Annotated in this window: 91 protein-coding genes (1 of these 91 running past the window's edge); 30 read left to right on the top strand and 61 right to left on the bottom strand. The window is 48.7% G+C overall.

Annotated elements, in window-relative coordinates; translation table 11 throughout:
* On the bottom strand, nt 1–278 hold the beginning of the coding sequence (locus tag SHD_RS12410; RefSeq protein WP_084294883.1) for an ABC-F family ATPase. It extends 1,315 nt beyond the left edge of the window; 278 of the gene's 1,593 nt are visible here — the first part of the coding sequence; it begins with the start codon at nt 276–278; its stop codon lies beyond the left edge, outside the window.
* 474 nt (nt 279–752) lie between these two features.
* Nucleotides 753–3,029, bottom strand: a complete 2,277-nt coding sequence (locus tag SHD_RS12405) for a heavy metal translocating P-type ATPase (protein ID WP_023267431.1) — start codon at nt 3,027–3,029, stop codon at nt 753–755.
* A 137-nt stretch (nt 3,030–3,166) separates the two neighbouring features.
* Between SHD_RS12405 and SHD_RS12400 the strand changes: the two genes are divergently transcribed.
* On the top strand, nt 3,167–3,556 hold the full coding sequence (locus tag SHD_RS12400; protein WP_011717642.1) for a MerR family DNA-binding protein: 390 nt from the start codon (nt 3,167–3,169) through the stop codon (nt 3,554–3,556).
* 88 nt (nt 3,557–3,644) lie between these two features.
* On the opposite strand, the gene SHD_RS12395 is transcribed toward SHD_RS12400, so the two are convergent.
* From SHD_RS12395 to SHD_RS12340, 11 genes are all read right to left on the bottom strand, one after another.
* Nucleotides 3,645–5,678 (bottom strand): S9 family peptidase, encoded by a 2,034-nt coding sequence (locus SHD_RS12395; protein ID WP_023267430.1) that lies wholly within the window; start codon nt 5,676–5,678, stop codon nt 3,645–3,647.
* A 58-nt stretch (nt 5,679–5,736) separates the two neighbouring features.
* A complete protein-coding gene (locus SHD_RS12390) occupies nt 5,737–5,979 on the bottom strand; it encodes a hypothetical protein (protein ID WP_023267429.1) in 243 nt (80 codons plus the stop codon).
* A gap of 207 nt (nt 5,980–6,186) precedes the next feature.
* Nucleotides 6,187–6,945, bottom strand: a complete 759-nt coding sequence (locus SHD_RS12380) for an SDR family oxidoreductase (RefSeq protein WP_011717645.1) — start codon at nt 6,943–6,945, stop codon at nt 6,187–6,189.
* Between the two features lie 19 nt (nt 6,946–6,964).
* Nucleotides 6,965–7,867, bottom strand: a complete 903-nt coding sequence (gene mmsB, locus SHD_RS12375) for a 3-hydroxyisobutyrate dehydrogenase (protein ID WP_011717646.1) — start codon at nt 7,865–7,867, stop codon at nt 6,965–6,967.
* 100 nt (nt 7,868–7,967) lie between these two features.
* Nucleotides 7,968–9,119 (bottom strand): enoyl-CoA hydratase/isomerase family protein, encoded by a 1,152-nt coding sequence (locus SHD_RS12370; RefSeq protein ID WP_023267428.1) that lies wholly within the window; start codon nt 9,117–9,119, stop codon nt 7,968–7,970.
* Nucleotides 9,119–9,892 carry an enoyl-CoA hydratase gene (locus SHD_RS12365; protein ID WP_023267427.1) on the bottom strand — a complete coding sequence of 258 codons (774 nt, stop codon included), beginning with the start codon at nt 9,890–9,892 and terminating at the stop codon, nt 9,119–9,121. The genes SHD_RS12370 and SHD_RS12365 overlap by 1 nt, the downstream gene beginning before the upstream one ends.
* Before the next feature lie 64 nt (nt 9,893–9,956).
* A complete protein-coding gene (locus SHD_RS12360) occupies nt 9,957–11,114 on the bottom strand; it encodes an acyl-CoA dehydrogenase family protein (protein WP_023267426.1) in 1,158 nt (385 codons plus the stop codon).
* Between the two features lie 161 nt (nt 11,115–11,275).
* Entirely contained in the window at nt 11,276–12,775 is a 1,500-nt protein-coding gene (locus SHD_RS12355) for a CoA-acylating methylmalonate-semialdehyde dehydrogenase (RefSeq protein ID WP_023267425.1), read from the bottom strand.
* 134 nt (nt 12,776–12,909) lie between these two features.
* The gene (locus SHD_RS12350; protein ID WP_023267424.1) at nt 12,910–14,100 is read right to left on the bottom strand and encodes a thiolase family protein; all 1,191 of its coding nucleotides are present in this window, start codon (nt 14,098–14,100) and stop codon (nt 12,910–12,912) included.
* Between the two features lie 379 nt (nt 14,101–14,479).
* A complete protein-coding gene (metA, locus tag SHD_RS12345; RefSeq protein WP_023267423.1) occupies nt 14,480–15,421 on the bottom strand; it encodes a homoserine O-acetyltransferase MetA in 942 nt (313 codons plus the stop codon).
* Nucleotides 15,422–15,490: 69 nt separating this feature from the next.
* On the bottom strand, nt 15,491–15,925 hold the full coding sequence (locus SHD_RS12340; protein WP_023267422.1) for a YbaY family lipoprotein: 435 nt from the start codon (nt 15,923–15,925) through the stop codon (nt 15,491–15,493).
* Nucleotides 15,926–16,042: 117 nt separating this feature from the next.
* Here SHD_RS12340 and SHD_RS12335 point away from each other — a divergent pair, with 117 nt between their 5' ends.
* Nucleotides 16,043–16,786 (top strand): SDR family NAD(P)-dependent oxidoreductase, encoded by a 744-nt coding sequence (locus SHD_RS12335; protein ID WP_039978355.1) that lies wholly within the window; start codon nt 16,043–16,045, stop codon nt 16,784–16,786.
* Nucleotides 16,787–16,870: 84 nt separating this feature from the next.
* Here SHD_RS12335 and ompW read toward each other — a convergent pair whose 3' ends face one another.
* The 7 genes from ompW to phhA all read right to left on the bottom strand — a co-directional run bounded on the left by ompW (nt 16,871) and on the right by phhA (nt 23,779).
* The gene (gene ompW / locus SHD_RS12330; protein WP_039978292.1) at nt 16,871–17,518 is read right to left on the bottom strand and encodes an outer membrane protein OmpW; all 648 of its coding nucleotides are present in this window, start codon (nt 17,516–17,518) and stop codon (nt 16,871–16,873) included.
* 458 nt (nt 17,519–17,976) lie between these two features.
* A complete protein-coding gene (locus SHD_RS12325; protein WP_023267419.1) occupies nt 17,977–18,573 on the bottom strand; it encodes a nucleotidyltransferase family protein in 597 nt (198 codons plus the stop codon).
* A gap of 98 nt (nt 18,574–18,671) precedes the next feature.
* On the bottom strand, nt 18,672–19,322 hold the full coding sequence (gene maiA / locus SHD_RS12320; protein ID WP_023267418.1) for a maleylacetoacetate isomerase: 651 nt from the start codon (nt 19,320–19,322) through the stop codon (nt 18,672–18,674).
* 83 nt (nt 19,323–19,405) lie between these two features.
* Entirely contained in the window at nt 19,406–20,392 is a 987-nt protein-coding gene (locus tag SHD_RS12315) for a fumarylacetoacetate hydrolase family protein (protein WP_023267417.1), read from the bottom strand.
* 338 nt (nt 20,393–20,730) lie between these two features.
* Nucleotides 20,731–22,269: a transcriptional regulator TyrR gene (tyrR, locus tag SHD_RS12310; RefSeq protein WP_011717658.1), complete on the bottom strand. Its 1,539-nt coding sequence runs from the start codon at nt 22,267–22,269 to the stop codon at nt 20,731–20,733.
* A 274-nt stretch (nt 22,270–22,543) separates the two neighbouring features.
* Nucleotides 22,544–22,882, bottom strand: a complete 339-nt coding sequence (locus tag SHD_RS12305) for a 4a-hydroxytetrahydrobiopterin dehydratase (protein ID WP_023267416.1) — start codon at nt 22,880–22,882, stop codon at nt 22,544–22,546.
* Nucleotides 22,883–22,963: 81 nt separating this feature from the next.
* Complete coding sequence (gene phhA / locus SHD_RS12300) at nt 22,964–23,779, bottom strand: phenylalanine 4-monooxygenase (protein WP_023267415.1); 816 nt, start codon at nt 23,777–23,779, stop codon at nt 22,964–22,966.
* Between the two features lie 323 nt (nt 23,780–24,102).
* On the opposite strand from phhA, the gene galU reads away from it, so the two are divergent.
* The 6 genes from galU to SHD_RS12270 all read left to right on the top strand — a co-directional run bounded on the left by galU (nt 24,103) and on the right by SHD_RS12270 (nt 31,069).
* Nucleotides 24,103–25,011: a UTP--glucose-1-phosphate uridylyltransferase GalU gene (gene galU, locus SHD_RS12295; RefSeq protein ID WP_023267414.1), complete on the top strand. Its 909-nt coding sequence runs from the start codon at nt 24,103–24,105 to the stop codon at nt 25,009–25,011.
* Nucleotides 25,011–26,024 carry a UDP-glucose 4-epimerase GalE gene (gene galE / locus SHD_RS12290; protein ID WP_023267413.1) on the top strand — a complete coding sequence of 338 codons (1,014 nt, stop codon included), beginning with the start codon at nt 25,011–25,013 and terminating at the stop codon, nt 26,022–26,024. Before galU ends, galE begins: the two co-directional genes overlap by 1 nt.
* 74 nt (nt 26,025–26,098) lie before the next feature.
* The gene (gene napF, locus SHD_RS12285) at nt 26,099–26,584 is read left to right on the top strand and encodes a ferredoxin-type protein NapF (RefSeq protein WP_023267412.1); all 486 of its coding nucleotides are present in this window, start codon (nt 26,099–26,101) and stop codon (nt 26,582–26,584) included.
* A gap of 90 nt (nt 26,585–26,674) precedes the next feature.
* Nucleotides 26,675–27,100, top strand: a complete 426-nt coding sequence (locus SHD_RS12280) for a bactofilin family protein (RefSeq protein ID WP_023267411.1) — start codon at nt 26,675–26,677, stop codon at nt 27,098–27,100.
* A 256-nt stretch (nt 27,101–27,356) separates the two neighbouring features.
* Entirely contained in the window at nt 27,357–28,346 is a 990-nt protein-coding gene (locus SHD_RS12275) for a LysR family transcriptional regulator (protein WP_023267410.1), read from the top strand.
* Between the two features lie 419 nt (nt 28,347–28,765).
* Nucleotides 28,766–31,069 carry an OmcA/MtrC family decaheme c-type cytochrome gene (locus tag SHD_RS12270; RefSeq protein WP_023267409.1) on the top strand — a complete coding sequence of 768 codons (2,304 nt, stop codon included), beginning with the start codon at nt 28,766–28,768 and terminating at the stop codon, nt 31,067–31,069.
* A 92-nt stretch (nt 31,070–31,161) separates the two neighbouring features.
* On the opposite strand, the gene SHD_RS12265 is transcribed toward SHD_RS12270, so the two are convergent.
* The 9 genes from SHD_RS12265 to SHD_RS12225 all read right to left on the bottom strand — a co-directional run bounded on the left by SHD_RS12265 (nt 31,162) and on the right by SHD_RS12225 (nt 44,288).
* Entirely contained in the window at nt 31,162–31,857 is a 696-nt protein-coding gene (locus tag SHD_RS12265; RefSeq protein WP_023267408.1) for a DUF2982 domain-containing protein, read from the bottom strand.
* A 4-nt stretch (nt 31,858–31,861) separates the two neighbouring features.
* Nucleotides 31,862–32,596 (bottom strand): YdcF family protein, encoded by a 735-nt coding sequence (locus SHD_RS12260; RefSeq protein WP_023267407.1) that lies wholly within the window; start codon nt 32,594–32,596, stop codon nt 31,862–31,864.
* Nucleotides 32,597–32,703: 107 nt separating this feature from the next.
* Entirely contained in the window at nt 32,704–33,624 is a 921-nt protein-coding gene (mak, locus tag SHD_RS12255; protein WP_039978290.1) for a fructokinase, read from the bottom strand.
* Nucleotides 33,625–33,686: 62 nt separating this feature from the next.
* The gene (gene cysQ, locus SHD_RS12250) at nt 33,687–34,481 is read right to left on the bottom strand and encodes a 3'(2'),5'-bisphosphate nucleotidase CysQ (RefSeq protein WP_023267405.1); all 795 of its coding nucleotides are present in this window, start codon (nt 34,479–34,481) and stop codon (nt 33,687–33,689) included.
* A 359-nt stretch (nt 34,482–34,840) separates the two neighbouring features.
* Nucleotides 34,841–35,935, bottom strand: coding sequence for an SDR family oxidoreductase (locus tag SHD_RS12245; protein WP_039978286.1), 1,095 nt, complete (start codon nt 35,933–35,935; stop codon nt 34,841–34,843).
* A gap of 37 nt (nt 35,936–35,972) precedes the next feature.
* A complete protein-coding gene (locus SHD_RS12240; protein ID WP_023267403.1) occupies nt 35,973–36,731 on the bottom strand; it encodes a phosphatase in 759 nt (252 codons plus the stop codon).
* 87 nt (nt 36,732–36,818) lie between these two features.
* Nucleotides 36,819–40,064 carry a DEAD/DEAH box helicase gene (locus SHD_RS12235; protein ID WP_039978284.1) on the bottom strand — a complete coding sequence of 1,082 codons (3,246 nt, stop codon included), beginning with the start codon at nt 40,062–40,064 and terminating at the stop codon, nt 36,819–36,821.
* 184 nt (nt 40,065–40,248) lie between these two features.
* Nucleotides 40,249–42,072 carry a DUF885 domain-containing protein gene (locus tag SHD_RS12230; protein ID WP_023267401.1) on the bottom strand — a complete coding sequence of 608 codons (1,824 nt, stop codon included), beginning with the start codon at nt 42,070–42,072 and terminating at the stop codon, nt 40,249–40,251.
* Nucleotides 42,073–42,338: 266 nt separating this feature from the next.
* On the bottom strand, nt 42,339–44,288 hold the full coding sequence (locus SHD_RS12225; RefSeq protein ID WP_023267400.1) for a monovalent cation:proton antiporter-2 (CPA2) family protein: 1,950 nt from the start codon (nt 44,286–44,288) through the stop codon (nt 42,339–42,341).
* Between the two features lie 172 nt (nt 44,289–44,460).
* Between SHD_RS12225 and dgcS the strand changes: the two genes are divergently transcribed.
* Nucleotides 44,461–45,351, top strand: coding sequence for a diguanylate cyclase DgcS (gene dgcS, locus SHD_RS12220; protein ID WP_023267399.1), 891 nt, complete (start codon nt 44,461–44,463; stop codon nt 45,349–45,351).
* Between the two features lie 50 nt (nt 45,352–45,401).
* Here dgcS and tilS read toward each other — a convergent pair whose 3' ends face one another.
* From tilS to rpsB, 17 genes are all read right to left on the bottom strand, one after another.
* Complete coding sequence (gene tilS, locus SHD_RS12215; protein ID WP_023267398.1) at nt 45,402–46,799, bottom strand: tRNA lysidine(34) synthetase TilS; 1,398 nt, start codon at nt 46,797–46,799, stop codon at nt 45,402–45,404.
* 79 nt (nt 46,800–46,878) lie between these two features.
* Nucleotides 46,879–50,355, bottom strand: coding sequence for a DNA polymerase III subunit alpha (dnaE, locus tag SHD_RS12210; protein WP_039978283.1), 3,477 nt, complete (start codon nt 50,353–50,355; stop codon nt 46,879–46,881).
* A 117-nt stretch (nt 50,356–50,472) separates the two neighbouring features.
* On the bottom strand, nt 50,473–51,102 hold the full coding sequence (gene rnhB, locus SHD_RS12205; protein ID WP_023267396.1) for a ribonuclease HII: 630 nt from the start codon (nt 51,100–51,102) through the stop codon (nt 50,473–50,475).
* A complete protein-coding gene (gene lpxB / locus SHD_RS12200; RefSeq protein ID WP_023267395.1) occupies nt 51,102–52,259 on the bottom strand; it encodes a lipid-A-disaccharide synthase in 1,158 nt (385 codons plus the stop codon). Before lpxB ends, rnhB begins: the two co-directional genes overlap by 1 nt.
* A 116-nt stretch (nt 52,260–52,375) precedes the next feature.
* Nucleotides 52,376–53,146 (bottom strand): acyl-ACP--UDP-N-acetylglucosamine O-acyltransferase, encoded by a 771-nt coding sequence (gene lpxA, locus SHD_RS12195; RefSeq protein ID WP_023267394.1) that lies wholly within the window; start codon nt 53,144–53,146, stop codon nt 52,376–52,378.
* Entirely contained in the window at nt 53,143–53,607 is a 465-nt protein-coding gene (gene fabZ, locus SHD_RS12190; protein ID WP_039978282.1) for a 3-hydroxyacyl-ACP dehydratase FabZ, read from the bottom strand. Before fabZ ends, lpxA begins: the two co-directional genes overlap by 4 nt.
* A gap of 32 nt (nt 53,608–53,639) precedes the next feature.
* Nucleotides 53,640–54,665 (bottom strand): UDP-3-O-(3-hydroxymyristoyl)glucosamine N-acyltransferase, encoded by a 1,026-nt coding sequence (gene lpxD, locus SHD_RS12185; protein ID WP_023267392.1) that lies wholly within the window; start codon nt 54,663–54,665, stop codon nt 53,640–53,642.
* A 3-nt stretch (nt 54,666–54,668) separates the two neighbouring features.
* Nucleotides 54,669–55,166, bottom strand: coding sequence for an OmpH family outer membrane protein (locus SHD_RS12180; RefSeq protein ID WP_023267391.1), 498 nt, complete (start codon nt 55,164–55,166; stop codon nt 54,669–54,671).
* Between the two features lie 65 nt (nt 55,167–55,231).
* A complete protein-coding gene (gene bamA / locus SHD_RS12175; RefSeq protein ID WP_023267390.1) occupies nt 55,232–57,712 on the bottom strand; it encodes an outer membrane protein assembly factor BamA in 2,481 nt (826 codons plus the stop codon).
* A gap of 31 nt (nt 57,713–57,743) precedes the next feature.
* On the bottom strand, nt 57,744–59,114 hold the full coding sequence (rseP, locus tag SHD_RS12170; protein ID WP_023267389.1) for a sigma E protease regulator RseP: 1,371 nt from the start codon (nt 59,112–59,114) through the stop codon (nt 57,744–57,746).
* 50 nt (nt 59,115–59,164) lie between these two features.
* Nucleotides 59,165–60,355 (bottom strand): 1-deoxy-D-xylulose-5-phosphate reductoisomerase, encoded by a 1,191-nt coding sequence (gene ispC, locus SHD_RS12165; RefSeq protein ID WP_023267388.1) that lies wholly within the window; start codon nt 60,353–60,355, stop codon nt 59,165–59,167.
* Nucleotides 60,356–60,359: 4 nt separating this feature from the next.
* On the bottom strand, nt 60,360–61,217 hold the full coding sequence (locus SHD_RS12160) for a phosphatidate cytidylyltransferase (protein ID WP_039978279.1): 858 nt from the start codon (nt 61,215–61,217) through the stop codon (nt 60,360–60,362).
* A gap of 20 nt (nt 61,218–61,237) precedes the next feature.
* Entirely contained in the window at nt 61,238–62,065 is an 828-nt protein-coding gene (gene uppS, locus SHD_RS12155; protein WP_023267386.1) for a polyprenyl diphosphate synthase, read from the bottom strand.
* An 82-nt stretch (nt 62,066–62,147) separates the two neighbouring features.
* Nucleotides 62,148–62,705, bottom strand: a complete 558-nt coding sequence (gene frr / locus SHD_RS12150; RefSeq protein WP_023267385.1) for a ribosome recycling factor — start codon at nt 62,703–62,705, stop codon at nt 62,148–62,150.
* Between the two features lie 29 nt (nt 62,706–62,734).
* Entirely contained in the window at nt 62,735–63,463 is a 729-nt protein-coding gene (pyrH, locus tag SHD_RS12145; RefSeq protein ID WP_011717690.1) for a UMP kinase, read from the bottom strand.
* Nucleotides 63,464–63,533: 70 nt separating this feature from the next.
* A complete protein-coding gene (gene tsf, locus SHD_RS12140; RefSeq protein WP_011623392.1) occupies nt 63,534–64,385 on the bottom strand; it encodes a translation elongation factor Ts in 852 nt (283 codons plus the stop codon).
* Between the two features lie 119 nt (nt 64,386–64,504).
* On the bottom strand, nt 64,505–65,233 hold the full coding sequence (rpsB, locus tag SHD_RS12135) for a 30S ribosomal protein S2 (protein ID WP_011071784.1): 729 nt from the start codon (nt 65,231–65,233) through the stop codon (nt 64,505–64,507).
* 308 nt (nt 65,234–65,541) lie between these two features.
* Here rpsB and map point away from each other — a divergent pair, with 308 nt between their 5' ends.
* From map to dapD, 3 genes are all read left to right on the top strand, one after another.
* Entirely contained in the window at nt 65,542–66,339 is a 798-nt protein-coding gene (map, locus tag SHD_RS12130) for a type I methionyl aminopeptidase (protein WP_023267383.1), read from the top strand.
* A 68-nt stretch (nt 66,340–66,407) separates the two neighbouring features.
* Entirely contained in the window at nt 66,408–68,993 is a 2,586-nt protein-coding gene (gene glnD / locus SHD_RS12125) for a bifunctional uridylyltransferase/uridylyl-removing protein GlnD (RefSeq protein ID WP_023267382.1), read from the top strand.
* 18 nt (nt 68,994–69,011) lie between these two features.
* Entirely contained in the window at nt 69,012–69,836 is an 825-nt protein-coding gene (dapD, locus tag SHD_RS12120; protein WP_023267381.1) for a 2,3,4,5-tetrahydropyridine-2,6-dicarboxylate N-succinyltransferase, read from the top strand.
* 70 nt (nt 69,837–69,906) lie between these two features.
* Here the strand turns inward: dapD and SHD_RS12115 are convergent, their stop codons facing one another.
* The 4 genes from SHD_RS12115 to SHD_RS12100 form a co-directional block, all read right to left on the bottom strand.
* A complete protein-coding gene (locus SHD_RS12115) occupies nt 69,907–71,835 on the bottom strand; it encodes an HD domain-containing phosphohydrolase (protein WP_023267380.1) in 1,929 nt (642 codons plus the stop codon).
* Between the two features lie 190 nt (nt 71,836–72,025).
* Nucleotides 72,026–72,901, bottom strand: a complete 876-nt coding sequence (gene purU, locus SHD_RS12110) for a formyltetrahydrofolate deformylase (RefSeq protein ID WP_084294880.1) — start codon at nt 72,899–72,901, stop codon at nt 72,026–72,028.
* 156 nt (nt 72,902–73,057) lie between these two features.
* On the bottom strand, nt 73,058–74,539 hold the full coding sequence (locus tag SHD_RS12105; protein ID WP_023267378.1) for a PTS transporter subunit EIIC: 1,482 nt from the start codon (nt 74,537–74,539) through the stop codon (nt 73,058–73,060).
* The gene (locus SHD_RS12100) at nt 74,491–74,955 is read right to left on the bottom strand and encodes a flavodoxin (protein ID WP_011623400.1); all 465 of its coding nucleotides are present in this window, start codon (nt 74,953–74,955) and stop codon (nt 74,491–74,493) included. The genes SHD_RS12105 and SHD_RS12100 overlap by 49 nt, the downstream gene beginning before the upstream one ends.
* A 123-nt stretch (nt 74,956–75,078) precedes the next feature.
* Here SHD_RS12100 and SHD_RS22060 point away from each other — a divergent pair, with 123 nt between their 5' ends.
* Nucleotides 75,079–75,252 (top strand): hypothetical protein, encoded by a 174-nt coding sequence (locus SHD_RS22060; protein WP_039978277.1) that lies wholly within the window; start codon nt 75,079–75,081, stop codon nt 75,250–75,252.
* 151 nt (nt 75,253–75,403) lie between these two features.
* Here SHD_RS22060 and truC read toward each other — a convergent pair whose 3' ends face one another.
* Both truC and SHD_RS12085 read right to left on the bottom strand, forming a co-directional pair.
* Nucleotides 75,404–76,258, bottom strand: a complete 855-nt coding sequence (gene truC, locus SHD_RS12090) for a tRNA pseudouridine(65) synthase TruC (protein WP_023267377.1) — start codon at nt 76,256–76,258, stop codon at nt 75,404–75,406.
* Nucleotides 76,245–76,565 carry a YqcC family protein gene (locus tag SHD_RS12085; protein WP_023267376.1) on the bottom strand — a complete coding sequence of 107 codons (321 nt, stop codon included), beginning with the start codon at nt 76,563–76,565 and terminating at the stop codon, nt 76,245–76,247. The genes truC and SHD_RS12085 overlap by 14 nt, the downstream gene beginning before the upstream one ends.
* A gap of 146 nt (nt 76,566–76,711) precedes the next feature.
* On the opposite strand from SHD_RS12085, the gene SHD_RS12080 reads away from it, so the two are divergent.
* Both SHD_RS12080 and SHD_RS12075 read left to right on the top strand, forming a co-directional pair.
* Nucleotides 76,712–77,725, top strand: a complete 1,014-nt coding sequence (locus SHD_RS12080; protein ID WP_023267375.1) for a DUF3549 family protein — start codon at nt 76,712–76,714, stop codon at nt 77,723–77,725.
* Nucleotides 77,722–78,108, top strand: a complete 387-nt coding sequence (locus SHD_RS12075) for a DUF3301 domain-containing protein (protein ID WP_023267374.1) — start codon at nt 77,722–77,724, stop codon at nt 78,106–78,108. Before SHD_RS12080 ends, SHD_RS12075 begins: the two co-directional genes overlap by 4 nt.
* Nucleotides 78,109–80,108: 2,000 nt before the next feature.
* Here the strand turns inward: SHD_RS12075 and SHD_RS12070 are convergent.
* Together SHD_RS12070 and SHD_RS12065 are read right to left on the bottom strand one after the other, a co-directional pair.
* Nucleotides 80,109–80,414 (bottom strand): DUF962 domain-containing protein, encoded by a 306-nt coding sequence (locus tag SHD_RS12070; protein WP_023267373.1) that lies wholly within the window; start codon nt 80,412–80,414, stop codon nt 80,109–80,111.
* Nucleotides 80,407–81,045, bottom strand: coding sequence for a GNAT family N-acetyltransferase (locus SHD_RS12065; RefSeq protein WP_023267372.1), 639 nt, complete (start codon nt 81,043–81,045; stop codon nt 80,407–80,409). The genes SHD_RS12070 and SHD_RS12065 overlap by 8 nt, the downstream gene beginning before the upstream one ends.
* Nucleotides 81,046–81,189: 144 nt before the next feature.
* On the opposite strand from SHD_RS12065, the gene SHD_RS12060 reads away from it, so the two are divergent.
* Nucleotides 81,190–81,423 carry a DUF2789 domain-containing protein gene (locus SHD_RS12060; protein WP_023267371.1) on the top strand — a complete coding sequence of 78 codons (234 nt, stop codon included), beginning with the start codon at nt 81,190–81,192 and terminating at the stop codon, nt 81,421–81,423.
* 40 nt (nt 81,424–81,463) lie between these two features.
* Here SHD_RS12060 and SHD_RS12055 read toward each other — a convergent pair whose 3' ends face one another.
* Nucleotides 81,464–81,862 carry a DUF3192 domain-containing protein gene (locus SHD_RS12055; RefSeq protein ID WP_039978274.1) on the bottom strand — a complete coding sequence of 133 codons (399 nt, stop codon included), beginning with the start codon at nt 81,860–81,862 and terminating at the stop codon, nt 81,464–81,466.
* 147 nt (nt 81,863–82,009) lie between these two features.
* Between SHD_RS12055 and SHD_RS12050 the strand changes: the two genes are divergently transcribed.
* Both SHD_RS12050 and SHD_RS12045 read left to right on the top strand, forming a co-directional pair.
* Nucleotides 82,010–82,393 carry a hypothetical protein gene (locus tag SHD_RS12050; protein ID WP_023267369.1) on the top strand — a complete coding sequence of 128 codons (384 nt, stop codon included), beginning with the start codon at nt 82,010–82,012 and terminating at the stop codon, nt 82,391–82,393.
* Nucleotides 82,393–83,166, top strand: coding sequence for a Zn-ribbon-containing protein (locus SHD_RS12045; protein WP_023267368.1), 774 nt, complete (start codon nt 82,393–82,395; stop codon nt 83,164–83,166). The genes SHD_RS12050 and SHD_RS12045 overlap by 1 nt, the downstream gene beginning before the upstream one ends.
* Nucleotides 83,167–83,275: 109 nt before the next feature.
* Here SHD_RS12045 and syd read toward each other — a convergent pair whose 3' ends face one another.
* The gene (gene syd, locus SHD_RS12040) at nt 83,276–83,926 is read right to left on the bottom strand and encodes a SecY-interacting protein (RefSeq protein ID WP_039978272.1); all 651 of its coding nucleotides are present in this window, start codon (nt 83,924–83,926) and stop codon (nt 83,276–83,278) included.
* Nucleotides 83,927–83,985: 59 nt separating this feature from the next.
* Between syd and queF the strand changes: the two genes are divergently transcribed.
* Complete coding sequence (queF, locus tag SHD_RS12035; RefSeq protein ID WP_039978270.1) at nt 83,986–84,846, top strand: NADPH-dependent 7-cyano-7-deazaguanine reductase QueF; 861 nt, start codon at nt 83,986–83,988, stop codon at nt 84,844–84,846.
* Between the two features lie 38 nt (nt 84,847–84,884).
* Here the strand turns inward: queF and SHD_RS12030 are convergent, their stop codons facing one another.
* Nucleotides 84,885–85,835, bottom strand: a complete 951-nt coding sequence (locus SHD_RS12030; RefSeq protein ID WP_039978269.1) for a LysR family transcriptional regulator — start codon at nt 85,833–85,835, stop codon at nt 84,885–84,887.
* Between the two features lie 122 nt (nt 85,836–85,957).
* Here SHD_RS12030 and SHD_RS12025 point away from each other — a divergent pair, with 122 nt between their 5' ends.
* Nucleotides 85,958–87,946 carry an alkyl/aryl-sulfatase gene (locus SHD_RS12025; RefSeq protein ID WP_023267364.1) on the top strand — a complete coding sequence of 663 codons (1,989 nt, stop codon included), beginning with the start codon at nt 85,958–85,960 and terminating at the stop codon, nt 87,944–87,946.
* Between the two features lie 64 nt (nt 87,947–88,010).
* Here SHD_RS12025 and SHD_RS12020 read toward each other — a convergent pair whose 3' ends face one another.
* Together SHD_RS12020 and SHD_RS12015 are read right to left on the bottom strand one after the other, a co-directional pair.
* Nucleotides 88,011–88,553: a hypothetical protein gene (locus tag SHD_RS12020; protein WP_023267363.1), complete on the bottom strand. Its 543-nt coding sequence runs from the start codon at nt 88,551–88,553 to the stop codon at nt 88,011–88,013.
* 255 nt (nt 88,554–88,808) lie between these two features.
* Entirely contained in the window at nt 88,809–89,807 is a 999-nt protein-coding gene (locus SHD_RS12015) for a 4'-phosphopantetheinyl transferase family protein (protein WP_023267362.1), read from the bottom strand.
* Between the two features lie 380 nt (nt 89,808–90,187).
* On the opposite strand from SHD_RS12015, the gene SHD_RS12010 reads away from it, so the two are divergent.
* From SHD_RS12010 to SHD_RS11975, 8 genes are all read left to right on the top strand, one after another.
* On the top strand, nt 90,188–91,057 hold the full coding sequence (locus SHD_RS12010) for a helix-turn-helix domain-containing protein (protein WP_023267361.1): 870 nt from the start codon (nt 90,188–90,190) through the stop codon (nt 91,055–91,057).
* Nucleotides 91,054–98,652 (top strand): type I polyketide synthase, encoded by a 7,599-nt coding sequence (locus SHD_RS12005; RefSeq protein ID WP_023267360.1) that lies wholly within the window; start codon nt 91,054–91,056, stop codon nt 98,650–98,652. The genes SHD_RS12010 and SHD_RS12005 overlap by 4 nt, the downstream gene beginning before the upstream one ends.
* A 104-nt stretch (nt 98,653–98,756) precedes the next feature.
* Nucleotides 98,757–101,030 carry a PfaB family protein gene (locus SHD_RS12000; RefSeq protein ID WP_039978350.1) on the top strand — a complete coding sequence of 758 codons (2,274 nt, stop codon included), beginning with the start codon at nt 98,757–98,759 and terminating at the stop codon, nt 101,028–101,030.
* Between the two features lie 8 nt (nt 101,031–101,038).
* Nucleotides 101,039–106,942 (top strand): hotdog fold thioesterase, encoded by a 5,904-nt coding sequence (locus SHD_RS11995; RefSeq protein ID WP_023267358.1) that lies wholly within the window; start codon nt 101,039–101,041, stop codon nt 106,940–106,942.
* Nucleotides 106,943–107,060: 118 nt separating this feature from the next.
* Nucleotides 107,061–108,713, top strand: a complete 1,653-nt coding sequence (gene pfaD, locus SHD_RS11990; protein WP_023267357.1) for an eicosapentaenoate synthase subunit PfaD — start codon at nt 107,061–107,063, stop codon at nt 108,711–108,713.
* Between the two features lie 654 nt (nt 108,714–109,367).
* Nucleotides 109,368–109,544: a DUF1328 domain-containing protein gene (locus SHD_RS21620; protein ID WP_011626732.1), complete on the top strand. Its 177-nt coding sequence runs from the start codon at nt 109,368–109,370 to the stop codon at nt 109,542–109,544.
* A 22-nt stretch (nt 109,545–109,566) separates the two neighbouring features.
* The gene (locus tag SHD_RS11980) at nt 109,567–109,761 is read left to right on the top strand and encodes a hypothetical protein (protein ID WP_023267356.1); all 195 of its coding nucleotides are present in this window, start codon (nt 109,567–109,569) and stop codon (nt 109,759–109,761) included.
* 154 nt (nt 109,762–109,915) lie between these two features.
* Entirely contained in the window at nt 109,916–111,595 is a 1,680-nt protein-coding gene (locus SHD_RS11975) for a YegS/Rv2252/BmrU family lipid kinase (protein ID WP_039978266.1), read from the top strand.
* A gap of 106 nt (nt 111,596–111,701) precedes the next feature.
* Here SHD_RS11975 and SHD_RS11970 read toward each other — a convergent pair whose 3' ends face one another.
* Nucleotides 111,702–113,099, bottom strand: a complete 1,398-nt coding sequence (locus SHD_RS11970) for a sigma-54 interaction domain-containing protein (RefSeq protein ID WP_023267354.1) — start codon at nt 113,097–113,099, stop codon at nt 111,702–111,704.
* A 253-nt stretch (nt 113,100–113,352) separates the two neighbouring features.
* Between SHD_RS11970 and SHD_RS11965 the strand changes: the two genes are divergently transcribed.
* Both SHD_RS11965 and SHD_RS11960 read left to right on the top strand, forming a co-directional pair.
* Complete coding sequence (locus SHD_RS11965; RefSeq protein ID WP_023267353.1) at nt 113,353–113,817, top strand: glutamyl-tRNA reductase; 465 nt, start codon at nt 113,353–113,355, stop codon at nt 113,815–113,817.
* A gap of 271 nt (nt 113,818–114,088) precedes the next feature.
* Entirely contained in the window at nt 114,089–114,637 is a 549-nt protein-coding gene (locus tag SHD_RS11960) for a BON domain-containing protein (protein ID WP_023267352.1), read from the top strand.
* A gap of 133 nt (nt 114,638–114,770) precedes the next feature.
* Here SHD_RS11960 and SHD_RS11955 read toward each other — a convergent pair whose 3' ends face one another.
* Nucleotides 114,771–115,187 (bottom strand): DUF3224 domain-containing protein, encoded by a 417-nt coding sequence (locus SHD_RS11955; RefSeq protein WP_023267351.1) that lies wholly within the window; start codon nt 115,185–115,187, stop codon nt 114,771–114,773.
* Nucleotides 115,188–115,343: the final 156 nt, after the last annotated feature.

Below are 115,343 nucleotides of genomic sequence, written 5' to 3'. Positions count from 1 at the left end.
CACAGTTCACGGTGGCCCATGATCACTGTGTCGATGAGGGTAAATTCCTCATAACCGAATTGGTTCTGGCTTAACTTACCCAGACGCTCGTTGACGTCTAAGGATACGTTACCGCTGCTCGGCTCTAGATCACCGCAAAGGATCTTCATGAAGGTTGATTTACCGCAGCCGTTCGCACCGATAAGACCGTAACGGTTACCGCCGCCGAATTTAACTGAGATGTTTTCAAACAGTGGCTTAGAGCCAAACTGCATGGTGATATTCGCTGTAGTGATCAAAATGAACTTCCAAATCGAGTTAGGTTGGCCGGACGTCTGGCAAGGCAACTAAGTATAAACCTATTTGCGAAAGCCAAGCTGTCTAACCTGAGGGGGTAAAAATAAACGTGGCACTATAGCAGTTTGGGCTAAATTATCAACTAAAAAGGCCTACTTAGCCGCGAATCGTCAAGCAAAATAACGGGCTAGAAGGCTTATTTAAGTGTTGATATGAATCTAAGCTAACGGCTTATTTCAGCAACATTTTTACCGGATGATTCAAGCTAATGGAATTGGATGACAGCAGGATGAATCCGCAAAGTGATTAGCTATTTAGATATGAAGGAAATGCAAGGTTTGTACAGGTGTGTAGGCTGAAGTGTAGATTTATGTTCAAACAATACAGCCCGCAAAATGTGGGCTGTATTGGGAGTGCTTACTCACTTGTCTGCTGATTTGCGAGGCAAAGTGTTATCACTCATGCGAGCGCAAGCGTTATAACTTTTGCTGTCTTAATCGGTTCGCATTGGTGACCACAGTTAGGGAAGACAGCGCCATCGCCGCCCCGGCAATCACAGGGCTTAACAGCATACCCGTGAGCGGATACAAGACGCCCGCCGCCACTGGAATACCTAAACTGTTGTAGATAAAGGCCCCAAACAGGTTCTGTTTAATATTGCGAATGGTCGCGCGGGAAAGTGCCAATAAGTTAGCAATCACTATCAGCTGATGGGACAGCAGAGTCATATCCGCACTTTCGATCGCCACCTCTGTGCCCGATCCCATGGCGATCCCCACATCGGCGCTCATCAGGGCGGGCGCATCGTTGATACCATCCCCCACCATGGCAACCACATGGCCTTGCTGTTGTAAGGCTTTAATATGCTGCTGCTTTTGCTCGGGTAACACGCCCGCAATCACTTCCTCTATCCCCACTTGTGCAGCCACCGCCTGCGCCGTTTGCGGATTATCTCCGGTCAGCAGCACCACGCGAATCCCCTGTGAGCGGATGGCGCTGATCGCTTCTTTAGCGTCGGCCTTGATCGGATCGGCAATCGCGATAGTGGCCACTAACTTGCCCGCCTTGGCGACATAAATCGCCGTCTTACCCTGTTTGGCAAATTGCGCGGCGGCTTCTACCGCAAAGCCTGAGTGGCTGCCTGTCACGCCCTCAGTTGACTGCACATCAAATGCCGCCATTAAGGCTTGATTGCCCACTAAAAAGTCGGCGCCATCGACCCGCCCTTCGATGCCTTTACCTTGATGATTGGTAAAAATCTCGGTCACAGGCAATGTAATCGAGGCTTGCTTAACATGGCTGACCATTGCGCTGGCCAGCGGATGCTCCGAATGCTGCTCAAGACTGGCGATAGCGCCAAGCAGTGCGCGCTTGTCTTCATCACTGAGTGCTTGGTCATTAGGAGCTTGGTCATTACCTTCAATCCAATGGATATCAGTCACTTGGGGTTTACCCTGAGTCACTGTGCCGGTTTTATCCAGCACCACACAATCGACCTTGCTGGCGCTTTGCAGTGCTTCACCATTTTTAACCAAGACGCCCATTTGAGCGGCGCGGCCAACGGACACCATGATAGACATAGGTGTCGCTAACCCTAAGGCGCAGGGACAGGCGATGATCAGCACGCTGGTAAGCACCACAAGTGCATGGCTGAGCGCGGGTTCTGGCCCTACAAGATACCAAATCGCCGCCGCGAGTATGGCGATGACCACGACCGTTGGCACAAATACCGCCGAAATTTTATCGGCCAGACGACCAATCGGCATCTTAGAGGTTTGCGCCTCCTGCACCAGTGCAATGATTTTGGCAAGGCGCGTATCCTGCTGCCCAGCGGTCACCCGATAGACTAAACTGCCGTTACCATTGACTGTCCCCGCACTGAGATTATCGCCAACATGCTTAGGCACGGGGATAGGTTCACCCGTCAGCATGGCCTCATCGAGTAATGACTGGCCAGACTCTACCACGCCATCGAGTGCGACCCTGTCGCCGGGGCGAAGTCTGAGTTTATCCCCCAGTTTAAGCTGGTCGATTTCCACCTCTTCATCACCATTTTCACCAATACGAATCGCGGTAGAAGATTGCAGGCCTAGCAAGCGCTGCACCGCTTCGCTGGTCTTACCCCGAGCTTTAAGTTCGAGGGCGTGGCCTAAGTTAATTAAGCCTAAAATCATCACGCTCGCCTCAAAGTACACGTGGCGAGTGTCCATGGGAAAAGCACTCGGGATAAGCACCACCAGCATGGAATAGACCCATGCCGTGCTGGTACCTAACACGATTAAGGTATCCATATTGGTGGTTTTGGCTTTAAGCGCGCGCCACATTCCCTGATAGAAATGGCGCCCGGTACCGACTAAAAGTGCTAGGGTAACTAAGCCCATAATGCCCCAGCCAAGCTGCATACTAGGGCGATTAATCATCATTTCGCCGCCCAGTAATCCCCATAACATCATAGGGATACCGACAGCGAGCGCGGCGATGGCCTGACGCATCCGCAGGCGATACTCCACCGCATCCTCGACCCGTTTTTCCTCTGCGGCCGCCTTTGCGTCCACAATCAACTGGGCGGGATAACCCGCCTTATCCATCACTGCCAGCGCCGTATCGCTACTCATCTTGCCACCCACAGTCACTTGTTTATCGGCGAGATTGATACGGGCACTCACATTCGGCTCGGCCGCGAAGGCCTTTTCAATTTTGGCCACACAGCCTGCACAATTCATGGTGGCAACATAGAGTTTTATCTGCGACATAGAAGATCCCTCACTTGAACTTAACCGCTATAGGGTTAAGATAAAGTCTCCCATCACGGGAGAGTCAAGGGTGTTTGTGTGGCGAGTATCACACTTGTCTGCATGAGTCTTTAGAACAGATAAGAACCGAGGTCAGTATGAAAATTGGTGAAGTCGCGAAGCACACAGGGTTAAGCGTCAAAAGCATACGCTATTACCACGATATCGGCCTTGTCTGCGGTGAGCGTAACGAGGCGGGATACAGGGTGTATCGCCATCGGGATATCGAATCGCTGAAATTTGTCCACCAGTGCCGCGACTTAGGTTTTAGTCTTGAGGATTGCAAACTCCTGCTTGGCCTTCGCAATAACGATAGCCGCAATGCCGAAGATGTGAAGCAACTCACCCGCAACCATTTGGCCTATGTCGAGGAGCAAATTGGTAAATTGCAGAATCTTCGCAGCCAGTTACAGCAAATGGTCAGCGAGTGCCAAGGTGGCGAGCAACCTCACTGCGCGATTATTGATAGCCTTAACCACCAGCACTAAATGCTTAATCATCTGCATTAACAAGCAGCCATAAAAAAGCCTGCTTGGATGCAGGCTTGTTTATGGGGTTGTCACTCATACCAAGGTGTTAGCGCTTTAGCGCGGCCACATTATCTAGCTGCAACGCTGGCAATTTACCCGCTGGTGTAAATGAAAACACTTGCCCATAAAAGGCTAACTCGGTTTCTAAACCGGCGGCTTTATGCTCAGGTGTTCGCCCCTCGTCGGAATCATCACCATAGTCGATATAGGCCGTCGGCACGCCTTTGGCTTTCAGTGCCTCATAAATTTGCCGCGACTGCGCCGTTGGCACTATCTTGTTTCTCAAGCCTTGGAAAATCAGCAGGGGTTCATTCAAGCCATCTAAGTGATTCAGTGGCGATAACTTGCGATAGCGCTGCTTCAACTCGGGATAGGGGCCGATAAGCTGATCTAAATAGCCAGATTCAAACTTATGCGTGCCCTTAGCGAGCTGCTCAAAATCGCTGATCCCCTCATAGCTCACCCCCGCTTGAAACACATCATAAAACGCCAAGGAAGACATGACGGTTAAGCCACCCGCGCTGATCCCACGGATCGCCAGTTTATTGGCATCGACCCAGCCCTTAGCCACTAAATACTTAGCCGCATTGACCGCATCTTCCACATCGCTTTCCCCCCATTTGCCATACAGGCTCTGGCGATAGGCGCGGCCAAAACCACTGCTGCCACGGAAGTTTAAATCCAACACGGCAAAGCCGCGGCTGGTCCAGAATTGGATCTCGCTGCGATAGGCAAGTGAAGCGCGCGCCGTCGGCCCGCCATGTAACATCACGATAAGCGGCGGCCTGGTGTCGTGGGGGGCAATGTAATTCGGATTCACTGGACCATAAAAATAACCATAGGCTTGCTGATTCTTACCCGTCGCGAAGGCGATATTTTTCGCCCGCGACACGTAATTAGGGTCAAGATTCGGCAGCGCAGGGGCATAAACTAACTCAGTGCCACGGCCGACAACTCGATAAATGCCCTTCTCTGGCGTCGCCTTAGCGCCGACAAAATAAACCCCATCTTCGCCCTTCACCACCTGAGTAATCTCAGCAAAATCAACGGCAAGTGATTCGGTTAATCCCGTATCTAAGTGCATTCGCAGCAATGCCGCTCGATTGCCTTCGACATAGCTGGCAATTAAAGTTGAGGCATTTTCGAAGGCGTAGTTATGGTTACCTAAGCGCCAATCGGGTACGGCAAACTCGGCATTTTTACTTAGCACTGGCGCTAAAGTTTCTTGTGGCGTCACGCGGTAAATGTTCCACCAGTTACTGAGATCGGACACCACATATAAGTTGCCGTCGGGGCCGAATAAGGGCTGAGTTACCGAAGAATCCTTGGGCGTATTCACCTTACGAATATTTTTTAACTGCCCCTTACGGTCAAGATCCCCAAGCCAAAGCACGCTGTTATCCCAAGGCATATAGGGATGTTCCCAAGTGATCCACGCCAATTGCGTGTTATCGGGGGAAATAGTGGGGGAAGAAATAAAGTCATGGCCAGTGACAAAGGTATCGCCTTCACCGGCAAAGTTAAGATTGATGGTCACTAGGCTGGCTTTAGGTTCGCCGCCCTGACGGTGGTCTTCACGCACACAAATAATCCGTGATCCCTTGGGATACGCCACACAATCGGCATGGCGCGTGCCATTGGGGGTTAACGGCAATGGTGGCTGATTCGGGGCGAAACGGTAAAACAGCTGATCCTGCAATTTAGTGGCAAACAAGCTCTGGCCTATGCCTAAGAATGCGGCGCCGCCATATTCATGCACGGTAGATCTGACATTAAAATCGGGGGGAACTACTTCGGTCACTTTACCGAGGCCATCGAGGCGTTTAATACCAACTTTACCTTGAGCTCGACCACTGGATTCAGCAAAATAAATTGCATTGCCAACACTTTGCAGCTCGGCAATATCATCGGCCTGTTCAAACACCTCGGCCGCAGACAAGGGTGATTGCCAGCTGCCATAGGGTGCAACTTTAATATCGCCATTTTCCTTGGCACTTGAATCTTGTGTATCCGTACGCTCACACCCGCCTAGCAGCAAAACTGTACTCAGCAGATATGGTAAATAGCGTCCTAAATCCATTGTATTCCCCAAGTTTGCTAACTCAACAAACCGAAATATGCCACTGCCCTTTGCGGGCTTATTTTTTTACTTTTTTGATAAACCACTTGATGACATTGGCCTGCTGCACTTGCGTGAGACCAAAGTAAATACAAATCCAAGGTGACAGCAGAAAAAACCACGGTATCACCGCGACCGAACGACCTGTGAAGAGAAGAAAGAAGAAGCCGCCGTAGATCACTATGACACCTAAGGCACCGACGATTAACATCATGCGCTTAGTGATTTTTTCAAGCCAAAGGGCCTTATCCTGCCATGACATTCAGATAATCAACTCCGTCACTATAATGTCAACCCTATTAGTAAAGTTATGTAAAAAAAGTGGAGTGCGATTGTTGAAGGATAGCCAGTAAATGTCAACTCCGTTCCACCATTGAGCGGCACTAAAATCGCTTTTAATACGCTTATCTTTACCCAATAAAAAACCGAGCAAATGCTCGGTTTTGTTTAATATCAATAAGATAGCATATTACAGACGGATACCGCCATCTACTTCAAAGACACGACCATTTACATAATCGTTTTCAATGATAAAGCGTACGGTAGAGGCTATCTCCTCCGCTTGGCCTAAACGGCCAACGGGCACGAGCTTCTCTAAACGCTCAAGCGCTTCTGGCTTCATCGCCGCCGTCATTTCAGTGGCAATCACCCCTGGTGCCACCGCTGCGCTACGGATATTGTAACGGGCTAACTCTTTTGCCCAGCCCACAGACATAGCCGCCACACCCGCTTTAGAGGCTGCGTAGTTAGATTGTCCTACGTTACCCGCTTTGGCGAGGCTAGAAATGTTGACAATCACCCCAGCTTGACCCGATTCGATCATCGCCGCTGCCGCCTCACGGCCACAGAGGAAGGTGCCAGTCAGGTTAACATTGATCACCGATTGGAATTGGTCGAATGACATACGGTCAGTCACTTTGCCGTCTTTCGCTTTGACTAACATGCCATCGCGCAGTATGCCGGCATTATTCACTAATACGTTGATTTTGCCGAAATCTTCCAATATGTAAGCAAAACCTGCGACCACATCTTCTTCGTCGGTAATATCTAACGCATAACCTTGGACTTCGGTGGCTGAGCCTAAATCGGCACAGGCGCGTTCGAGTTTTTCTTGATCCACATCGATCAGCGCCAACTTAGCGCCCGCCTGCGCAAAATTGTGCGCCATTGCTAAGCCTAAACCACCCGCGCCGCCAGTGATGACGACAACCTTATCTTTTAAATCCATCTGGTTATCCCTTGTTTATCTATTTTTTAAGTGGTGCAAATTGTTCAAAAATACTGGAGAAGTCTCGGCGACCATTACCTTGTCTTGCATGATTAACATACAAGCTGCGCGCGAGTGAGCCCATAGGTGTACTCGAATTGCTCAATAATGCAGCTTCTTGGGAGAGGCCGAGATCTTTAACCATCAAATCTACCATAAAGCCGCCCTGATAGCCCTTAGAAGAAGGCACATTCTCCATCACGCCTGGGCAAGGATTGTACTTCTCTAACGTCCAGTTACCGCCGCTGCTGACCTTCATAATGTCCGACAGCACTTTAGGGTCGAGACCATGGTCAATCCCCATTTGCAGCGCCTCGGAAGTACCGACCATCAACACAGATAACAGCATGTTGTTGCATATTTTAGCGACCTGACCAGCTCCTGCGCCGCCCGCGTGGAAGATATTCTTGCCCATGGCATTGAGTACGGGTTGCGCGCGCTCAAAGGCGATATCCGAACCGCCACAAATAAAGGTTAAGGTTCCCGCCGCTGCACCTGCCGTGCCGCCCGATACTGGCGCATCGATAAACTCGATACCGCTCTTGGCCGCTTCGGCCGCCACCAACTGAGCACTTTGGGCATCAATGGTCGAGCAATCAATCAGCAAGGTATCGCCAGCGACTACCTCGAGTAGGCCTTTCTCGCTGCCATTACCTAAGTATAAGTTTCTAACATGCTTGCCCGCGGGCAGCATAGTGATCACCACATTGGCTCCCGCCGCAGCGCCGCATGCCGTGCTCGACACTAAGGCGCCTTGGTCGGCCAAGGCTTGCATGGCGGCTGGCACTAAGTCGAAGACACGTACCGTCATGCCCGCTTTTAATAAATTGGCCGCCATTGGGCCGCCCATATTACCTAAACCGATAAATGCTACTGTACTCATGCCATCACTCCTGTGTTCTGGTGTCTTTATTATTCCAGATAGTTGTTATTCCAGACAAAAATGGCAGGCAAAGCACTCGCTTTACCTGCCATCGATTGGCTTAGCTTAATTGGCTTAAGGGATGCTCTTCTCCCCAAGGTGAGGTCAAAATGTCCTCGATAACGCTGTTTGGCACGGATTGCACATCGGCAAATTGCCATTTGGGCTGTCTGTCTTTATCAATCAGCAGTGCCCGTACGCCTTCACAGAAATCGCCCTTAGCGCAGGTGTTCACGCTGACGGTTAATTCCCATTTAAAACATTGTGTTAGGCTGAGTTTGGTGCCGAGTTGGGTTTGAATATACGCCAAATGCCAACTGATAGGACTGCCCGCGAGCATAGTCGCACAGGCTTTATTTAACCAGGCTTCATCGGTGCTTAAGGTCGACATACGGCTGACGATATCGGTTAAACTACCCGCCATCAGCCTATCGATAATCTCTTGGCTCTCGGCCAGTAAACTATCGCCTTTAGGAATATCAACTTGGTTCGACAGTTCGTTGATCATCGAGTCGAGTCGTTGATGGTTCAGCGCTGGCGTGTCGCTCCAATCTAGAGTCGCCATGGCATCGAACATCAGCTCTTTGTCGTCACGATTGAGATAATGATCGGCAAGGCCAACGTAACAGGCATCGGCGGCGTTCATTTGATAGGCCGTTAAGCCTAAAAACAGCCCCATTTTGCCCGGCATGCGGTTGAGGAAATAACTGCCACCCACATCGGGATAAAGCCCGATGGTGACTTCAGGCATGGCGATACGGGAGGTTTCAGTCACGACTCTATGACTCGCGCCCGCCATCAGGCCCAGACCACCGCCCATCACTATGCCATCGCCCCATACCAGCACAGGTTTGCCAAAGGTATGCAGTAGATAATCGAGGCGATATTCTTCTTCAAAGAATACTTTAGCGACCTCAGTCACTTGTCCCTTAGCGGCAACAGACGCGTGGTATAACGCGCGCACATCGCCACCCGCACAAAACGCCTTTTCTCCGCTGCCATCCAGTACCACACAGGCTATTAACGGATCTTTTTTCCACAAATTGAGCTGCACCGTCATAGCCCGAACCATATCGAGATCCAAGGCGTTGAGGGCTTTTTCAACATTGAGCGTCACCACCCCAACTAATTTACCTGAGGCGGTGGCTAAGGTTTGAAAAACCACATTTTGTGTGGTGGACGTGTGTGCAGCCTTATCTACTAAATGTGTCATTAGCGGTTCTTCCAATCAGCTTTACGTTTTTCCAAAAACGCGTTCACGCCTTCGGCCTGATCTTCAGTATCGAACAAACCGACAAACAGTTCACGCTCTATCGGTAAGGCTTGGTTACGCGGCATTTGGCGCCCAGCTTGGATTAATGTCTTACAGGCTGTGACGCTGCTTGGGCTCTGATTTTCCACTTTGGCGGCCAGTGCAATCGCCGCATTTAAGGCTTCACCCGTTTCGACCACCTCCTCAACTAAACGCAAATTCAACGCTTGGGCGGCATTCACCCGCTCACCGCAGAGGATCATTCGCTTAGCCCAACCTTCGCCCACTAAAGCGGTCAGATTTTGGGTGCCGCCCGCACAGGGCAACAGGCCAACGGTGGCCTCAGGCAGTGCCATCACGGCTTGAGTTTCGGCGATACGAATATCACAGGCCAGCGCGACTTCTAGGCCGCCGCCCATGGCATAACCGTTAATGGCGGCAATCGATACGCCGCGGAACTGACTTAAGGTTTCAAATGCTTCGCCAAAGTGTTTTGCCATGCTCGCCGCATTGCCCTTATCACCGTCGCTAAAGAGTTTTAAATCGGCACCGGCGGAGAAAAACTTGTTGCCCTCGCCAGTTAATACCAGTGCATAAATGTCCTTATTGGCATTAAGCTCCAGCACTTTGGCCTTGAGCGCCTGCAAACTCTGGGCGGTCCAAGTGTTGGCCGGCGGATTGTTCATCGTCAGAATCGCCGTGTGGCCTTCGATACGCTCAACTAAATATTCCATCTGTTTCGGCTCCCTTATATTTCCAATCGGTTATCGCCAAATCCTACAGTCCCATCAGGGCAGCTTAGAGGATTTGTCCGGCATTTTCGTCGAGTAAACGACGGGCGATAATGAGGCGCATAATCTCGTTAGTGCCCTCTAAAATCTGGTGTACGCGAACATCACGGAAGTGACGCTCTAAGGGGTACTCCCTGATATAACCATATCCGCCATGAATTTGCAGCGCGGCATCACAAACTTGGAAGCCCACATCGGTGGCAAACCGCTTCGCCATCGCGCAATAGGCGGTGGCTTCTGGGTCGCAACTGTCGAGTTTAAAGGCGGCCAAACGCACCATTTGACGCGCGGCCACTAATTCGGTCGCCATATCGGCGAGCTTAAATTGCATCGCTTGGAAGGCTGCCAGCGGCTTACCAAATTGCTGACGCTCATTCATGTACTGAGTCGCACGCTCAAGAGCCGCCTGCGCCGTACCGACAGAGCAAGTAGCGATATTGATACGACCTCCGTCTAAGCCTTTCATCGCAAAGGTAAAGCCTTGCCCCTCTTCACCGAGCAGGTTCGCAACGGGCACACGCACGTTATCGAAGGTGACTAAGCGCGTCGGCTGCGCGTTCCAGCCCATCTTATCTTCGGCCTTGCCATAGATAATGCCTTCACTGTCGGCAGGAATAGCAATCGCCGATATTCCTTTTGGCCCAGCTTGGCCAGTGCGGCACATTACAACTAAAAGCTCAGTTGAACCTGCACCCGAGATAAACATCTTAGAGCCAGATACCACATATTCATCACCCTCACGCACCGCTTTGGTTTGCAAGGATGCTGCATCCGAGCCAGCGCCGGGTTCAGTTAAGCAGTAAGAGGCGAGCATTTGACCCGTGGTCAAGGGCTCAGACCAAGCTTGACGCAGCGTCTCAGTGCCCCAAGTGGTGACCATCCAAGTGGCCATATTGTGAATCGTCAGCATAGCCGTTGTGGCTGTACAGCCCTTTGCCAGCTCCTCGAAAATAATCGAGGAATCTAAGCGCGACAGGCCCATGCCACCTTCCGATTCGGGGGAATACAGGGAGCAGAAACCCAGCTCACCGGCTTTTTGGATCACATCCTTAGGGAAATGATGTTCTTCGTCCCATTTGGCGGCGAAGGGGGCGAGTTCATCCGCCGCGAACTGGCGGGCCAGATCGGCAAATTGGCGTTGGTCTTCGTTGAAATTAAAATCCATTTGGCTCTCCTATGACTCTTTGGCCATTTTTTCGTCAATATCTTTTGCGTAATACACAGTGAATATATCGGCAGGCTTATCATCAATGGGTGCCCACTGGCGCCACGTTTAGACTGAATCACCTGCCGTTTCACAATGCGTTGAAACTGTTTTTAAACCGCTTAGCGCAAGTTAATGCTCATATTTGGACCTGCGGCCACGGTAATATCCGACTCGAACCAGCGAGAGGTAATGGTTTTAGTTTCAGTGTAGAAACGTACCGCTTGTTTACCGTAAGCGTGTTGGTCGCCGTAGAAACTGCCCTTCCAACCCGTGAACGAGAAGAAAGGTAATGGCACAGGGATAGGCACGTTGATACCGACTTGGCCAACTTCGATTTCGTGTTGATATTTACGGGCTGCGGCGCCGCTTGCGGTAAAGATAGAGGTACCATTGCCGTAAGGGCTGGCGTTAACCAGTTCGATGGCCTCTTCTAATGAATCGGACTCCATACAGCAGAGCACTGGGCCAAAGATTTCTTCTTTGTAGATGCTCATGTCGGTCGTGACCTTAGTGAACATGGTTGGCCCGACCCAGTTACCTGACTCATAGCCCGCCACAGTAAAGTCACTGCCATCGAGTAAACACTCTGCGCCCTCTTCCTTACCTTGGGCGATAAGTTTGAGCACGCGCGCTTTAGCAGCTGGGCTAATCAGCGGGCCGTAACCCGCTTCTTTATCGTCCCATAAACCTGGGCGAACCTTTGCCAGCGCTTCTTTGAGCTCAGGGATCCACTCCTTAGCCGCGCCGACAAATACCGCGACCGAAATCGCCATACAGCGTTGCCCCGCAGCACCGACCGATGCACCGACCAAGTTGTTGATCACTTGCTGCTTATTCGCATCAGGCATGATCACGCAGTGGTTTTTTGCCCCAGCAAAGGCTTGCACTCGTTTTAAGTTATCGGTACCGGTTTTGTAGATGTATTGACCTACAGCCACAGAGCCAACGAAGGAAATGGCTTTTACCGCAGGATCGGCCAGTAGGATATCGACCGCAGTTTTATCGCCATGCACCAGCTGTAATACGCCCTTTGGCGCACCCGCTTCAACAAACAGCTCAACTAAGCGCTGCGGCGTCATAGGGTCTTGCTCAGATGGTTTGAGGATAAATGTGTTACCGCAGGCAATCGCCAGTGGGAACATCCACAGTGGGATCATCGCAGGGAAGTTAAACGGCGTGATGCCCGCACACACGCCAAGAGGCTGAGTGTAGCTGTAGGTATCGATTGAACGCGCGACGTTCTCAACGGTTTCGCCCATCAGTAATGAAGCAATGTTGCAGGCATGTTCCGCCACTTCAATTCCGCGCCACACATCGCCCTTGGCATCCTCAAAGGTTTTGCCGGTTTCTTTGGCAAGGATAGTCGCCAGTTCGTCGTGGTGTTCTTTTAACAAGTGTTGGTAGCGCAACATGACACGGGCACGCTCAGACACAGGTACTTCTTTCCACGTCTTAAAAGCAGCCTTGGCACTGGCTATGGCCGCGTGGACTTCATCGGCCGTAGCACTATTAATAACGGCAATCGGCTCGTTATTGGCGGGATTGGTCACCACAATTTGTGATGTACCAGTGCCTGTGGTGAATTCGCCATCGATGTAATGCTTAACTTGTGTGGTCATGTTGCAATCCTTTTCCTTGTTTAGGGTCGAGCTGGCGGTGCGATATTATATTTATCCTCAGCGGGATGTTTGCCCTTGCCAGCTCAGTCTTGGTCTTGTTGATTGTTTTGCCGTGATTCGCGATAAGCCTTTGATTAGACTTCGATAGCCATAGCTGTGGCTTCACCGCCACCGATACAGAGTGAGGCTACGCCGCGCTTAAGCCCACGGGCTTTAAGTGCATGAATTAAGGTCACCAGCAAACGTGCACCCGAGCAACCGATAGGATGACCTAAGGCACAGGCGCCACCGTTCACGTTCACTTTGGCCATATCTAAACCTAATTCAGAAACCGCCAGCATAGTCACCATGGCAAAGGCTTCGTTGATTTCGAACAGGTCAACCTCATCCTTAGACCAACCCACATTGCTCAGCAGTTTTGCCATAGCGCCAACGGGCGCTGTGGTAAAGAGTGATGGCTCCTGGGCATGGGTTGTATGACCCTTGATGGTGGCCAGCACTGTTAAGCCTAACTGCTCGGCATTGGCGCGGGTGGTTAGCATCAGCGCCGCTGCGCCATCGGAAATTGAGCTTGAGTTTGCCGCAGTAATAGTGCCATCTTTAGCAAAGGCTGGGCGCAGTGCAGGGATTTTTTCAGGACGGGCGTTACCTGGCTGCTCATCGGTATCGATAGTCACATCACCACGGCGATCGCTCACAGTCACAGGTACAATTTCCGCCTTGAAGGCACCAGAGTTAATAGCAGCATTGGCTTTTTCGAGCGAGCTTAAAGCAAACGCGTCCATTTGCTCGCGGGTTAAGCCATATTCATCGGCAGTTTTCTGGGCAAATGTGCCCATAGCACCACCAGTGTAGGCATCTTCTAAACCATCGAGGAACATATGATCTAATACCTTGCCATGACCCATACGCATGCCTGAGCGCGCTTTATCTAGCAAGTAAGGGGCTTGGCTCATGCTTTCCATGCCACCTGCAATTACCAACTTAGCACTGCCCGCTTTGAGTAAATCGTGGGCAAGCATCACGGTTTTCATCCCAGAGCCACAAACTTTGTTTACGGTCGTAGCGCCTACAGACAGAGGTAAACCTGCACCTAAAGTCGCCTGACGCGCTGGCGCTTGCCCAAGACCCGCAGGCAATACGCAGCCCATTAACACTTCATCGACCTTATCAGGCGCAACTTGGGTATCGGCTAACAGGGCTTTGATGGCGGTGGCCGCTAAGCTCGGAGACGTTACGCCAGACAAACTGCCTTGAAAGCCACCCATTGGGGTGCGTTTAGCGGCAACAATAACGATCTCTTGGTTAAATTGTTCAGTACTCATGGGGACTCCAAGCTAAAGGTGCCTTGGCGGTAACAGTCGCCAACGGCGGATAAATAGTGACAATGAAACCACTCTGACGTTTACGCGAACGTAAAGCAAGTATTCCTTGGTCTAATGTGTCGAGAAAATCCCACAAAAATTGTCAGTCAGGATTTACAGTCAAGGGAGTGAAAAGTCGCGTTAATACGGTGAGGCAGAAGTTGCCAACCCCGTAATCAATTTAAACCGAGGTAAAATAGGCGGGATAAAAAAGCTTACAAAACGATATAGCGAACACAGCGTGATAAGCAGAGTGGCCTTGGTTAGCCAAAGCCACTCGATTTAAGAGAGCACTAACATAAACGCTAAAACATGCACTAAGCCGAATGCGAAGAGGGAATTATTGTGATTCCCATGGCGTTACCGCCGACATATCGCTTAAGTCGTAGGGCGTTAATTGGTAAACGTAATAGTTGAGCCAGTTGCTGACTAGCAGGCTGCCATGACTGTGCCAACGAGCAATGGCATCGGCCTTAGGATCGTCATTACGATAATAGTTTTGCGGCACATTGGGATTTAATCCCTGCGCCAAATCCCGATGATATTCATCGTTTAAGGTAGATTTTTGGTATTCGGGGTGACCCATGACAAACAGGTTGCGATTGTTACGACTGAGGACTAAGTAGGCCCCAGCCTCATCGGATTGTGCCAGTACCTGCAGCTCTGGGTGCTGTTTAAGTTCCTCGATATCCATCTCTGCAAAGCGTGAATGCGGCGCAAAGAACTCATCATCGAATCCGCGCAGCAGCGGGAAATGTTGGCAAGTGCGGCGATGCACAAACACCCCAGAACGCTTTTGCTGCAGGATTTTCCGATTTAAACCATAGAGATGGTAAAGCCCCGCATGAGCCGCCCAGCAGAGGAATAGCACTGACGTCACATGTTGCTGTGACCAATCGATAATCTCGCGGATATGGTCCCAGTAAGTGACCTCTTCGAAATCGATTTGCCCAAGGGGCGCGCCCGTGATGATCAGGCCGTCGTAGTTTTTATGGCGCACGTCCTCAAAATCACGGTAGAAGGTGTTCATATGATCGATTGAGGTATGCTTCGACTCTTTATCGTGGATACGCAGTAAATCAACATCTACCTGCAAAGGCGTGTTACCTAATAGGCGTAGAAGCTGGGTTTCTGTCTCGATTTTATTGGGCATCAGATTCAGGATCAGCACCTTCATTGGCCTGATATCTTGATTGGCTGCCCGGGTCTCGGACATGACGAAAATATTTTCAGATTCTAAAATCCCTGCCGCAGGCAGATGATCTGGAATTTTAACTGGCATACCGCGCCTCTTCTATTCAACAATCAAAGGTTCCGGCGCGCGTATGCCACTCATCAATGAGCAAACAAATTAGCGACCGACTTTCTCAAGCAGTATCGTCATAGGCTCTGTCGAATTGAGGTCGACATGATAGGCTTGAGTATTAATAAACAATAACTTATCACCGAGCATTATCCTTGCCCCAATGGCATAAGTATGCCCCGCTTCAAACTGATCACGCCCTATAGTAAAACTAAATGGCGTAGGGGTTTTAGCGCCTTGACTCTCACGCTCTGCCATCACCACAGCAGGCACATCCATCTTAGAGACATCAAGCAACTGCACTATCAACTTGGCATCGGCGGGCAATGCGATACGCTCGCGGTACATGGCCTCACCTTTAATCTCAACAATCGCATTAGGTGTGGCACAACCTGAAATCACCGTGGTGACGGCGAGTAATACCATAGCCGCTAATTTTTGCCATGCAGATGTCAGTCCGCTAATCCTTAACCCTTGTCTCATTTCATTTCTCCTAATCATACATAAAGACTTCTGGATGTCTATACGCCCGAGCTATAAATCTTGTCACGCTGGGCATATCTTCCTATGATAAGCCACCATTTCGTTGCCGAAAAATTTATGACCCAAGCAACTGCGATAATTGTGGGCGCTAGCTCACATTTAAGCCGCGAACTTGCCAAACAATTGGCCGATCAGCAGGTTGAATTAGCCCTTTTTGCTCAAGATGTCGAATCACTCCGCGAATTTGCCTCGACCCTGCCAACTAAAGTTCAGGTTTTTTCTCTGCAAATTGAACAGCCAAGCGCCATCATCAAGCAACTCGAAAGCGTCTGGCACGACTTAGGTGGCGCCCACTTAGTCTTAGTGAATACCGGACTCAATAGCTACGATCCAGAGCTGCCATGGCTACCAGAGCAAGATATTATCGACGTCAATGTGCGGGGCTTTGCCGCTATCTGCAATACGGCATTTAGATTATTTCGCGAGCAGGGTTATGGCCAGCTTGCCGCCATCAACTCGATTGCTGGTCTGCGCGGCGGCCCAAGTGTGGCTTATCATGCCTCTAAAGCCTTTGCGCAAAACTATTTGGAAGGCTTAAGCATGCATGCCCAGCGGCTTAAATTGCCCATTACCATTACCGATATCCAACTCGGTTTACTGGATAAGGCCGCCATGCAACAAAGTACGCTATGGCTTGCCCCGCTCCCGCAAGTGGCAGCGCAGATTATTAAGGCTATGCAACAAGGTAAACGCCGTGTCTATGTAACCAAGCGTTGGCGCTTAGTGGCTTGGCTCACTAAATTGCTGCCGGAGTTTATCTATAACACGCGCCATTGGAAGCCGAAAAAATCCAAAAAGTAGTGTTATGCCGCGTTTAGCTTTATAAAACTGCGAAAAACAAAAAAGGAGCCACAGGCTCCTTTTTATTACTTTAAAATCAAATGATTAGAAAGTGTAACCCACGCTGACCATATAAACCCATGGGTTAATATCGGTATCGATAACCACTGTATCACCCGCTAATTTAAACTTCACATCACTGCTAATTTGCGCATACCACACAGAGGCGTTCACTAACCAGTTTTTATTGACTTGGTAATCCAGACCCACTTGCGCCGCTAAGCCCCATGAAGTGCTCATGCTTAGGTCCGTTAATGCACCACCTAAGTCGTTGGTGAATTCATTGTCGAAGAAGTTAGTGTAGTTCACACCAACGCCCACATAGGGACGTAATGTAGATTGAGCATTACCGAAATAATACTGCGCTACTAACGTTGGAGGTAAATGTTTAGTTTCTGCAATTTTACCTACGCCTTTTAAAGACACATCGTGGCTAAATGGAGTCGCAGCTAATAACTCTACGCCGAAGTTATCAGTCAACATATAACCGAAGTTCAAGCCTAGTTGAGTGTTATTACTAATTTGGAATTCACCATTGCCCGCAACATCATCACTCGATTCATTTGGTGCAACAACCACAGCACCGGCACGAACAATAATATCGCCCGCTTGATGGGCAGAAACAGAAGCAGAAAAACCAGCGGCTAACAGGGTGGCAGCGATCAGTGTAGAAACAGTAGTTTTATTCATCATCATACTCCATATGTACAACATAGGTTTTTGTTTTACATTACATCCTTAACAATTGACGCCTACACTGCCAGATAAATTTCTTTACCTTATTGATCCAAATCAAAATTAAGTGGTGATACTTATTTTGAGGTATAAGGCATGAGATCCAAGTCACGCTATATAAACATTTATTGATAATACCAGTTTGTTTTTTGTGACTTACCGCATTAATTAGCCATCACTAATTACCTCCGCAAGGAGTAATAAGGAATAAATAGTCAGGCTCAAAATTAACATCTCAGTTACATTAGTTAACATCAAAACACGCTAGAATTGGCCTAGTTTGATAGCAAAAAAAGCTGAAGAATTTATATAAAGCTAGTAATGGAAAATAATGAGGAAACGGTGGAAATCAGAGTCCGTTACTTATGAACAGACCAGAAAAAAATCTCAAAACTCATATTGATGAAGTGAGTTAATTAGCCAAGGTAATTAGCCAAAGTCAATCGCGGATATTGTTTAAGCCAATTCTTTGCGGCAATTCGCTGCTCAAATACAGTCAACGCACGCTTGGGATTATGGGTTAACTGCAAGGCAAATAATGAGGTTAAGCCGAAGGGTGCAATCAGGTGTAAGTTATCGACCGCGGAAGATACTGTGTTAGGTATATGTTCAAAATACACAGCTACAGCCGTTTCCTGCTCTGGCCAATAACACATCGCATCCTGCGTCGATTGGTAGGGATTATCCTGATTCTTAAGGTGCATTCGCGCCTGATTTTTTACCGACCAAGGTAAGTCTGGTGCCAGTGTTTGTAGGTATGCTTCTATCGCCCTATCCCGTTCAGAACGAGTATCCAAGGGGCAATAGTAGATCAGATCGATATCGTTTAACGGACGCTGCTTAATATCGTGCAATTTGTCCCACACCAGATTGCGGACAAAGCCCGCTGCCAAGCACCACTGCGGCAAGGTATGCATCAGGGCGCATTGCTGCGCCAATTCAAGCGCCCTCATCCGCCCCCGATCTTGGCTTAGCCATGTGCGTAATAGTGCGGCTAATTCCGTTTCAGTCATGCCTAAAGTCTACTGTAATATCAAACACATAAAAAATGATATCGACTCACACCACTTTGTAATCGGTTTCAGAGCACTTATTTATGCTTGATCACGGGTTACACCGCGTCAGCCTGGCGCTCTGGCGCTGCATCCGCAAAGGCTGGCAGCAAATTACACTCAGCCCACACCCGCATAATATTGGGGTACGGCGTTAAATCCACATTAAAACGCTGGGCGTTGTATACTTGTGGCACTAAACACAGATCCGCTAGCGTCACTTTGTCACCAAAACAATAGCGGCCACTATGGCGCACAAGTTGGGTTTCGAGCGCCGCAAACCCACTCGCCACCCAATGGTGATACCAAGCGGTTTTGGCTTCTTCATCGACGTTCAGCTTCTGAGTTAAATATTGCAATACCCGCAGGTTATTGAGTGGATGAATTTCACAGGCAATGGTTAAGGCCATGGCGCGCACATGGGCACGTTCAAGCGCCGACGCGGGCAATAGCGGCGTCTTTGGATAAAGCTCATCCAGATACTCGATAATGGCTAAGGATTGGGATAAGGCATCCCCCTCCTCTTCATCACCTAAAACCAATGTTGGCACCAGCTCCTGTGGGTTTAGGGCGATATAATCCGCCTTGTGCTGCTCGCCACCATCACGCACTAAATGCACCGACAGCTGCTCGGCGCTCACGCCTTTAAGATTGAGGGCAATACGCACACGATAGGCGGCGCTAGAGCGCCAATAACCGTATAGTTTCATCTCACTCTGTCCTTATGTTCTGCTGAAAAAACGGGGCTAAAAGCCCCGTCAATATTATCTGTCACTGTGTTCGCACAAAAGCCTTACGCCTTGTACTCAACCACTTTTTGATCGATAGAGCCAAAAATAGAGGCGCCATTATCATCGAGCATTTCAATGCGCACTGTGTCGCCAAAACGCATAAACGGTGTGCTAGCTTTACCATCGGCAATGACTTCGAGCATACGTTTTTCAGCTAAGCAGCTCGAACCAGCACTGCGGTCATAGTTAGAAATCGTGCCCGAGCCAATAATCGCGCCTGCGCCTAATGGACGGGTTTTAGCGACATGAGATATTAACTGACTGAAATTAAAGGTCATATCCACACCCGCATTCGGGCGACCGAATAGTTCGCCATTTAAATGGGTGATAAGCGGTAAATGCACCTTTGAATCTTCCCAGCGGTGACCTAACTCATCTGGCGTGATAGCTACCGGTGAGAAGCTGCTCGAAGGTTTGGATTGGAAGAAACCAAAGCCTTTCGCCAGCTCTGCGGGGATCAGGTTACGCAGTGACACATCATTCACTAACATCAACAGCTTAATGTGCGATGCGGCATTTTCAACACTCACTCCCATAGGCACATCATCGGTGATCACGGCGATTTCCGATTCGAAATCGATGCCCCAATCTTCGCTCGCTAGAGGAATATCCGCCTTTGGCGCAATAAAGCTGTCAGAACCGCCTTGGTAAAACAGCGGATCGGTCCAGAAGGTTTCTGGCATTTCAGCGCCGCGCGCCTTACGCACTAATTCCACATGGTTAACATAGGCGCTACCATCAGCCCACTGATAGGCTCGTGGTAAAGGTGATAAACATTTGGCTTCATCGAAGGCTTGCGCGTTCGGTAATTTGCCTTCGTTAAGCGCATCATACAGTTCTTGCAATTGCGGCTTGAGCAGATCCCAACCATCGAGTAATTGTTGCATCGTGTGGGCAATCGCTGGCACGGCAACCGTTTGAGTAAGATCGCGGCTCACTAACATCAGCTGGCCATCACGGCGACCATTGTTATAACTGGCAAGTTTCATATCTGCTCCTGTGCTTCTACGGCTCGGCGTACTGCGCTTTTTATCTATTTATGGTTAGCCGATACGCTCAGCTAACGGGAATGGGTGACAACGAGTGCGGGCAATCTAGCCTTTTTAGACTCGCCGTATAGGGTTTGCTGCGCGTAGAAATACCCGAAGCGACGGCGGATTCCTATAGCGTGAGCAAAATCACATTTCACCCTATTATTTCACATTTTGTAAACTAATCATTACGTTTCATCCCCTGCTGCCGCTTGTCACTATTTCGCAGAACGATATGGTGAAAAAGTCGGCAAAAAAGTGGAACGATACTGTTACATCCTAAGCTTAAAGCAAGATTACTTTGGCTTGGCTATCTTGTATTCCCTGAGTTTATTGGCGATGGCCGTATGGGAGACCCCTAATTTCTTCGCCAATTGGCGAGTACTGGGGTAAGCCGGATATAAGCGGCGCAGCAAGCTGGCCTCAAATTGCTTCATCGCATCATCGAGATTGCCTTCGAAGGCATTATCGAAATAACCAAAACCTTCGGCGTAGGATGGCAGCTTAAGTTGCTCAACGGTCAGCTCGCCCGAGCCATCCCACATAGATACTGCCCTAAAGACCGCATTCTTAAGCTGACGTACGTTACCCGGCCAGGCATAAGTCAATAAATGATCACGGCATTGGGCCGAAATTCGTCTCACTGGGCTCGAGAGTTGCTGGCTGTAGTGTTCAAGGAACATCTCCGTCAGCGGAATGATATCGACTTTACGCTCGCGCAGTGACGGTATATGGTAGCTAAGCACATGAATGCGATAGTACAAATCTTCCCTAAACTCACCAGTTTGGCAAAGCTCGGCTAAGTTTTTCTGGGTCGAGCAGATGATCCGCACATCGGCGCGAACTTCTTCGTCGCCACCAATGCGTCTAAAGGTGCCATCCTGTAATAACCGCAGCAGTTTAACCTGTGCCGCCTTAGACATTTCGGCCACTTCATCGAGGAACACTGTGCCGCCCTTCGCTTCTTCAAAAAAGCCGCGCTTAATGACTTTGCCTTGGCTAACGTAGCCAAAGAGTTCCTCTTCGGCGGCGCTATCGGGCAGTGCCGCACAATTAATAGCGATAAAGGGTTTCTCGCGGCGCATGCTAGCATCATGGCTGGCTCTGGCCATTAGCTCTTTGCCCGTGCCAGTCTCGCCGGTAATTAATAGCGGCGCATCGAGCTGCGCCATGCGGCGAGCTTGTTTTAACACTTCTTTCATCTTGTCGCTGCTGGCTAACACATTTTCAAAGCCCGCAGTTTGATTTTGCAGTGCATTGAATTGCTTACCGACCCGCGCAGGCGATTTAAGCGATACGACTGCGCCCACGAGGATGGTTTTATCATCCTCATCGGGTAAGTAAATCGGTAACATTTCGGCCAGATATTCGTTTTGGCCGATATTGACCCGCGCCGCCTGCGGCAACACTTGGCTCTCACTGAGCCAGCGACTGAAGTTAAATCCTTGCACCCAATGGTTTAAGGATTCATCGAGCACTTCATGCTCCCCCATGCCCATATTGAGCAGCGCCGACTCGTTGACGATACGAATGCGCGCCTTCACGTCGATGGAGAACACTGAGTCAGGGAGGGTTTTGAGTAGGGTTTTTAAGGCGTAGTGTTCCTGCTCCGAAGGCATAAACGACACAGTTCGCACATCGTGAACACTCTCCACTTTGCGGATCTGCGGCATCAAGGCACTTAAGGTATCAAAACTGACCTCGGCAAATTGCAGGTAGAGAAAGCCCTGGTTACTGGCATCGATGGCGATGAGATTAATGCCATAACGTTCTAACACGACTAAGATGTCTTTCGCTAAACCCACGCGATCTTGACAGCTAACTTCCAAGCGCATAATGACTGATATTCCCTATTTTGATTCGAATTTTGGGATAAACCGTGCAGAGCTATTATCTCGAGGTTGAGCCCTTAGGCTTGGCCTCGTAAGACATTCGTTTGACGAAGCCTCTATAGTTTACGCAAACGTAAAAGGCAGGATTAATAGCTGGGCGTGTATACGTTAGAAGGTTACGCTCAAAGTGGCAAGTCTAGTTTACAGCGTATTTGTAACAGGAAGAAAAAATCAGCGCTAAGACACAATTAAAGCGCTGATTTTAAAATTGAATTTTTTAGTCTAACAACTGGTCGGTCTTGGCTGCCATGATGAAGTCATTCTTATGCAGACCCTTGATTGAGTGTGACCACCAAGTCACAGTCACTTTGCCCCACTCGGTTAAAATGCCTGGGTGGTGGAATTCCTCTTCGGCCAGATCCGCTAACCTATTGGTAAACGCCATCGCTAACTTAAAGTTTTTAAATTTGTAAACCCGTTCCAATTGCATGATGCCATCACGCACTTGCACGCCCCAATCGGGGATCATGCGGATAAGTTCGGCCAATTCTGCATCGGTCACTTTCGGCGCATCGGCTTGGCAAGCTTCACATTTCATTTGGGTTAACGCTGTCATACATACTCCTCTTGGCAACATTAGGGGATCAATCCGTTGCCCTTATTACGCTTTATTTAATTCGTTTTTAAAAGTCAGCAGTTAGCTTGCCTTCTTGGCCTTAGGCGGATACTTAGGGGCAAACAAGCCTAGCTGACGCGCCTTAGCCACATAGGCCATGATGTCCATCTTGGCGATTTCATCCAGCATATCAATATGTTCAATCACATAATAAATCGGCTGCATAATATCGATACGATAAGGCGTGCGCAGCACATCTAAGAGCTCGAAGGGCTTACGCTCCGGCACTTGGCTTTCCATGGCATACAAGGTTTCGCCGGGAGAACTTAAAATACCGCCGCCGTAGATGCACAATTCACCATCTTGGGGCTTGAGTAAGCCAAATTCGACGGTAAACCAATACAGGCGCGCTAAAAAGACACGGTCTTCCTTGCTGGCATTTAAGCCCAATTGACCATAGATATGGGAAAAATGGGCGAAAGAAGGATTGGTCAGCAAGGGGCAATGACCAAAGATCTCATGGAAAATATCCGGCTCTTGCAGGTAATCAAACTCTTCCTTACGGCGGATAAAGGTCGCAACCGGAAATTCCTTGTTGGCCAAAAGCTCAAAGAAGCGGCCAAAGGAAATCAAGGCCGGCACGGCCGCGGTTTTCCAGCCCGTGGTGGCTTGCAATACTTTGTCTATCTCTGCCAATTGTGGAATGCGGTCCTTCGGCATCGCCAAGGCATCGAGCCCTTGGAGATATTCCTGACAGGCACGCCCCGGTAGGTTCACCGCTTGGCGAGCATATAATTGGCTCCAAATATCATGTTCTTCCTGCGGGTAATGGATATACCCTGAATCATCTGCACTTCGCGCAACATAGGGCGCGGTGTGCGCTATCTCTTTAGTCATAAAATTCACTTCATGGCTGACGCTAATGCCTCCATAGTGATCTAAGCCTCGATTTTTGTTAACTCCCTCACAGTTTATTGTTTACGCGATAATGTGACACAAACGTAAAGCAAATATTACAAGTCATTTAAAAACCTTGGGGCATAAGTATTCAAACTTACAAAGACGGATAACCGTCCTTGACACTTGGGCGTAAAAATGACGACGATAGGCTGATAATATGCAGAAAAACCGACAAATTTCGGTGTTTGCAAATGGCTTTTCTGCGTGGGTCATTTACAATATTGCCCAATAACCGCCTCTCCTTAATCTGAAGGTTCGCAATGAAACAACATCAAATTCGTAAAGCCGTTATTCCTGTCGCTGGACTGGGCACTCGTATGCTTCCTGCGACCAAAGCTATCCCTAAGGAAATGCTACCCGTTGTTGATAAACCATTGATCCAATACGTGGTTAGCGAAGCCATCGCCGCGGGTATTAAAGAAATTGTGTTGGTTACCCACGCCAGTAAAAACTCTATCGAAAACCATTTCGACACCAGTTTTGAATTAGAAGCGCAATTAGAGCGCCGCGTGAAGCGTCAGTTACTCGAAGCAGTGCAATCCATTTGCCCAAAGGACGTCACAGTGATCAGCGTACGTCAATCCCAAGCCAAAGGCTTAGGCCATGCGATTTTATGTGCGAAATCCGTCGTAGGTGATGCGCCTTTCGCCGTATTGCTGCCTGATGTGATTATTGATGATGCCAGCTGCAACCTGAAAACAGACAACTTGGCCGCCATGGTGAATCTGTATGATGAAACCCAAGTCGGCCAAATCATGGTTGAAGGCGTGCCACATCATTTAGTGAACCAATATGGTATTGCGGATGTGAATGGACATGATCTACAACCAGGCGAGTCTGAGCCATTGGTCGAACTCGTTGAAAAACCGCCAGTTGACGAAGCACCATCTAACTTAGCCGTTGTGGGTCGTTACGTGTTACCCGCAGCAATTTGGCCACTACTGGCTAAAACCCCTGCTGGAGCGGGTGATGAAATTCAGCTAACTGACGCCATTGCGATGTTAATGAAGGAAGAAACTGTTAACGCTTACTACATGCAAGGTAAGAGTCATGACTGCGGAAACAAGCAAGGCTATATGCGCGCTAACGTGGAATACGCCCTGCGCCACAGCGAAATCGGTGAAGATTTTGCGCAATATTTAAAAACTGTCGTAAAAGGAATTAAATAATGACGATTTTAGTGACCGGCGGTGCTGGTTATATTGGCACTCATACCGTGGTGGAATTGCTCAATGCAGGGAGCGAAGTGATTGTATTAGACAACCTGTCTAATTCAAGCATCGAAGCCCTTAACCGTGTCGAGCGCATTGCTGGTAAATCGGTCACCTTCTACCAAGGCGATATTCTTAACAAGGCCTTACTGCAGAAGGTCTTTAGCGACCATAACATCGATGCCGTTATCCACTTTGCTGGATTAAAAGCCGTTGGTGAATCTGTTGCTAAGCCACTCAAGTATTATGAGAATAACGTGACTGGCACCTTAATTCTTTGCCAAGTGATGGCCGAGTTTAAGGTGAAAAACCTCGTCTTTAGTTCTTCTGCAACTGTGTATGGCGACCCCGCCAGCCTGCCGATTACCGAAGATTTCCCCACGGGTGCCACTAACCCCTACGGTCAATCTAAGTTGATGGTCGAGCATATACTAGCGGATTTACACCATAGCGATCCGAGTTGGAATATCGCCCGTTTACGTTACTTCAACCCTGTTGGCGCCCATGCCAGCGGCTTGATTGGCGAAGATCCTAACGATATTCCAAATAACTTGATGCCATTTATCGCACAGGTGGCAGTCGGTAAACGCGAAGCGTTAAGTGTGTTTGGCAATGATTATCCAACCCATGATGGTACGGGCGTGCGCGACTATATCCATGTGGTGGATTTAGCTCTTGGACACCTCAAAGCCCTTGAAAAGCTGGCCACCAAACCAGGACTTGTCACCTATAACCTAGGTACAGGCCAAGGCTACAGTGTGCTCGATATGGTTAAGGCCTTCGAAAAGGCCTGTGGTAAGTCGATTGCCTATCAAATTGCGCCGCGCCGTCCGGGTGACATTGCCGCCTGTTATGCAAACCCAGATCATGCAAGGAACGATCTAGGTTGGCAGGCGACTCACAGCTTAGAGGATATGGCAAACAGCAGTTGGCATTGGCAATCTACCAATCCAAATGGCTATAAAGGCTAATAATCTAAATGGCTTGCGGTAACTCCCAAGCCATTTTTATTATCCCTTAATCACAGTTAAACTCCGAAAGACCTATGACAGAAAGCATCAATCACAGCCGCCGTAATCTTTTTAGCCGCCGCAAATCATCGGCAATTAGGCCACCATGGGGGCGCGAAGGCATTGAATTTACTGACATCTGTACCCGATGCTCGGCCTGTATCACCGCCTGTGAAACTAAGATTATCTTCAAGGGGGATGGCGGCTTTCCCGAAGTCTCATTTAAGGATAATGAATGTACTTTTTGTCGCCAATGTGCCTCTGTCTGCCCAGAAGATAAGCTGTTTGATTTGACCCAACCCCCTTGGCAACACAAAGCGGTTATTCAAGATAACTGCTTAACATATCAAGGCATTTGGTGCCAAAGTTGTAAGGATGCCTGTGAGCCCCGCGCTATTAGCTTTACCTTAAGCGTGGGTAACGCGCCGATGCCGAAGATTGATAGCGAGCTCTGCACGGGTTGCGGAGCCTGTGTCGCGCCTTGCCCAAGCCAAGCCATCAGCATTAAGTCAACAGAATAAGCTTATGGCTTGAGTTAACTAGGCTTCAAGGCATGTTTAGGTTAGTATCCCACGGTCATATCACCTTCAATCACCTAGGTTTATCATCGCATGTTTGGCAAAAAATTTTCCTTTACCCGAAACACAGCCCCCGCACTGAGCTTTATCGCCGATGGGACTATGCTAACGGGCAATATTGAATTTTCCGGTGATGTCTTAATCGGCGGTGAGATACAAGGACAAATTTTGTCGCAAGCCAATATCATCGTCGAGAAAACAGGACGTATTCACGGTGAAATAAAGTGTCGGGAATTTATCATCGACGGCTATTTTAAAGGTCGATTAATTTGTGAACGTCTGATCATTCAATCCAGAGGCATTGTCGATGGCGATGTTGCCTGTACCTCAATGCAAATCAATGAAGGAGGTCAATTTATTGGCTTAAGAATTAAAGAAGACCATCAGACCATTCATGCCCACAGCCTACCATCAACAACATCGACAAACGTTTTGTTATCGCCTAATCAAGATAACTAAGCCTTTGCATGTAAAAACGCCTCATCCGTCCATTTTGACTTTTTATCTATTGTCTAAAAATCCAACTAACACAACTTTCAACAACGGCGATCGTTAACCAAATGTTAATTTAAGGATTGAGATCACAGTTAAGCCGTACTGTAAATGCTAACTTCATTAGTCAACCATGTATTGTTAATAAACGCATTTATGTACCTCAGTAAGACTGTTCTTATGAGGCTATTGCAGACAAAGACTCATCGCAAGGCGATACCAAATGAGCAACCCATTACTAAAACAAATCTGCGAACTCGATGTCTTCACCTTACTCGTCTTTAAAAGTATTTTTGATAACGGCCACGCAAATAGTGCCGCCAAAGCGTTAAACGTATCGGCTCCTAAAATAAGTCGCTGCCTAAATGCCCTTAGGTTAACTTTTAATGACGAGCTGTTTTATCGCCGCCAGCAGGGGTTAAAGCCAACCCCACTTGCAGAAAGCCTATATGTCGCCATTTGCCAATTTACCGAATCCGTCTATCACTTAGAACAATCGGCATTGCAACTCCAAAATGCGGCCAGTCATGTTGAATTGCCGTTACATATTGCCGCCAGTAATGGTTTGTTAAGCTTTTTAGCTCCACAGCTTAGTTCACCAGACGTAGTCAATGAGTTAGGGCAAGTTAGGTTACATAAATGGCAGGATAATAGCGCTGAGTTAATACATGCTGGTGAATTAGACTTTGGGATCACAATAGAGCCAACAGAAACCAAAGATCTTAATGTTTCTCGCCTTGGCTGTATTGCTAATGTGTATGTTGTTGCGTCGAAACATCATCCCCTTTGGGAAAGTCAGCTGGATATCAGCCTTGAGCAGATATGTCGTCATTCCTTCCTGTGCCTTGATCTCAAAGGCTTTAACAGTAGAATTGATCCTTTAGAACTCTTTTGCCAACGTCAGGGACTGCTGTTACCCTCGATTGAGAGAGTTGTAGATAGAGAAGAATGGTATGCACACTTACTGACAATGCAAAGCGTTGCATTTTGCTCAAGTATCGACATGCATACCGTTAAGCACATGCCAGGACTAAAATTAGCCCCTCTTCCAATCGCTGAACTGCACAGACTGCATGACACTATCATGCCGCCACAGTATTTTCTCGTTGAAAAACCACGAAGCCACAGACGTTATAGTCAAACCCAATGTGAACTTGTGATCAGTTCACTATTAACAGCCCTGACAACCAACACGCTATTAACACAATCATAGCTCGACAGCATGGATGCTTTGATTGTTTAAAAAACAGTTTAATTTGTTAAATCCAAGCTTATTTCCAGCATTTTCACTTCGATTTATGGCGCTAAATTAGCCTCACTTTTGACTCAAAAATTGGCTCCGAAAAACATTAAATATAAGTTTCATAAGTATCCGCCTCCAAAATTAATTGAAAATTAATCTCAACAAGCCATTAAAATTAAAAGTAAAAATTTGCTATCCACTTCATACTTTTAGATACGAATTACAAAATTAGAAATATTTAATTTCATATTTTAGAATTTCCATTTTGGTGTGTTAAATCACTGTTCACATATCGGATACAAACTTGTAAATACCCCTTTATAAGTAGGTGGATGAACCTATAGTAGAGTCACTGCACACGCAGTCTTATAGAAAGAAAAAGGGACGCGATGATGAAAAACTACAATAAATCTCTACTGGCACTAGCTCTCACTAGTGCCTTGTGTTTAACCGCCTGCGGGGACGGAAAAGACGGGCAAGATGGTGCACCCGGCACGCCCGGAACACCAGGTACCCCTGGAACACCGGGCACTCCTGGTACACCAGGTTTGCCAGCGGGTTCTTTTGCTAAAACCGCAGAATCTATAACCGATCTGAAATTTACTCTTAGCCCAGCTGATATCAAAGTCACAAGCAGTGAAGGTTTCAGTGTTAAATTCTCTGTTACTGGTAAAAATGCAGGAAAAGATGTGCCCTTTATGGGACTCGATAAAATTGCCCTTTACTCGTTAACGGCGAATGAAAACACCTCTGGCACTGGTGCGCCAATCGAATGGCAAAACAATGCCATGGCAAACAATGCTGGCACATCTTTAACTTGTACACTCAATGGCCTTAACGGTACTAAAAATGCGTGTACATTAACTGAAGACACTGCAAACCCAGGTACTTATACAGCCACTTGGACCTATGATGGTGCTGCACCTATCATTAACCCAAATGACAATCCTAACGCAGTACACAGGGTGTTCTTACGTGCCTACAATATCGCAAATAGCGAAGGTGTGGCTTTAGCAGATAAAATTCTATCTGTTCCAGTAGACTTTATCCCTGCGACTGATGAATTAGCCGCATCAGGTAAAGACACTGTATCAAGTGATGCATGTAAGAATTGTCATGGTGAAGCTGATGGTCATATCGCTAAGATTGAAGCCCACCATAACTATCAAGATGTTAAAAACTGCGTAACCTGCCATAACCCAGCGCAAGTACCGAGTGATGCTAACCTTGCAGCAGGTCTGATTTTTGATTTCCCTGCAATGATCCACCGTATCCACTCTGGTGCAGAAAACGCAGCTAACTTCGATTTAACCAATAAAACCGCTAAAGAGTGGAGTGAGATTGGATTCCCATCTGATCTTAAAGAATGTACTTCTTGCCACACAACTGAGCAACCTAGCTATAACACCGTTTACGCACAAGCTTGCGTGGGCTGCCATATGACAGTCAACTTCGCAACTGGTGAAAATCACTCAGAGTTTGGTTTAGCTCAAGCGGATGACACTCAATGTAACTCTTGTCATGGCGCAGGTAACTTATCTCCAGCAGTGGTTCACAGCGTAGGTAAACGTGCTGAATACGCTTCGCTGATGAAAGTGGATTTCACAACTCCTACTGTTGCTCCATCTGCAACTGTCGGCATGAAAACCATTACCTTTAAAGCTAACATCACCCTTAACGGTGCACCGATTGCTGATGGCACATCACTGAAAACCTATAACGCGACTTCAAACCCAACAGGTATGTTCGCCGCTAACGGTTTACTAGTGGGTAATGTAGCGACAGATGGTACTGTATACTCATGGCGTGATGTTAAACCTACCGCCATCAGCCTCAAACTGGAAAACGGTACTCTATCAGGCGGCGTGTTGACCATTGTTAAAGATGTTCCAGATGCACAAGCAACTGGCACTATCTACGTTGGTTCTGAAGCAAACTTCTGCGCGAAAGCCGGCAAAGTCGTTAGCTGTAATACAACGGGTCTAGAATATGGCCCAACTAGCCCAATTGGTAACACCTCTGCAGTGAAATTCTTCAACTTAGATGGTGGTACCGCAGCAACAGCTCGTATGAGCAACCCAGCCCGTATCACTGTAGCTGAAGCGAAATGTAACGCTTGTCATGGTAGCTTAGACTACGCTAAAGGTTATAGACATGGTGTTTACACCTTCGATCAATGTATGCACTGCCACAACGATACAACTGGCGCATCAGGCCATGGCGCGACTGGTTACAAAGGTGCTGATGGCAAGTTAGTCGTCACCCCAGAAGTAACCTTCAACAACAAAGACCTGTTCACTGTTGCTCACCGTTTCCACAGTGGTAACTTCGGTGTTGTGGAAGGTATCTTCCGTGATGCTAATGGTGCGTTGTTCGGTTATCCATCACCAGAAACAGATTGCGCAGCGTGCCACAAAGACGGTGCCAAACTGTTCGCAACTGACGGTGGTTTAACTTCTGGCAAACGTTCTATTAAAGTGGGTAGCTACTATATTAGCCCAGTAGCAGAATCATGCCGCACCTGTCACGCTCACTCAGATGCAGCAGCAGTAGCTCACTTTAGAAGTAATGGTGCGATTGTAGAAGCGGATGCAGTAACTGATCCTAACCTACCAGTAGAATCATGCGCGACCTGCCATGCTGAAGGTAAAACCTATGGCATAGATAAGGTACACGCAGAGGTAGCACACTAGTACTAGTACCTTTGGGTTGCCCCCTGCACAACCCGAACTTCATCTCTGCAATTTATTGGGGCCCCTACGGGGCCCCTTTTTTATCAGAATTTTTAATGAGTTGTGGCATCGACTTGAATCGTACTCTGCGCGATGCGTTGCCTTAACAGCTTAATAAATTCTCTAGGGTCACGGTCTAAACTATCGTGGGGAATATAAAGATGGTAGCCAAGGTGAGTATTGAGCATCACGCAACGATGGCCAAACATCGCTAATACCCCACGGTAACGGTCACCATCATTCACGAAAGGACTAAACTCGGCGCCAAGATAGGTTTCCAAGGTTGCTAAATCTTCCTGCTGCGATGCCGCAGTCACCAGTAATGGCCGCTGCTCAGTCAATAAGCCCGCCGCAAGACGCAATGAAATGTTATCGAGGATAGGATTCAACTGTTTGAGCTTAATGCCGATATAGGAAAGCTCAATAGTATCAACACCCTGAGTGACTCGTGGAATATCTACCCGTTGAATGTTGCTCCAGTTTATTGCAACGTTGCCGCGACGATGAAAATAAGTCAGCCCCTGCTCATCCATAGTTAATGTGGTGTCAGGCTCGTACACTTTGGCTAAGCCCAATATCAACGCAATTGCACCTAAGCTGAAAAACACTAAGCCCACGGCAAATAGCTCAGGAAATAGCACAAATAAACCAAAACCTAAGACAAAGGCGCCGGCGCCTACAATGGTTAAGGTTAAGCCATTACGTTTAGAGAGTGGACGAACCGAGACAACATCAGACTCAAGCGTCATATTTTTATTCCTGTTTTATCCAGAGCCATAAACGACCTATATATTCATGTATCGCCCGTTGCGAGGCGAGTAAGTTATCCGCAGTTAAGCGCCAGTAAAAATCATTCCTAGCCCTAAAATCCGTCGGTGCGGCGCTCGCCGTTAATCCTTGACCACTAAAGATCGCCATCGACCTTGGCATATGGGAAGCCGAGGTGACTAATCGCACGGCTTGATCGCCGAAGTGTTCTTTAAAATAGTGCGCCTCTTCAATCGTATCGCGCGCAAGGGGGATCTGAACTATACGTGATGCATCAGCGCCGAGTTCAACCGCCGCCTTTGCCATCACTTCGGCATGGGGATGTTGTGTTAGCTCCCCTCCCCAACCACTGACCACTAAGGTACAGTCTTGACCTAATTGGAGTTGCCTTAGCCCTTCAGTTAGCCGCGCTAAGGCGACCGCAGACAAAGATTGTACCGCAGTAGCACCTGTGATATCCGAGTGTGCAGACCCCAGCACCATGACTACACAGGCACCCGTAATAGGAGTGGAGTTAATGGGATATTGAGTTTCTAAAGGCTTGACCAAGTAATCCACACTTAATTGACTACTGAGTACTAAAAGCAGCGTAAATGCACCACCAATCGCCCATTTTACTAACCGCGGTTTGCGCCAAATCAACAAAGATAGCAGCAATAACAACAGGATAAATGGAACAGGCATAATTGCCTGAGAGACAACTTTTTTAATCCAAAACATGCGCTAGCGCCCAATAATCCAAAGGAGCGCAATCATAACATCAAAAGAAAGCAAAACGCATCGCCAAGGCGATGCGTTGTCACGAGTGAAAACGTAACGTTACTGGGTTATTTTTCCCATAACCAAGCAGCGCCGCGCACGCCAGAAGAGCAGCCATAAAGGTTCTGTACTACAGGCGTTTTACACTCTCTTCCCACCACATAACGAGTTAATAATGCAGGTAATCTTGGATAAATCGCCTCAATATTAGACATGCCGCCGCCAAGAACTATCGCATCGGGGTCCAGCATATTAATCACATGGGCGAGTGAGCGCGCCAGTCTGTCCATATAACGGTCAAAGGCTGCAATCGCCATTTCATCCCCCGCGTCGACTAAGGCCATGATCTCAGTGCCAGATTTCGCGGGCGTAGCTTGCACATCCACCGAACGGCTGAGGGCCTCGTTGTAATCGCGAACAAAGCCGGTGCCAGAAATAAAGGTTTCGATACAATCGGGATTCCCGCAGAAACAACGGGTAGTATTAAACTCTTCCTTGGTCATCCAAGGCAGCGGGTTATGGCCCCACTCACCGCCAATACCATTACCACCAGCGTGTACTTTGCCGTTAATGGCCACACCCGCGCCGCAGCCCGTGCCAATGATCACCCCAAACACCACAGATTTACCCGCAGCAGCACCATCCACGGCTTCGGATACCGCAAAACAGTTGGCATCGTTAGCAACCCGCACTTCACGGCCAAGCAGCTCCCCTAAATTCATATCGAGGGGATGACCGTTGATCCAGGTCGAGTTGGCATTTTTAACTAATCCTGAATAGGGAGAGATGACTCCCGGGATCCCCACGCCAACCGTGCCCTTTTCACCTAAGGTCGCTTCCGCCTCATTCACTAAATCGACGATGGCATTCAGTGTGCCCTGATAATCTCTAGGGGTATTGATACGCTTACGAAACAGTTCATTACCTTCCTCACTTAAGGCGACGAGTTCTATTTTTGTGCCACCTAAATCGATGCCCATGCGTATCATGAATGACTTACTCCACTGTTATTCGACCAAGGCGTCAATGCAGACGCCCTTGGCATTGTTCGTTATTCTGCCCAGCCTGGCGCCGTGGCAATAAAATAAGGGTTTAATATGTCAGGTTTTTGATTGTAGGTTAAGGGTAAACCTGAGTCATAACACACAACTTTGCCGCCTGCACTTTCCAACACGGCCTGCGCGGCTGCCGTGTCCCATTCGCTTGTTGGCCCTAATCTTGGGTAGAGATCGGCCTTGCCCTCTGCCAACATACAAAACTTCAGCGAGCTGCCCACGCTTAACATTTCATGTTGACCGAAATCCTTTAAATAGTCCGCCACATCAGGGCTTAAGTGCGAACGACTGCCCACCACAATCGGCACTTGTCTTAGCGTATTACAACCCAGTAGCACTTGCTCTTGCTGCCCGTCTTGTCGCCAAGCGCCTAAGTGTTTGGCGCCCAAATAGACAGTTTTGAGTACGGGCGCATAAACCACACCAGCAATAGCCACACCTTGATGGATAAGCGCAATATTGACGGTAAACTCACCATTTCGCTTAATAAATTCCTTAGTGCCATCCAAAGGGTCAATCAGCCAATAGGTCTGCCAGTGCCGACGTTCATCCCAAGCGATATCCGCCGCTTCTTCCGACATTACGGGAATACCCGCAAATTGCTCGGTAAGCTGGGCTAAGATAACTTTGTGAGCCGCCAAATCGGCCGCAGTCACAGGGCTCTCATCACGCTTTTGCGTAACGGCAAAATCCTCTTGGGCATAAATCGCCATGATGGCGTCGCCTGCCGCATGGGCAATCTTTACCACCCGTAGTAAATCGGCCTTCGAAAAATGCGCTGCCATCGCCATATTATCTGTCACTTAGCCACCTGTATTCGATTTGCTTTTCGGCATTATGCCATCGGCAGCAATTGATAATTAAGAACAAATTCATCATATATCGAGCAAAATCGACTAAGGCACTGACGAATTCACTCAGGCGCAAGGCTTAGGCCACAGGCATAAATGCTAAATAAGTCGAGTCTAAGCCAAGCCGGATACGCTGAAAAGAGTCATTGCCTAGGCTGCATTCGTATTCACAGCCTAGAAAATAAAACAGGTTGGAGAAATAAATCAGTAGCTTGGATGGAGTGCTTCGGGCATACAACTTATCTTGTATTCAAAAGATCTGAACATCATTCACAACCACTTATGGTTAGAGATAATGGCTAAAGGCCTTTTGCGGCATAATCTTCAAGCATGGCCTTTAGCTGCCACCGCCAGTCACGCCACAGCTCGGGGCAATGGGTTAATGCCGGATTTTGCCCAGTTAAGCGCTGGCGAACTTTATCGCTATTTAACGCGCTGTAACTGGGTCTTGGTGCCAGTTTATTGCCTTTCTCAAGCGCTTTTGCCGCATAACTTAGGCTATCTATAGCAGTAATCGGCACCGCTTTATCTAATAACTTCAGTGCCAAGGCTTGGCGCTGGATTTCGAGGGCAAATTCATACCAACTGCATTGCCCCTGCCCAGCATAATGGAATAGTTTGGGTCCGCCACTATCGTTTAACGGACTCGCAATCAACTGCCAAATAAGATGCGCGAGTGCATCTGCCCATGTCGGCGAACCTATTTGGTCGTTTATCACTGAGAGCGGCTGGCCATAGGGCGCAGTGGCCATCAACCTCAGCATGGTTTTCACAAAATTATGTCCATCGACACCGTAAAGCCATGCGGTGCGAATAACCATCGCGCGTTCAGCTAGGATACGCAGCACCGCTTGCTCCCCCGCGAGTTTACTCTGGCCATAGACAGACAAGGGCCTAGGTGTGGCGCTTTCGGTTAACCCGCGTTCAATTAAGCCGCTTTCAGTTAAGCCACTATTACTTAAACAGCTATCGGTTAAGCCGTTCTGATTTAACGCCAGTTCAGCAGCCTCCGCTGGCTCGCCACTAAAGACATAATCGCTGGAGATATGCACCAAACGCGCGCCCGTAAGCGCACATTCGCTTGCCAATAACTCAGGCCCAAGGCTATTGACACGAAAAGCTTCATCGGCCGCAGTTTCCGCCCTATCGACCGCATTGTAGGCGGCGCAGTTAATCACCCAGTCAGGTTTAACGTGGGCAAAGGCGGCGGCAACGCTCTGTTTATCACCAATATCTAACTGGGCATGGCTAAGCGCGTGCACACGAAAGGTGCGGCCATCGAATCGATAAGCCGCCTTGGCAAGCACTCGTATTAGAGCCTTAGACAGTTGGCTATCTGCGCCAGTTAACAATACTGTTACTGTCGATTCTGGCTCGCCATTAGGTGCATACATCGCCTTGTTATCCTTTCGCATTCTTAACGTCGGCGCCTCAAGCGATATCGTCGCTAAACAGCGGCATTAAATCGGCAACGCTTTTATGCCCCCGCTGAGTTAAGAAGTTAAGCAGTGCCATCGGTGAGCGATTAAGCAGCTTATCCTTAGGATAATCAACCGCTTCAATAATACTTAAGGCACGGTCAAAACCGCCAAGACTAAAAGCCACATGGGAATCCGAGCCCATCACTAAAGTGGCACCCAATTCTTTTGCCGCTTTGGCAATCGCGGTGCAGTTAGCTTCGCTGCCCTTGCGAGAGACTTCAAAGGAGGAATTATTGATTTCAAGCGCTACACCATATTCGGCGGCAGCGGTGACGACAGCTTCAATATCAATGGGATAAGCAGGATTACCCGGGTGGGTAATAATATCGACCTTGCCACTTTTAATGGCATTAATCATCGCCTCGGTATGAGTAGCCTTATCCGAGGGCGGAAATACCGGCTCATGGAACCCTGCCAACACAATATCGAGCTGCGACAGATAATCGCCAAAGTAATCGATTTCACCTTCGCGGTTTTTAATATTGGCCTCGATGCCGCGTAAAATCCCCACGCCATCAACCATACGCGGAAGCACACGTAAATTCACAAAATGCCAAAAATGCGGTGCATCCGCCATCGCCGGGCCATGATCAGTGGTGGCAAACAGACGGATCCCCTTTTGCTTCGCCACCGCTAAATAATCGTGGATAGTGCTATAGGCATGGGTAGATGCCACGGTATGGGTATGGGTATCGACTGGGTACTGCATGGGTCACCTCTGTCTTGTACTATTGTGTTCTGACTATTGTGTCCTGTATGCGTTAACCATTCGTCGGTTAACGTTTCTTAGGCTTAGCTAGTGGAATAGCGAGAGCAATTCATCGGCACTGCCTTGCCACGCGCCTTTGCCCTTTCCTTCGAGAATACTATCCGCTAAACCTTGCTTATGCTGCTGCATTTCTTGGATTTTCTCTTCGACCGTGCCTTCGGCAATCAGCTTGTAAACGAACACTGGGTTTTCTTGGCCAATGCGGTGTGCCCTGTCCGTCGCTTGCTTTTCTGCGGCCGGATTCCACCAAGGATCGTAATGGATAACCGTATCCGCCGCGGTAAGATTAAGCCCTGTACCGCCAGCCTTTAAACTGATTAAAAATACCGGCGTATCGCCTTCTTGGAATTTATCAATTTGCCCCTGACGCAGCCGAGTTTGCCCCGTCAGTTTGCTGTAGTCGATGTCAAGGGATTGCAGCAATTCCTCAATTAACAGCAACATACTGGTAAATTGGCTGAAGATTAAAATCTTGCGACCTTCCTGCACCATTTCCGGCAGGTTTTGGCTCAGCCAGTTTAGCTTGGCATTATTCTTAACCTTTTGCGCCTGTTCGAGTTTGACTAATCGTGGATCGCAGCAGGCTTGGCGCAATTTGAGCAAGGCATCTAAAAACTCGATATGGCTGCCCGCCACACCTTGAGTCGCAAACAATTCTCGAATTTTTTTCTCCATACTCAGGCGAATACTTTCGTATAGATTACGCTGATCTTTCTCAAGCTCTAGGGTTTGGTAGATCTCGGTTTTAGGTGGCAGCTCAGTCACCACCTCTGCCTTGGTGCGCCTTAATACAAAAGGAGCAATACGTTGACTCAACACCTTAGCCTGCTCGTCATCGCCATAACGCTCAATTCGATAGCGAAACGCCTTATTGAAATAGGCCGTTGTTCCCAAGAGTCCCGGTAAACAAAAATCCATCAATGACTTGAGTTCACCTAAATGATTCTCAAGGGGGGTGCCGGTGAGGCAGAGTCTAAATGGCGCTTGCAACGCCTTAATTTGCTGGCTCACTTTGGCTTGAGCGTTTTTAATCTGCTGCGCCTCATCAAGCACGATATGCTCAAACGGCTGAGCCTGGTAATAATCGTAATCCCGCACCATAAGGGGATAGGTAGTGACGACGACATCAAACTCGCTTAATCGCGATAACAGCGGCCCACGCTGTGCGCCATGGATCACCGCCAAACTTAACGACGGCGCAAACTTGGCCGCCTCCTTCGCCCAGTTCCCCACTAAACTGGTTGGGCAAATAATCAGGCTCGGCAGTCTTGGTTGCCCAACGGATTTTGCCTCCTGCTGCTTTAACAGAAATGCCAAGGTTTGAATGGTTTTCCCAAGCCCCATGTCGTCGGCTAAGATGCCGCCGAGTTGATATTCCTTTAAAAAACAAAGCCAATTTAAGCCCTGCTGCTGATAAGCGCGCAGCTGCGCATTCAGTCCTGTCGGCGTGCTGACCGCAACCACACCATTAAATTCGGCTAATTTTGTCGCGAGCTGACGTACCCTTTCACCATTGAGCAGGCTAATCTCGCTTTCGGCTAACTCATTGAGTAAATGCGCACGGTACTTAGGTAAGGCGATACTGTGGCCACGATGCTGCTCAAACAACTCTTGAATGATGCTCATTAGAGGCTTGATAACACTGGCCTTGATTTTTAGCCACTCGCCAGAGGGGCTGGGTAGCAATAGCTCAGCATCATCGGCTGGCTCACCATGTTGTTTTAACCAAGTGGCCACCAGCGGCAACATAGGTAAGCGTTGGCCATTGATATCGGCATGTAACGACAGGGAGAACCAGCCCTCTTGACTGTCATCCAGCTCAACCGTTAACGGCGTATCGACCACCTTAAGGCTAAACTCTGGGGCAAATCGCACCTCGATGCCTTGAGTTTGTAATCTTGGGACTTCTTCATCGATAAACGCTAGCCATTCCCGAATCGCATCGGGCAAGTTGCCTAAGCTCCAGAGGGAAGTCCCATTTGCGGCGCCCTCCAAGCTAAAGCGGCCAAACCCAAGGGTTTGCAGTTTGGACACGGCTTGCTGCTCTTCTTCAAGCGCGCGGTGAATTTGATAGGTTGTGCCGCCTTGAGTCACCAGGGTTAATGCTTCTTTTGCAGCATTGCCACTTAAGACGAGATCCCCGTAGACAAACTCCAGCACGAGATACGGCTGGGCGATGCGAGTATCCAGTGCAGATAACGGATTGCTACTAGGCATTGTGCCTGCGGGGACGACCTTAAGAGTCAACCGAAGCTGTAACTTATCTCTCAGCTCGACAAAATCGATGGCGCTTGGCGGCGGCACAGTGCGCGCCGAAAAATGCTTGATTAGTCTATGGCTCACCAATTCAACCTGGGTGCTCGGCACGGGCGGCATTTGGCTGAGTAGACGCAGCTTATCGACGCTAATGTCGGTATCGATAAGGCCGATGTGAAAATAATCCAGCTCGATATAGTAAGGCGGCTCTGTCGGCACTAGCTCCCAGTTATCCCGCTCGGGCAAGACTAGGCGCATTTGCTTGTGTTCGCTGTCGATATCCTGCCAGAGAAACTGCGGCGTAATGGCCTCACCCGCGGTTAATGCGAGGCGGCTCTCTTCCCAGAAGCAGCGTTCGGTGGCGAGCATTTTCTCAAGCGCTACGGCACCTAACTGCGCCTTAAGATACAAACGCGATGCGCCGTGGCGTCTGGTCGACATAATAAGATTTAAGATCAGCACATCCTCGGCGCCAATCCAAGCGGGCATATAATATTGCACGTCCGAGAGCGCAATCTTAGTGCCCTTGTTGTAACCGCCCTTTTTACCAAGCTTGCCGCGTCTCAGCTCGATAAACACCCCGTTATCGTCCTTTGAAAGGATATACAGCACCCTGTCATCGTAGAGGGATTCGACATCATTCACATTGGGGTCATCGGCTTCATCGAGTAGGTGTAACCACTGGGCGATACGTTGATCTTCAACGGTCTTATCCGTAAGCAGACTGTAGAGTACCGCGGCCATATGCTTGCAGTTGCCGCTAGCAGGGCAGGAACAAAAGCCATTCATCACGAGTTTATGATTAACACTGACCAGACGAATATCCTGACGATAAGGCGTGGTTTCCGTGCCAGTGACGGTGCCTTCGATATGGCGAAAATCGGCATTGGCTTTCGCGCTTAACACCCTCCCCTGCATCACATAATCACGGGCGCGCATTAGTGTCGGCGGCGTGAATAAGGACTCAATAGCCGTTTGAGTCAATTGAATTGGCTCTTGGGGGGACAAGCGATTCATCTGCAAAACCTTGAAACTCAAAAATACCTCGACGGACAATAAACCATGATTGTCTAAGGCATTTATCAACGTGTAAGGGGGAATTGTATTGAAACCGAATGGCGAAAGCCAGAATAGGACTCACATACGAGAGCCGGATAACATACCCGCAGGGCTCGCCTGCGGGTCGTTAGCTCACGCAAGCTTAGGCTTGGCTGCGTTTTTCGGCGATATAACGGTCAACTAATTTTTCTAGAATATCTAAGGGAACCGCACCATTTTTCAGCACCACATCGTGAAAATCCCGTAAATCGAATTTATCACCTAGGGCTTGTTTGGCTTTTTCCCGCAGTTCGAGAATTTTCATCATACCCACCTTATAGGCCGTCGCTTGGCCGGGCATAACGATATAACGCTCGATTTCGGCGGTCACATCACGGTCAGACATACCAGTGTTTTGTTTCATATAGTCAATGGCTTGCTCACGCGTCCAGCGGCTGTGGTGAATTCCCGTATCGACAACCAGACGCACCGCCCTAAACAGCTCCGCCTGTAATCGACCGATATTGTCGAAGGGATCTTGTTGAAAACCGAGTTCCCAGGCTAAACGCTCAGAATAGAGTGCCCAACCTTCGATATAAGCCGTAAAAGGCGCCATCTTACGGATCAGTGGTTGCCCTTCAAGCTCCATCGCCACCGCGATTTGGAAGTGATGCCCAGGGATCCCCTCATGGTAAGCCAAGGTACGCATGCCGTATTTAGGCGTCGCTTTGATATCGAACAGGTTGGCGTAGAAACGCCCCGGACGACTACCGTCAATCGCCGGCTGCTGGTAATAAGCGCCCGGTGCAGTTTTCTCTTTAAATTCAGGAATGCGCACCACTTCCATTCCCGCTTTAGGGCGAATACGGAAGGCATTGTCTAAGCCCGCATTCACTTCATCGAGGATTTTTTGGTAATCCACTAAGATCTGCGCCCGGCCCGCATCTGAGTCTTCATAATAGAATTTAGGATCGGCGGCCAGCGCTTCGATTGCCACCGAGAACCCTTGGCTGGTGTCGTATCCCTGCGCGGCCAAAATCGTCATGATTTCGTCCTGAATACGGCTTACCTCGGCTAATCCCTTGGCATGGATTTCATCGGCGCTGTAATTTGTGGTGGTAAAAAACTTCAGCAACTGCTCGTAGGCCACATCGCCATTCGGCAAAGCCCAATAACCATCGTTCGTGCCAGCTTTAGTCTGTAATGCCGTGAAGTAATCGATAAAGAGTCGATATGCTGGTTTAACATCGGACTCGATATTGGCTTTTGCCTGCGCGAGCAAACGCGCCTGCTCATCAGCACTGATTTGCGTGTCGGCAAGCTTAGTTTTAAAAGAGCTGTAGAGAATATTGTCTTCGACGGGCGCATTAATGAAGTCATTCATTTCGGTTAGCACCCGCTCAATCACAAACTTAGGCGGAATAATGCCTTTAGCCTCTCGAAGCTTTAGTCCTTCAAGGGTTTGGCCAAATTTAGTCTTCACCGCAATTAAGCGTGATAGGTAGTTTTCGGCATCTTCAACCGAGTGCACTTGGTGCTGTGCCTGCATAAAGCTGGGATAACCATTTTGTACACCAAACAACTGATTTACTGGGTAATTGTGGTAGCGATAGGGTTCAGATGCCAAGGCAAAATCCGCCAGATACAGTGCGATATCCTTCGAAATGCGCTGATTATCATCTAGGTCGGTATCTTGGTAGCTGAGTAAAGTATCCCTGAGAGCACGGACTTGGGTAAAGGTTTTATCCATGGCCGCAGGGCTATCATCGTCGAGCAAGGCATTGTGGCCAGTGATGCCAACGGATTCTAAAAATCCCAAGGAGGTTAAGGTCTCGGGGCTTTCGAATGCCATTTTGACCACACTTCTATCTAAAAATGCACGGAAGAAAAATGGTTTTTTCGCATACCATTCATGGGCGGCGAGCGCCCCAAGCAACAGCACTATGGCGAGAGTGCCAAGTCCAATTCGTTTTAATACCGTTTTCAATATTCACGCTCCTAGCCATTGTCGGGACCATATGCCCAAGATAATTTTGCAGCGAGAATATCACCATCACACTTAAGCAACAATTTTATAACGTAACGAATCATTGCAATTGGTATTTACCAGCGTAACGCCTCATTCTGGTAAAACACTTGACAGAATAAGCAGATAGCTAACGGTTACCCCAATGGGGTCGACGAGCGCATCTAAAAGTTAGGTTTGTGGTTACTTTTGTAAGTCGTCATATCAGTACCTATGCAAGCATACAGCTATCCATGCAACAGCTTGGCCTCAGCTTTCTCAAGCCTTCTGGGCTTACCCATAATCAGCAAAATATCCCCAGCGCGAAATATCCAATCTTGCTCTGGATGTTCAACTTCGGCGCCGCTGCGGCGGATTGCCCTCAGTTCGACTCGCAACTGTTCCCAATCGATATCCGCCACTTGTTTGCCGACAGCATAGGCACTGCGATGTAACAGAACGGCATGGAGCGACTCTAAGGTAACGTCGGTTTCAGTCCCCGAAAAGAAGCCGTGTAAAAACTGATAATGGTTGCGCCTTTCTGACTCCAATCGTTTGAGGATCCTTGCTAAAGGTACACCGCATTGATGCAACACCTGTGAGACTAACATCAGACTACCTTCTAAGGTCTCGGGGATCACTTGATTCGCCCCCGCCTTTTGCAACATGGCAAGTTCACTATCATCACGGGTTCTGACTAAAATCTTAGCCTCTGGAGCCAACTGCTTACACAGGGGTAAAGCCTCTTCTAAGCTACGGGATTCACAGAAAGTGATAACGATCATCTTGGCATGTTTAATCCCCACTTGTTTAAGGATCGCCCGCTTACACACATCACCAAAATAAATCGGCTCCCCTGCCCGGCGCGCCTCAGATACCCGTGTGGGGTCAAGATCGAGCACTAAATAGGGCACGGCTTCTGTCTTTAAAAACCGTGCTATAGTTTGGCCAACGCGGCCATAGCCTAAAATCACCACTAGATCATGTTCGTCGGTAACAATCGGAATCACTTCATCCACATGCCCCGACTGGCGGATCCCCAAAAGCCATTTGGCAATATCCACACTATGACGCACTAACCAAGGCGCAAGGCTCATAGACAATACCGCGACCATCACCAGCATAGTACTGGTCTCGTTACTCAATAGGCCATAACTCACGGCAAGCGCCAACACCACAAAACTAAATTCACCTACCTGCGCCAAACTCAAAGCCGTGCTGATAGCAATCCGAAATGGCTCGCCGACCAGTCGCAATAAGCCATGGATAATCAGTGCCTTGCCACCTACAACCGCGAGCAAGATAAGTAAAATCTGCCACCAAAACTGCATCACCAGCGCGAAATCTAACATCATGCCGATGGAGATAAAAAACAGCCCCATGAGTAAATCGCGAAACGGTCGAATATCAGCCTCAAGCTGGCGGCGGTACTGGCTCTCACCGAGCAGCATTCCCGCCATAAAGGCCCCGAGCGCCATAGACAAGCCTAACCACTGGGTAAAAGCCCCCGTGACTAAGGCCACCACCAGCGTCGAGAGTACAAAGAGTTCATTAGAGCGCGATCTCGCCACCTCATCAAACAGTCGAGGTAAGGCCCATTTGCCTAAGGCCATCAGCAAGAAGAAAGCAAGAATCCCCTTCAGCAGCGCCAAGGCGATTGCCGCTAACATCAAGGGCTCATCATTATTTTGGGCCAGTAAAGGCAGTAGAATAAGTAGAGGAACGACAGCTAAATCCTGAAATAACAACACACTAACCGACAACTCACCATGGCGGCGTCTTAGCCAGCCCTGCTCGTTAAGTAGCTTGAGCACAATCGCAGTGGAAGAAAGCGCAATTGCCGCGCCGATAACCAGAGACTCAATCCAATTCTGGCCACAGGCCAACGCAACCAGCATAGTGAGTACTGTTGTGACGATAACCTGCGCGCTACCTAAACCAAATACAGTTCTGCGCATCGCCCATAATCTTGGCACCGAAAATTCTAACCCTAGGGTAAACATCAAGAGCACAACCCCAAGCTCGGCGACAGATTGCATTTGCTGCTGAGTAAACCAGTGGAACCCACTGGGTCCACTCACCACACCCGTTAATAAATACGCCAAAATGGCTGGTAAACCGATACGTCGTAGCAAGGCAATCGCGACGATAGCAATGACCAGCATCAGCAGAATTTGGATCAAGAAACCATGTTCCATAGATACATTTGCTCCTGTCAAATAACTGGCATGTTAAAAAATTGGGAGGGGTGCTTTAAGCTTAACTGAGTGACATATAAAGACAAATTTTATTAGCAAATAATACGGCACACATATTGCTTAACCAAGGTAACAGTTTTTATCGCCATTTCATTTTGCTGGGGTAATCATAATGGACTTTGGCTTAGCGACAACCTTATATCCTGATGAATTTAACTATCAAACAGAGGCATACAGTCCTGTATCCACGCCACTGGATTTGGTACAAGTTATTCAGCAACTGCACGCTAGCTTAGATCCGCGGACAGTCTTTGCCTGCTACGGCAAAGTGTTGGGACAACATCTGCCTATTCAAGGCGTTCGCCTGCAATCCACACAATATAAATTCAGCTGGGGCAAACGTTATGGAATTAGCCTTAAACGGCAACTCATCTGTGGTGGCATGCCAATTACATTGCAGTATCAACTGCTGACGCCGCTCACACCATCGCAAGAGATTACGCTGCAAGAAATTGAGCCACTACTACTGCAACCTTTGTTAAATGCCATTCAGTATCAAGAGATGTCGATGCAGGCGATGTTCGATTCCCTCACCGGCCTTGGCAATCGCCATTATTACACTCAAAGTCTGATAAATGCGGTGGCCAGAGCCCACAGAAAACAGGGCGCAGTGTCACTTATTGTGTTGGATTTGGATAATTTTAAGCAGCTTAACGATAAATATGGCCACAAATGCGGTGACTATATTTTGAAAGAGTTCGGAGACACTATCCGCAGCAGTATTCGCAGTACAGATCAGGCCTTTCGCATAGGTGGTGACGAGTTTGTGGTGATTGTACAAGGGAATATTCATGCGGCGGGTTTACTGTGCGAACGTATCGTCACAGCCACCAATGCTAATGCAAGCTTCCATCAATTTGGCGTGAGCAGTAGCTTGGGAGCCGCTGAGGCGAACGACACCATGGAAGCCGAACAACTCTATGAGCAGGCCGATAAAACCTTGTATCAAGCCAAAGCCTCGGGCCGTAATTGCTACAAGTTAAGCCCAGCCCAATTGTCTTAATCGAGCATGGATGCTGCTCACTTTCGATAAAGCACGGCAAATACACTTTGCTATCCGATTGCATGTTCATCAAATTTAAGCCCGACATCATCCCCTTGGGCACAAAATGCCTTTTCGACCCACAGACCGAGTGCCATCACTAAACGCTCGTTATAAAACAAGAACCCCACATCAGCACGTAACCATGGCGGCACAGCGCATTCTTGCCAGAGTTTTTTAAGCTCGCGACCCTTATCACGAAAATACGGCTGGCAGCGAAATTGACCCGGCAGCTGATAACGCAGGCTCACCACCTCACTCGCCTTGGGTAAACGCAGCCGAGGGCCTGCGGTAGCCAAGGTAAATGGCGCAATTTTATCTTCAAGCCTTGTTGATGCTTGAGTCAGTAAAGCCAGAATATCTTGATGCAGTTCGCGTGCAGTGATGCGCGGCGCGGCGGATGCGGTGTTTACATTATCCAGATAAAGCATGCCGGCAAAGCGGCGCAGCACACAGTCACCAATCTGGATCTGTACTTTGGCATCTTCTTTTGCCCCCATTAACTGCTGCAGAATTTGCTGTAGCTGCACATAGGAAGGCAATCCAAAGCCTTGGGATTCGATAAAGCCCCGCAGCAGTAATCCTTGCCATTCGCTGGTTTGCGTAGAGAGCTCATCAAGCTTAAGCACGGTTTGCTGGGTAAAGGGCGCCTCGGTTAACAGCTTAGGTAAACGCTCACTCACCTCGGCATCCACTATGGCCTGCTGCTCGGCGCAAAGCTGGGCGCTGCGACTTGCGGTGGTGGCGATACTGGGCCAACGTGCTTTTAGACGTGGGATAATCTCGAGGCGTAAAAAGTTACGATCGTATTTATCGTCTTGATTACTTTCATCTTCAATATGCACTAACTGCCGTGTTTGAGCGAAAGCTTCAATCTGCTCACGGCTAATATCGAGCAAGGGACGCGCTTGCAGGCAAGTTCCCTTCTCGCCGAGTGGGAGCATTTGGATAGGCCCCATGGCGGCTAATCCTTTAGGGCCCTGACCACGTTTGAGGGCGAGTAGAATCGTCTCGAGCTGGTCGTCTACATGGTGGGCGGTCAGCAGCACATCCTGAGGCTTAAGGTGCTGCAATATCGCCTGATAACGCATTTTTCGCGCCTCGGCCTCAACACTCACTCTCGGCCCTAGGGTAAGTTGCACTCGTTCCACCGTGATTGGCAAACCATAGCTGGCGGCACGAGTTTGGCAGTGCTCGGCCCAAGCATCGGCATTAGGGCTCAAGCCATGGTGCACATAAATCAGCTGATAATGAAACTCGGGGTGATGTTTGGCGAATTCACTCAAACCGTAGGCGAGCACTTCGGAGTCGACGCCGCCGCTATAAGCGAGGACTAACTTGCTCCCCGCTTGCAGCGGTAAGCTCGCTAAAAATCGCGCTATATGGGCACAAAGTTCCACCACCGCCATTCAACTCACCCTATAAAATCCATCACTCGTCGATGCTCAATTATTCCCTGCCAACCCTAAGTCTTTCTCAGGTTATCGATTAGGGGAACAGGATCCGCACCTTATTTGGCCCAAGCAGACTCTCAAGGGCAAACACCAATTCATCGCTTGGGTTGACTCGCCAATTTTCCGCCAACCTAAATTGGCCCTTGGCCTGCGCTTGACTGTAGTTAATCACCACAGGCACGGCACCATTACGCCATGAGCTTATCGACTGCTCGATACTTTCGAGCACGCTAGGCGTTAGCTGCGAGGCGTCTAAATCGATTTCTAAGGCGCTGGCAAAGTGGCTACGCGCCTCGCTGATATCGATAATGTTACGCGCCGTCATGCGGTTGCCACCGGCAAAATCATCGAAGCTTACTTCACCTTCGCAGATCAGGATCCTGTCCTTCTCGAGCAAATGGTTAAACTTCTCAAAGGCTTCGGTAAAGAGCATCACCTCGAGGCGTGCACTCTTATCATCTAAGGTCAGCAGGCCCATTTTTGAGCCACGCTTAGTGAGCATCACCCGGGTTGCCACCACAAGACCCGCCGCCTTCACCGTTTTGCCGCGATCGGTTGGGTGCACGTCCTTTAAGCGCCCAGAAGTGTAATGCTTAAGCTCTTTAAGATATTGATTAATCGGGTGACCAGTTAAATATAGACCTAAGGTCTCACGCTCCCCTTCGAGCCAAATTTTATCGGGCCACGGGGTGCATTCGACAAACTGCTGCTTGCTGTCCTCAGGGTCACTATTAAGCAGACCAAACATATCATGCTGACCGATGGCCTCGGCCTTAGCATGCTGATCGGCGGCGCTTATCGCCTCTGGTAGCGTTGCCATCATAGAGGCGCGGTGCGGCCCTAGCGCATCTAAGGCACCCGCGCAGATAAGCTTTTCAATCACCCGCTTGTTAAGCTTTTTAAGATCGATACGGGCGCAAAAGTCGAATAAATCTTTAAATGGGCCATCCTTACGCGCCTCTAAAATCGACTCAACTGGCCCCTCACCCACACCTTTGATGGCGCCGATACCGTAGACGATACGCAGATCATCATCGACGGTAAACTTAAACAGACCTTTGTTTACATCCGGCGGAATAATGGTGAGTCCCATGCGCTCACACTCATCCACTAGGGTGACGATTTTGTCTGTGTTGTCCATATCGGCGGACATTACCGCGGCCATAAACTGCGACGGGAAGTGAGTCTTGAGCCACAGGGTTTGATAGGACACAAGGGCGTACGCGGCGGAGTGAGATTTGTTAAAGCCGTAGCCCGCAAACTTTTCCACTAAGTCGAAGATTTTCATCGCCAACTCGCCATCGACGCCGTTCTTAATCGCTCCTTCTTTAAAGGTACCGCGCTGTTTGGCCATCTCCTCAGGCTTTTTCTTACCCATAGCGCGGCGAAGCATGTCAGCGCCGCCTAAGGTATAACCCGATAGTACCTGCGCAATCTGCATCACCTGCTCTTGGTACAAAATAATGCCGTAGGTGGGGGACAATAATCCTTTTAGAGATTCGTGCTGGTACTGCGAGTCGGGATAAGAAACCTCCTCACGGCCATGCTTACGCTCGATAAAGTTATCCACCATGCCCGATTGCAGTGGGCCAGGGCGGAACAGTGCAACGAGTGCAATCATATCTTCGAAGCAGTCGGGTTGCAGACGCTTAATCAAATCCTTCATACCGCGGGATTCAAGCTGGAATACCGCGGTGGTTTCATAGCGTTGCAGCAAGCGGAACGACGCTGGGTCATCTAGGGGAATAGCCTCAATCCTCACCGGTGGACGGCCGTTTTTAACCTCCACCTTGTTGATCATTTCCAGCGCCCAGTCGACGATGGTGAGGGTTCTTAACCCTAAGAAGTCGAATTTTACTAAGCCAGCGGTTTCCACGTCGTTCTTATCGAACTGGGTTACCGGGTTTTTCCCTTCGGCGTCGCAGTAAAGCGGCGAGAAGTCGGTGATCTTGGTGGGCGCAATTACCACGCCCCCCGCGTGCTTACCAGCGTTACGGGTCACACCCTCGAGTTTGCGGCACATGTCGATAAGATCTTTCACATCCTCATCGGCATCGTAGGACTCCTGCAACGCAGGCTCGACCTCAAAGGCCTTGGCGAGCGTCATGCCAGGCTCTGGCGGAATCAACTTAGAAATGCGGTCCACAAAGCCATAGGGATGGCCGAGCACACGGCCTACGTCACGGATAACCGCCTTGGCCGCCATGGTACCAAAGGTAATAATTTGCGATACTGCTTCACGGCCGTAGAGTTCGGCCACGTGATCAATCACCTCATCGCGTCTATCCATACAGAAGTCGACGTCGAAGTCGGGCATCGACACCCGCTCTGGGTTCAAAAAACGTTCGAACAGCAGATCGAATTCGAGGGGGTCTAAGTCGGTAATTTTTAAAGCATAGGCCACAAGCGATCCCGCGCCAGAACCACGTCCTGGCCCAACGGGAATGCCGTTGTCCTTGCCCCACTGGATAAACTCCATCACGATCAAGAAGTAACCAGGAAAGCCCATCTGGTTAATCACCTTGAGCTCAACGTCGAGACGCTCATCGTATTCACCGCGGCGCTCGGCACGCACAGCCGGATCGGGAAATAAGAATGCTAAACGTTCTTCGAGCCCCTTCTTTGAGCGATCAACCAAATAATCCTCAATCGACATATCACCAGTAGGGAAATTCGGTAAAAAGTACTCGTTTAAGCGAATGGTTACGTTGCAGCGCTTGGCGATTTCAACGGTATTTTCGAGCGCGGCGGGAATGTCGGCAAACAGCTCGCACATTTCCTCTTCACTGCGAAGGTACTGCTGCTCGCTGTATTTTTTCGGACGGCGGGGATCGGCGAGCGTAAAACCATCGTGAATCGCAACGCGGATCTCATGGGCCTCAAAGTCTTCGGGTTTTAAAAACACCACCTGATTGGTGGCCACCACTGGGATACCCTTTTCCTGTGCCAGTCCCACCGCCATGTGCAGGTAACGCTCCTCATCAGGGCGCCCCGTGCGCAATAACTCGAGGTAATAACGGCCCTCAAAATGCTGCTGATAAAACTCGCATAAGGATTCTACTTGGGTATTGTTGCCCTTAAGCAGCGCCTTACCCACGTCTCCTTCTCGACCGCCAGACAGCAGCAAAATGCCTTCGTTGTAGGTGACAAGCCACTCTTGGTCAATCACCACGCGCCCTTGAACATGGCCACGTAAATAGGCTTGGCTGATGATTTGGGTGAGGTTTTGATAACCCTCATTATTCATTGCGATAATGGTTAAAGCACAAAACTCGCCATCAAATCCCGGCACTTGCATCCAAAAATCCGCACCGATAATCGGCTTAATCCCCGCCCCGTGACAGCCGCCATAAAACTTGACCAGACCGCAGAGGTTGTTTTGATCCGTTAAGGCCACCGCAGCCATGCCCTTCGCCTCAACTTGGGCGAGGATGGGTTTGACCTTAGCCACACCATCGGACATAGAGAAGTCACTGTGGACACGAAGATGCACAAAACGAGGATCGGACATAATTAGAATTATCTTTGAATAGCAGGTTAACAATCACTAAAAAAGCAGACTAACAAAGTCACAGCCCTTGGGCTAGTGACTTTGCTCTCAAGCTGAAGTGAAAACACCCAATCGGTGTTAACGCTCCAGTAATGCCTTGACGGGTTTGAAACTTTTACGATATTGGTCGAACACACCGTGCTCGGCGATGGCGTCAAAATGCGCCTTAGTCGGATACCCCTTATGCTTGGCAAATCCATACTGGGGATAAGCGGCATCGAGGGCATCCATCTCCCGATCGCGGGTGACTTTGGCAATAATCGACGCCGCACTGATACTCGCAATCAGGCCATCACCTTTGACTATGCTATGACTCATCAGAGACAGTCCCTGGTGCGTAAACGCCGGGCTGCGATTACCATCAACTAAGACCAACTCAGGCGTAAGTACAAGCCCGGCTACCGCGCGCTGCATGGCAAGCATGGTCGCATGCAGAATATTGAGTTCATCGATTTCCGCTGGGGTTGCCCGCCCCACATGATAGCTTAAGGCTTTTTCACAAATCTCATCGAACAGGGCCTCTCGACGCTTCTCGCTGAGTTTTTTAGAATCATTTAAGCCAGCAATGGGACGATTGGGGTCTAGGATCACCGCAGCGGTGACCACATCCCCCACCAGCGGGCCACGGCCGACTTCATCCACACCCGCCACTAAACCTGTTGAGAAGGTGGCGATATCTGCGTCGGTTAACGTCTTAAATACCGCCATTAGTTCACATCCTTGGCATCAACGAGTGCTAACACCGCCTCGGCCGCTTTTTGACTGGCATCACAGCGCAGCATTTGGTGCAAACGCTCAAACTCGGCTTTGATTGGCGCAAAATCGCGGTTTAATTCAATGCCAACTGCTTCTGCAATCTTCTCGGGCGTACAATCATGCTGAATAAGCTCTGGCACTACATCTCGCCCCGCTAACAGATTCGGCAAGGAGAAACGCTTCACCTGCATCATACGCTTAGCAATACGGTAGGTCATTGGACTCACGCGATACGCCACCACCATAGGACGTTTGATCAGCATGGCCTCAAGCGTTGCCGTGCCCGAGGCGAGCAAAATGCCATCGGCGGCGGCCATCACTTCACGAGACTTACCTTCCACCATATGGATTTCCAGATCCGGTGCATAGTCTTTTAACGCTTGCTCAAACTGCTCACGGCGCTTTTGATTCACTAAGGGCGTCACAAAGCGAATATCAGGAAATTGTTGTTTAATAAGCAATGCCGCCTTAACAAACGGCTCGGCCAATTGCTTTAACTCACCGCCACGGGAGCCGGGTAAAATGGCGAGGTATTCAGCTTCAGGATCGAGCTCAAGCAACTGACGAGCACTTGCCTTATCACTCTCTAACGGAATATCGTCTGCCAAGGTATGGCCAACAAAGGTGCAAGGCACCTGATGCTTATCATAAAAAGCTTTCTCAAAGGGTAATAACGACAACACCATATTGGTGGCCTTAGCGATTTTAAAAATACGCTTAGGGCGCCATGCCCATACCGAAGGGCTCACATAATGAACGGTTTTAATCCCCTGCGCCTTTAACTTAAGCTCGAGACCGATATTAAAATCCGGTGCATCGATACCGATAAAGCAATCGGGCTTAAGTTCGGTGATGGACTTAATCAGGGATGATCGCACATGGAGTAATCGCGGTAAGCGTGATAGCACTTCGACTATCCCCATCACGGCTAATTCTTCCATCGCGAACAGGGATTCGAAGCCTAAGGCTTCCATACGAGGTCCACCAATACCGACAAAACGGGCGTTGGGGTGTGTTTTTTGCAGTGCAGCCATTAAACCTGCACCTAAAATATCGCCGGAGAGTTCTCCGGCGACCATTGCAAACACTAATTGAGATTTTTTGCTCATAAACCAATCATATCTGACAAGTGAATGGCACCGCAGCGCATCTCTGCCATGGCATTATCTAAAGCAGAATATTACGAGCAGTGCCTATGAATGGCATAGTGTAGAGTCTAAGACTCTTAACGAATAATGCCGCGACCCGATGATTTAACAAACTCAATGAACGACTTAACTTGTTCATCGTTCTGCGCATCCTCGGCAAGCGCTTCAACCGCTTCGTCAACAGTTAAACTGCTGCGATATAAGGTTTTATAGGCACGACGCACCGCTAATTGGCTCTCCTTTGAGAAACCACGGCGTTTCATACCTTCGCTGTTTAAGCCACGGGGAATGGCAGGTTGTCCCGCCGCCATCACAAAGGGTGGCACATCCTGTAGCAGTAACGAACAACCCGCAGTAAAGGCATGGGCCCCGATATGCACAAACTGGTGAACGCCAGTCATACCTCCGAGAATCGCCCAGTCACCCACATGCACATGGCCCGCGATAGAGGCATTGTTAGCCATAATCACGTTATTACCAACCACACAGTCATGGGCGATATGCACGTAGTTCATAAACAGGTTGTTTGAGCCAATACGGGTTTCACTATTGTCTTGAACCGTACCACGGTGAATGGTCACATGCTCACGGATAACGTTGTTATCGCCAATAATGAGTCGAGTCGGCTCGCCAGCGTATTTCTTGTCTTGGCATTCTTCACCCACGGAGGCGAATTGGAAAATACGGTTGCCTTTACCGATAATGGTTGGGCCCTTCACCACTACGTGGGAACTTAACCAACAATCATCACCAATCTCGACACCCGCGCCCACATAACTCCATGGACCTATGGTGACGTTTTTACCAATTTTTGCATCGGGATGCACAAACGCTAATGTATCTATCACTGATTAATCTCTCTGCGGGCACACATGATTTCAGCGGAACAAACCACTTCACCATCCACTTTGGCCTCACCATAGAAAACGCCAATCCCGCGGCGCTCTTTAATCATTTTGACTTCAAAATGGATTTGGTCGCCGGGTTCAACCACACGTCTAAAACGCGCGTTATCGATACCAGCAAAATAGTACAACACACCTGGAGGCGGCACGTCATCGCTCATTGTTTTAAATGCGAGCAATCCAGTGGCCTGTGCCATAGCTTCTAAAATCAGCACGCCGGGCATAACAGGCTGAACAGGGAAATGCCCCTGGAAAAAGGGCTCATTAATCGTCACGTTTTTAATCGCATGGAGACTCTCACCTGGGGTGAAATCCAAAACGCGATCGATTAATAAAAATGGATATCTATGGGGTAGATACTTAAGGATCTCCGTAATATCCATAGTGTTCATTTGATTAGACACGAACCTAGTTCCTCAAAATTGCCTTGGGGCAATTACTCTGGTGTATTTGAATTCTTTTCCAACGTTTTCACGCGTTGGAACAGTTCATCCAATTGACGGAAGCGAACTGTATTTTTGCGCCACACTTTGTTTTCCATTGCCACTGTCGCAGAAGAATACAAACCAGGTTCACGCATGTTACCTGTAATGTTTGTCGCGCCAGAGAGATGGACACCGTCGGCAATGCTCAAGTGGCCCGCAATCGCGCAGTTACCACCAATAATACAGTGTTTACCAATAGTGACACTGCCAGCAATGGTCGTGCTGCCAGCGATCGCGGTATTTTCACCAATAATATCGTTATGGGCAACCTGTACTTGGTTGTCGATGATCACACCGTTGTGGATCTCGGTATGACCTAAAGCACCGCGGTCGATAGTTGAGTTCGCACCGATTTCAACGCGATCGCCAATACGGACACCACCGGTTTGTGGAATTTTAATCCACCGACCACGCTCATTGGCGTAACCGAAACCGTCGGAGCCAATAATGGCGCCGGAATGGATAATACAATCTTGACCTAAATGAACATTATGATAGAGGGTCACATTGGCCCACAGACGAGTATTAGAGCCTACGATGGAATCTTGACCAATCACAGAACCCGCACCAATCTGTACGTTTTCGCCGAGGATCACGTTCGCGCCGATCACCACATTAGCACCAATTGCCACCCCTTCACCTAACTGGGCAGAAGGGTCAATTTGCGCCGAAGGATGGATACCCACAGCCGCTTTGGGCGTGGTATCTAAAAACTGTGCCACACGGGCAAACCCTACATAGGGATCTTTAACGACTAACGCAGTGCCTGAGTAGTCCTGCGCGTCTTTAGCCGACAATAACACCGCGCTCGCTTGAGTTGACTCAAGCTGAGCACGGTATTTGCTGTTGGCTAAAAAAGAGATTTGACCCGACTGGGCATGTTCAAGTGTCGCAACGCTGTTGATCACTAACGTTTCATCGCCCTGAACAACGCCGTCTAATAACAGGCTTAGCTCTTTTAAAGTCACACTTTTCATCAATTACTTGCCTTTGCTTAAGGCTTCAACCACTTTGCCACTGATGTCAGCATTTGGCTTAACATAAATGACAGCACCACGCTGTAAAACTAAATCATATTTTTCTTTTTCAGCGATAGTGTTAATAGCTTTTTGCACCTTAACTAACAGTTTGTTTTGCTCTTCACCTTGGCGACGACGTAAGTCTTCATCCAATGCTTTACCTTTCAACTGATATTCAGATTTTAACGCTTCCATCTTGCGAACCAGCTCAGTTTTTTGCGTGTCATTCATTAACGCGCCATCACGTTGCTGCTTCTCCATCAGAGAGCGCATTTCTTCTTGCATTTTCTGAACTTCAGACATGCGATCACCAAACTCAGATTTGAGAGATTGAGTGATTTGCTCACGTTGAGGTAACTGTTCAAACACAGCGCCCATATCAACAACAGCAATATTTTCTGCCTGCGCCGCTAAAGGTGCACCTAATAAAGCCAACGTCACCAGGGCACGGTTTACCATCTTGTTCAAAATAGACTCCTTGTTACCTTTGTTATATTCAGCAAAACCTGCCGAGTGTATGCCTTTTAAAAAGTTTTGCCAATATTGAACGAGAAGATCTCTGTTTGATCGCCTTCGTATTCTTTAATCGGCCATGCCAAGCTGAATACCATTGGCCCCATAGGAGACAGCCACTGTAAGCTTACCCCCCAAGATGCCCTGATACGACCCGGATCGCTGTAGTCCTGCAACTTATCAAACTCTTCCGCTGGCAGCGTTTGATACTTAGCAAAATCGAACTCAGTATCCCATACGTTACCCGCATCGACGAAGAAGCTGGTACGAACAGAATTCGTGTAGGCCTCATCCAAGAATGGTGTTGGCACAATCAATTCCATGCTCGCAGTTGCAATCGCGTTACCACCGATTGAACGACCAGAACTGACCTGAATACTGTTTGGATCGCCCGGTAAGCTACAACCGTCACCCGATGGATCTGGCGCACAAGGCTCACTGCCACGGTAGAGATAGAATGAACGAGGACCAACCGAGTTAGACTTAAAGCCACGCAGTGAGGTACTACCGCCCGAGTAATAGTTTTCCCAGAATGGCAGAATTTGGTCATTATCATTAAATTGACCATAGCCGTTGCCATAACCTAAACGACCGCGCGCTAACACTACAAAACTGTGGCTGCGATTGATGGGGAAATAATAGTTAGTATCAAAGTCAGTCTTAAAGTACTGCAGATCTGAGCCTGGTACTGTCATCTTACCGCTTAAACGCTGTGACGAACCGTCCGTTGGGAAGGTGCCACGGTTTAAGGTGCTGCGGTACCAGCCTAAGCTCAGCTCGAAGTTATCAAAACTTAAATCGGCATTCGGATCATCGTCACGGTAGATATTGTAGAAACGCAGTGCCTGTTCGTAGGCTGAGATTTCTGAAATCGTGTTATGACGATAGCCAATACCACCGTTGATACGGTTGTATTCGTTAATCGGGAAGCCTGAGTTTAACGCCACACCGTAGGAGCTGTTTTTATAGCGTTCAAGGTTAGCCTCATTCGCATCGAACTCGTTCCAGTAAACGCTACCACCTAAGCTCACTCCATCTTTGGTCCAATAAGGATCGGTGTAAGACAAGTTAACGTTCTTAGAATACTTGTTGGTGCTTAAACTCACGCCCGCTTGGTTACCCGTACCGAGGAAGTTATTCTGCTGCACACCAAACTGCAGACTTAAACCCGATTCAGTACCATAACCCACACCAGCGTTAAATGAGCCCGATGGTTGCTCTTTGACCTTAACAGCCACGTCGACTAAATCATCGGTACCTGGCACTTGAATGGTTTCGGTATCAACGGTCTCGAAGAAGCCTAAGCGGTTTAGACGGGCTTTAGATTGCTCAACCTGCGCTGAGTTTAACCAAGCACCTTCCATCTGACGCAGCTCGCGGCGCATCACTTCATCTTTAGTAACTGTGTTGCCCGTAAAGTTGATAGAGCGAACATAAACACGTTTACCCGGTTTGATATTGATGTTTAAGGTCACTTCCTTGGTTTTATCATCAATTTCAGGGTAGGTTTTCACTTCAGGGTAGGCGTAACCGAAACGGCCTAAGTACTTGCTGTACATCTCTTCGGTGAAGGTCACATCACCACCGTTGTACATATCGCCCGCCTTAATTGGCAGAATCGATTTCATTAACTCTTCACGGCCCATTAAGTCGCCAGTGAGGTTAACGTCTTTAACCTTGTACTTCTCACCTTCGTTGACGTTGATGGTGATATACAAACCTTTACGGTCAGGCGTCATCGCCACTTGAGTCGAGGTGACTTCAAAGCGGATATAACCCTTGTTGTGGTAATAGGTTTTAATGGTTTCAAGGTCGGCTTGCAGTTTTTGCTTCTGGTAACGACGCTCACCGAACAGATCCCACCAGGCCACGTAGTCTTTAAGCTCTAACATGCCGATAAGCTCGGCATCAGTGAACTCTTTGTTGCCAACCACGTTAATTTGGCGAATTTCAGCCGCTAAACCTTCAGTGAACTTGAATTTGAGTTCGACACGGTTACGGGGTAAGTTAATCACCTGCGCTTCCACTTTGGCGCCGTATTTACCTACACCGTAGTAGAAGTCTTGTAATCCCTTCTCGATGCCCGTCAGCATAGTACGGTCTAAGGACTCGCCGACTTTCACGCCTGAGCCGTCCAGACTTTCCTGTAACTGCTCATCTTTAATGTCTTTGTTGCCTTCAAAGGTCACGGCACTGATCGTTGGTCGCTCAGTGACTTTGACAATCAACACACCGCCATCATGACTGACTGAGATGTTCTCAAAGTTAGTCGATGCGTACAGGCTTTTAATGGCTTGTTGAATTTTTAACTGGTCAACAGTGTCACCCACTTTCACTGGTAAGCTTAACAAGGCAGCACCCAGTGCGACTCGCTGCAAACCTTCAACTTGGATGTCGGTCACTTCAAAGGGTTGGAAAGTATCCGCCAACACAGTCCCTGAAAACGACGCACCGACGAATAACATCGAGGCAAAAAGTTTATTCAATCTCATAGAGCACTTCTAATTATTAGTCTGTCCTTGCTCAGAGTCGGGCAAAGTCATTGAAGAGCGCGATGCTCATCAACATCAGCAGCAATGCTGCCCCAAATCTGAATCCTATTTCCTGCACCTTTTCAGACACAGGTTTACCAGTGATTACCTCAACGAAGTAATACAGCAGGTGTCCCCCATCGAGCACAGGCAATGGCAGCAGGTTAATGATGCCTAAATTGACACTGATAAGCGCGAGGAAACCGAGAAAGTAAACCAAGCCATAGTTTGCACTATTGCCCGCACCCTGTGCGATTGAGATAGGTCCACTTAAGTTTTTCACTGACACATCGCCAGTAAATAATTTGCCAATCATCTTAAAGCTCACAGCAACAAGTTGCCATGTTTTATCGGCTGCGATAGCAAAAGATTCGATTGGGCCATATTCGAGTTGCAGGCGCATATTCTCAGGCCACTGTGCCTGAGCTGGGATCACCCCGAGCACGCCTACCTCTTTGCCATCACTATTTTTAACACTTGCAGGTGTCACGGAGATGGCAAACTGCTCGCCATTACGGCGCACTGTTAACTCCACAGGCACATTGGCAGAATGTTGAATAATGTCAACAAAAGCTTGCCAATCGGTGTAATTTTGGCCATTGATGGCAACCAAGGTATCACCGACCTTCAGGTCACTCTTAGCCGCCGCACTGCCTTCGCTGATGAGCGCAATTTGTGGCTCAATCGCAGGGCGATACACGCCCAGACCCAACGCTGTAATTGGCGACTCTTTTTCTGGGTCGAAACGCCACTCGCGGGTATCAAGGGTGTAAGTGCGAGCTGTGGTGTCTAAACCCTGCAAGCCATTTAGCGGCGCAAGGGAGACGGTTAAGCTGTCATCGCCGATATGGCCAACTAGCGCTAAATTCACTTCTTCCCAATTGCGTACTGGCTGGCCTGAAATCGCCGTCACTTGCATTGGCTCGTTCACTTGGATTTGCGCCGCTGCCGTGCCAGGTGTCGTCGAGGTAATCACCGGCTTGAGCGATGGCACACCAATTAAGTACATAAAATACAGCGCGATAATCGCAAAGATAAAGTTAGCAATAGGCCCTGCGGCCACAATCGCAATCCGTTGCCAAACAGTCTTACGGTTAAAGGCTTGGTCCTTTAACTCATCGGGTACGTCTTCTACTCGCTCATCGAGCATTTTGACATAGCCGCCTAATGGGATCATGGCGATGACGTACTCAGTGCCATCTTGACCCACTTTGCGCCAAATAGCCTTACCAAAACCAATCGAGAAACGTTCAACCTTCACGCCACAGCGACGTGCAACATAGAAATGGCCGTATTCGTGGGCGGTGATGAGCAGCCCAAGCGCAACGATAAACGAACCTAAGTTCCACAAAAAATCTAACATTCCACTCCTTATGTCATCGTCAAATCCGCTTAAGCCACACTAAATGAGGGTTAAGCAAATTTCGCTAACTGTTCGCGGGCATAAATCCGCGTTTGTGCATCGAGGGCGATAATATCATCGATGCTGGTCATCGCCCGTTTAGGCACAGAGGATAAACAAGCTTCATTCACCTTGGCGATATGGGTAAAACCAATCTGCCCCTGTAAAAATGCCTCGACGGCGATTTCATTGGCGGCATTGAGTACCGTAGTTGCTTCTTGGCCTTGGGCACACGCGGCAATCGCTAACGCCAAACAGGGGAAGCGATTAAAGTCTGGCTCACAAAAGCTTAACTGTCCGACTTTGAAAAAATCCAAAGGTTCAACGCCAGAGCGAATTCTTTGTGGATAGGACATACAATGTGCAATCGGTGTACGCATATCCGGGTTACCCATTTGCGCGATCACGCTACCATCCCGGTATTGCACCATCGAATGGATAACGCTCTGCGGATGGATAACCACCTTTAATTGGTCTTTCTGGGTATTAAACAACCAACGCGCTTCAATAAACTCCAAGCCCTTATTCATCATAGTGGCAGAGTCGACTGAAATTTTCGGGCCCATCGACCAGTTTGGATGTTTACAGGCCTGCGCAGGTGTCATCGACGCAAGGCTGGCAAGCTCAGTAGTTAAAAAGGGGCCGCCAGAGCCTGTCAATAAAATATGGGAAATACCCGATGCGGCTAAGTCACAGCGGCCTAAATTGGCCTGCACCTCTTCGGGTAAGCATTGAAAAATCGCATTGTGCTCACTATCGACTGGTAACAGTGTGGCGCCCGAAGCTTTCGTGGCCTCAATAAAGAGTTCACCTGACATCACCAAGGCTTCTTTATTGGCAAGCAATACCCGCTTACCCGCCTTAACAGCAGCTAAGGTGGGCACTAACCCCGCTGCGCCAACAATTGCCGCCATCACAGTATCCACCTCGGTGGCTGTGACTAAGGCGATGAGTTCATCCTCACCGCTACTGACTTTGATATTAAGTTCAGGGGGAAGCTTGGCGTGTAGCGTTAATGCGGCCTGACTATCGACCATATGGGCGACTTGGGGGCGATGGGTCAAACACAGGGCGAGCATCTTATCGACACTCGCATTCGCCACTAAAGCGTAAACTCGATAGGCATCGGGATTAGCCGAAATCACACTTAAAGTACTGGCACCAATCGACCCGGTTGCGCCCAAAATCACCATATTTTGCATAGCGTTACATCCAGAATGCAATGTAGATTAAGGTAAACACCGGCAAGGCCGCAGTGAGGCTGTCGATGCGATCGAGAACGCCACCATGCCCAGGCAGAATGGTGCCCGAGTCTTTGATGCAGGCGGCACGCTTAAACATACTCTCGGATAAATCGCCAAGCGCCGATATCAGCGCCACAAAAAGGGTGACCGCGACCACTAAACCTAATTCCTGCTCAGGCGAAAAATACATCACGCCAGCGACCACAATTAGTGTCGTCATCAGGCCGCCCAGTAACCCTTCTAAGGTTTTTGCGGGGCTCACCGCAGGCATCAGCTTGGTCTTGCCGACCGCTTTACCGACAAAATACGCGCCCGAGTCCGCCGCCCAAACAATCAGCATCACCAGTAATACCAATGACCCACCATAGTAAGTCGATATTTGCGAGCTAATGGATTTGAGAGCAATCAGCGCCACGAAACAAGGCACTAAGGTGAGTTGTCCAAACATGGACTTTAGCATGGGGTTCTTTTGCCAGAGTTTGGCGCTCTTAGGGTAAGTCACCACCAACAGCAGCGACACTATCCACCACAGTGCACCGATGGCCATCACGGCAAGATAGATAGGATGAATTTGTCCCCTAAGCCAAATGGTGTCGGCGGGAACAATTAAATTCAACGCGATAAGCAAAATACCGACGGTGCAAGTAAAACTCCATTGAGTCACATCACATTGACTATCGATGATCCTGCCCCACTCCTTAGCGGCGATCAGAAACACGGCCACTAGGGCCCAAGCAAAGTACTCTACGGGGAGTAAAAAGATCGCTCCCAAAACTAATGGAATTAACCAAATTGCTGTTATTATACGTTGTTTTAGCAAAAAAAATCCCTCATGACGTTTTACAATGCGCGCATCTCATCAATTTGACTTCCGGTCAAACCAAAACGGCGCTGGCGACTGGCAAAAGTGGCAATCGCTTCATGAAAAGCCTGTTCATCGAAATCAGGCCAAAGGGTGTCCATAAACACCAATTCAGCATAGGCAGCCTGCCAGAGCACAAAATTGCTGATCCGGTAATCCCCACCCGTACGGATCATTAAATCAACTTCACTCTGATTTTGCATGCACAAATGTTCACTCAGGGCTTCTTCGGTGAACTGACTGCTGTTCATTTCGCCATTTTCCACCTTTTCAGCTAACTTTTGCGCAGCTTGCAGTATGTCCCAACGGCCACCGTAATTAGCCGCTACATTCAATATCAATCCACTGTTGCCTGCGGTTTTTTCTTCTGCGGCACGAATTTGTTTTTGTAAACGCGCAGAAAAACGGCTGATATCGCCGATGATATTCAATCTGACTTGGTTCTTATCGAGTAACTTAATTTCCCGTTGTAACACGGTAAAAAACAATTCCATCAGCAAGCTGACTTCTTTATCGGGTCTACGCCAATTCTCGCTGGAAAACGCAAATAGCGTCAGCGATTGTATCCCTAACTGACTGGCCGCACTCACCGCACGTCTCACCGCCTTTACGCCGGCTTTATGCCCCATTACTCGTGGTTTGCCCTGGGTTTGGGCCCAACGTCCATTACCATCCATAATAATCGCAACATGTTTAGGTAATGACTGTTTAACGAGTTCGGGTAATACCTCCGGTAAGCTTGTCTGAGCACAAGCATCCTGCTCAGTCGACCTAGATTGCGGATCAAATTCCACTGTGGATGACATCTATTACAACCCTTTAAAATAGACAAACGCCGTGTAGTATACCCCTACACGGCGTAGCAACTCTAGCTTATAGCGCCTGAGATTAGACTTCCATCAACTCAATTTCTTTGGCCGCTAAAATCTCATCGACCTTCTTAATGTGAGCATCGGTGAACTTTTGCACTTCGTCTTCAAAGCGGCGAACATCATCTTCAGTACATTCTTTGGCTTTTTCGAGCTTCTTCACTTCAGAAATCGCGTCACGACGTACGTTACGAATCGCCACACGGCCGCCTTCGGCTTCTGCACGAACTACCTTGATGAAGTCTTTACGACGTTCTTCAGTCAGTGCAGGTAATGGAATACGTAAAGTTGCGCCCGCTGACATTGGGTTTAAGCCAAGGTCTGAGCTCATGATCGCTTTCTCAACCGCTTGGATTGCACTGCGATCAAACACTGTCACAGACAGGGTGCGTGCATCTTCAACACCCACGTTTGCCACTTGATTGAGTGGAGTCATAGTGCCGTAGTAAGACACTTGGATAGAGTCCAGTAAGCTTGGGTGTGCACGACCAGTACGTACTTTCGCCATTTGGTTCTTAGTCGCTTCTACGCATTTACCCATGCGCTCTTGAGCATCTTTTTTAATATCTGCAATCACGTTAAATGTCCTTCTTGGTCATTAAAAACTTATTTCGCTTTGATCAATGTGCCTTCTTCTTCACCCATGACCACACGGCGCAGTGCACCAGGTTTGTTCATGTTGAATACTAGGATTGGCATGTCATGATCACGCGCCATCGTAAAGGCTGCTAAGTCCATTACTTTTAATTCTTTGTCCAGTACTTCAGTGTACGATAATTCATCGTACTTCACGGCTTCTGGATTTTTCATCGGGTCGTCAGAATAAACGCCGTCAACTTTAGTGCCTTTTAGCACGACTTCTGCTTCGATTTCAATGCCGCGTAAGCAAGCAGCAGAATCGGTAGTGCAGAATGGGTTACCAGTACCCGCAGCAAAAATCACTACACGGCCTGATTTTAATAAGCTGATAGCCTCAGCCCAATTGTAGTCGTCACACACCCCTTTTAACGGGATTGCCGACATCAGACGAGCATTAACATAGGCACGGTGCAGGGCATCACGCATGGCCAAGCCGTTCATAACCGTTGCCAGCATACCCATGTGATCGCCCACCACACGGTTCATGCCAGCTTTTGCTAGGCCTTCACCGCGAAATAGATTACCACCACCAATGACCACACCCACCTGAATGCCTAACTCTACCAGCTCTTTCACTTCTTGAGCCATGCGATCTAACACTTTAGGGTCGATGCCGAAGCCTTCGTCGCCCATCAGTGCTTCGCCACTTAATTTTAGAAGAATGCGTCTAAATGCAGGTTTTGGATTGGTGCTCATAATTTTTATATCCTGGTCATAACAAGACCGCAGCCATTGCTGCGGTCTTGGGGGTATTTAGCGTTGGCGATTAAGCCTTTTTAGAAGCGGCGATTTGAGCAGCAACTTCAGCTGCGAAATCTTCTTCTTTCTTCTCAATACCTTCACCCACTTCTAAACGAATGAAGTTAGTGACTTTAGCGCCTTTCTCTTTCAAGAATTCGCCAACAGTTTTCTTTGGTTCCATGATGTAAGCTTGACCAGTCAGAGAGATCTCACCGGTGAACTTCTTCATACGACCAACAACCATTTTCTCTGCGATTTCAGCAGGCTTGCCTTCATTCATAGAGATTTCGATTTGCAGAGCTTGTTCACGAGCGACTACGTCAGCTGGAACGTCTTCTGGGTTAACGTATTCAGGCTTAGAAGCAGCAACGTGCATTGCTAGGTGCTTCAGAGTTTCCTCATCCGCTTCACCCGTTACTACAACACCAATACGCTCACCGTGACGGTAAGAAGCTAATTGAGTGCCGTCGATGTACTCAACGCGACGAACGTTGATGTTTTCACCGATTTTTGCAACCAGAGCAACACGGGCTTCTTCGAATTGGGCTTTTAAGTCTTCTAAAGACACTTTAGACGCTGCAGCAACGTCTAAAACAGCGTTAGCAAAACCTAAGAAGTTCGCATCTTTAGCAACGAAGTCAGTTTGGCAGTTTACTTCTAACAGTACTGCGAAACCTTCACCGTTTTTGATCAGGATAGTACCGTCAGCAGCGATGTTACCTGCTTTCTTAGCAGCTTTAGCAGCACCAGACTTACGCATGTTGTCAATTGCTAACTCCATGTCGCCGTTGGTTTCTTCTAACGCTTTTTTACAATCCATCATGCCTGCGCCAGTACGCTCGCGCAGTTCTTTAACTTGGGCAGCAGAAATTGCCATTGTTAAATCCTCTCTAAAAATTCGACTAATTTGCAGATATAAAACAGGGGCCGAATGGCCCCTGTTAACCAATCAAAATCTTGGTTAATAAGGGTGATGAAACTCATCCCGCCTTATTATTATTCGGCTTCTACGAAACCGTCTTGCTCAGCTTGAACAGCTAAATCTTGACCACGGCCAGCGTTAGCGGCTGCAGCAACAGAAGTAGTGTACAGGCGAATAGCGCGCATTGCGTCGTCGTTACCAGGAACGATGTAGTTAACACCGTCTGGAGCAGAGTTAGTATCAACAACTGCAACAACAGGGATACCCAGGTTGTTAGCTTCTTTAATAGCGATATGCTCGTGGTCAGCGCCGATAACGAATAATACGTCTGGCAGGCCGCCCATGTTCTTAATACCGCCTAAAGATTTTTCCAGCTTTTCAAGCTCACGAGTACGCATCAGCGCTTCTTTCTTGGTCAGCTTGTCGAAAGTACCGTCTACTGATTGGCTTTCCAGTTCTTTCAGACGCTTGATTGACTGACGAACGGTTTTCCAGTTAGTCAGCATACCGCCTAACCAGCGGTGATCAACGTAGTACTGATCGCAAGAAATAGCAGCTTCTTTGATCGCTTCGCCAGCAGCACGTTTAGTACCAACGAATAATACTTTACCTTTCTTTGAAGCAACGTTGCTGATGAAAGCCAGTGCTTCATTGAACATTGGCACAGTATGCTCTAGGTTGATGATGTGAACGCCGTTGCGAGCACCGAAAATGAATGGCTTCATTTTTGGGTTCCAGTAACGGGTTTGGTGACCGAAGTGGACACCGGCCTGGAGCATATCGCGCATTGAAACTGTAGTCATTTCTATTACCTTAAAATTTAGGGGGTTAGACCTCCACGTATCCCATGTCTTCGACCCCGCAGTTAACAGCTGAGGGCACCCCGAAGAATGTGTCGACACGTGTGTGATTTAGTATTTAGATAAATTGCCATGTATAATGGCCGCCATCTTTAGTCTTGCCTTGGGTTAAGATAAGCAAAAGCTAACCTTAAACAACCTGCAAGACTTAAACATAACGGCGCGCTTTATACCATAAATAGCCCTAAAGCACAAATTTTTGCATCGGGTAGATAGCGCCAATAGACATCGAAGACACAAGAGAAAACGCAATGAGTATAGTCATTAAGACAGCAGAAGAAATCGAGAAAATGCGCGCAGCGGGTAAGCTGGCCGCACAAGTATTAGAAATGATCGCCCCCTATGTTAAGGCCGGCGTGAGCACTAATGAACTCAACGATATCTGCGCCAAATATACCGAAGAGCAAGGGGCGATTTCTGCCCCGCTCAACTACCATGGTTTTCCTAAGTCGATTTGTACTTCGCTAAACAACGTGATTTGCCATGGTATTCCTAGCGACCGCGTTCTCAAGGATGGCGATATTCTCAATATCGATATCACAGTCATCAAAGACGGTTACCACGGCGATACCTCTAAAATGTTCTTAATCGGTGAAGTCAGCCCTAAGGACAAGCGCCTGTGCCGCATCGCGCAAGAGAGTTTATACCTCGCCATTCGTAAGGTTCGCCCGGGGTTAAAACTGGGAGAAATCGGCAATACTATCGAAAAATTCATCAAAGCCAGCAAAACAGGTCTTGAGAAATATTCCATCGTGCAAGATTATTGTGGTCACGGTATTGGTGCTGGTTTCCATGAAGAGCCGCAGGTTATGCACTACCGTAATGGCGATAACACCATTTTACGCCCAGGCATGTGTTTTACCATTGAGCCGATGATCAACGCTGGTCGCCACACCACAGTGTTAGACCGCAATGATAATTGGACTGTAACCACCTCAGATGGTAAAAATTCAGCCCAATGGGAACACACATTATTAGTGACTGAAACCGGTGTAGAAGTCCTGACTCTGCGTGATGAGGAAGACTTCCCGCGAATCATTAATCACTAAGCGACATACTTAGTACGTTAGGACTCAGAGGATTACTGAACACCTAACTCATCCAAACAAGGGACTCGATGAATACAGCTCTGCTAGCTAAACAATCATTAATCGAACAGAATCAAACGCTTTTAGCAAGATTCAAAGCAAAAAAACCGATTGAAGAGCTAGTGACGCAGCGCTGTCAGTTCGTCGATTCCCTCGTCAAACAGGCCTGGCAACAGCACGGTCTGGACCAATATCCCATCGCCCTGATTGCCGTTGGCGGCTATGGTCGCGGCGAGTTACATCCACACTCGGATGTCGATTTATTATTCCTGTTCGAAGGTGAGTTATCAAAGGCGGCCGAAACCGCGCTCAGCGAATTTATCGCCTTTTTATGGGACGCCAGCCTTGAGATTGGCCACAGTGTTCGCACCCTCAGCGATACTCTAAATCTGGGTCGAGAAGACATCACCATCGCCACTAACCTGCTCGAGGCTCGGTTGCTCTCTGGCCCGGAATTCCTGTTTGATCAACTCTATGATGCCATCCGTCAGAGCGACTTTTGGACGTCGAGCCAGTTCTTTATCGCCAAACGTGATGAACAAACGGCCCGCCATGCCAAGGCGAGCGCCTTTGACCTTGAGCCCAATATCAAGAGTTGCCCCGGCGGCCTGAGGGACATTCAAACCATCGCCTGGGTTGCTATGCGCCACTTTGGCGCCTCACGCCTAGAAGAACTGGTTCAATACGAGTTTTTAGAACCCGCCGAATTGGAAGAACTGCTCGAATGTCAGCATTTTCTGTGGAAGCTGCGCTTTGCCCTGCATATGGCGGTCGGTCGAGATGAAAATCGTCTGCTGTTCGATGTCCAACGCCAAGTGGCCGAGCTCATGGGTTATGAAGACGCCACCCAACTCGCCGTTGAGCAGATGATGAAACGCTACTATCGCACGGTGCGCCGCGTGATGGAGCTGAACGAAATGCTGTTGCAGCTGTTTAAGCGGGCGACACTGGGCCAAACCAAGGCCTTAGAGATTCAAGCGATTGACAATAACTATCAACGCCGCGGTGCTTTTATCGAGGCCTTAAGGGACGATTTATTCGATAGCGGCGAAGAAATTGTACGCCTCTTTGTCCATGTCGCTAAAAACTCCAATATCAAAGGCATTTATGCGCCGACACTAAGATCGCTAAGGCGCGCACGCCGGGCACAGCTGCAACCCTTGCAGGAAAATCCGCAGTGCCGCCAAGCCTTTATGGAAATTTTAAAACATCCTCGTGGCATCGCGGCCTTATCGCTGATGCACAAACACGGGGTGCTGTCGGCCTATTTGCCCGCATGGCGCAATATCGAAGGCCAAATGCAGTTTGACCTGTTCCACGCCTACACGGTAGATGAACACACCCACAGATTGCTGCTCAATATCGAGCGCTTCTCTCAGCCTGAGCAGAAGGAAGAGTTTCCTTTAGGCTCAGTGCTTATCAATCAGTTGCCGAAAAAAGGTTTGTTAGTTCTCGGCGCAATTTTCCATGATATCGCTAAGGGACGCGGCGGCGATCACAGCAAGCTTGGCTCAAGCGATGCCCTCGCCTTCTGTAAGCTCCATGGCTTGAACGACCATGATGGCCGCTTAGTCGCTTGGTTAGTCGAAAATCACTTAGTGATGTCGGTAACTGCCCAGCGCCGCGATATTTCCGATCCCGATGTGGTGGCCGACTTCGCCAGCAAAGTACGCGATGCGGTGCATTTAAGTTATTTATACTGCTTAACCGTCGCTGATATCTGCGCCACCAACGAGAAGACCTGGAACAACTGGAAGGGCTCACTGCTACGCGACTTATATTTTTCCACCCAAAGGGTGCTCGCGCGCGGCAAAGAAAAACCCGTCGATATTCGCGCACGGGTGCGGGAATATCAAGCCAAGGCTAAAAAAGAATTACTACGGCGCGGCATAAAAGAAAAAGACTTAGATACTCTCTGGCAACGCTTTAAGGCCGACTACTTTTTGCGACACCAGCCGAATCAGGTTGCTTGGCATGCCGAAGCCATCCTTAAGCATAAACAGTTGGACGAGCCGCTAGTGCTAGTGTCTAAGCACACGACGCGCGGCGGCACTGAACTCTTTGTCTACTGTCAGGATAGACCTAAGCTATTCGCGACTGTGATGGCGGTGCTCGATAATAAAAACATCAACGTCCACGACGCTAACGTTATGACATCGAAGGATAATTACGCCCTCGACACCTTCGTTATCCTCGAGCAAGACGGCGCCCCCGTGAGCCAGCTCTCACGTATTCAGAGTATCCGTAAGGCCCTTGAAAAGGCGCTTGCAAGCGATAATCCTAAGCTGCCGCGCTTTAGAAAGCTGTCACGCAAGATGAAACCTTTTAATGTTCCCACTCAGGTGAGTTTCCTTGAGAGTCACCGTCATGGTACAAGTATGATGGAACTCATCGCCTTGGATACGCCGGGATTATTAGCTAAAGTGGGCGATATTTTTTATCGCTGCAACACCACCTTGCTGGCCGCCAAGATCACCACCATTGGCGAGCGAGCCGAAGACTTTTTTATTTTGCAAACCAATGATGGCTTGCAACTCAATGAAACCCAAGAGAATACGCTCAAGGAAGCCTTGATTAGCGCGCTGAGCGCCATCAACACAGAGTCAACCAATTAACCAAAACGGGAGAAGTAAATGGAGGCTTTACGCCAACGTATTGAGGCCGCATTTGAAGCGCGTGCCGACATCACACCAAGCACTGTTGACGCAAGCGTGCGTAACGATGTGCTAAATGTCATCAATATGCTCGATAAAGGTGAACTGCGCGTCGCCGAGAAAATCGATGGCCAATGGCATGTACATCAATGGTTGAAGAAGGCGGTATTACTGTCATTCCGTATTTTCGATAACGCGGTTATCGATGGTGCCGAAACCAAATATTTCGATAAAGTACCGTTAAAGTTCGCCGAATATGACGAAGCCCGCTTTAAAGCCGAAGCTATACGTGTGGTGCCATCGGCAACCGTACGTAAAGGCTCTTTTATCGGTAAAAACACTGTGTTAATGCCTTCTTACGTGAACCTTGGCGCCTACGTTGACGAAGGCACTATGGTTGACACTTGGGCAACCGTTGGCTCATGTGCGCAAATCGGTAAAAACGTGCACTTATCCGGTGGTGTGGGCATCGGTGGCGTACTCGAGCCGCTGCAAGCGGGCCCTACCATTATTGAAGACAACTGCTTTATCGGCGCACGCTCAGAAATCGTTGAAGGCGTCGTGGTTGAAGAAGGCTCAGTGATTTCAATGGGCGTTTATATCGGCCAAAGCACCCGTATTTATGACCGTGAAACGGGCGAAATCCACTACGGCCGTGTACCAGCTGGCTCAGTCGTGGTATCGGGTAACCTGCCATCGGCTTGCGGTAGATACAGCCTATACGCTGCCATCATTGTGAAAAAAGTGGACGCAAAAACCCGCGGTAAAGTGGGTATCAACGAACTGTTACGTATCGTCGATTAAGCGTTTCGCTACATAGCGGGATAACAAAATGCCAAGCAAGCTGCTTGGCATTTTTATCAACCAAATTCCGTTAAATTAAACGCTCTACATCCTGCCTTAACTTATTCGCCATCGCTATTGCACGCCAGCCAATTACGCCTATTGCATGTTGCGCCTTATTCACAACCACCAAAAACTCAGAGTCAGACTCATTAAGCTGCTGCAACGCATCTTCTGAAGTCGCCACATCACTAATTAAAGGAACAGAATGCTCCATGATTTGATGGGCTTTTTTACGCAAAAAAGCCCTATCCTGTTCTCGCTCGGCTGCACTGCCAATGAGAGGGCTGAGCCAATAGTCCAATAATCTTAGGGTGATAACGCCAATGAGGTGATGTTCTTCATCCTGCACAACTGCCACTTTAGCATGGGCGTGAGTCAGTAGTCGTTTAATGTCGGCTAACTCATGGTCTAAAGTGACTGTCACTACCGGGTCTAGCGCGGCAGAACCTATATGATCGCTAATACTAATTTCACGGTTAATAAGTACCTCTAAACAGGTTTCAACTATGTCAGGATCAAATAAGGTCCCTTTACCCGTCCGCAGCACTTCTGTCATCTTCGCCAATCCCAATGACGGACGATAAGGTCGATGTGATAGGATTGAATCAGCCACATCGGCAACGGCAATAATTTTAGCCTCATAAAGAATCGCTTTATCCTTCAATCCCAATGGGTAACCCGATCCATCAAGCCGCTCATGATGCTGTAATATCATCTGTTTTATGGGCCAAGGAAATTCGACATCCTCTACTATTTCTGCTCCATGCTGTGGATGAGTTTGAATTAAAGCGTATTCTTCTTTGGATAGTTTTGAAGGCTTAGTCAATATCTGCGATGGTATTGCAAGTTTACCTATGTCATGCACCAGTGCACCGATTTTTAGCCCCTCTAAACGCTGCGGTTCAAGTCCGAGTTTTTCACCTATTAGATAACTTAATTGGGCTACCGACTTTTGATGCCCCGCGGTATAAGCATCTTTAAGTTCTAATGCCTCGGAAATGGCGCTGATAAGCTGGGTTAACGATTGGGATAATTGTTCCTTTTGCGCCTTGATGATTTTGGACTGACGAGACACCGCCCTTAAACTTCGTGGAAGCTCAATCGAGGGCCATAAAATACTCGCAAAAGTGAGCAATGAGCGGGCATCTTGACGACTGTAGGGGTCACTTCGACCAACGACGCAAATAATTCCCATCAACCGATTTCGAAATAAAATGGGTACCGCTAAATAGCGTTCATCAAGCAGTAATTTATCGAATACTCGCTCGGTACCCGCTGGCTTACCTAGGCTATTTTTAATGATAGGCTTAAAGTTTTGAGCGCATTCAAGCCAAACAAGACTTTCAGTTTCAGGAGCTTGGGTTTCTTCTTCGACTATGTCTTGGAGGCCAATCTTAGACTGGGGATATTGGGTTCTAGCCGCCAAGGTAAGTAATTTCGATTTTTCGTTATGTAAAAGAATAAATCCATGCCGACTACTACTGAGTGCAACATATTTGGCTACAGCAACGCGGAAAACATCCTCTGGAGAAGACCTTATGACTTCTTCAATATGCTGTAACCAAACGTCGCTCGCTTGGATTGCTCGGCGATAATCTACATGCAACTCTTTAATTTTGGGATCTTCAAAATTAATCTCAGATAAGATCAAGTACCATCCATCTTCTGGGACTGCATGCAAAGCAAAATGCACATTCGTACCATTATTGTCCTGTAACTGGAAACCGATATAGCCATCGCTACGATGCTCAATATCGGCACATAAATCAGTGTCAAAAGCACTGAATAACTGACAAATGGGTTTATTAATGATTTGCGCTGCTGAGCGGTTACAGCGCTCATAAAAGGCTTGACTCATTTTTTGAACACGAAACTCTTTATCGAGTTGTGCCCAAGACAAATGCAAACCATCGGGTAGATCCATCGTTCCGACAATTAGACCGCGATTTGTTGACATCCAACCTCCATCCTTGATTAAAAATAGGAATGTAGACTTAAAAACTCATTAGGACATGAACAAAGCAAAAATCCTATTAAACATAAGGATAGCAAAGCTAATGTAAGCCACAAGCTAAAACTGAAACATAAGATCCCCATCACGGTATAGGCAAGAGCGTGCTGGGGATACTCAAATAAAATTTAACGACTTAAAACACAATGGTCTTATTGCCGTAGACCACTACTTGCTCATTCAGCACAAGTTGTAATGCTTTGCTGAGGACGCTTTTTTCGACATCTCGCCCCGCTTTAGCCATTTCAAGCGCACTGTAACTGTGATCGACGGGGATCACATCCTGTTTAATGATGGGCCCTTCATCGAGGCAATTATTCACAAAATGCGCCGTCGCACCGATAATCTTTACCCCTCGCTCCCAGGCTTGGCGGTAAGGTGCGGCACCGATAAATGCTGGCAAGAAAGAATGATGGATATTGATGATACGGTTTGGATATTCGGCGACGAAATCCGGCGTCAGCACCCGCATATATTTAGCGAGCACCAGATAATCGGGCGCGTATTGCGACACAGCGGCCAGTAACGCCTGCTCATGCTGAATTCTGTCGAGCCCTTCGTGACTGACTAGATGAAAAGGAATATCAAATTTTTCAACCAATTCCCTTAACACATCATGGTTGCCCACCACGGCTGCTATCTCAACATTCAAGCCGCCATAGTAGGCCTTCATCAGCAGATCACCCAAACAATGGGCTTCTTTGGTGACTAATACGACGATACGCTTCTTACCCGCGCTGACCAAGGTCATATGATTTTGTGCGGGTAACACCTCCCGCAGATCTTGTAGCAATTGCTCGCTGTTAAAGTGCCCTTCGAGCTCAGTGCGCATAAAAAATCGCCCCTGAGCATTATCCACAAACTCACTGTTTTTAATGATGTTAAGCTGATGATTGAAGCAAACACTGGTGATTTTGGCGATAAGCCCTTGGGCATCGGCGCAATCTGTCATCAGGATTTTACGTGCTAAGGCGGGTTTCGCGTTCGATACTTGTTCATGCTGTGACTGCAAAATCTGATCTCCTCTATGGTCCCTTATTTGAGTGTGCCATAGCCCATTCACTCACACAGCATGAAAAGCTTATTTTTTGTGATAAAAAGTGAATTTATTGTGAGTTAACTTTATTAAACACAATAAAGCAGCGATTAATTTCAATAAGATTCAATATTAACGCCGGGTATCTAAATAACGCTGCAAGACTTTGCGTAGGGTTTCGGCTTTGGTGCCATACACCACTTGTACACCTTTGCCCATCACTATCACGCCCTTAGCACCGAGCTGGCTGAGTCGCACTTTATTGACGAGCTCAGGGCAGTGCACACTTAAACGTAAACGGGTGAGACAAGCATTGAGCTCAACAATATTCTCGCGACCGCCCAATGCCGCAATGATGGCCCTTAAGCTCTCTTTGGCACCATGGGGTTCATCGGGTTCGAGACGTCCTGGCGTCTTTAAATTAAATGCCAAAATACTGCCCCTAAACAGCAGGTAATAAATCACCGCCGTCAGCGGCCCTAAGAATGCAAACCAGCCCGTATTGCGCGACAGGGAAAACAACAGCGTGAAATCCACCAACCCATGGGAGAACACAATACTGTGGTGAATATCGAGTAAGATGCAGACAAAATATGCCAGCCCCGACAACACCACATGGATAAGAAATAAAATCGGCGCCACAAACATAAAGGCGAACTCAATCGGCTCTGTGACTCCTGTCAGCCAACTGGCCGCCGCAGCGGAAAGCATAATGCCCGCGACCCGATTACGCTCCGAGGGATCGGCACAGCGCCAAATCGCCAGCGCCGCTGCGGGCAATCCCCACATTTTAATCAAATAACCGCCCGCTAAATTCCCCGCCTGCGGATCACCCGCTAAATAGCGCGCTACTTCCCCCCGAACCACCTCCGAATTCTGTAACGGGTATTGGCCAACTTCTAAATAAAAAGGCGCATTCCAGATATGATGCAAACCAAGGGGAATGAGTAAACGTTCGAACGCGCCATAAACACCAAAGGCGATGGCCGGCTTTTGGTAAACGGCCCAATCGGAAACACGCTCGATTAAAAGAGATAACGGCGGCCACACATGGGCAAGGATATAACCTAAACCCATCGCCAACGGAATGATCAATAAAGAGGCGCTACGTCGCCCCTCGAAAAAGGAGAAAATCGCCGGCAGGCGAATATATTGGCTCCAGCGCACGGCAAAGCAAGTCACGCCACCAATCAACATGCCACCGGCTATCCCAGTGTCTAAGGTTTCCATGCCAAGTAGCAATTGGGTCGGCAGTTGGTAGAGATCCGCTAATGCGGCTAAGGTGGCCGTCATCACCCCATAACCAAATACAGCGGTAAAAGCGGCGATACCTTGATCGCGGCAAAACCCTATCGCCACCGCCACCGCGAACAACATGGGCATGATGGCAAAAATCAGCTTGCCAACCGCCAGCATCAATACGGTTAGCACCTCAGGCATAAAAGGGATTGGACTTACGGTTAAGCCCAGCATCACACCCGCCGCGGGTAAAATAGCAATCGGAATTAACAGCGCCTGACTTAAACGCTGGGCAAATTTAAACCACTGTTGAGTAACGAAATGACCTAAGCGGCGCGTTCGGATTTGACGATTTGATTCCAGCTTTCCAGCCATTTTATCGCTTCGACCTCAGGTTCCATGGTTTCACAGGCATCAATTTCAAGACGCGCCACAACGGGTTTAGCACCTAACTCACTGAGCAATTCATCTACCGATTTACCCGCACCGCAAAAGGTATCGTAACTCGAATCACCAAGTGCGATTACGCTGTATTTCAGCTCAGGCAGATAAGGCGCCGTCTCCTTAAGATGATAATACCAAGGCTGGATATCGTCGGGTAAATCCCCTTGCCCTGTCGTCGAGGTCACCACCACTAACAACTCATCCTGTGGTGGCGTAAATTGGCTAATTTCATTCGGTTGCCACAATTTGGCGTCATAACCAAGTTCTGTCAGCGCTTTTTCTAAGGTTTCGGCGGTAAATTGTGCGCTACCATACACAGTGCCGAACACCAGATTAACTTTTTTCATGATATACTCCGTGCCACATGCGTAAACGCAACTTAGCTGAAGTTACTTTATTGTGAGGCTTTAGGGCAAGCAACAAGGTAAAAATTTTATAAATCAAGTTATTGAGCATGGGGAAGCAAACTGATGCGACAGAGCAATAGGCAAAAACACCTCAAGCACCAACATAAAACCACCCAAATACGACGTAAACATTACTTTCACGCCGCCCAGCAAAATCTGCAATTACCGCCTAACGCCTCGGCGGAATACTCGACCTTAGCCAGCTTGATATCCAACCTCAAAGCAACCGTTAGTTAAAACCGCCGAATGTTGCAGTGAATTGCATGCAACTAGACATATCTCCAAGATGCAAGCTTAAGTCAGCACTCGCCTTAGGCTAGAAGTATCTTTAAGCTAGGAGTCGCCTCTTAAGCGACCACAGGCCCTAAATGCCCAAACAAGCATTGCCTTAAACGGTCGTCGTTTGCTCTGCAATCAAGACACTTGGCTCGCAACAAAGTACGGCATCATCCCAACCCAGTCCTGAAAACACGGTTTCCCATTCTGGCTCAAGCTCGGTTTCAATACTTAAGCGCTCAAGTGTCACCGGGTGAGTGAAGGTTAACTTTTTCGCAATCAGCCACAGTCGGTTGATATCGAAATGTGCGCGGAAAAACGCATTTTGCTTACCATCGCCGTGGGTGGTATCACCAATAATCGGGTGACGTAAATGCGCCATATGGCGTCTGAGTTGGTGCTTACGCCCCGTTTTTGGACTCAGTTTCACTAACGCGAAGCGACTAGTTGCATAACGCCCCGACGGATAAGGAATTTCGGTATTTAATAGCGGCTCATATTGAGTCACAGCGTCCTGCGCGGCCTTATCTTGATTGGCAAACTTGTCAGCCACCTCATCTAATTCGACTTTGAGCGCATAATCCAACACACCACTCTCATGCATATTGCCACGCACCAAGGCCAAATATTGTTTTTCAATACTGTGGTTGGCAAATTGCTCGCATAGGGCGTTGGCCACCTCACTGCTTTTAGCAAATAACAACACGCCCGAGGTGGGTCTATCTAAACGGTGTACCGGAAACACATGGCAACCAACTAAGTCCCGAGTCAGTTGCATCGCAAAAAAGCGCTCACGCCGCGCTAAGTAGCTGCGATGAACCAATAATCCCGCGGGTTTGTGGATAGCCACCAAGTGCTCGTCTTGATACAAGATACGCAGTTCAGGCGCAGGCTCTGACTGCTCGCCGCTCTCGCTTGGATTGTATTTATCCTCTGGCATATCCAGCCAATCATCATCTAGGTTCATTTAACAACATATCCAATTCATTTAAGACACCGATTAAAGGCGCTAACGCCGCTTGTTCGGACCACACATGTTCCGCCATCGGGGCTATCGCAATTTTGCTTGGCAAAGGTTGCCCCGCATCGATAAGGGCTTGCATGCGCGGAATAAAGATAAACTGCAACCATTGTTCTAACGACATAAGATCACAGGCAAAAGGCGCCGTACTGGCCATGGCTTCATCACTGGGCGCACGAGTAGACCAAAGCCCGGCACTTTGTAGCTCGTGGGCAATTTGGGCTAGTTTGGATTGAGTTTGGCTGTAAAGCATCGATATAAGGTCCATTAAGCCACGGTCATTCGACAATTAAGCGTTGCGACTGAGGCGATAAAAGTGTGGCAATCATACCATCGCGCACAACTTCCCCCTATAATGTCGCCAATTTATTGAGCCTTTTTGATTGATATGGCAGCCAAATGACTGAAATTACCACGCTTAGCCAATTTTTAACGACCGCCAAAACCCAATTCCAAGTCTATGAATTAGGACGAAGAGTACAGCACATCGATATGCTGGCCTTCCATCAAATCGAATCATTAGTCACACCCTACCCTTACCCAATTCAAGGGCATGCCCAATTTGCCATCGTGTTTTGGAACGAGAGCCAACAGCACTTTATTTGGTTCCTAAAGCTACCGTTAGACGAACAAGGACTGCTCTCGCCGGCGCCGCGCTCACAGTTTATTGAAATGGTATTAACGGCACTGGGGCAAGATCCGACTCAACCCTTAACCGATGAGCAACAGGATCGCCTCGCTAACAATCCGTTTAGCTTTAAGCCCAGCCAAGAAAAACTGGCGGTATTTAACGCCTTAGTGCGTAAACAATTAGGGTTAAGCGCTTCTATTCAATATGAATTTGCAGTGCAATATCTCTCGGGACAAATTGCACCGAGTGAATGGCAGCATATTGGCCTGCAAGGTTTGAGCGACGTATGTGTTCGCCTTGGGGAATTAGATCACGAGCAGCAACTCCTTGCCAGTTTTGACAATAGTGCGATTGAAGTGCAAATTGCCCTGTGCCAATGTCTCGAACATCTGCATTTAACAGAAGGACTTGCGAATAAACTTTATGCTAAGTTTGTGGCAGCTCCTCCCGAGTACCAAGCCTATTACTTGCGCGCACTCGCCTCTCATACCGAATTGAGTCAACAAGCCTTAGCCCATCTTCAACAAACCGAGCGCTTAGAGGCCAATGAACTCATCAGCATCGCAGGCCGAAACTGGACCGTATTAAAGCAAGAGCTGAGTCGCAGTATTTACCTCGAAGCACTGGCGCGACAACCCCAAGCCTTTTTTAATCAGATCTTTGCTGATATTGTGGCGATTCCCAGTTTGCGTAACCACTTATTGGGTGAATTAAGGAATCCCAATCGGAGTGTTCAACTATCACAGGCCATTGGTGGCTTGTTTAAGGCTACAAGTAAATGATGTCAGATCTGCTGGTAATTATTGCGCTAATTGTGGTTGCGGCCTTCTTTTGGCAATTACGCCAAATGGCAGAATTAAGCCGTATTTTTGCCGAAAAAGAATGTTGTAGACAAAAAGTACAACTCTTAGCCATCGCAATGGAAACGGCTCGCCCCAGCCTTGGCGGCACCACAGGGATCTGTTGGAAGGCAAAATACCTATTCGAATTCAGCACCGATGGCATCAACCAATACCGCGGCCATATTTGGATGCTGGGGAAAAAAGTGCAAAAGATTGAATGGCCTATTTTCCCAGAGCCAGAATGGCAAGAAGCACCAATGGCCAAAGGCAAGTTTGGTGGTTGCGGCAGCCAAAGTAGCTGTAGCTCGGGCAAATGCCATTAATTGACTGCTGTAGACCTTTGAGTTGAATAGACAACGCCGAGTCGTATAGATAACACTCAGCCATAGCTCGGCTCTACATCCGTACTCAATCAGCTTTATCTGCACGAATACCAAAAAAGAAAGGGCGTGGTCTTAAGACCACGCCCTTCTGTTCTCTGTTAAGCTATCCCGCTATTTTCGTGCTCCCTGCACCATCCATGCGTCAACTTGCGTCCTGCAGCATCCCTATTCAATCCGTGATATTTCCCTGTACTCAACGTACTTCCCTATCTCTTGGCGTTCCTTTTACCAAGCTTGCTCTTTCCTGAGCGGTTCCAGCATCATCCGTGAAATAGGTTCAGTAGCATCCTTTCTATTGCACTCCATGTGCCATTGCAATCCTATGCAATTAGGCTATCTATCCCTGATAGTCTTTCCTTCCGTGGTTCGCATCGCTTTCATCCTGAAAGTCTCTCCTTACCACTCCATCAGTGTTTATTCCTTAAACACTGTCCAATCATCCTGACTGCTAACTTCCTGTTCGCTGTAGTTCCGTCTACAAATGAATTCTACGACAGCTAAGGCTGGCCAGCTTTCGCAAAAGCCAAAAATCTAAGGTGCCATATTAAGTTCACACAGGGGGAAATTTATTAACGTTTTGATTAAAAATAATTTATTAAAAACAATATCGTCATTGTCAGTCAAAGAACTTACAAATTACTTACACACTTGTGAGACATATCTCACAAAGACAATGGCAATTTTTATCCTTGTCAAACATTTTGACATCCAAAAAATCTGAATCCCCTGGCACAATTGTCTTAATGAATAAGCAGAAATCTGTCACTTTATAGAATTACGTCTGTATCAACATATAAAAATGAACAATATGACCTAGTTCATGTTGTCGAGCAGAAATTAATGCTGTTCATTCTAGGAGTGTTGGCGTTTCGAGATCAGATGTTGTTCGTTCTGGCAAGCACGTGCTCGCGAAACCAGGAATGATGTGTCGTTCTTCTCCCCCAATGACAAGCAGCTCTTGTGGTAGAAAATATGTATAAACGACTCCGCCAGGAAACGTTGCAGGCGTTATTATACCAATTGTATTAAATATCTATTCATTCAGCGGGAGTTAAACGGGCTTTAGACAAGGCGAAGGCTTTTACTTCACCTAAACTTCATCAAACCGTACAGATCTTTGCCTAATTGTCTGCTGTATTGCAGCCCAAATATCTCAGCAACGCCAACACGCACTAGCCAAATAGCCATTACTCGAATTGCAAAAAAGAAAAGGGCGCACCGTGTGCGCCCCATTTATTCTCTGTAAGCCATCCTGCTCAGTTTGTGCTCCCTGCACCTTCCATGCGTACGTTTGCTTCCTGCAATCGTCCTTGTATCCCTTTTCCCTGTGTATGGAAAACCATAACACTTAATCCGTTGCACCGAAAATCCTGCTTCGGTTATAACCACATCCTATGGTTCGTCCTCGTCGCATCCTGCTTAACACCATCCATAGTATTAGTACAAGCTGTTCACCCTTATACTTATCCTTTAACCCAAGGCTTAACACTTTGAGTAACGCTTAATCCTTAAGCTTGGCTTTTATCATCCTGAAACCTGCCATACCAGCAGATATAAATTCCATATCATCCATGAGAAAGCAGCCCTGCTTTTCCTTAACCTATCCTAGGCATATGACAGCTTTCCTGTAGTCAGAGATTCAAATCCAAGAATCTTAATTCGTCGCTTCTTGCGTCCCTCTCGCCTGTATTGCAATCCCTGCTATCCGTTTGTTTTGGCGTTGAGTAAATTCTACGTGGTTCTCGCTATTTTTGTTTCGCTTAAAGAACACACGCTAGCGCATTTTTCATACAACCACGTTTTATTCAAACATAACACCATGATTTTAAATACACTTTAAAAACTATGATTACAAAACAGTCAGTGAGAAAACATTTTATCCTACAGGCTTTGTAAGCGATCTCTCACACGGAAGTAAGCTTCCTACTTGCCATACAAATTCAGCGTTTGAGTTTTCCGGTGAGAATTTGTGCAAACATCACCCAATCGCCCATCAAACTGTAAAGCGGATATTGAAATGTCGCGGGGCGATTACGTTCAAAAATAAAGTGACCCACCCAGGCAAATCCGTACCCTACGACCGGAGTTAATAACAATAATCCCCAATGGGAAGTGACTACCGCCATGACAATTAATAACAAAACCAGAATGCTACCAATAAAATGTAGCCGCCTACAGGTCAAATCTTGGTGCTGCGAAAGATAAAAAGGATAAAACTCAGCAAAAGAGCGATACGGTTTATTCATCTTGTTGACTCGTATAAAAGAGTAATTGTCCTGCTACACTGCCAATATTAAGTTCACCCAAAGAAACAAAATCATGCATTAAAAAAAGACGAGTGTGAGCTTCCTGCGCGCTAAAGACCCCAATACCTTCAAGCTCAGGTTGTTCATCACACCAACTCACTACGGCTTGCACGAGTTGATGCCCTAAACCTTTATGCTGTTCGTTGGGTGACAAGGCAATAAACTGCAGAATGCCGCACTGCTTACTCGGCAACAGCTCTAAAATGCTCGATTCCTTCCTTATAATCGCTTGAGTAGATTGCCATCCTGTACCGAGCAACATTTTGAGTCGCCAGTGCCAATAGCGACCTTCACCTAACGGTACCTTTTGAGTCACAACACAAGCAACGCCGACTAATCGCGTCTGATGAAAGAGTCCTATTAGTGCTTGTTTTTCCTGCCAAAGTGTATTGAGTTCCTCACGGATCGCTGCGCGTAACTTTTGTTCATAAGCGAATTTGTCTGAAGTGGACAAAGCATCCACAAAGAAAGGGTCGTCATGATAGGCGTTATACAGAATCGAAGCGGCAAGGCGTAAATCTTCGGCGGTGAGGTAAACTGCACGGCACTCATCCAAGGTATTATTGTCCATTATTAGAATTCCTTGATTTAGATCACACTCTTATGAGTAGTAATCAATGTATCAAGTAAACCAAAAAGTGCAAATTTTAATCATAGATTGCTTTTTCTAGTGAGTTGCATACCCTAGATAAAGGTACGCAGAGAGGATGTAAACATGGATACAACGCCCGTCGATATGAGCCATTTATTTGAACAGTTAGGATTAGCCAATCAAGCTCAAGCCATTACACAATTTATTGCGACACACAAACTTTCACCACAAACACATTTAACTGACGCCCCATTTTGGACTCAGGCACAAAAGAGTTTTCTTATTGAAGCGTTAGCGGCTGACGCGCAATGGACCGAGCTTATTGAGCAACTTGACGCACAATTAAGAAGGCCCTAATAATTTAGGGCCTTCTTTAATATAGTGAATAGTGAAGTTGTTAAATCTTGCTGTAGGCGGTATCACCCCAACCCACTAACACATTATTACTTAAGACGATTGGCGTGCATTCATCCTTAGTGGTTTTACCGTCACTGTGGGCATGCTGGGTGCGATAAAAGAGTACCAACACTTCTTTATCGGCTTGGCCGCCATTCTGCTGCAGATAAGATTCGCTAAAATCCGAGGCGCCCATTAAGGTCATCACTTGGTCTTTGCTCATACCAAGGCTGAGCTTAGTCAGATTATTGCGGTTTTTATCCTGTGTTATTTCCCAAGATTCGCTGCTATCCCACTTAGATTCACTGTCGCCGACATTGACCACACAACCACTAAGACCTAAGCTTGCTAACCCTAAAAATGTGACCGCGATGAGTTTGCGATTAATATTTGCGTTCATATTATGACTTCCTGAGTACTTGTTATAAAAATGCTCAAAAAGCAAAATCAATGCCAAAAAGCAATGTGTTGATTTATAAGAACTAAAATAATCAAGCTCCAGTGAGTTAGTGAAAAATACGATATAGATTAAGGAATTTCACTTATTATGAGTCCCATTGACCAAGTGTTAGCAGCAGCGTGCGCCCTCGAAGCCAGCGGTAAAACCCCAAGCCTTGCCCTGATAAAAAGCCGCGTCGGTAACAAAATCCCCATGCCGCTGCTAATCCAAGGGTTACAGCAGTTTAAATCGATACCTAAAGCCGAGCGTGAGCGTTTAGCGGCCCAAACTCAGCCCGTGGTTGAAGAAACAGACACCGCCGAAGCTTCGCCACTCACAGTCGCCACACTGGCGCAACAGTTAGCCCAGTTGCAACAGGGTATTGAGCAAGCTTTCGCGTTAAAAAACAACGAGATCATGCAACTCAAAAATGAACTTATCGAGCTGAAACAACGTGTCAGTCAACTCGAATCCCAAGGAAAATCCGCTTAATGTTTGTCACCGAATTGCGCTTTGAATGCTTTGCCGATACCACCATCAGTGCGGCAGAACGTGCCATCAATCAATTACTGGAAGCTTACCGCGCTAATGGCCAAATCCTTGGCCGCGAATTTGCCGTGGCCTTTAATGAGGGCGAATTTCGAGTACGCTTACTCATGCCTGAAAAAAACAGTTTGAATCATCGTTATCACAGCCCTTGGGTGAAAAAAGCGCTGGCGGAATTAACCGAGGCTAAGCTACTGGCGCCACGCGAAAAATTCATCGGTCAGGATATTAATTCTGAGGTGAGTAATACTGAGCCACCCAGCTGGCAGCTGCTCTACACTAGCTATGTGCATATGTGCTCGCCCCTGCGAAGTGGCGATAACTTGCTGCCCATTCCGCTGTACCAAATCCCCGCCACCTTTAATGGTGACCATAAACGGGTGATCCGCTGGCAAACCGAGTGGCAAGCCTGTGATGAGTTACAAATGGCGGCAGCCACTAAGGCAGAATTTGCCGCGCTGGAAGAATTATCCAGCCCAAACAGTGATTTATTTAGAAGAGGTTGGGACTTACGCGGCCGAATCGAATACCTGACCAAAATCCCCACCTACTATTATTTATATCGCGTCGGGGGACAGGATCTGCAATCCGAGTTAGCTCGCCCCTGCCCACGCTGTGGCAGTCACGACTGGAAACTCGACGAGCCGCTATTAGATATGTTCCACTTTCGCTGCGAACCTTGCCGCATAGTGTCTAACTTGTCTTGGGATCATCAATAACTGACCCATTGATGAATGGCAAACTCGGCAGGCTAAATAGCCGAGCCGAGTTTACGAAACAGGTTTGCAAGAGGCTTTTCAAGAGACCTTTGCAACATTTACCCCGCGCTTAACGCTTACCTATCAGGTTGTGCCACATACGTTTAAAGCTGGCAAAAATCCCCGGATGTTCGAGCGCCGGCATAGGTAATTCTTCATGTTTGACGGGCGGCGCGATACGTGGCGATAACGCCTCAATAAATTCAGCTAAACTCGGCGCCAATTGGGCAGAAGGAAGCTCGCCGGGAATTTCAACCCAGACACTGCCATCGGCATTATCAACGGTTAGCATCTTATCGCCCTCATCGAGCAAACCTATAAACCAAGTTGCTGGCTGCTTGAGCTTTTGCTTCATCATTAAGTGGCCGATAATATTTTGCTGCAGAGCATCAAAATCCGCCTCGTTCCATACCTGCAGCAATTCGCCCGTGCCCCAGGGTGAATCAAACAGCACGGGCGCCGCAAAATACTCACCATAAAAGTGATTGATATCCGGCCATAATGTTAGCTCAAGCGCATGTTCAACATTAGCAAAACTACCTAGCTGTTCACGCTTAACGGGCAGCCAAGACACTGCCTCGTCGGATGATTCATCAAACTCACCTTGAATACACAAAGATTGCTCACCCCGCGGGTAATATCGCGGTAATTCGCCTAAAGTTGATAGGTAAGACTGATGATAGTTTTGCAAAAATTTATCGAGAGCAGGCAGACAAGACACTTAAGCACAATCCAATTTCGGGTATAATGTGCGCCTATTTTGACATGGAAACAGTATTGATGACACACAATCACGATCCCTATAGTGATGCAAAAGAGCTTGCCGGCCTAACCTTAGGTAAAGCCACGGATTACCAAGCCGAGTATGATGCGTCGCTGCTGCAAGGGGTTCCTCGCTCACTTAACCGTAACGCTATCAACCTCTCGGCGGAAAGTTTGCCTTTCCACGGAGCCGATATCTGGACGGCCTATGAGTTGTCATGGCTAAACGCCAAGGGCAAGCCTATGGTGGCTATTGCCGACATTCAGCTAAGCCATGAAAGCCAAAATCTGATCGAGTCAAAATCCTTCAAGCTGTATTTAAACAGTTTTAACCAAACCAAGTTCGACAATATCGAAACCGTGCAAAAAACCTTGGTACGGGATCTCAGTGAATGTGCCCAAGGCCAAGTCACAGTGAAGATCATCGAGCCTAAGAGTTTTGGTATTCAGCGCGTCGTCGAGTTGCCAGGCACTTGCATTGACGATCTGGATATCGAAGTCAGCGACTATGACTTTAATCCCGATTATCTTGAAAACAGCACAGATGACAAACAGATTGTTGCCGAAACACTAAACTCTAATCTGTTGAAATCAAACTGCTTAATCACCTCTCAGCCGGACTGGGGCAGTGTGATGATCCGTTATCAAGGGCCTAAAATCGATCGCGAAAAGTTACTGCGTTATTTGATTTCGTTCCGCCAACATAACGAGTTCCACGAACAGTGTGTCGAGCGGATTTTTGTCGATTTAAAACACTACTGCCACTGCGCTAAGTTAACCGTTTACGCCCGTTATACCCGTCGTGGCGGTTTAGACATCAACCCTTACCGCAGTGACTTTGAACACCCTGGCGAGAGTCATCGCTTAGCAAGACAGTAAGCTGATTATATTTTTTAAAACAAATTCTAAGCTCTAAATCAGTTGTAATCATGACTAAACTGATCTAGAGCTTTTTTGTTGTTGCTCGTCGAACTCGCATCAAGTAACAAGCGACGCAACCATTGATGGCTTGGGTTTTGTGTATATTTGCTGCTCCACACCATATACAAATCAATAGGTCTCGTTTTCAATGGCATAGGTAAAATCTGCAAACCGAAGATTCCAGCGTATTGACTAGCGTATCGCAAAGGCGCAATACCTATCGCCTCACTTTTACCTACGGTTGCAAACATACTTAATAGGGATGACTGCTCGCTGTACATCTTGCGCCTAGGCAACACGCCTTCTGTAAACAAGTCCCCCGCAGTCAAATTAAAACGCCGCAAATTTAAAAATACGTGTTTCTCCTCAAAATACTGTTGATTGGTAATGGCACCTTGAATACGAGGATGCTGCTGACTAACAATGCATACCAATGTCTCGGTAAAAAGTAATTTACTCGAGAGCAAACTTTGCTGCGCGGGTTTAATGTCAATCGCCACTGCAACCCGCTCAAGTAAAATATCACGGTATAAATCCACCTCTTGAGGGGGGGATTCACGGAAAATCACTTCAATATCCATATTCTGCAATAGGGACTGAACCCCAGCTTGCAAAGCCTCAATAACTGATTCATTAGCATAAACATAAAAGTGCCGCTGACTTGAGTGAGGTTCAAAATGTTCAAATCCCAACAAAACACTGTCAATGTCGGTCATGGGTTGTTCAAGCTTGCGGTAAATCTCACGTGCAACCGCTGTCGGTTCGATCCCGCGCCCAACACGAGTAAACAATGACTCTCCTACCCATGCCCTCAATCGACTAATGGCATTACTTACCGACGATTGGGTAAGGTCCAACTCCTGTGCAGCCAGCGTAAATGAGCGGGTGCGATAAACCACCATAAACACTCGCAGTAAGTTCAAATCTAATGGCTTTTGTGTCGGCATAGGATGATGACTCATTCACAAGATGAATATTACAACCCAAGCTAACTCGAGTTATCTAAATACACAAGCTGGCTATACTCAAATCATTAACAACTTGGTTACCCTCCTAAGTAGGAAATATTATGCAAAAATCTCTAATCACAATGAGTATTATCGCAAGCTTTGCCTTTAACGCCGCAGCAGCTGAACATGAGCACGAGCATATCAGCCTTCACTATCAGGGAAAGGCTGCAACTGAACACACTATCAAGGCGAATAAAGCTGCAGCGGATAAACTGAATTACGCAGATAAAAAAGCCTTTGAAGAGTTTTCGAAGAATCTTATCGCCGAACTCGATGAACCTACGGCAGCGATTTTACGGGCAGACTTTAGTTTTATTAGCGATAAAACCCCCGATACAGTCAACCCTTCCCTTTATCGCCAAGCTCAATTGAATATGGTCTCAAACGGCCTATACAAGGTTACTGAAGGTATTTATCAAGTTCGAGGTACCGACTTAGCCAACTTAACCCTTATTCGCGGTAAAACGGGCTGGATCCTTTATGACGTACTACTCACCAAAGAATCGGCAAAGTTGTCCCTAGAATTTGCGCTTAAACACTTACCAGAGGGCAATGATTTACCCGTGGTCGCGATGATTTACTCCCATAGTCATGCGGATCATTTCGGTGGTTCGCGCGCCATTAAAGACATGTACCCGAATGTCAAAGTCTATGGTTCCCATAACATCACCAAAGAAATTGTTGACGAAAACGTCCTCGCAGGTAATGCCATGAGCCGCCGCGCCGCCTATCAATACGGCGCCACATTAGAGCGCAATGAACAAGGAATTGTCGATGCTGCACTCGCAAAAGGGCTATCCAAAGGCGAAGTCACCTATGTAAAACCCGATATCACCCTTAACAGCAAAGATAAATGGGAAACGCTAACTATTGATGGTATCGAAATGGTGTTTATGGATGCCTCGGGCACAGAAGCTGCGTCGGAAATGGCCACCTATATTCCCTCAATGAAGGCCCTATGGACGGGTGAACTCACCTACCACGGCATGCACAACATTTACACGTTACGTGGTGCAAAAGTCCGGGATGCCATCAAATGGTCTAAGGATATCAATGCATTGCTAACACGCTTTGGTGATGATGCGCAGGTATTGTTTGAAGCTCACTCTGCGCCTGTCTTTGGTAATGCAGATGTCAACGCCTACTTAAGAATGCAAAGGGATAACTATGGCCTAGTCCATAATCAAACCCTACGTTTAGCCAATAACGGCGTCGGCATCCAAGATATTGGTGATGCAATTCAAACCACCATCCCCAAGGCAGTACGTGATACTTGGTATACCAATGGTTATCACGGTACCTATAGCCACAATGCGAAAGCCGTATACAACATGTACCTCGGCTATTTCGATATGAATCCAGCCAACTTAAACCCACTACCCACAAAGGATGAATCAGCCAAATTTGTTGAGTATATGGGCGGCGCTAAAGCCGTGCTGAAACACGCTAAAGCCGATTATGCCCAAGGAGAATACCGCTTTGTAGCAACGGCACTCAATAAAGTCGTAATGGCAGAACCGAATAACAAAGAAGCCAGACAGTTACTTGCCGATACCTATGAACAACTGGGTTATCAAGCCGAAGGCGCAGGATGGCGCAATATTTACCTCACTGGCGCCCAAGAGTTAAGGGTAGGTATTCAACCCGGCGCTCCCAAATCAGCCTCGGCAGATATTTTAGGCGAAATGGATATCTCAACTCTTTTTGACTTTCTCGCAGTGAGAGTGGATAGCATCAAAGCCGCTGAGCTTGGGCTGTTAAGACTTAATGTGATTAACCCAGACACTAAAGACATTCTCTATGTAGAGCTAAGTAACGGTAACTTAAGTAATATTAAAGTTGATAAGCCACTCGCGGCGGATAGCGATCTCTATATTGATAAGCGTGACATTACAGGTATTTTACTGGGTAAAACGACCCTTAAAGACTTACTGGCCAATGGTCGCGCTAAATTAGAAGGCGATAAAACCGCTTTTGGTAAAATCATGTCAAGCTTAGTACAGTTCGATCCAAACTTTGAAATCGTCCCGCTACCAAGTGCAAAGTAAATAACTCAACGCCCTGAATTTTCAGGGCGTTTTTATAGGATAAGGCGTTAATCTAAAGCCCAAATTAGTTTGCCGATATTGTCGCTGGAGGAGTCGCTTTACACTCTAGCAGTAACTGCTGGAAATGCGCGCCTAAATCCTGCTGAGCAAATTGTTCACTGGCGAGAGCCATTTGCTTAAGGCTTTGTATGGCTTGCTCGACGCCCTGCTGTTCGATCAAACTTTTAGCATAGGCCGCCGCATCCGCGCCCTTTTGCAACAGGCTTGCGACTTGATCGAAACTCACCTCTTGTTCCATCACCTTCTGTAAATCGCCGAGCAATTCCGCCACCTTGGCCGACTCCACTAAGGCGCCTTCGACGCTCACTAATTTACCGAGGGGATCTTGGCTGAGTTTTTCGGCCACACAGGCCGACACAGTGCCCGCAGCCGCACTTTGGGCGACCACATCGAGTCCGCGGCTGCGGATTTGCTCAACCACTTGTTGTAGTTGGGGATCTTGAGCAAGCCATGCCTGCTCTAATTGCTGTTTTTCATCGCCACCAAAGTAGCCACAGCCACCGAGCAGTAGCAAAGTGGTGGTCGATAAAAGGCATTTGAATTTCATGATTAACAACCTTGTCAGTGAGTTCTCTGGCGTGACTATAGCGAGCTAGGTTTAATCCAAAATGAAATATGAGGGAGGAATAACAAAATCAGTGAAAGGGCAAGAAACTGAATTTAAAGCACTAATTCAAAACACTAATTCCAAATACTAATTATAAGTACCCATTTAAAACACTCGTTGAAAGTGCTTTGAAAGGTTTGCGTAAAGCAGTGATTCAAGAACAAAGGCGACCTAAGCCTTAGTGCGAAGGCCACACTAGATAGCCGAGCACGCCGCCAGTAATGCAGTGATACTGGTCAGTTGCATCGAAATAGTCACCTTCGACAAGCTGTCATCCTGCACTAAGCTATCACCAAACACTAAACTGAGTCCAAAACGATATTCCTCATCAAGTCGGCCAAAGTAACTCTGCCAATGTTGGGCATGGGAGCTTGTGGCATCCTGTGCAGTTTCAGGTTCAATCAGCAACTTAATATTGGAATAAAGTGGAATACGCGACGGGAGTTGAAGATACGAACTGAGCATAGCTTGGCTCGGTGAAGCAAAGTTCCCTTGCTGCTTAAGTTCGACACTGTTACGGGGTTCGGCAGCTTGCTGCACGCCATCATCAACCGCCAGCAAACTGTTTGGTGCTAAGTCAAAGGCAAAGGATTTCAGCGACTGTGCTAAGCCCAAACCCGTTGCCTTGATGTAGGATTCCTTAAGTGCCCAAAGGTCAAAAAAGCGCTGCCGCTGTGCATCTTCACCTTCAAGGGCTAATAAGCTTTCGGCTTCAATCGGGGAAAAATAATGATTCAGGATCGGGTAAATATGAGTGCTGGCGCGGGAACGCTCTATATCCACCCCCAAGCCTAAACGGGGCAGCGCTGTGTTAGCGGTTTCTCCCTTGTTATCATCTTGCGCCAAGGCAATCAACAACCAGTCGCCACTGTGGCTTAAGTTAAACTCAATGCCAGTGCTCAGAAACTGCTTATGACAGAGGCTAGGCTTGCCCTTTTTCCCATACTCAAAACACCAATCTTGGGGCGCAATCTGTCGTTGGGGCGAGCAAGATGAGGCCCCACCGCGAGATTGTAGTCCTTGAGATAAGACGCAGCGCAGCGCCGCTCGCACCAATAAACCGTTCATCTGTGCCTTGGGCGCCCGGTAACGCGCCACTTTTGCGCGCTCGTCCTCACTCAAGAGCGCCATACACACATTCGTGCTGGTCACATCCATTTCGGTTAATGGAATAAAAAAAAGCTCAATATTCATTCATTTATCCCAACAATCCTTGAGTTTAGCGGCTGTACTATTCTACTTAGTTCTACTCGCCTGACGAGCAGTATCTTATTTTTGTTTCTAATTCTATGAATTTAAATGACTCTTTAAGCTTAAGTCCCGTGCTGAACAGGAATTTATTGCCCTTGAACAGAATCATTTGAACATTAAAAAATCATTTCAAGTCCCATATGATTGTATCGAGCCGAAACCTCAGGTAATCTGCATCACCATTGTGCGTAACAAAACACATAGCTCACGGGTTTTAAGCCTAGATTAAGCATGAGTCCACACTCCGCTTTTGCAGGCAAGTTTAAGCAGTCCCGATAGATTATGTAGGATGAAAATAATAAAGATGGGACAGCACTAACAAGATGAGTTCTCGAAAAGTGGGTACTCAAGCCGCGGATAATGCTCAGGCTGATAAGCCAAGCCCTGAGCACAAATCCGCCTCCAAAATGGCTAGGCACCGCAATGCCACCACCACGCCGGAGATGCGACACTTTATTCAGCAATCTGAATTAAGTGTGAGTCAGCTTGCCAAAATTTTAAATATTACCGAAGCGACCGTGCGTAAATGGCGCAAGCGCGAGTCTGTGAACGACAGCCCGAACACCCCGCATCACCTCAATACCACCCTCACGCCGATGGAAGAATACGTCGTGGTGGGACTGAGATATCAGCTCAAACTGCCGCTCGATAGACTACTTAAAGCAACGCAAACCTTTATCAATCCCAATGTGTCCCGCTCGGGGTTGGCCCGCTGCCTTAAGCGTTATGGGGTTTCGCGCCTCGATGAGTTTGATCAAGAGCTTGTGCCTAAACAGTATTTTAATCAATTGCCTATCAGCCAAGGCAGCGATGTTCAGACCTACACGGTCAACTCCGAAACCTTGGCCAAGGCGCTTGCCCTGCCAAGTACCGATGGAGACACCGTAGTACAAGTGGTGTCACTCACTCTGCCGCCGCAATTGACCGAGGCCGAACCTAAATCGGTACTCCTTGGCATAGATAGCAAGGCAGATTGGATTTATATCGATATTTATCAAGACAGTAACACCCAAGCGGCCAATCGCTACATCGCCTATGTGCTGAAGGATGGGCCGTTTCATCTGCGTAAATTGCTGGTACGCAACTACCACACTTTTTTAGCCCGCTTTCCTGGCGTACAAACCCCAAAAGCCATCGCTAAATCCCTTAATAAGGCAACGGCCAAACGCTTTGCCAGTGGAGACTCGTTATGAGCCATACCCCTTCACAGCCTCAATTATCAACCAATGAAAAAGCCGATAAGAGACTGAATAAACGCTTAAAAGATATGCCAATTGCCATCGTTGGCATGGCGAGTATCTTTGCTAACTCCCGCTACTTAAATAAGTTTTGGGATTTAATTTGCGACAAGATTGATGCCATTACCGACGTACCCGAATCCCACTGGTCGATTGATGACTATTATGATGCGGACAAGTCCAAGGCCGATAAGAGCTACTGCAAACGCGGCGGGTTTATGCCAGAGGTTGACTTCAATCCGATGGAGTTTGGTCTGCCACCCAATATTTTGGAACTCACCGATAGTTCACAATTACTCTCATTGGTCGTCGCCAAGGAAGTCCTACAGGATGTCAATCTGCCAGACGACTACGACCGTGACCGCATCGGCATCACCCTAGGGATTGGCGGCGGTCAAAAACTAAGCCATAGCCTCAATGCGCGCCTGCAATATCCGGTGCTGAAAAAAGTATTTAAAAGCAGTGGCCTGAGCGATGAAGATAGCGAGCTGCTGATCAAAAAATTCCAAGATCAATATGTCCACTGGGAAGAAAACTCTTTCCCCGGCTCCCTCGGTAACGTGATTGCCGGACGCATCGCCAACCGTTTCGATTTAGGCGGAATGAACTGCGTCGTCGATGCCGCCTGCGCTGGTTCGCTTGCCGCCATGCGTATGGCGCTGACCGAACTGACCGAAGGTCGCAGCGACATGATGATCACCGGCGGTGTCTGTACCGACAACTCGCCGTACATGTATATGAGTTTTTCAAAGACACCCGCCTTTACCACCAACGAGCAAATCCAACCCTTCGATATCGACTCTAAGGGCATGATGATTGGCGAAGGCATCGGCATGGTCGCCTTAAAACGCCTCGACGATGCCGAGCGCGATGGCGACCGTATCTATGCGGTAATCAAAGGCGTTGGCGCCTCATCGGACGGTAAATTTAAGAGCATTTATGCACCGCGTCCCGAAGGCCAAGCCAAGGCATTAGAGCGCGCCTATGATGACGCAGGCTTTGCGCCGCACACCGTTGGCTTGATTGAGGCCCACGGCACAGGCACAGCCGCAGGCGATGTGGCCGAATTCAATGGCTTAACCTCAGTATTCTCTAAGGATAATGGGCAGTTACAGCATATCGCTTTAGGTTCAGTTAAATCTCAGGTCGGTCATACTAAGTCCACCGCGGGCACGGCGGGTGTGATTAAGGCAGCATTGGCACTGCACCATAAAGTCTTGCCACCAACGATTAACGTCAGTCAGCCTAATCCTAAATTAAACATTGCCCGCTCGCCCTTTTATCTCAATACCGAGGCACGCCCTTGGATCCAACGCAGTGACGATACGCCGCGCCGCGCAGGGATCAGCTCCTTCGGTTTTGGGGGCACTAACTTCCATTTAGTGCTCGAAGAATACCGCCCAGAATACGCGCGCGATGACGCCTATCGCCAACGCAGCGTGGCACAAAGCTGGCTGTTTACCGCCGCCGACAAAACCGCGCTGCTGGGCGAGTTAAAAACCGCGCTGCAGCAAGCAACCGCCGCCAAGGCTGAGCTTTCTCAGGCGCATTTTGTTGCCTTTGCAAAATCCTACGCCCTGCGTGAACTCCCCCCGCAATCAGCCCGTCTTGGTTTTATCGCCAAGGATTATGCCCAGTTACAGACTCTGTTAACCCAAGCAATAGCGCAGCTAGAATCCAATAGCGCCGAGAGCTGGCAGTTACCCTCAGGGATAAGTTTCCGCGCCCAGGCACTGGTCAAGGATAACACCAAGGTCGCGGCCTTATTTGCAGGCCAAGGCTCGCAGTACCTGAATATGGGACTGGAAATTGCCAACAACTTCCCCGAGCTTCGCCGCCATATCCACGCCAGCGATAAAGTGTTTAGTACCCATGGTAAGCCTGTGCTTTCAAGTGTGTTGTACCCGATTCCCGCCTTTGATGATGAGTCGATAAAAGCGCAGGAAACGGCATTAACCAATACCCTCTACGCCCAAAGCGCCATTGGGGCGCTCTCTATGGCGCAATACGCACTGTTTACTCAGGCGGGTTTCACCCCAGATATGCTCGCAGGCCATAGTTTTGGTGAACTCTCGGCTCTGTGCGCCGCAGGGGTTATCTCAATGGATGACTACATCAAGCTTGCCTTTGAACGTGGACTGGCAATGGCGCAGTCACCACAAGATGCCAGCTCAAGTCGTGATGCTGGCGTCATGTATGCCGTTATTCTTAAGCAAAAACAGGATATTGAGGCTATCAACGATTGCTTGGCGCAGTTTGACGGCGTCAAGATTGCCAACTACAACTCCCCCACTCAGCTGGTGATTGCAGGCACTACCACAGCGACACAACAGGCCGCTAAGGCCATTGGTGATTTAGGCTTTAAGGCGATTGCCCTGCCCGTTTCCGGCGCCTTCCACACGCCATTGGTTGCCCATGCGCAAAAGCCCTTTAGCGAAGCCATTGATAAGGCTCAGTTCAACACGCCAAAGATTGCCCTGTATGCCAATGGCACAGGAGAGCTGCATTCCACCGATGCCAACGCCATCAAAGCGGCCTTTAAAGATCATATGTTGCAATCGGTGCACTTTAGCAAGCAGCTAGAAGCCATGTATGCCGCTGGTGCACGGGTGTTTGTCGAGTTCGGTCCGAAAAACATTCTGCAAAAGTTGACAGAAAATACCCTCGCCGAGCAGTTAAATGAGCTTTGCCTTATCAGCATTAACCCAAATCCTAAAGCCGACTCCGACAGCCAACTGCGCAGCGCTGCGGTGCAACTGGCGGTTGCTGGGGTGAAACTGGGTGAAATAGACCCTTATCAAGCCGAATTGATTGCGCCAGCAACGCCTTCGGCGATGAATATCAAGCTCAATGCAACCAACTACATCAGTCCTAGTACCCGCCGCAAAATGGTCGATTCGCTGCAATCGGGCAAAATTGCCAGCCAAGTGCAGTATGTGGATCGCCTCGTTGAGAAAGTGGTTGAAAAAGTCGTTGAAAAACCCGTGATTGTCGAAAAAATTCTAGAAAAGGTTGTCGAAGTGGAAAAGCCAGTGGCACAAAATAGCAATACTATTCAACAGCAAACGCCTGCACAGCCAACCAACTTTACCGCTGGACAGGCGACTCAAGATGCCCTGAGCGCCTTTTTTGCCGCCCAAACCCAGGCCGCGCAATTACATCAACAATTTTTAGCGATCCCGCAGCAATACGGCGATACCGTCAGTGCCCTGATGGCGGAGCAAGCCAAAATGGCAAGCCTTGGCATCGCCATTCCAGAGAGCCTGCAACGCTCGATGGAGCTGTTCCACCAGCATCAGGCACAAACCCTAAAGAGCCATGCTGAATTTATGCAATTGCAGACCAGCAGCAGCCAAGCGGCATTAGCTCTACTCGGCCAAATGCCAGCGCCTCAGGTTCAAGCCCCCATTCAAGTCGCTGCACCAGTGGCGGTAGCTGTGGCAACGCCTGTCGCTCCAGCACAGTCGCCCGTGATTCAAGCGTTAGTCGCAGAGCCAAAAGCGACTATTCCGCCTGTGAATGAGCCCCAAATTCAGCAACCTCAAGTCGCACAGCCGCAAGTGCAAACTGTGACAACAGTAACTAGCGCGCTTTCCGAGAAGTCAGTCGTGCAACAAATCGAGACCGCCATGCTTGCAGTGGTTGCCGATAAAACTGGTTATCCCGTTGAGATGCTTGAGCTAAGCATGGATATGGAAGCCGACCTTGGTATCGATTCTATTAAACGCGTGGAAATTTTAGGCACGGTACAAGACGAGTTACCCAACCTGCCAGAATTGAGTCCAGAAGATCTCGCCGAGTGCCGCACCCTAGGGGAAATTGTGGCGCTATTTAGCCAAGCAATTCCTGTAGTATCAACAGCCGTAACAGCTGCGGCCACAGTTAGCCCTGCAATACAAAGTGTAGTCGCTGCTAGTGCGGCGGTTTCTAATGATGAAATTGAACGTACTATGATGGCGGTGGTGGCCGATAAGACCGGCTATCCCGTTGAAATGCTGGAACTCAGCATGGATATGGAGGCCGACCTTGGGATCGATTCTATTAAGCGCGTGGAAATTCTAGGCACAGTACAAGACCAACTGCCAAACTTGCCAGAACTCAGCCCAGAAGATCTCGCCGAGTGTCGCACCCTAGGGGAAATTGTGGCGCTCTTTAGCCAAGCAATTCCTCTAGTATCAACAGCCGTAACAGCTGCCGCCACTGTTAGCCATGCGACACAAAGTGCAGTTGCTGCAAGTGCGGCGGTTTCAAATGATGAGATTGAACGCACTATGATGGCGGTCGTAGCCGACAAGACTGGCTATCCCGTTGAAATGCTGGAACTTAGCATGGATATGGAAGCCGACCTTGGGATCGATTCCATTAAGCGCGTGGAAATTCTAGGCACAGTACAAGACCAACTGCCAAACTTGCCAGAACTCAGCCCAGAAGATCTAGCCGAGTGCCGCACCCTAGGGGAAATTGTGGCGCTCTTTAGCCAAGCGACTCCTGTAGTATCAACAGCCGTAACAGCTGCGGCCACAGTGAGCCATGCAATACAAAGTGCAGTAGCCACAAGCTCGGCGGTAGCTGTAAGCACAGCCGTATCCGATGGCGAGATTGAACGCACTATGATGGCTGTAGTAGCCGATAAGACTGGCTATCCCGTTGAAATGCTTGAGCTAAGCATGGATATGGAAGCCGACCTTGGTATCGACTCCATTAAGCGTGTGGAAATTTTAGGCACAGTACAAGACCAACTACCGAACCTGCCAGAATTGGGCCCTGAAGATTTAGCCGAGTGTCGCACCTTGGGTGAAATTGTCGCCCTCTATGCTGGTTCGCAATCATCAAGTGAGGCGCAACAGCAAAACCATGCTGCGCCAATTCAAGAGGCAATTGCAGAAACCGTCGAGGACACCATCGACCTGCCGCCCCATAGTGAGGTGATGCTAAAAAAGTTGCCAGCGGCGGCTGAGTTAGCGCGCATCATAGCAACTAGCGATGTTCAACTGACGGCAAACTGTTACGTCGTTATTGGCGACGATGGCCACAACGCGGGGGTGATTGCCGAAAAGCTTCACGCCCAAGGGGTTAAGGTTGCGGTTGTACGCTCACCCAAAACGGTTGTGACCAGCGCATCGCCACTCGATAGCCATATTGCCAGCTTCACGCTGGAGGCGATTGATGATGAAAGCATTTGTGAGGTCATCAATCAGATTGAAGCGCTTGGCCAAATCGCTGGCTTTATCCATCTGCAGCCACAGCATAAGTCCGTTGCCGATAAAGGTGCAGGCTTAGTGCTGGCAGACGAAGCCAAAGCCTCGGTCGAGCAAGCCTTCTTGTTCGCCAAGTACTTACAACCGCTGTTAACTGAGCGCGACCACTGCCGCTTTGTCACCGTCAGCCGTATCGACGGCGGCTTTGGCTATATCGGCATGGACGAGTCGGCAGGCGCTGTTATTAGCCAGAGTGAACTCAACCAAGCGGCGCTCTCTGGACTCACTAAAACCTTAAATCACGAGTGGCCGGGAGTGGTCTGCCGCGCACTGGATATCGCGCCAAACTTGGACGCTAAAACGGTTGCCAATGCGGTGGTGCAGGAATTCTACCTTCAAGATGCGCCAGTCGAAGTTGCTATTGATAGCGAACTTGAGCGCACCACCTTAGTCGCGGGCACCGCAGCACTTCGTCATCCACCCGCCGCCCTTAGCAAGGCGGACAAAATCCTCGTCACAGGCGGCGCTAAGGGTGTTACCTTCGAGTGCGCCTTAAGTTTAGCGAAACGCTGCAAGGCACATTTTATCCTCGTGGGTCGTAGCGCCCATCAGGGGATACCCGCTTGGGCTCTGGGTAAAAATCGCAACGAACTCAAAGCCGCTGCCATCGAACATCTGCAAAGCCTGGGTAATAAACCCACACCAAAACAAGTGGATGCCTTAGTTTGGCCAGTACAAAGCAGCCTTGAAATCAGCCATGCCTTGCAAGCCTTTGAAGCTTTTGGCGCCAGCGCCGAATACTTAAGCCTGGATGTTAACGATCCTGCCGCCATTGCCAGCATTATTGCACCTATCAGCGCCCTATCGCCCATCACGGGGATTATCCACGGCGCGGGTGTACTTGCCGATAAACATATTCAAGACAAAACCTTAAGCGAACTTGAGCGGGTTTATGGCACTAAGGTGACCGGACTTAACAATCTGCTATCGGCACTGGATCTTAGCCAGTTAACGCTCATCGCCCTGTTCTCTTCGGCGGCGGGTTTTTACGGCAATGCCGGCCAGAGCGACTACGCCATGTCTAATGACATTCTCAATAAGGCTGCGCTGCAACTTGCGCAGCAATTGCCACAAGCCAAGGTGATGAGCTTCGATTGGGGTCCTTGGGATGGCGGCATGGTCAATCCAGCACTGAAGAAAATGTTTATCGACCGTGGAGTTTATGTCATTCCACTCAAAGCGGGTGCCGAGTTATTTGCCAGCCAATTATTGAGTGATACAGGGGCGCAGCTGTTGATCGGAACCGATATGCAGGGCAATACCGCTAATACTGTTGAAGCTGCATCAGCAAAAAAGCCTGAAGCGGATCTAACCACGGCGTTAGATCCGCAGCCTATGGCCCAAACGTTGTCGCAGAGTATTCGCATCATGCGCAGCCTCGACCCTAAACGCATGAGTTTTATTGAGGATCATTGCATTAATGGTCATGCGGTGTTGCCAACGGTGTGCGCCATCGATTGGATGCGTGAGGCTGCCAAGGCCCATTTAGGTAAGGCGGTGAGTGTCAGCGATTATCGACTGCTCAAGGGGATTATCTTCGATGAGGCGCTGCTTGCACGCAATGCGCCTATTGAGCTCGAATTGATGCTGACGCCGCTTGCCGACGCTACACAGCAATCGACTGAGGCGTTAGCCGCGCTGATCAGCTTTGAAGGTCGCCCGCAGTATCAGGCGGTGTTAGTGGCACAGACGGATGATATGCCAGACGCACAGGGTTTGGAGGTTGGCGAGTTGCATTCTCTAATGCAGGAGATAACGCAGCAACCCGCTATCGCGAACCGAGAATCGCTTTACAGCGATGGCACACTGTTCCATGGCCCAAGACTGCAAGGCATAAGCGAAGTACTCGCCTTTGATGACCAACAGCTTATCGCTAAGGTAGCACTGCCAGCGGTGGACTTAGATGACTGTGGCGAGTTTGCGCCAAATCTTGAGGATAAAGGCACACAACCCTTTGCCGAAGATCTGTTATTGCAGGCCATGCTCGTGTGGGCACGCCTTAAATATCAAGCGGCAAGCTTACCCAGTGCCATTGGCGAGTTTGTGTCCTATTCGCCCTTAGGTTTTGGCGAGAAGGCGGTATTGGTGCTGGATGTGCTCAAGCATTCGTCCCGTTCACTTGAAGCCAATATTGCCCTCTACCACCAGGATGGCCGTCTAAGCTGCGAGATGAAGCGAGCAAAAGTCACGATCAGCAAGACGCTTAACCAAGCGTTTTTGGCCAATAAACCTCAGCAACAAACGATAGTGCAGGCAGCAGTCCAAAGCACGGCCGAGGTAAGTGTTAAGTGACACTCTACCCAAGCGCAAATGCCGCATTAAGCAATGCGGCACTAAACACTCCACATCCCAATACCAAGCCACTGCGAATAGCAGTATGGCTTGGTGATGAGTGGATACAGAGTGCGCTTAACAATGCACAAACCAATGTCAGCAAGCTGCAGCAGTTGATGGCTTGTCGAATTCAGCTCAATGTGGAAGATAAGCCACTAATTAATGAGCCATCTGATGAGCCAACACTGGTCGCCTTGATCACAGAGCAACTCGCCCATATTGCGCAAAAACAACTCGTTGAAATTCGCTTTGAATATCAGCAGCAAGTCCGTAGCCTGTATCTGCTCGATGGGCTGATGGCAGCGCAGTTACATCTGCATGCCGAGGCTTATATTTCAGCATTAGCGCAAATCCAAGCTGAAACAGCTGAAGAAACAAATACAGTCGAGCGCTGTTTAAACAGCGCTTTAACCTTGGCGAAACGCGATTGTACTCAGGCGGTTAATTGCTACGCGCAGGCAAACAATCTTGCCAGCCAGTTGAATGTATTAGCTCAAGCGGTTGAGGCATTAAGTCATCGCAGCCTCAAAGGTATTGCCCCAATGCTTGATGCGACTGATGCAGCACAACTGGCTGAACAGCACGCTAAACCGCACGCTGAAAAGCCCGTAAAAACCGCGGAGCTAGGCTATTGGTTTACAAAGCCCCATCAGGCAAGGGTGTTAAGCCTAAATCTCTTTGGTAAAGCCCCTCAAGCGAGCACCGCCCAAAGCCTTATCTTGACCCAAGGCACTCGGCTTATCCCTCAGCCGTTGCTCAATGCCAACAGACTGTTTATTCCCATCAGCGGCAATACACTTGAGTCTTTAACGGTACAGTTATCACAACTGATTGATTCATTAGATTTATCGGCAAACTTTCCCGATACAGATTGGCTTTGCAGCCAAGGCCGTGATTGGTTTAAGCGCTATCAAGCAAAGGATGAATTGGCTTTAGTACTGATGGCGGACTCCCTTGAGGAGTTAATGCAAGAAGCTAAGGCGATGCGCGCTTATATTGAAAAGACGCAACAGACTCCTGCGCCAACTCCAGCCCAAACGCCAGCGACCAATCTAGTCTTTAAGACCCCGGCGGGCAGTTATTTTGCGGCCTCGCCCCTTGGTGATAAAGGCTTAACCTTTGTCTATCCTGGCGTCGGTACGGTTTACCCGAATATGTTCAGCGACTTACATGGCTATTTCCCTGAGCTTTATCGCGAGCTTGAACGCGAAGGGGATTTACCCGCCATGCTGCAGGCCGAGGCGATTTACCAAAGCGCTGCATACGCCAAAAGTGCTGTTGATGTAAAAGACGCGGCAGACATGAGCTTAAGCCAGCTTGCGATTAGCGGTGTTGGCGCCAGTTACCTTTTTAGTCGGCTGTTGACTCGAGTCTTTAATATCCAACCGCAACTCGCTCTGGGCTATTCCATGGGTGAAGCGGCCATGTGGGCAAGTTTAGATATCTGGCAAACGCCACATGCCCTGATTCACGCCACCCAAAACAGTGCCATCTTCAATCAGGAGATTTCAGGCCCACTGCTTGCGGTGCGCCGCGATTGGCAATTGAATGAAGATGCACCGCTAGTGTGGAACAGCTTTTTAGTGCGCGCCTCTCGCGCCGAAATTAATGCCCTGCTGACTGATTTTCCACGGGTTTATCTGGCGATTGAACAGGGTGATACCTGTATTCTCGCGGGCTGCGAAGCAAGCTGCTTACAACTCCTTAAAAGGCTGAATAAGCGTGGCATTGCCAGCAATAAAGTCACCGCCATGCATACTCAGCCCTCGCAGTCACAGCACAGTGCTATCCAAGGGTTTTATACCTTGGGCATAAAGGCGAATGCCTGCGAGACTCAGGTGCGTTTCATTAGCGCAGCGCAGCAAAGTACAGTCAGCATCGACAGCCAAAGCATTGCCAAGAGTATTGCCGACACCTTTTGCGCGCCGCTTAATTTTACCGCGCTGATTAACACCGCCTATAACCAAGGTGCGCGCTTATTTGTTGAGGTGGGCGCCGATAGGCAAACCAGCACACTTATCGATAAAATCGGCCGCCAACTAGAGTTGGGCGCCGATGGCGTTCAAACACAGGAACAACCGATATTAGCCATGGCATGCAATGCCAAGGGCAGCGATACGATCACCAGTTTACTCAAATGCTTAGCCCAACTTATCAGCCATAGAGTGCCACTCTCCCTTGCGCCGCTTATGCCTCAATTGGCAGCTCAGTCAGCCACTCCCGTTGCGGATAAGATTGCAGATAAGACTACAGCGAAAACGCTAGCGCCACATTCTGTCAGCACCAGCGCATTAGGCCATTATTCAAACGTATTCCAAGAAGGAGAACCCCTTTGAGTTCTCAAATGCATGCTCACCCTACTCAGCAACACAGCACCGCAGTGCCAAAGATTGCTATCGTCGGCCTTGCCGTTCAATATCCCGATGCCGACACACCGGAGCAGTTTTGGCAAAATCTGCTGGATAAAAAAGACTCCCGCAGCCAAATAGACGCGGCCAAACTCAATGCCAATCCAGCGGATTACCAAGGCGTTCAAGGCCAAGCCGACCGTTTTTATTGCGACAAGGGCGGCTATATCCGCAATTTTCGTTTTGACCCACAGGGTTATCAGTTGCCGCCGACGGCCTTTGACGGGCTCGATGAAAGCTTTTTATGGGCATTAGATTGCAGTAAAAAAGCCCTGCTGGATGCGGGTGTGGATTTAACGGCGCCATTGCTTGAGCGCACAGGGATAGTGATGGGCACGCTGTCGTTCCCGACCGCAAGCTCCAATGAACTGTTTTTACCGATTTACCATCAAGCGGTTGAAAAGGCATTAAAAACCAAGCTTAACCAACCCGAATTTTCTCTAGAACCCTTCGCCAATGCGTCAATTGCGGACACACAACTGGCAGCCAATGGCGCCATCGCCCACACAGCGTCTAAATTGTTAAGCGATGCCCTCGGCCTTGGCGGTGCACAGCTCAGCCTCGATGCCGCCTGCGCCAGCTCTGTCTATGCCCTCAAATTGGCCTGCGATTATTTAACTACGGGCAAGGCCGACATGATGCTCGCGGGCGCGGTATCGGGCGCCGATCCCTTCTTTATCAATATGGGATTCTCGATTTTCCACGCCTATCCAGACCATGGGATTTCGGCGCCTTTCGATAGCAATAGCAAAGGCTTATTCGCAGGCGAAGGCGCAGGCGTATTAGTGCTTAAGCGTTTAGAGGATGCCGAGCGCGATGGCGATAATATCTATGCTGTGGTCAGTGGTATTGGCTTATCGAACGATGGCAAGGGCCAATTTGTCTTAAGCCCCAACAGTAAGGGCCAAGTGCAAGCCTTCGAGCGCGCCTATGCCGCCGCCAACACCCACCCGAGCAATATCGAAGTGATTGAATGCCATGCGACCGGTACGCCGCTAGGCGATAAGGTTGAGCTCACTTCGATGGAGCGTTTTTTCGAAGATAAACTCGGCGGCACTCAAGCGCCGCTGATAGGTTCGGCTAAATCCAACCTTGGGCATTTACTCACTGCTGCTGGCATGCCAGGGATCATGAAGATGATTTTTGCCATGCGTTCAGGTCATCTACCGCCAAGTATCAATTTAACGGCGCCGATTTCATCACCTAAGGGGCTGTTTAGCGGTAATAATATTCCCACACAGCGTCAGGCTTGGCCCGATAAAACGGGCAACGATCGTCGCCATGCGGGGGTGTCTGTATTTGGTTTTGGCGGCTGCAATGCCCATCTGTTGTTGGAATCCTATCAGCCGACAGCGCACAGAGCCAAGAAGCAAGCCAACAAACCTGTTTATCAGCAGCAAGCATTAACCGTTATCGGCATGGCGTCGCATTTTGGGCCTTTAGCCTCTATAAATGCGTTGAATAAGGCGCTATTAGCCCAAACAGATGCCTTTATCCCACTGCCGCCTAACCGCTGGAAAGGCTTAGATAAACATCCCGATATCTTGCAGCAATTTGGCCTAAATCGCGCGCCCAAAGGCGCCTATATCGAGCAGTTTGACTTCGACTTTTTGCGCTTTAAAGTGCCGCCCAATGAGGATGACAGACTTATCTCCCAGCAGCTTTTGCTGATCAAAGTCGCCGATGAGGCGATTCGCGATGCCAAGTTAACCGCTGGCAGCAAGGTCGCGGTGTTAGTGGCGATGGAAACCGAGCTTGAACTGCACCAATTCCGTGGCCGCGTGAATTTGCACACTCAACTGGCGGATAGCTTAAAGAAACAAGGCGTTCACCTCTCCAATGATGAATACCTCGCCCTTGAAGCCATCGCTATGGACAGCGTGCTCGATGCCGCCAAGCTCAATCAATACACTAGCTTTATTGGCAATATTATGGCGTCGCGTATCGCCTCGCTGTGGGACTTTAACGGCCCGGCGTTTACCATTTCAGCCGCCGAGCAATCGGTCGCCCGCTGTATCGATGTGGCGCAAAACCTGCTGTCCCAAGAGGTCCTCGATGGCGTAGTGATTGCCGCCGTGGATTTAAGCGGCAGTGTCGAACAGGTCATATTGAAAAACGCTCAAATCGCCGTTGATCTCGATGCCAATAGCGCGAATCCACAGTGGAAGGTGGGTGAAGGCGCGGGCGCTATCGTGCTGACCAGCCAGCAAGCGAGCAAGAGTGTTCAAACGGGTTACGGGAACATTCTAGGTCAAGCATTTGGCACAAATCATCAGCTGCCCAAGCTGTTAGATTCGCTGATAACCGAAACGGCTATCGCCAATCCTTCCGTCCCCTCAGCCATCCATATGGTTGAGCAATGTATTGCCCCAGAAGAGCAACTGCCAGTGGAGCGGCTATTAACGCAGCTTAATCTGATGGGGACGCCATGCAATCGAGTCGCCAATACCCTTGGGCATAACTTTGCCGCTGCGGGTATGGCCAGTCTTTTGAGTGCCCTGATGAGCCTAAAGAACGGGTCTGCGGGTTCAGATAAAAACGCCGCTAAACAGGCATTAGTCTCCACCCAAAGCCAAGGCGTGAACTCGCTGCTGCTGTTAAGCCAAACTACAGCGCAGGCGGCGCAACTAGAACAGCGCCTTGAGCAAGATTTAACCTTGAGTGAGCAAAAGCATTTAATCAAACCAGTGACGCTCGGTGGCCGCGATATCTATCAACATATTGTGGATACGCCACTGCCAGCACTTGTCGCCATCCAAGGCAAAATGCGCCAGTTGCAGCCTTTAGGCCAACAGTCGAGACAAACTAAGCCCACAGAACTAGCAGCACTTGATATCAGGGCAGAAAACGTCACCCCATTTGCCACACCATTAGCAGTAGAGAGCGGTATGTCATCTAACGCACCACACCAATATTCGGCGGCACCCTTGGCGCAGGATTGGGCGTCGCAGGATAGCGCGGCACTGTTACAAAACCAGCAACTGTTGCAAAACCAGCAATTGGCCCGCGAGGCGCACTTAGCCTTTTTACAGAGCCGTGAGCAAGGGCTCAAACTGGCCGATGCGCTGTTAAAAGCGCAATTGTCCCAGACGACACAAATAGGGGCTGTTACACCCCATGTTGCCCCCAGCACAAATGTCGCTCCCACGGCGCAGCAAGCTGTATCAGGCCCAGAATTAAAACCAGAGTTAAAACCTAATCACGCGAATGTCGCTCCCTACACACCACCCGTTCCTGCGGATAAGCCCTGCATTTGGAACTATCAGGATCTGGTGGAATATGCCGAGGGTGACATTGCCAAGGTCTTTGGTGCCGATTACGCCATTATCGATAGCTACGCACGCCGGGTGCGCCTGCCAACCTCGGATTATCTGCTGGTCTCGCGGGTGACTAAGCTCAACGCGCAAATGAACCGCTATCAGCCGAGCACTATGACCACAGAATACGATATTCCCGTGGATGCGCCCTTCTTGGTCGATGGCCAAATTCCTTGGGCGGTGGCGGTCGAATCGGGCCAGTGCGACTTAATGCTGATCAGCTATTTAGGTATCGATTTTGAAAACAAAGGCGAGCGCGTCTATCGCTTGCTCGACTGCACCCTCACCTTCCTTGGGGATCTGCCCCGCGGTGGCGACACCCTGCGCTACGATATCTCCATCAACCACTTTGCCCGCAATGGCGATACCCTGCTATTTTTCTTCTCCTACGAATGCTTCGTGGGCGATAAGCTGATCCTAAAAATGGACGGCGGCTGCGCGGGATTCTTTACCGATAAAGAACTGGCCGATGGCAAAGGGGTGATCCGCACCGAGTCCGAAATTAAGGCAAGAGAGCAAGCACAAATTGCACTGGCTAATGAGTATGCCCAAAACGGCAATAAGCCACGCTTCACGCCGCTTCTTAACTGCGCGCAAACGGCCTTTAGCTACGGCCAAATCCATCGTCTGCTGAGCGCCGACATTGGCGGCTGTTTCGGCGGTGAACATGCGGCCTATCAGGCAAAGTTTGGCCTCCAGCCTTCACTCTGCTTCGCCTCGGAAAAATTCCTGATGATCGAGCAAGTCAGCAAGCTCGACGTGCATGGTGGCGCTTGGGGCTTAGGGCTGGTTGAAGGTCACAAGCAACTAGCCCCCGACCATTGGTATTTCCCCTGCCATTTCAAGGGCGACCAAGTGATGGCCGGCTCCCTGATGGCCGAAGGTTGTGGCCAGTTACTGCAATTCTTTATGCTGCATATTGGTATGCACGCTAATACACAAGCAGGTGGCGTCACAAACGGTCGTTTCCAACCCCTTGAAAACGCATCGCAAAAAGTGCGCTGCCGCGGTCAGGTATTGCCACAATTTGGCACGCTCACCTATCGTATGGAAGTCACCGAAATTGGCATGAGCCCTCGCCCCTATGCCAAGGCGAATATCGATATTCTGCTCAATGGCAAAGTGGTGGTGGATTTCCAAAACCTCGGGGTAATGATTAAAGAAGAAGCGGATTGCACCCGCTATTCGCACAGCAGTTCTTCACAGGGCCATTATTCACAAGGCAATGATTCGCAAGCAGCAAATATCGACAACCAAGCGGAACAAGCGCCGCTGATGGCGCAAATCCCGGACGTTGCAGCTCCCCTGAATAAAGGCGTTGTACCGCTTAAACATGTGAGTGCGCCGATTGCGCCAGCAGGATCTAAGTACGCCAACCGAGTGCCCGACACCCTGCCGTTTACGCCTTATCATTTGTTTGAGTTTGCCACTGGCGATATTGAAAACTGCTTCGGCCCCGATTTTAGTATTTACCGTGGCTTAATCCCGCCGCGCACGCCTTGCGGCGATCTGCAACTCACCACCCGAGTGGTGGCCATTGAGGGCAAGCGTGGTGAGCTGAAAAAGCCATCCTCCTGTATTGCCGAGTATGAAGTGCCCAGCAACGCTTGGTATTACGCTAAAAACAGTCACCCGAGCGTGATGCCCTACTCTGTGCTGATGGAAATCTCCCTGCAACCCAATGGCTTTATCTCGGGTTATATGGGCACGACCTTAGGTTTCCCGGGGCAGGAGTTATTCTTCCGCAACCTCGATGGCAGTGGCAAGTTACTGCGCGAAGTGGATTTACGCGGTAAAACCATAGTCAACGATTCGCGCCTGCTGTCCACTGTGATTGCTGGCAGCAATATCATTCAAAACTTTAGTTTCGAACTGAGCTGCGATGGCGAACCCTTCTACCGTGGTAATGCGGTTTTCGGTTACTTTAAGGCCGATGCGCTTAAAAACCAGTTGGGTATCGACAATGGTAAAATCACCCAAGCTTGGCACCTTGAGCGCGGTATAAAAGCCGACAGCCAAATCAATCTGTTAGATAAAAACGGCCGCAGTTTTGTAGCGCCGCATGGCAAGCCACACTACCGCCTCGCGGGTGGTCAGTTGAACTTTATCGATAAGGCCGAGATTGTCAAAGCTGGCGGTAAGAAGGGTCTGGGATACTTGTACGCCGAGCGCACTATTGACCCGAGCGATTGGTTCTTCCAGTTCCATTTCCATCAGGATCCAGTGATGCCAGGCTCCCTCGGCGTCGAGGCGATCATCGAATTACTGCAAACCTATGCCATAGACCAAGACCTAGGCGCAGACTTTAATAATCCGAAATTTGGCCAGATCCTGTCAGAAATTAAATGGAAGTATCGCGGTCAAATTAATCCATTAAACAAACAGATGTCGCTGGATGTGCATATCACCAGCATTGAAGATAAAGACGGTAAACGCATCATCAAGGGCGATGCCAACCTGAGTAAGGATGGTCTACGCATTTATGAGGTGACCGATATTGCTATCTGTATCGAAGAGGCATAGCGCTAGCGCCTAACTTGCAGCATTAGCCACAGTTAGCTTAAAAACAGCACACAACTGCCGCAGTGCAAGGGAATAAACTCCACTGCGGCAACCAAAAACCCAAAAGTGAACAGTCCAAATGACGAATACCACACTCGATAATAATAAGCTCAGTCCTTGGCCATGGCAGGTTGATGAAGCCGCCATCAGTTTCGATATCGATTCCCTTGGCAAAAAACTTAAAGATCTCAATCAAGCCTGTTACTTAGTCAATCATGCCGAAAAAGGCCTAGGCATTGCCCAAAGCGCCGAGGTGGTGGGTCTTGCGGATACTGCCGCCAGCAATGGCTTACACAAAAGCAATGGTTTGCATCCTGTCAGCGCCTTCGCCCCCGCCCTTGGCACCCAAAGCTTGGGTGACAGTAATTTTCGCCGCGTGCATGGGGTGAAATACGCCTACTACGCAGGCGCCATGGCTAACGGTATCGCCTCGGAAGAGTTAGTTATCGCTCTTGGTCAGGCGGGCATCTTGTGCTCCTTTGGCGCGGCGGGGTTAATTCCATCGCGCGTAGAAGCCGCGATTAAACGCATTCAAGCGGCATTGCCCAATGGCCCCTACGCCTTTAACTTGATCCATAGCCCGAGTGAGCCTGCGCTGGAGCGTGGCAGTGTCGAACTCTTCCTCAAGCATCAAGTGCGTACGGTTGAAGCCTCGGCCTTCTTGGGCTTAACACCGCAAATCGTCTATTACCGCGCCGCGGGCCTGAGTCGCGACGCCAACGGCGAGATTGTGATTGGCAATAAAGTGATTGCTAAAATCAGTCGTACCGAGGTGGCCACCAAGTTTATGGAGCCTGCCCCCGTTAAGATGCTGCAACAATTAGTGAACGAGGGGCTTATCAGCGAAGATCAAATGCTAATGGCGCAATCTGTGCCCATGGCCGATGACATTACCGCCGAAGCCGACTCAGGCGGCCACACCGACAATCGCCCTCTGGTCACGTTATTGCCGACCATTTTGGCGCTCAAAGATACCATTCAAGCCAAGTACCAATACAAAACGCCTATCCGTGTGGGCGCTGGTGGGGGGATCGGCACGCCTGATGCGGCGCTGGCGACCTTCAATATGGGCGCGGCCTATATTGTCACTGGCTCAATCAACCAAGCCTGTGTTGAGGCTGGGGCCAGCGAACATACCCGTAAATTACTCGCCACCACCGAAATGGCCGATGTGACTATGGCGCCCGCCGCCGATATGTTTGAAATGGGCGTTAAGTTACAAGTGGTTAAGCGCGGCACCCTATTCCCAATGCGCGCCAATAAACTCTATGAGATTTACACCCGCTACGACTCGATTGAGGCGATCCCGGCAGAGGAACGACAGAAGCTGGAAGAGCAAGTGTTTCGCGCCTCATTAGATGAAATTTGGGCAGGCACTGTGGCGCACTTTAATGAGCGCGATCCTAAGCAAATTGAGCGCGCACTGGATAATCCAAAACGCAAAATGGCACTGATTTTCCGCTGGTATTTAGGTCTTTCGAGTCGCTGGTCAAACACGGGCGAAGTCGGCCGCGAAATGGATTATCAGATTTGGGCAGGCCCGGCCCTCGGCGCCTTTAATGCCTGGGCTAAAGGCAGTTATTTGGATGATTACCGCGAGCGCAATGCGGTTGATTTGGCCAAACATTTAATGCAGGGCGCAGCCTACCAAGCACGGATTAACCTGTTGTTATCCCAAGGGGTAAGCATTCCAGTCAGCCAGCAACGCTGGAAACCACTGCAACGCTGTTAATTCGCTTTGGTAAACCTTATTGAGCGGGTTAAGTGAAAACTTAATCCGCTTTTTTGACTTCAATTTTTGATTCATTTACGGGTCAACTTCCACTCGGCATTGTTACTATCAATCAATCGAATACATAATGCCAAAAGCCGATTTGAGTTCTGTTTCCGCTCTGCATTGCCACTTCAGTGGCACGCCGTGAACCCATCCTTGGGGGCTCAACGGAAAATCCCTTTTTCCGATGGCCACTGCCATGTCAATGCTCGCCTGCAAACTATCAAATACATACGGCCTGATTTTAAAATGGATTACAGAAACGAACTTTGATGGACGAGATTTCCCCTCGATTCCCCTACGGCAACTCTTACCGAATCGCAGGTAAAAATTGCCTATCACGCTTATATCAACCAATACTCCCGTCAGTACAGCATTTAAAAATAATCTTAATATTCAATAAATTAAATTAAAACCTCAAAGTTGGCATTAAGCTCGCAATATCCCCATTGTGAGTTTATTGCGGGATTGAGTGATAACGGGATGTAAGACGCAACTTGGCACATTCAACTTACTTCACTCGCTCTCAACAACGAACTCCACTAGCTCGCTCGACGTAATCGTACAGAGTGAAGAAGACCGAAAAACCGAAATAAGACAAAGGAGGTGGCTATGTTAGGTTGGACCTTAATGTTTCTGGTTGTGGCCATTATCGCCGGACTGTTTGGATTTACGGGGATCGCTGGCGCCGCAGCGGGGATCGCAAAGATTATTTTCTTCCTATTTATTGTATTACTTGTGATTTCCCTGCTGGTCAACGCCCTTAAGGGCAAGGCACCACGCGCTTAAATTGGATAAAAGGAGAATCGATATGAAACCTATGACCATAATTACCACCGCATTTTTAGCCTTATTATTAACTTTTGGGCTGTCAGCCTGTAGCGACAACCACGCCGAGGATGCAGGCGAAAAAATCGATGAAGCCATCACTGATACCGGCAATGCGATTGAAGATGCCTGTGAAGAACTGAAAGAAGGCGTTAAAGCGAAAGATACCCGCTGCTAGAACGGATGACGGCGAGTAGATAGTCCCGCAAACGAGCCTATCAGGGGAACCACAGTTAAATTGAGTACCACCGAGCCACTTTATCGCGACAGACATTGGTCACGATAAAGTGGGTTTCCCTGAGGCTCGCCGCTTATCAATGGAGGAGATGCCAATGCTGAGTAGGATCCACATTAAGTATTTCTACCTGTTCGGAGCGCTGTTATTTGGCTATTTCGCCGTAACGGGCCACTCTCCCATTCTAACCTTTATTTGGGCATGGAGCAGCCTATCCCTCGCCCTCGTCGGCTCGGCCTATTGGTTTAATCTCGCCAGTATTTTTAGAAAACGTCAGGATGGTTCCATCCCTTGGTATATTCGTTGGGGTTTTATTCCATTTTTATTAGGATGCCGACTCTATAATCTCTGGGCACGCCGCCGCGATAGCATGCCTTCAATGCAAGCCATTGATAAATATCTGTACTTGGGTAGCCGCTTAAGCGCTGCCGATTTACCTAAACTGAATCGTTATGGCATTAACGCTATTTTAGATGTCACCGCCGAATTCGACGGCCTCGATGTGTCCCTGTATGAAGAGCATATCGACTATCTTAATATCCCTATTCTTGATCACAGCGTACCGACTAGCGCCCAATTAAATCAGGCGATTAACTGGTTACATCGACAAGTACGTGCCCAAAAGCGGGTATTAATCCACTGTGCGCTCGGCCGCGGGCGCTCCGTAATGGTGCTGGCCGCTTATCTTGTATGCCGCCGCCCCGAACTCAGTTTTGCCGAGGTGCTGCAACAGATTAAAAGCATTCGTAAAACCGCAGGGTTAAATCGCTGGCAACTTAAAGCGCTGGAGCAGATGTACACTCAAGGGGAAATCAAACTGCATAAACGAGCCTGGATTATCGCCAATCCCGTCTCTGGCGCGGGTAAATGGCAGACCCATGGCGAACAAATTTGCACTGAACTGAAACGCTATTTTGAGGTGCAGTTAGCGCTCACCACGCCAGAGATTAGCGCCCAAACCCAAGCGAAAAAAGCCCGGCTTCAGGGCGCCGATATCATCATCGCTTGCGGGGGCGATGGCACAGTTACTGAGGTCGCGGCGGAGATTATCGACACCGATATCACCTTAGGCATTATCCCCCTTGGCACCACTAATGCCCTATCACACGCCCTCTTTGGTTTAAGCAGTAAGCTCAATGCCGTCTCCCAAGCCCTTGATAATATTATCCAAGGCCAGACACAGACCATAGACACAGCGCGTTGCAATGAGCGACTGGTGTTACTGCTGGTCGGCATTGGGTTTGAACAGCAAATGATTGAGTCGGCGAGCCGCGAGCGTAAAAATGCTCTCGGCCAACTCGCCTACCTCGATGGTTTGTGGCGCGCGGTGAATACCGACACCAGCCTCGAGTTGCAGCTGACTTTAGATGACCAGGCCCCAATGACAGTGAAAACCCACAGCCTAGTGGTTGCCAATGCCGCGCCTTTTACCAGCTTACTCGCCCAAGGTAAGGGCGAACCCAATATGACAGACGGCTTGCTGGATATCACTTGGTTGGATTCAAATAATGAGCCGAATGAACAGCTTATCAGTCTGGCTGAACTGGCTTTTACTGGCTGGATTACAGAGGCCGCCAATAGCGGCTCTGCGACCACGGGCAAAGTAAAACATGCCCATGCTAAAAGGGTGAAGATCAGCAGTCAGCCCCAATCCAAGTATGTGATTGATGGCGAGATTTGTGAGCCGGAGGAACTCAATATCGATATCCTGCCCGCCTCTTTAAAGGTGTTTGTGCCCTATCAAGCGCAAAATGATGAACCGCAGTCAGAGTCATAAATAAGCTAACACATTCAGAATTAACTCTGAACCAAACTCTGAATCAAAGCTGAATCAAAAGCAGAATCAATGCATTAGCTTATTTTCAGGCATTTAAAGTAGGTTACTACTTGGCGACGCTATTGCTAACGGAATCTGCATCAGCGGTTTGAACGTCTGACTCCTGCTCATATTTACTAAGCTTGTTATAGAGGGTTTTAACGCTGATCCCAAGCTGCTCGGCGGTGTCAGTCTTATTGCCCTGACTTGTTTCAAGCGCTTGGTAAATGGCGATTTTCTCCAGCTCCTCAAGGCGCATACCTTGGGGGATCACTACATTTTCCTCCGCAGCCGACTCTTTATCCAAACTGGGCGTAAGCTGCAAATGCTCAGGGATAATCTCATGGTCTGCCAGTATATAAGCGCGCTCGATAGCATGCTTTAACTCGCGCACATTCCCCGGCCAAGTGTGGGCCGCAATCACCTCTAAACTTGAGGACGAGAACACTTTGCTCTGTTTTTCCGCCGCATTGCGATAGGCCAGAAAATGCTTCGCCAGTCCCACTATATCTTCCCCGCGCTCCCGTAATGGCGGCACTTGAATGGGGAAATGCGCTAAGCGAAAGTACAAATCCTCCCGCAGTTGTCCTTGCTCAATCGCCACTAAAGGATCGCGGTTTGTCGCCGCCACAATACGCACATTCGCCTTGAGCACCTTAGGGCTGCCGACAGGGCGATATTCATTATTTTCGAGCACTCTTAATAGCTTAACTTGATGCTCAAGCGGCATTTCGGTGACTTCATCGAGGAATAAGGTGCCGCCTTCGGCCTGCTCAAATACCCCTTGATGATCGCGATTCGCACCGGTAAAGGAGCCTTTTACATGGCCGAAGAGTTCACTATCGACCAATTCTGGGCTCAAAGCGCCGCAGTTAATCGCAATATAGGGCTTATTCACCCGCGGGCTGGCTAAGTGAATGGTATTGGCGACCAGTTCTTTACCCGCGCCACTCTCACCGATAATCAACACATTGCTCTCGGCGGCCGACACGCGGCGGATAGTGCGATACAAGCGGTGCATAGGTAATGAGGAGCCCACCAGCAGACCATATTGATCTAACTCGCTGGCAAAGGGGCGAATGCGTGTCGAGGTATTGGCAACCAGATGCTGGGCAAAATCCGCTAAGGTTTCGCACAGTAACGACATATCGATGGGCTTACGGAAATGGTAGCCCGCGTATTTGGACAAGAGTTTATCGAGGTGAGGATTCGGCAGGCCGTCGGAGAGGAAAATAAACTCCACATCCGCAATGGCGCTCGACTCGAGTAAGGCTAAGTAATCTTCACGGCTTAGACGGGGCAGCTCAATGATCGCCACATCGATACGATTGGCCTCCAGCTGACTAATCCAAGATAAATCATCGGTACTGCGTAGCTTGTTGTAGGTCTGCGCGCCTTCGAGCTGCACTAATGCCTGCTCGGTCTCGAAGTCCTGTAGATGATAGAAAAGCGTTGGTCGGATCATCTTGTGCCACTCCCTGTGAATGAAGCACCACTGTATGCCAGCCGTGAAATTTTAACAATCTCAACGGTAAGAGTTGCCGATAATAAGCAAGCTACTGGCGACAATGGATAAATATCATCAGTTAAATCAATTCATTAACTTATCATTAAAAAGTGAACGAAATATGCATAGAAGCTGAATGAAGCTGATATTTCCATAAAAACTTGGGCAATCCGTGTCGGCGGAGCAGCCCAAACTACCACAGGAGGTCGTTATGACGTCTAATGTTGCGCAACATCAGACCGAGCTGAGCGCCGATATTAAGCTGGTTAATGAGTTAATCGAGCTGACGCAAACCGGCGTGGATTTTTATACTCGGGCCAATACCACTGTCGATGACTACAGCCTAAAACGCATTTTTATCGCCCAAATCAAGACGTATCAAGGGATGCTGGCGCGATTTAAGCAATTGCTCGCCCAATCATTACAACAAATGGGCCCGAACTCGGTGCCGCCGTCGCAGACTCGGCCCTATGCCGATGTCGATGCTTTACTTATCAAACAACAACTCGCCGATGCCCTCGTCGTGCTCTGTGAGCTTGAGCGTCAGCGCCTTAACCATCTCAAACAGTTAATTAAAAAGGCCAACCACCCGAGGTTAATCAGCCAATTGGCCGAAGATATTGCCTGGCTACAAATCCATTTGGATACCTTACACCTGCGTAGCCAAGCCCTGTAAGGCAGCCATGCCAGCCAATAACGCGGCCAACTGAGCCGCGTTTTTGTTGCCTGCGATCTATTTGAGCTTAACGCCTATCCCACTTAAGCCCAATCGCTTAATCACCCTCGGTAATATTTACATTTTGTCGGTAAAAAGCGCCGATTTGACGATTAAGCCAAACACCTAAAATAAGTGCAAACAACACTTAAAACATTTAAAATCAGTAAGATAAAAATATTGGCACGATTCACGCTTTAGTTCCTTCGAGATAACAACGGAGGATATCATTATGAAAAACACGACAACTTTAGCTTTAACCACCTTACTTGTCGGTTCTATCAGTTTAAATGTGGCCGCCGCACAGGATTGGAAAGACGATGCCAAAGATGCTTGGCTCGATGGCAAGGCCGAAACGACTTTGTTGCTTAATACTAACCTCAACTCCTTTGACATTATGACCGACGTGAAAAACGGCCATGTCACCTTAACCGGTCAAGTGGAGAGCAGTGTCGATAAGGCGCTCGCCGCTGAGCTCATCAAAAGCTTAGATGGGGTAAAAGGGGTCGATAACAAATTAACCGTGATGAATGAAGACGAAGGCACCAGTGAGGTGGTGAAGACCCTAACCGACTCTAAGGTTGCAACAGTCGTGAAAACCCGTCTGTTGTTCTCGACCGACGTATCGGGCACCCAAATTAATGTCGACGTTGCCGATGGCGTAGTGACCTTGCAGGGTGAAGTGGCTAGCGATGCAGAGCGTCAATTAGCCCTGACCATTGCCAAAAATACCGATGATGTGAAAAAGGTCGTCGATAAAATCAAAGTCAAAACCTCATAATGGTCCTGACATGCAGCCCTTGCTAATTCAGCGCTTGCCAATTCAACGCTTGATATTAGTCACTCGGGCAAAAACCACAAAACCAGCTTCGGCTGGTTTTGTTTTATCGGCGCGATGTCATGTTAATCATGCCTTAGGCTTCGGCTTCCTGTTCGATGCAGAAGCTAAATTCATAAAAATGTTGTCCATTTTCGATGCTTATCGCCATAGTGCCATATAGCCCTGTGAGTTCACCCGCACCTGAATGGGGGACAACCTCAAGGTGTAATCGGTTTTGACCATCAGTCATAATGCCAAAATGTTGCAGCACAAAACTGCCCTGTCTGCCGCACAGTTTTCCCACGACTTGCTCAATCGCCACGTAACCCGCCGAGCCTTTTACCGCTGTCATAGCACTGAGCATTTCGCCTTGGCTGCGAGCTTCTAGCTCACCATAAAAGGTTTTATCTAAGGTCATTCTGCCCAAGTTCACGCCGCCCACACCTGTGGCATAGGCATTCTCGGGATTGAGCTTAACATCAAATTTGCCCGTGACTTTGGTCATTTCCATGACACGCTCCTTGTTCTAATTTTATGTTTTATGCCAAAACCTTAGCTTTCCCAGCCGCTAGGTGAAGTAAAGAATCCACCTTCTGAAGAAGGTGGCTTTGTTTTAACCCCCTAAAAGGGGGCCTTTATTCAAGAGCAAGTTGACCCTGCTCTTGCC

It is taken from the genome of Shewanella decolorationis S12 (assembly GCF_000485795.1).
Taxonomy (GTDB): domain Bacteria; phylum Pseudomonadota; class Gammaproteobacteria; order Enterobacterales; family Shewanellaceae; genus Shewanella; species Shewanella decolorationis.
Note: the sequence above shows the minus strand (reverse complement) of the source record. Positions and strands in the feature narration are given on the sequence as shown.

Coding starts and splice junctions, on each gene's coding strand:
- SHD_RS12405 (WP_023267431.1), bottom strand. CDS start 3,029: ATGTCGCAGATAAAACTCTATGTTGCCACCATGAATTGTGCAGGCTGT.
- SHD_RS12400 (WP_011717642.1), top strand. CDS start 3,167: ATGAAAATTGGTGAAGTCGCGAAGCACACAGGGTTAAGCGTCAAAAGC.
- SHD_RS12395 (WP_023267430.1), bottom strand. CDS start 5,678: ATGGATTTAGGACGCTATTTACCATATCTGCTGAGTACAGTTTTGCTG.
- SHD_RS12390 (WP_023267429.1), bottom strand. CDS start 5,979: ATGTCATGGCAGGATAAGGCCCTTTGGCTTGAAAAAATCACTAAGCGC.
- SHD_RS12380 (WP_011717645.1), bottom strand. CDS start 6,945: ATGGATTTAAAAGATAAGGTTGTCGTCATCACTGGCGGCGCGGGTGGT.
- mmsB (WP_011717646.1), bottom strand. CDS start 7,867: ATGAGTACAGTAGCATTTATCGGTTTAGGTAATATGGGCGGCCCAATG.
- SHD_RS12370 (WP_023267428.1), bottom strand. CDS start 9,119: ATGACACATTTAGTAGATAAGGCTGCACACACGTCCACCACACAAAAT.
- SHD_RS12365 (WP_023267427.1), bottom strand. CDS start 9,892: ATGGAATATTTAGTTGAGCGTATCGAAGGCCACACGGCGATTCTGACG.
- SHD_RS12360 (WP_023267426.1), bottom strand. CDS start 11,114: ATGGATTTTAATTTCAACGAAGACCAACGCCAATTTGCCGATCTGGCC.
- SHD_RS12355 (WP_023267425.1), bottom strand. CDS start 12,775: ATGACCACACAAGTTAAGCATTACATCGATGGCGAATTCACCACAGGC.
- SHD_RS12350 (WP_023267424.1), bottom strand. CDS start 14,100: ATGAGTACTGAACAATTTAACCAAGAGATCGTTATTGTTGCCGCTAAA.
- metA (WP_023267423.1), bottom strand. CDS start 15,421: ATGCCAGTTAAAATTCCAGATCATCTGCCTGCGGCAGGGATTTTAGAA.
- SHD_RS12340 (WP_023267422.1), bottom strand. CDS start 15,925: ATGAGACAAGGGTTAAGGATTAGCGGACTGACATCTGCATGGCAAAAA.
- SHD_RS12335 (WP_039978355.1), top strand. CDS start 16,043: ATGACCCAAGCAACTGCGATAATTGTGGGCGCTAGCTCACATTTAAGC.
- ompW (WP_039978292.1), bottom strand. CDS start 17,518: ATGATGAATAAAACTACTGTTTCTACACTGATCGCTGCCACCCTGTTA.
- SHD_RS12325 (WP_023267419.1), bottom strand. CDS start 18,573: ATGACTGAAACGGAATTAGCCGCACTATTACGCACATGGCTAAGCCAA.
- maiA (WP_023267418.1), bottom strand. CDS start 19,322: ATGAAACTATACGGTTATTGGCGCTCTAGCGCCGCCTATCGTGTGCGT.
- SHD_RS12315 (WP_023267417.1), bottom strand. CDS start 20,392: ATGAAACTTGCCAGTTATAACAATGGTCGCCGTGATGGCCAGCTGATG.
- tyrR (WP_011717658.1), bottom strand. CDS start 22,269: ATGCGCTTGGAAGTTAGCTGTCAAGATCGCGTGGGTTTAGCGAAAGAC.
- SHD_RS12305 (WP_023267416.1), bottom strand. CDS start 22,882: ATGACAGCGTTAACCCAAATGAAATGTGAAGCTTGCCAAGCCGATGCG.
- phhA (WP_023267415.1), bottom strand. CDS start 23,779: ATGACTAAAGAGATAGCGCACACCGCGCCCTATGTTGCGCGAAGTGCA.
- galU (WP_023267414.1), top strand. CDS start 24,103: ATGAAACAACATCAAATTCGTAAAGCCGTTATTCCTGTCGCTGGACTG.
- galE (WP_023267413.1), top strand. CDS start 25,011: ATGACGATTTTAGTGACCGGCGGTGCTGGTTATATTGGCACTCATACC.
- napF (WP_023267412.1), top strand. CDS start 26,099: ATGACAGAAAGCATCAATCACAGCCGCCGTAATCTTTTTAGCCGCCGC.
- SHD_RS12280 (WP_023267411.1), top strand. CDS start 26,675: ATGTTTGGCAAAAAATTTTCCTTTACCCGAAACACAGCCCCCGCACTG.
- SHD_RS12275 (WP_023267410.1), top strand. CDS start 27,357: ATGAGCAACCCATTACTAAAACAAATCTGCGAACTCGATGTCTTCACC.
- SHD_RS12270 (WP_023267409.1), top strand. CDS start 28,766: ATGATGAAAAACTACAATAAATCTCTACTGGCACTAGCTCTCACTAGT.
- SHD_RS12265 (WP_023267408.1), bottom strand. CDS start 31,857: ATGACGCTTGAGTCTGATGTTGTCTCGGTTCGTCCACTCTCTAAACGT.
- SHD_RS12260 (WP_023267407.1), bottom strand. CDS start 32,596: ATGTTTTGGATTAAAAAAGTTGTCTCTCAGGCAATTATGCCTGTTCCA.
- mak (WP_039978290.1), bottom strand. CDS start 33,624: ATGATACGCATGGGCATCGATTTAGGTGGCACAAAAATAGAACTCGTC.
- cysQ (WP_023267405.1), bottom strand. CDS start 34,481: ATGGCGATGGCAGCGCATTTTTCGAAGGCCGATTTACTACGGGTGGTA.
- SHD_RS12245 (WP_039978286.1), bottom strand. CDS start 35,935: ATGTATGCACCTAATGGCGAGCCAGAATCGACAGTAACAGTATTGTTA.
- SHD_RS12240 (WP_023267403.1), bottom strand. CDS start 36,731: ATGCAGTACCCAGTCGATACCCATACCCATACCGTGGCATCTACCCAT.
- SHD_RS12235 (WP_039978284.1), bottom strand. CDS start 40,064: ATGAATCGCTTGTCCCCCCAAGAGCCAATTCAATTGACTCAAACGGCT.
- SHD_RS12225 (WP_023267400.1), bottom strand. CDS start 44,288: ATGGAACATGGTTTCTTGATCCAAATTCTGCTGATGCTGGTCATTGCT.
- dgcS (WP_023267399.1), top strand. CDS start 44,461: ATGGACTTTGGCTTAGCGACAACCTTATATCCTGATGAATTTAACTAT.
- tilS (WP_023267398.1), bottom strand. CDS start 46,799: ATGGCGGTGGTGGAACTTTGTGCCCATATAGCGCGATTTTTAGCGAGC.
- dnaE (WP_039978283.1), bottom strand. CDS start 50,355: ATGTCCGATCCTCGTTTTGTGCATCTTCGTGTCCACAGTGACTTCTCT.
- rnhB (WP_023267396.1), bottom strand. CDS start 51,102: ATGGCGGTATTTAAGACGTTAACCGACGCAGATATCGCCACCTTCTCA.
- lpxB (WP_023267395.1), bottom strand. CDS start 52,259: ATGAGCAAAAAATCTCAATTAGTGTTTGCAATGGTCGCCGGAGAACTC.
- lpxD (WP_023267392.1), bottom strand. CDS start 54,665: ATGAAAAGTGTGACTTTAAAAGAGCTAAGCCTGTTATTAGACGGCGTT.
- SHD_RS12180 (WP_023267391.1), bottom strand. CDS start 55,166: ATGGTAAACCGTGCCCTGGTGACGTTGGCTTTATTAGGTGCACCTTTA.
- bamA (WP_023267390.1), bottom strand. CDS start 57,712: ATGAGATTGAATAAACTTTTTGCCTCGATGTTATTCGTCGGTGCGTCG.
- rseP (WP_023267389.1), bottom strand. CDS start 59,114: ATGTTAGATTTTTTGTGGAACTTAGGTTCGTTTATCGTTGCGCTTGGG.
- ispC (WP_023267388.1), bottom strand. CDS start 60,355: ATGCAAAATATGGTGATTTTGGGCGCAACCGGGTCGATTGGTGCCAGT.
- uppS (WP_023267386.1), bottom strand. CDS start 62,065: ATGTCATCCACAGTGGAATTTGATCCGCAATCTAGGTCGACTGAGCAG.
- pyrH (WP_011717690.1), bottom strand. CDS start 63,463: ATGAGCACCAATCCAAAACCTGCATTTAGACGCATTCTTCTAAAATTA.
- tsf (WP_011623392.1), bottom strand. CDS start 64,385: ATGGCAATTTCTGCTGCCCAAGTTAAAGAACTGCGCGAGCGTACTGGC.
- rpsB (WP_011071784.1), bottom strand. CDS start 65,233: ATGACTACAGTTTCAATGCGCGATATGCTCCAGGCCGGTGTCCACTTC.
- map (WP_023267383.1), top strand. CDS start 65,542: ATGAGTATAGTCATTAAGACAGCAGAAGAAATCGAGAAAATGCGCGCA.
- glnD (WP_023267382.1), top strand. CDS start 66,408: ATGAATACAGCTCTGCTAGCTAAACAATCATTAATCGAACAGAATCAA.
- dapD (WP_023267381.1), top strand. CDS start 69,012: ATGGAGGCTTTACGCCAACGTATTGAGGCCGCATTTGAAGCGCGTGCC.
- SHD_RS12115 (WP_023267380.1), bottom strand. CDS start 71,835: ATGTCAACAAATCGCGGTCTAATTGTCGGAACGATGGATCTACCCGAT.
- SHD_RS12105 (WP_023267378.1), bottom strand. CDS start 74,539: ATGGCTGGAAAGCTGGAATCAAATCGTCAAATCCGAACGCGCCGCTTA.
- SHD_RS12100 (WP_011623400.1), bottom strand. CDS start 74,955: ATGAAAAAAGTTAATCTGGTGTTCGGCACTGTGTATGGTAGCGCACAA.
- SHD_RS22060 (WP_039978277.1), top strand. CDS start 75,079: ATGCGACAGAGCAATAGGCAAAAACACCTCAAGCACCAACATAAAACC.
- truC (WP_023267377.1), bottom strand. CDS start 76,258: ATGAACCTAGATGATGATTGGCTGGATATGCCAGAGGATAAATACAAT.
- SHD_RS12085 (WP_023267376.1), bottom strand. CDS start 76,565: ATGCTTTACAGCCAAACTCAATCCAAACTAGCCCAAATTGCCCACGAG.
- SHD_RS12080 (WP_023267375.1), top strand. CDS start 76,712: ATGACTGAAATTACCACGCTTAGCCAATTTTTAACGACCGCCAAAACC.
- SHD_RS12075 (WP_023267374.1), top strand. CDS start 77,722: ATGATGTCAGATCTGCTGGTAATTATTGCGCTAATTGTGGTTGCGGCC.
- SHD_RS12070 (WP_023267373.1), bottom strand. CDS start 80,414: ATGAATAAACCGTATCGCTCTTTTGCTGAGTTTTATCCTTTTTATCTT.
- SHD_RS12065 (WP_023267372.1), bottom strand. CDS start 81,045: ATGGACAATAATACCTTGGATGAGTGCCGTGCAGTTTACCTCACCGCC.
- SHD_RS12060 (WP_023267371.1), top strand. CDS start 81,190: ATGGATACAACGCCCGTCGATATGAGCCATTTATTTGAACAGTTAGGA.
- SHD_RS12055 (WP_039978274.1), bottom strand. CDS start 81,862: ATGAACGCAAATATTAATCGCAAACTCATCGCGGTCACATTTTTAGGG.
- SHD_RS12050 (WP_023267369.1), top strand. CDS start 82,010: ATGAGTCCCATTGACCAAGTGTTAGCAGCAGCGTGCGCCCTCGAAGCC.
- SHD_RS12045 (WP_023267368.1), top strand. CDS start 82,393: ATGTTTGTCACCGAATTGCGCTTTGAATGCTTTGCCGATACCACCATC.
- queF (WP_039978270.1), top strand. CDS start 83,986: ATGACACACAATCACGATCCCTATAGTGATGCAAAAGAGCTTGCCGGC.
- SHD_RS12030 (WP_039978269.1), bottom strand. CDS start 85,835: ATGCCGACACAAAAGCCATTAGATTTGAACTTACTGCGAGTGTTTATG.
- SHD_RS12025 (WP_023267364.1), top strand. CDS start 85,958: ATGCAAAAATCTCTAATCACAATGAGTATTATCGCAAGCTTTGCCTTT.
- SHD_RS12020 (WP_023267363.1), bottom strand. CDS start 88,553: ATGAAATTCAAATGCCTTTTATCGACCACCACTTTGCTACTGCTCGGT.
- SHD_RS12015 (WP_023267362.1), bottom strand. CDS start 89,807: ATGAATATTGAGCTTTTTTTTATTCCATTAACCGAAATGGATGTGACC.
- SHD_RS12010 (WP_023267361.1), top strand. CDS start 90,188: ATGAGTTCTCGAAAAGTGGGTACTCAAGCCGCGGATAATGCTCAGGCT.
- SHD_RS12005 (WP_023267360.1), top strand. CDS start 91,054: ATGAGCCATACCCCTTCACAGCCTCAATTATCAACCAATGAAAAAGCC.
- SHD_RS11995 (WP_023267358.1), top strand. CDS start 101,039: ATGCATGCTCACCCTACTCAGCAACACAGCACCGCAGTGCCAAAGATT.
- pfaD (WP_023267357.1), top strand. CDS start 107,061: ATGACGAATACCACACTCGATAATAATAAGCTCAGTCCTTGGCCATGG.
- SHD_RS21620 (WP_011626732.1), top strand. CDS start 109,368: ATGTTAGGTTGGACCTTAATGTTTCTGGTTGTGGCCATTATCGCCGGA.
- SHD_RS11980 (WP_023267356.1), top strand. CDS start 109,567: ATGAAACCTATGACCATAATTACCACCGCATTTTTAGCCTTATTATTA.
- SHD_RS11975 (WP_039978266.1), top strand. CDS start 109,916: ATGCTGAGTAGGATCCACATTAAGTATTTCTACCTGTTCGGAGCGCTG.
- SHD_RS11970 (WP_023267354.1), bottom strand. CDS start 113,099: ATGATCCGACCAACGCTTTTCTATCATCTACAGGACTTCGAGACCGAG.
- SHD_RS11965 (WP_023267353.1), top strand. CDS start 113,353: ATGACGTCTAATGTTGCGCAACATCAGACCGAGCTGAGCGCCGATATT.
- SHD_RS11960 (WP_023267352.1), top strand. CDS start 114,089: ATGAAAAACACGACAACTTTAGCTTTAACCACCTTACTTGTCGGTTCT.
- SHD_RS11955 (WP_023267351.1), bottom strand. CDS start 115,187: ATGGAAATGACCAAAGTCACGGGCAAATTTGATGTTAAGCTCAATCCC.